Here is a 115,343-nt window from a genome sequence, read left to right as displayed (position 1 = left end):
AGCTGGAGTCCGGCAGACATTGCTGTGCCATGTTTCGATTTTGAGGATGTCTTGGAGCAAGTGGAACGTGATGAATCCGGGATGTTTTGGCGCGAACGTGATTAAACAAATAATAATGGTGCATCTGGTCATAGAACTGGAATAACTAAAATAACTGGAGAAGCGCGCATTGGCTATACGGGGATCGGAATCGTGAACAACGATTGGGGTCCTCTTTTTGTTTTATCGTGCAAGATTGCACATACGGAGATGGAACACCTTAATGTTAGACACTGGCACAGGCCGAAAGAAGGAAGAGAAGGAAGAGAAGGGTGAGAGTAGGTGGAATAGCTGGGTAGTGCGAATAAGTGGAGTATGCGAATGAAGCGGCTGCAGTAGGCCCGGCTCGTGCCCCCGAAATTCTTCTAGTCCAAAATTCTAACGATCCCCAGGAACGCTATTCACCTCAAAAAAGCGGGTTTGAAATTCTAACGATCCGTAGAAGCGTTATTTTGCTAGAAATAGCGATTTTGGTGGGGAAATCGGTGATTTTCAGCCGAATAAGCTCTGTGGTGATCGTTAGAATTTTCAAAATGCGAAATGTGGCTAAATAAGCTCTCTGGTGATCGTTAGCGTGAGGAGTGTAGGTGGAGAAGCACCTACCACTTCATGCACACTCAAATTTTCTCGACCTACTCTTTACTAAGCCTCAAATAAAACTTCACCCGTACGCGATACGTCATATCCTTCAAATGCTCGCAATTCTTGTCTGAACTCTGGAGATCGGAGGATGTGCAGAACGGATTCAATCCAGGCCTCGTTTCCCTGTTTTCTCAGCATGACCAAGTCGTAGCGCTCCTGCACGAGAGGAATGAAATCGACTTGCCCGACAAGGCGAGCGGCCTTCTCTATGCCGACACCTACATCGGCTTCGCCGGAGCTGACTTTGGCTGCGACACCCATATGACTTGTTTCCTCCACATCATATCCCAGCAGTCCGGCAGCAGATATCCCGTGCAGCCGTAACTGCTCGTCCAGCAGCACTCTGGCGCCAGAACCTTTTTCCCGATTCGCGAGGCGCAGGTCGGATTGGTTTAGATCGGTCCAGTCGTTCAATTGACGGGGGTTACCGCGTGGAACATATAGACCGGCAGGGCGAGACAACAGATTGACCACGACATAGGACCAGCCGGTTAAAATTTTGCGAATATACGGCAGATTATACTCCCCCGTGTCTCCGTCCAGCAGATGAGTGCTGACCAGGTCGGACTCTCCCCGATACATCGAGATTAGCCCATCCAGACTACCCATGAAAGAACGTAGCGGACGAATGTCCCGGGATTGCTTCTCCATGTGACGCATCAGAATATCCAGACTGACGTCCTGACCCGTAATGACGAGATGTCGAGCCGAACCCGCGATGTTCTGACCGTATCCGGCCAGACCGCTTGCGAATGAAGGTGAAGCCGTTTGAGAAAGTGACGCTACCCTATGATTAGATGTCATCGCATGCTGAGACTCGACTTGACCCGTGACTGTGGATAAGCCAGCAGCTGGACTATGCTTCTGGACAGCATCAGTCGACAGCTGCTCGGTTGTTGTCGTTCCTGGCAATGCATTTTGTTGTGCATGTGCCGGGGACTGGAGCTGCTTGGAACGGCGTTTGTAAGCATCCAGATCGGCAGCATCGATGCGCATCTGTTTGCCCACTCGGTAGGCGACAAGGTCTCCCTTTTTAATCAAATCATAGACGGTTAGTTTGGATATTTTAAGCAGCTTGGCTATTTCTTCGGTTGTGTAGGATTGCTCCTCCGTCATTAGTGAAGAACCTCCCTCTATATTATAAAGGCGTTAAAATTTTATATTGAAACCCTATATGTGTAATCCACTCATATTCTAATTCTTATTCCCATCGATACAATGGTGTTTCTTGTACTATACCATTATTTGAAGACACGCATAAACCTTAGAACGCACAATAAATAGCTGACATATTGTCTGGAATGTAGAATGTGATTAATGTCACCTTTCTATTTCGTATGTTCTGTGTATAATTAGTTATAATCAATTATATCTAGTTATAACTAAACAGATATTAAACATGGAATTTGGGGGAGAACGAATGAACAAACGAATTACATATGTACTTGGAACTATGTCACTGGGGCTGGCGCTTGCACTGGCTGGCTGCGGAGCTAACACAGACACAAATAAGCAGGATGCGGCTTCTTCCGCGAATCAATCAGCAGCTTCTGCACCAGCGGCATCTGGTGAAAAGACAACGCCAGCAGCGACTGAGCCACAGGAAAAAGTCGAGCTAACGATATCCGCTGCAGCGAGTCTGACCGATGCAATGAAGGAGATCCAGACGAATTTTGAACAAGCCAATCCGAATATCAGCCTGAGCTTTAACTTCGGAGCGTCCGGTGCATTACAGCAGCAGATCGAGCAGGGAGCACCGGCAGATATTTTTGTATCGGCGTCTGCGAAAAATATGAAAGCCTTGGTTGATGAGAACCTGATTGCCTCAAGCGATCAGAAGAACCTGCTTCAAAATTCATTGGCAGCCATTGTACCGGCGGATGGGACAAAGGCAGTAGCCAGTGAGAGGGATTTAACGAATGATGGCATCAAAACGGTAGCCATTGGCATTCCAGAGAGCGTACCTGCAGGTACTTATGCGAAGGAAGCTTTGACCAATGCGAAGCTTTGGGATCAGCTTGAGCCAAAACTTGTTCAAGGCAAAGACGTAAGACAGGTGCTTCAATATGTAGAAACAGGTAATGCGGATGCAGGATTTGTGTATAAAACAGATGCACTGACTTCCAAGCAGGTAAAGATTGCGTTTGAAGTAGATAAAAGCAGTTACACACCTGCCAATTATCCGCTAGGCATCATTACAGGTACGAAACATCGCACTGAAGCTGAACAATTCTATGCTTATCTGCAAACACCTGAAGTGCTGGATATCTTTGCGAAATACGGATTTTCGATTCCGAAATGAATATGAACGCGATCGACTGGTCCGTGTTCTGGCCCCCGGTGCGTCTGTCCCTTCAGGTGGCGCTGTTATCCAGCGTTATAGCGGTTGTGGTGGGGGTAGCTGTCGCTTGGAAAATGTCACGTACTGCATTTCGCGGTAAAATTTTTCTGGAAACGATTCTGATGCTTCCGCTTGTGCTTCCTCCAACGGTCGTTGGGTTCCTGCTTTTGGTCATTCTGGGCCGCAGGAGTCTGCTTGGACGCTGGATCGAGGCGATCTTTTCGGCTCCTGTCATTTTTTCATGGTGGGCCGCTGTCATTGCTTCGGTCGTAGTGGCTTTTCCGCTGGTGTATCAGACGATGAAATCCGGTTTTAACGGAGTGGATCGAGATCTGGAGGATGCAGGGCGGTCGATCGGGGCCAATGAATGGCAGGTGTTCCGGTATATTACGATGCCGCTTGCGGGCAGAGCTTTAATAACAGCGTTTATTCTGGGCTTTGCCCGTGCACTGGGAGAGTTTGGCGCAACCCTGATGATTGCAGGTAATATTCCGGGCAAAACACAAACGGTGCCAACGGCCATTTATGTTGCTGTTGATTCGGGAAATCAGCCGATGGCCTGGGCCTGGACCATTTCCATTATCGTGATCTCATTTCTCATGCTGCTGATGACGAGGACAGCAGCGCGGTAACCAGTCATCCTTTTGGGTCAAATCCGGTATAAGAGATGGACAGCACAGGTAAACTAAAACATGCCTGCGCAGCCTGCACTAGCTTGCAAAAATAAATCAAACCCGCTTAGAGAATCTATTCTCCAATAGCGGGTTTTTATTATGATTTGCATGACATATGTCCTAAAAAGCAATGAAAATGATCATATTGGAAAAGTAAAGCCCTTTTAGTCGAAAAAAAACAAATTTTTTTCCAAAATTGTGTCGTTCAGTACTCGCTTTCATAGGGCTTGTTCCTGTAAAATAGGAGGTAACTGATTCCAGCCAAGCATTGAAATAAGGAGAGACGACGATGAACACTAAGCCTGATTGCGACATTTCGTTGCAAATTGATGATTATCTGGATCTTTTGCATTTTGCCATCCAAATTCAAGATCAGGAATGGCGCCAGTCCCTTATCCAGCAGCTCAAAATATTTCAAACGGCACCGGAGCAGCATCATACTCCTGAAGAAGAATTATGGATGAGATTCGATTACATCAACAGCAAATTGACAGGTCTATGTCATCAGATTCATGCCGCTCATTCTGTGGATGAACGAAAAAAGTTCGAAGAACGTGTTGGTGTTTTGCAGCTGCAGCGGGTGGAAGTGGCACGTAAAATCAAATGGGCCAGCCGAAGGTAAATGATACCTGATGATAAGGTATCTGACATGGTTAACATGTAAGCAGGCATACCCACGATTGAGTTGAGACAAGATTGAATTACAAATTACATGATGATCCAGACGCATATAACTTCATATGAACGTACAAAGCCATGCTCCGCACGTAAAGGAGGTGGCTTTTTTGCTTGGAATAGAGAAGTTCTATAAGCATATCGGAATGTCCTATTAACCAGCATATTGCTCTGATTTCACTTCGAATGCTATTCTGTGATCAACCTAATTCCGACTATACAAGTAAGAATGGTTGTTGATAAAGATTCGGAACAGGGAAACAACTTATTAAGCTGTATCTACAGCCTGTGGAGGAGAATGGGAATGGTTAAAGAACGGGGGATACTGAATTTCCGAACAGCGCTGCTGTTCATCACCATGATGGCGGTGCTGGCAGGATGCAGTACAGGTACAGCCAGTAAAGATTCGGGAGCTGCAGCGGCAGAAGGCAGTGCCAAAGTGAAAAAAATCATTGTAGGAACGGGCACTCAGTTCCCGAATGTCTGCTTCATAGACGATAAAGGACAATTGACCGGATACGATGTAGAATTGATCCGCGAGATCGACAAGCGCTTACCTGATTATGAGTTTGAGTTCAGCACGATGGATTTCAAAAACCTGCTGCTGAGTCTTGAAACGAAAAAAATTGATCTGATTGCACATCAGATGGAAGTGAATGAAGAGAGACAGGCCAAGTTCCTGTTTAACGACGAAGCTTATAATATTTTTCCAAATAAAGTTGTGGTGAGCCAGAAAAACGATACCGTGCATTCCATGGACGACCTGGAAGGCAAAAAATTGATCGTTGGTGCGACCAGCAATGCAGCGGTACTCGCTGAGAAATGGAATGCGGCACACGGTAATACGATCGACATTGTCTACTCCGGAGCCGGAGAAGACACAATTACCCAGATCAAAACAGGACGGGTGGATGCCACCATCAGCACACAGTTTGCCATCGATTATCAGAACAAAGCTGTGGATGCACAGCTGAAGACGGTAGGGGACGCGCTGTCCAACTCCAAAGTGTACTTTATTCTGAACAAGGATGAGCAGGAACTGAAAACTAAGGTAGATGAAGCACTTAAATCCATCAAGGCAGATGGAACGCTGGCTAAACTGAGCAAAGAATGGCTTGGGGCCAACTACACTGTTGAAGAATAATCAAGAAAGAGAACAACGATGAGAACGAGAAAGAGTTAGAGAAAGGTGTGCAGGTGGTCATGGGAAAAGCGTTTGATCTGTCACTTGTTCTGGACTTCGTCCCGGAACTGCTTCGATATCTGCATATTACACTGATTGTACTTGGCGGCTCCATAATGCTTGGACTTGTGGGCGGTGTGCTGCTGGCCGTGCCCCGGCTCTATCAGATTCCGGTCTTGAGCCAGTTAGCGACCCTGTATATTTCGTTCATGCGAGGCACGCCGATTCTGATTAAGCTGTTTCTCGTATATTATGGCCTGCCAGAGCTGCTGAAACCGCTGGGTATCGACTTATCACGGACTGACCCGCTGCTGTTTGTCATCTTGACTTATGCATTCAGTGATGCGGCATCGTTTGCCGAAATCTTTCGAGGTGCAGTGCGCAGTGTGGATAAAGGCCAGACCGAGGCGGCTTATGCTGCGGGGCTGACAACTTTCCAGTCGTTTCGGCGGATTGTTGTACCACAGGCGCTGGTGGTTGCTTTTCCCAATATGGCCAACACGTTAATCGGTTCATTGAAGGATACTTCCCTTGCGTTTTCCATCGGGGTGATGGATATGGTGGGCAGGGGACAAACGCTGATCTCGTCAACATCACATGCGCTTGAGGTATATATCAGTTTGTCCATCGTATATTATGTCATCGTTATTTTGCTTGAAAAAGGGTTTGCCGTAACTGAACGCAGACTGCAGCGTCATGAACGAAAAAGGGTCATATCCAAGCCGGCGTTACGAACTGCTGAACGCCTGAAACGAATAGCGGGGTGAGCACATGTCGATTGATCTGCATTTTATCTATACCTCTTTCTTTCAGATTCTGGAGGCATTGCCGCTCACAATGGTCATTACGATTGTGCCGCTGATTGCGGGTTTTGGTATTGGTCTGGGGACCGCACTGATCCGAATCTACCGTGTACGATGGCTTCACCACATCGCATCGTATTACGTATCATTTCTGCGCGGAACTCCGATGCTGATGCATCTGTTTCTGATCTACTACGGTATTCCGATGATCATTGATCGTTTGGCTGAACGTTATGGTTGGGCGTTTCAATCGTCTTCGATTCCCATACTCGTTTTTGTGCTGATAGCATTCTCACTGACGGCCGGCGCTTATATGTCTGAAATTATCCGTTCCGGCATTCTGGCTGTAGATGGCGGGCAGATGGAGGCAGCCCATGCCGTAGGCATGAGCACGTTTCAGGCGCTGCGGCGTATTATTATACCCCAGGCCATCGGTGCTGTTCTCCCGAATCTCTGCAGCATGTTTGTCGGATTCCTGCACGGCTCAACGCTTGCCTTCACCGTGTCCCAGATGGATATTCTCGGCAAGGCGGATGTGGTCGCTTCCGTCAGTTTGAAATTTCTGGAGGCCTTTATTGCCGCGGCCATCATATATTGGGGGATTACCGTCATTGCCGAGCGAATCACTGCGCTGCTTGAACGCAGAGCTGCCGTATACAGCAAAGGAGGCGTATCATGATTTCTTTGTCCAATATTCATAAGTCTTTTGGGCAGCAGAAGGTGCTCAAAGGTATCGATCTAACCGTGGAGCAGGGTGATGTCGTCGCTGTTCTCGGACCAAGCGGATCGGGGAAAACAACGCTGCTTCGCTGCGTGAACTTTCTGGAACGTGCTGATGAGGGCAGAGTTCAGATCAGCGGGCTGACGGTGGACTGCAGGCATGCACGCAAACATGACATCGTGCAGCTGAGGCGGAAAACAGCGATGGTGTTCCAGCATTATAATCTGTTCAAACACAAGACCGTGCTGGAGAATGTGACCGAAGGGCTGATTATTGCCCAAAAAATATCCAAAGCAGATGCTCGGACTCGCGCTCTTCACGTACTGGAGCAGGTCGGATTGTCCGGCAAAATCGACGCATACCCCAGCATGCTGTCCGGTGGACAGCAGCAGCGAGTCGGCATAGCCCGGGCACTGGCACTCAACCCGGAAGTGATTTTGTTCGATGAACCGACGTCTGCACTGGATCCCGAGCTGGTGGGAGAGGTACTGGCGGTGATTCGTTCAATCGCCAGGAAAGGAATTACGATGATTGTGGTTACCCATGAGATGGGCTTTGCTCGTGAAGTGGCAAATCGGGTTGTTTTTATGGATGGCGGAAACGTTGTGGAAGAAGGAACACCGGAAGAAGTGTTCACCAGACCGCAGCAGGAACGAACCCGTCAATTCCTCAGCCGTTACTCTTCCGATTGGAGCTATGTAATTTAAGGACGTAGGGAGTTGAACAATTTAAAGATATAAGGGAGTTGTGTAATTTAACGATATAGGCGCAAGCTGGAGTAACTGACGCGCCCGGCCCGGCATATGCTGTAGCAGGCAAATGCTGATAGGCCGGGTTTTTCTATGGGTGAAGCAGGCCTTAACCGAAAGGAGGAGCACCATGCAGAGCAAAATCGATGAGATTATTACACATATTGCACATTCCCACCAGCAGATCGCACGGGTATTGGATGCCAAACGTCAGGTTGCTGTACGCATGTCGGAGATCATCCATCATTTGCCGGATAACGAGCCGGAGCTGGATGGGGTTGAAGGTTTGCTGGACAGCTCGGGACAGATTAACAAAAGCATTATCTCCTACCTGGGGGGGCTTGCTGATCTGGAAGAAGCTGTGGCCGAGACGCTGACCCAGGTCATGCGGGAGATTGCGGTACAAGATGAAGAATAAGCCCGGAAGGCGGGTGATGAAACATGAGCAGAGAACAAAGCCTCATTCTGATGCTGGATGCCGCAGCCAAGATGCAGTGGAATATCGCGCTGATTCTGGAGGCCAAGGCCATTGAGGCGGAGAAGGTACGGAACTGGACGCTGAATCATCTGAACGGGGACAGCTTTTTGACTCATAGCGATCAGGTGGGTGAACCGCTTAAAATGCATGAGCAGTTGGTGGAACTGTTGGAAGGGTTAACCCGGATGGAAACGGGACTGTGCAGCAACCTGAAGGCTGTGATGGTCCAGAATGACAGCGAAGATGGCGGCGGAATGGACGGGGGCATGTTTGGCGGCATGGATCTCGGGGATATGGGAAAATGAGTCTGATGCAGCGTGAGCAGGAGGTTAAACTGGCGCTCATCGAATCCATTGCACACAGCCAGCAGGCACTCGCCCGCATTCTGGACAGTGTTGCCAGTGTATCTTCTCATTCGGAAGTATCCGCCCGCAGTCTCGCTGAGAACATACGTCTGCTCAGCCGTTATCAGGAAGAGATGTCTCGTATGGTCACGGGGATCAGGCTGACTCGAATTCGTTATGGGGAGCCGGGTCTGCCTTGGCTTAAAGACCCCGGATGTGCGATCCGTGCCGCCGGGGACCTACAGGAGGAATGCTGATATGTTAAAAAAGAAGTCTAGGCTGAAATCCAAACGTGCATTGGTAACACGCGGTGCCCGTCTGCGTAAAATCCGTAAGCTGCGTGCGCTGAAATCCAAACGTGTCGTTCATAAACGCACAGGTAAAGGGCGCAGCGCGTGGCTGAAAAAAAAGAAACGTGCGGTGCAGAGGCACCGGACCAAGAAACCCGTACGACCTGTCGTCCCGGCTACCCCTACCGATCCAAACCCGGACAGCGCATACAGTCAGGGTTACAACGAGGCGTACAACGAGGGATTCAACGCAGGTTTCGCCAAGGGATTCGAGGACGGACATCAGTTGGCATACAAAGCACAGTAACAGATGCGGACGTTAAAAATACAGCCCTAACCAACACCGTCGTAAAAGATTCGGAAGGTCTGGATGTTTCGGTTAATGCATCTCGAAATACGGATGCATCCGAGAACTAACAAGCTGCACATCTCGAAAATGCAGCGAAGCACCATTGGACGTACGACTTAACGTCTATTACGACAATACAAGTAACGGCTGAAGCCCGGGGGATTGATCCTCCGGGTTATTTGTATTGACCGCACGAGCGGACATGCCCGTGCAGGCGAAAATGGAGGGCAGACGCCAATTTTGAGCCCTGCAGGACACCCGTCCATGATGCATCTGACCCCGGGGCATATCCTTTAGAGGGAAGACCAATCTCGTGGAGAGTCTGTAAAGGGACCTCCTTGAAGGAAGACAGGGTGAAGAATGTGGCAAAACGAAGAAACCGCCCGCTGACTGAAGCGGAGGCGGCCTACCGCGGCGGATATGCAGAAGGCCGCAGGTTTGGCGGCTGTCAGGCCATCATGGAGCGGGTGCACCCGTTTGAACCGGTTCTGCGGGACATGAAGGTGCTGTATATCCCGCAGGGATTCGACGCCATTGATGAAGGTGTCATATTGGCACTGCAGCAGTCCGTTCGGGAATGCGTTGTTGGATCGCCAGCAGCGATGCTGCAGGAAGCGGATCATCACCGACCTGATGTTGTTCTGGTTATGAACGGTCTGCATGTGTTTCCCGAGAATCATCTGGAGCAGGTGAGGGGAATTCGTGAATTGGGGATTCGGACGGCAGTATGGTTTGTGGATGATCCCTATTTTACGGAGGATACCGCATCCATCTGTCAGCATTACGACGTTGTGTTTACCCATGAAGAGGCAGCCGTGCCCTTCTACAAAGGCCAAGGGGCACAGCACGTTATCTACATGCCGCTGGCCGTAAATCCAGGGATGTTTCATCCGCGCCGCACAGAACCCCAGTATCAATACGACATCTGTTTTATCGGTACAGGGTTCTGGAACCGAATAGACCTGTTCAATCAGCTGGCACCTTACCTCGCCGATAAAAAGGTGTTCATTGCCGGAAGTCAGTGGAACCGGTTGGCGCGGCTGGATGTGTTGGGACAGTTCATCCATGAAGGCTGGATTGAACCGGGGGCAACGGTCAATTATTACAATGGCGCCAAAATCGTTATTAACGTGCACCGGACCTGCGAGAACGGTGAGGATAACCGCAACACCCACCAGCTGCAGGGGCGTTCGATTAATCCTCGCACTTATGAGATCGCTGCTTGCGGCACGATGCAGATTACCGACACGCGTGGAGATTTGCCGCGCTATTATCAGCCCGGGTATGACATTGAGACCTTCACCACAGCGGCAGAGCTGCAGCGCAAGATCGACTATTATCTGCATCATAATGAGGAACGTCAGATCATGGCTTGGCGAGGTCTGCTCACTACGATGAACCGTCATACGTTTAACCGCCGCATCACCGAGTTGTTAGGACATCTGTAGTTTCCCTTCGATAGGAGGGAAGCATCAGAAAGCACGTTATCCCAAATAAAAAGGAGTGGCGGTATGTCTCTCAAACACCGTAAAACTAGAAAGGTTCAACTACCTGTACTCAGCCTGGCAGATCAGGCACGTAAAAATGGGCAGCGGGCCGGATATGACGCAGGGAAAGAAGAAGGATATCTGCGCGGCCGTGCTAACTATATTGTGAATTGTGCACAGGAGCCGCTGCCTTTCCGGCAGCTTCACGTGCTGTATGTTTCTTCAGGTAAAGGCTTCCCTTACTCTCCGCTGGACGAAGCGATAATGGCAACGCTCCAGGGCATGGTCGCACACGTGACGCTGTCTGATCCACGCCAGCCGGTATCCCAAGTCGCGCTGGAAACACGTCCTGATCTGGTGCTTGTGCTGGATGGTATGGATATCCCCATCGAGCACATTGACGCCATACGCCAGGCGGGAATCCAGACAGCGATCTGGCTTACGGACGATCCGTATTATACCGACATGACGCTGGAGATGGTGAGTCATTTTGACCATGTATTCACACTGGAGCTGAATTGTGTCGAACTGTATCGTCAGCATGGCTGCGCGTCCGTGCATTATATGCCCTTCGCTGCTTTTACCAACCACTACTTCCCGATCACAACCCCTTCTCCGCTGAAACGGGATGTCAGCTTTATCGGCTCGGCATATTGGAACCGCGTGTACTTCTTCAACCCGATCATGCCGCAGCTTATGTCGCACAATACCGTCTTCAACGGTATCTGGTGGGATCGTCTGCCTGACTATACGGCGTACGGCGAGAAGATCGAACTCGGCCGCTGGATGAGTCCGCAAGAGACCAATGACGTATACAACGGCACCAAGATTGTTATCAATCTGCATCGTTCCCATGAGGATGATTCGGTCAACAATAATCAGATCAAAATCCCCCCAGCCTCACCGAACCCGAGAACGTTTGAGATTGCAGCCAGTACAACGCTGCAGCTGACCGATGCACGCGATGATCTGGCCCGTTTCTACAAACCGGGTGTCGAGATCGAGACATATTCTTCGCCGCAGGAGATGCTGGAGAAGGTGGAATATTACCTCGCACACGAGAAGGAACGGCGCGAGATTGCCCTGCGAGGACTTGAACGGACGTTGAAAGATCACACGTATGGCAGAAGAATCAATGAAATGTTAAGTATTATATTCCCTTAATCTCGGCCAGGAGGAGGTGTGCACAGTGCCCTGTATCCGTTCGTCTGCTGCATACAGGGTATGTGTGCGGCCATGGCAATGAAACCAAAGCTGATGTTGTTTTCCCATGTGTGCAACACTCGCAGTATTACGGGAGCGGAGAAGCTGCTGCTTCATTTTATGAGAGAAATTGGTGCAATCTTTGATTGTGTACTCGTGGCTCCGCAGGAAGGCAAGCTGACCGGACTCGCACGGAGATTTGGCATACACGTTCACATATGTCATCTGCCGATGCTGCACGGTGTGTACACACCTTATCAGGGAATCGCGCAGGATGCAGAACATTTGCGGCATACGCCTGCATTTCAGGATGCAGTCTCCCTAATCCGAAGTCACCAGCCGGATATGATCTTGACGAATACCTGCGTTAATGTAATGCCTGCTGCAGCAGCAAAGTCTTTGGGGATTCCGGTTATCTGGAAAATTACCGAGATTATTCATACGAATGAACACACCGCCGAAGCGATCCAGATGATTGGACGTTATGCGGACTGGATTATTGGAATTTCCGAGGCGGCTGCGGCGCCCTTCAAACAGGCAGGTATGGGTGACAGAGTAACGATCATCTCTCCGACGTGGGAGCCTTCCCTGCCTGCTCCTGACCGCTGGCTCCATCTGCGTGAGCGAAAACGCAAGGAGCTTGGCTATAAGCCCTCGCACACCTGTATCGGTTACATTTCTTCCTTTATATATGATGCCAAAGGCTTAAAACCCTTTGTAGATATGGCGCTGCAGCTGTGTGAGACTCATTCGCGTTGCCGATTCTGGATCATTGGCGCACCGTCGGACAAAAAGTATTACGACGAATGCGTATCCCGTGTGAAACGTTCGGGGTATGCAGCTCGTTTCAGGTTTACCACGTTTGAGGAGAATGTGTCTCTGGCATACACGGCGATGGATATCGTTGTGATCCCGAGCATGGTAAAAGAAGGATTTGGCATGACTGCGCTGGAGGGACTGTATTTTGCCAAACCGGTCATCGCATTCAATCAGGGTGGTCTCAGTGAATTGATGGAATCCGTAGGCAGCGGTGCATTTCTTGCTCCTCCAGGGGATAGCGATGCACTGGTTAAGCTGGCTGTGACGCTGCTGGATGATTCGGAACTTGCCTCCGATACCGGGTGGCGCAACCGGACAGAAGCGGAAAAGCTGTACGGAGTCGAAACCTACCGAGCGAAACTGCATACGATGGTCACACAGTGGCTGCTGCGTTTCCCCGGATGGTTCACGTATATTCAGCCTCCAAGCGGCCCCGTGTTCACATGGGGAGAAGGAGGACTGCGCACCGTATTGACTCCCGATCCTGCCCTTATTCGGACACTTCTATTTCCAGAAAACATTGTGCAGCTCCTCCCCCGTTCGGTGCTTCCGCCAGTAAGCGTAACTCCGTATGATGAGGGAGCCGTTAAACCTCGTGAGGCAGAGAGGTTAATTCAACCGGGAAGGCGTATAACAAAACGCCGCCGCAGGAGAGGCGTTCCTGCTTCTCGCCGGTTGAAAGAGCTGAAACGAACTGCCCGAACAGGTAAGCGAAGCCGCACAGGCCGCAAAGTGAAAAAACGGCACGCAGCTTCCTCCAAATCGTCAGTGCGCAGACGTCTCTCCCGAAGCAGGAAACGCAGCCGCACGGCACGCAAAGGTTCCACTGTACGATGAGAAACAGGAACTTCAATGCACGATAAGAGAAAGACTCCAACACACGTCCAAAGACGTGTTCCTGATACACAGCAAAAGATGGGGTCTAAGTACGTGACAGAAATGGTCCTGAATACACGAAATATAGGTCCTGAATACACGAAATAGAAGGCAGGGATGACGATGAAGATCATGACGGTGCTGGGTACGAGACCTGAGATTATTCGACTCAGCCTGATCATTTCCAAGCTGGACCAGTATGCGTCCAAACATATTCTGGTACACACGGGACAGAACTTCACAGAAAGTCTTAGCGGTCTTTTTTTCAAGGAAATGGGTCTGCGTGCCCCGGACTACGTTCTTCAAGATGAAGCCGCCTCATTGGGGAGGCAGCTGTCCGCCATGTTTACGCAGATGGAAGACTTGATCCTGCAGGAGAAACCAGACAAACTGCTTCTGCTCGGGGACACGAACAGTGCCTTGTGTGCTGTACTTGCTGAACGCATGGGGATTCCTGTCATTCATATGGAGGCTGGCAATCGCTGCTTCGATCTGGATGTGCCCGAGGAGAAAAACCGCCGCGTCATTGATTCCATCTCCACCATAAATATGCCTTATACCGAACAGAGCAAGAAGCATCTGGTCAGTGAAGGGGTGCCCAGCCGCCGTATTGTGCTTACAGGCAATCCGATCTACGAGGTAATGCAGCATTACAGCGGGCAGGTTAATGCCAGTAAAATTCTGAAAAAGCTCAAGCTGAAACCCGGACAGTATTTTCTGGTTACCGCACATCGGGCTGAAAATGTGGATCACCCTCCACATCTGCTGGAGATTATGAAAGGGTTGAATCAGGTCGCAGAGGAGCATGGACAGCGCGTCATATGCAGCATTCATCCGCGAACGGCGATTCGGATTGCCGAGCATCTGCAGCTGGAGATGCATCCGCTGGTGGAATTCCACGAGCCGTTTGGATTTTTCGACTTTGTCATGCTGGAGCGTCATGCACGTTGTGCGCTGACGGACAGCGGAACGGTTCAGGAAGAGTGCTGCATCATGGGTGTGCCTACCGTGACGATGCGTCGTACGACAGAGCGCCCGGAAACGGTGGACTGCGGCAGTAATGTGGTTTCCGGCCTGAACGCAGCACGAATTGCGGATTGTGTGAACGTAATGATAAAGCTGCCGAATGACTGGGATTGTCCGCAGGGTTACAAGGCGGAAGATGTGTCCAGTAAAGTGGTTAAATTTCTGCTTGGAGGGAAAATGCATGTTTGAAAATAAGCGTATACTCGTGACTGGCGGTACGGGATCATGGGGGTATGAGCTTGTCGCTCAACTGCTGCCCCGGCAGCCGAAAGAAATTATTGTGTACTCCCGCAACGAGTCCAGCCAGGTAGCTATGAGCCGTGACTTTGAAGATCCGCGCCTTCATTTCCGCATTGGTGATATTCGTGACAAAGACGCTCTGACGGCGGCCTGCCAGCATGTAGATTATGTTTTTCATCTGGCCGCACTCAAGCATGTACCGGTATGTGAAGACCAGCCGTATGAAGCGCTCAAAACAAACGTCATCGGTACACAGAATGTCATTGAAGCGGCGATTGAGAACAAGGTGAAAAAAGTAATCTATATATCGACTGACAAAGCGGCCAATCCGTCGAACTTCTACGGAATGACCAAAGCCATCGGTGAGAAATTGATTGTTTATGCCAACCTGCTGCACAGTGATACGAAGTTTGTCACGGTGCGAGGCGGCAATGTACTGGGCACTAACGGGAGTGTTGTGCATCTGTTCAAAAACCAGATTCGCCAAAAAGGTCAGGTATCCATTACAGATATGGGCATGACCCGGTTCTTCCTCACACTGAAGGACGCAATTACACTGCTGTTCAAAGCTTCGGTGGAAAGCGTTGGCGGAGAAATCTTTGTCATGACGATGCCCACGTGCAAAATTGTCGATCTTGCCGAGGTGCTGATTGAAGATTCCGGTGTGGAAAATGTCGCCATCGTAGAACGCGGCGTTCGTCCCGGCGAGAAGATTCATGAAATACTCATGAGTGAATTCGAGAGCATGACTACGGTTGTTTACGACGAGCAGTATCTGGTGATTCTGCCTACGCTCGGCATTCCTGGATTGCGAGAGCACTACACCAACTGCCCGCCCGTGCCGTACAGCAGCTTTAGTTCCGAACATCAGCTGATGACCAAAGAAGAGATTCGTGAAATTCTGAAACGCGGAGGGTTTCTGTCATGAAACTGCTGATTCTTGGGGGAAACGGAATGGCGGGCCATATCCTGGTCGACTACTTCCGCCGTCAAGGCGTGCACAGCGTCTTCTACACCACCCGGGACGCTGCTGACCCGAATGGTTTGATCCTGGATGTGAATGACAGCTTCATGGTCGACAGGCTTGTAGAAGCGGTGCACCCGGACGTCATCATTAATGCGGTTGGGGTGCTGAACAGCTTCGCGGATGAGGATAAAATTGGCGCATATCATATTAACGGTTTTCTGCCGCATCGGCTGCGGCGGATGGCCGATTCCATCGGTGCACGTCTGATCCATATCAGTACCGATTGTGTATTCAGCGGAGATCGGGGTGCCTACCGGGAGGATGATGTCACGGACGGAACGTCCTCCTACGCGATTACGAAAGCACTAGGTGAAGTGCAGGATGAAGGTCATCTGACCATTCGGACTTCCATTATTGGCCCTGAGATCCGGAAAGGCGGCATCGGTCTGATGCAGTGGTTCATGTCCAGCACAGGCGAAGTGGGAGGGTACACCCGTGTCTTCTGGAATGGCGTAACGACGCTTGAGCTTGCCAAATGGGTAGACCATTATCTGGATTCGCCGGTCAGTGGTCTGATCCATCTTGCTCATCCTGTTCCGGTGAGCAAACATGACCTGCTTGTCCTGTTCCAGCAGGTCTGGAACAAGCAGGATGTGAAGATTGTACCCGATGACAGTATGGTGCAGGATCGAACGCTGATATCCACCCGCGAGGATGTGAAGACAGACCTGCCGGACTATTCAACTATGCTGAAGGAGCTGGCATTATGGATGGAGCAGAGCTGACGGGCAAAAAGGTACTGGTTACAGGCGCCTCCGGTTTTACCGGGCGCCATGCGGTAACATATTTTCAAGGCGCCGGGGCGGACGTTGCAGCTGTCGTCCGGCGGCAGGGTGTTTTTACTTTTGCCGAAAACGTAAGTGTACATGTCTGTGACCTCAATGATAAGCATCAAGTGCGGGAATTGATTACCGAGATACAGCCGGATTATGTGCTTCATCTTGCCGGCAAAAATTCGGTGCCGGATTCCTGGGACGATCCGCTGCTTGTACTCGAAACAAACGTCATGGCAGTGCTGTATCTGCTGGATGCACTCCGCAGCTGTCCCGATGCCCGGACGGTAATTGTTGGATCAAGACTCAAATATACACCGGAGCCCGGACAAATACCTCAGCCACCGCATCCGTACAGCTTGAGCAAGGCGCTGGAAGAGATGGTAACCCTGTCATGGATGTCCCTGTTTGGTCAGCAGATCATACTGGCCGAACCGGGCAATCTGATTGGTGCCGGTCCATCCACCGGCATCTGTTCCCTGCTTGCACGTCATGTGGCTGCTTGTGAGCAGAAGGGCATAACGGAAGCGTTCCGATTGTCCGGACGGGATAATACACGTGACTTTCTGGATGTACGGGATGCCGTTCGAGCATACGCAATGCTGCTGCTGCAGGGCACCAGCGGCACGGTCTATCCGGTCGTATCCGGGGTGGAGCGGAGCCTTGGCGAGATCGCCGATCTGCTCTTATCCATGACAGAAGCCGAGGTAAAGGTTCGCTGGGATGGAGCTTCATCCGGGCCTGACGGGGCGGGCAAACAGGAGAGATTATCTGCGCTGCGCAATCTGGGCTGGTCACCGCAGATTCCATTTGAGACATCGCTCCGGGATATTTTGGCGGATGTTCGTACCCAGCAAGGGAGGACGACTGGATGAATCCGCGCGTATCCATTGTGATTCCGTTCTATAACTGCCCTTATGTGCCGATGGCGATTCAGAGCGCGCTGAACCAGACCTATGCCGAAGTGGAGATTATTGTTGTTAACGACGGTTCCACAAGGCATGAGGATTTGCTCCAGCCTTATCTGCCGCAGATCAATGTGCTTGGCAAAAGCAACGGCGGCACTGCTTCTGCACTGAATCACGGCATTCGGCATGCCTCCGGGGATTATGTGGCCTGGCTGAGCTCGGATGATTTCTTTTATCCTGATAAAATTCGTTATCAGCTTGAATTCATGCAGCGTGAAAATGTGCTGGTCTCCCACACGAATTTTCATTATATCAATGAACATGCAGCGGTGACCAAAATGCATGGCGGACCTGAACCGATGTCTGAACTGGACTGTCTGCGCCGGTTCAATGGCGGAAATCCGGTGAATGGATGCACGGTTATGATTCGCAAGGATTTGTTCAGCGGCGTAGGGCTGTTTGATGAGCTGCTGCCTTATACACATGATCTGGATCTCTGGCTGCGAATCCTGCTTAATGGTCATCGCTTTCCGTACCTGAATGAGCCGCTTACAGCCTATCGCTGGCATGGGGGGATGGGCTCGGTACGTCATGCGGACGTGATCGGCAGAGAAGCGTCCATGGTCTGGTCGAGATATCGCGAACCGCTGCAGCATCGTATTGCTGCACTTGGCGGTTAGCGAATAGGCCGTTATGAAGCCGCACGTGCGTGCTGATTAGCGGCCTGTTTGGCGCGGCCCTTTTGCAAGGGAAATAAAGGTTGGAGAACCGGACTGCATGTGAATCTCTTGACGCGGAGGGGAGTGCGGCGATTCTGCGACAGGTTACAAAATGTACGTTGACCTCACCGCGAATGCCCGCTACCGCTGCTTGAAACCTTCATATACTGGAGGAGATGCAGTTTTTTATATCAGAGATTCGCGGAGGAAGGGGATGCCCGGATGGAGCCGAAGGTATCAATCGTGATTCCTTTTTATAACTGCCCATATATCGAGCAGGCGGTGCACAGTGCGCTTCACCAGACATATCCTCATATTGAGGTCATCGTGGTGGACGATGGATCCACCAAACATGTGGAGCGGCTGGAACCGTTTATGGATCAGATTCATTACATTCGCAAAGAGAATGGCGGCACAGCGACGGCACTTAACGAAGGCATCAAACATGCGACGGGTGACTTTTTTGTCTGGCTCAGCTCGGATGATGTGATGCTGCTGAATCGGGTGGAAAAACAGCTGAAGTTCATGCTTGATGTCAAAGCTTCATTCTGCCATGGTGCGTATCATTACGTGAATGAACAGGGTGAATGGCTGGATACGGTGCAGCCTGAGGTGGGAAGCCGTCTGGAGGTGCTTCAGGTGCTGATGGAAGGCTGTCCGATCAATGGATGTACGGTAATGGTGGAGATGGAGGCGTTTGAGCGTTTTGGAGTATTTGACACGGATTTTCGGTATACACATGATTATGAGATGTGGCTGAGACTGTTTCCGCTGTATGAGCTGTTTTATTTCAATGAACCTCTAATGTGTTACCGCCTGCACGAGTCGATGGGAACGAAAAGACACTTCAAGGAACTGGTCGCGGAGATGGAGCGTGTTCAGGAGAAACACCGTCCGATTCTGCTTAACCTGCAGCAGGTTGGCGGGTATTGGAAGTAACAGATGATTTGTCTGTATTTAAAAGAAGCAGGGCGATAGATAAAGTATTGTGCAGAAGGGTGAACATCTGGGAAGCAGCAGTTAGATGCTGCAGGGTGGACGCTCTTCTTTTTTGAGATAATCAAGGTAGACTTGGCTGGCATGGAGGAGAGGGGAAAGGAAATGAAAGGAGGAACTTGGTGTGCATGCGGAGATAGGCAATTTCTAGTATACTAGATGGTAACTTGTACATAGAAGGGACTGAACTATGCGCAGATATCAATATTGGATAACCAGACGATTATAATTAATTAATGGAGGTTAACGTATTGATTACCGAATTACACACAACAAGACTGTATTTGCGTCCAATGAAGGAAGCCGATTCGGCCGGCCTGTTTCAGGTATGGTCCGATCCGGAGGTTGCCCGGTTTATGAATATTTCTCCTTTTAAGGATGAAAAACAAGCGGTAGAGATGATTCAGATGCTGGCTGATCTCGCCAAGGATCAACAGGCTATCCGCTTCTCGATTATCGAGAAGTCGTCTGGCGCGATTATGGGTTCCTGCGGTTTCAATTACCTGGATTTTGAACAAGCCAGAGCCGAGATCGGATATGACCTTGCCAAAGCTTATTGGGGTAAGGGGTATGCGGCGGAAGCGGTCACTGCTATGTTAACGCACGGTTTCACAACGCTGGAATTAAACCGGATCGAAGCAAAGGTTGATCCTCGAAATGCAAACTCCATCAAGCTTCTGGAGAAGCTTGGATTTACGCGTGAAGGAACGCTGAGATCTTACGAGAGAGCGGGAACAGAATCAGGAGCAGAAGATACGTTTAACGATTTGTATATGTATTCGAAGCTGGCCTCGGATTAAGAAAGCGGCGTCAACGGCTGCGCACAAGACATAACTAAACACCTCGAAAAGAAGCTGCAGATATAATCTGCGGCTTCTTTCTAATGCCTGTGAAGTGGTGCCATACCCGCTTGTATGATGAGATGTTAAGGATTGCCGATCTTAAACTCACCTATAATAGTTATGCCATCATGTTCATAGAGGGGAATTACCCGGCCTTTTGGGTCGAGTGTTAACTGATATTTAGCGGCTTCTTCAGGTGTGGCCGGGTCATCGCCGATTAACTCAGATGAGCGTACATAACCTAACTTGCCATCCGTTCCTTGTGCCATAATCAGGTCGGGAGGATGTATCGAATCTACAGGTTTACCATAAGTTTCGCCAGCCTCATTCACTGGATATAACGTTTGAGCTTCTCCGGAAGCATGGACGGTATTATTATTAAAGGAATCACTGCGTGCATGCTCCGAAACGTAAAAAGCTAATGTAATGACTGCGACTGATACGCTAAATGCTGCGGCAATAAATCGTTTGAGATTCAAGGAAATCCATCCTTTCATGTAAACTTCTGCTATTCAAACTATAGCATAATATTTACTAGGGGGTGTCTGAAAACGCAATTTTTTTTGCTGAATGTTCGTTCCAAGCCAGGAAGTTTACCGCAGGCATGCCGGGGCACGTCAAGGGAAAGTGAGCAGCAGGGGGCGAAAAGGGGGTAAAAGATATACTTCAGCGGGTTTCAAGACACACCCTAAAAAGGATGTTCATTCTTTCATCAGTACCTAGTCTTTTTCATTCAAAATAACCATCGATGCCGGATCGGGGAATACGTAACCTTTCGGCAGTTTCTGCATTAGTTCGTTCATCGTCTTGTAATCCACCTCAATGTGAGGCGTGGAGACGGGAACAGTAAACCAGCGATTGTACAGATCACTTGGAACAAGCAGTGTCATGTGGAAAGACCTCCTCTATAGATAGCTTCTTCATATACATGCAGTGTTCGCAGGCCCATTTCCTCTAGAGAGCGGTGCTGCTCAGCCCAGGCTTTGGCGGCTGCACCCACCTTTTTGCGGGTGGTGTCATCCTGAAGCAGTGCATGCAGCAGCTCGCTAAGGGAGTCGGCATCCTGTGGAGGCACGACCCAACCGGTACGGCCGGGTTCGACCATTTCGGGCATGCCTGCTGTGCCGCTGACAATGACGGGAACACCTGCAAGCTGTGCCTCGGTAACGGAAAAGGGCTGTGTGTCCTGAAGACTTGGCTGCACATAAATATCGGCATGTTTCAGAAAGGAAGGAATGTTCTCCAGCTTACCCCAGAATACGATATCTGCAGCAGTGCCAGCTTCGGCAGCCTGACCGCGTAATTCGTCCAGCAGGTTCCCGTCCCCGGCAATCCAGCACACCCAGTCCGAACGCTGCTTCTTCAGGCTGGTAAGTGCCTTGATTAGTACATGCACACCCTTGATGTATTCGAGTCTTCCTGTAAAAGCGATGACCTTCTTTCCTGCAGGCGGACGATGGGGGAACCTGGCAGCTGCAGCCCTGCGATAAGCGGGCAGGTCAACGGCGTACGGAATCTGCCTGAATTTGGTCTCAGGCACGGAGAGTTCGGTCAACGTGCTTTTAATCCAATGACTGGACACCAGAATCAGTTCAGACTGCGCTGCACTTCGCTGCTCCAGCGAGAGAAAATAACGTCCGCGTTTGGATTGCAGATAAGCAGGCAATGTCAGCTGAGGGTTGGAATTTTGCGCATCATAGAAGGCTTCCCGAGCAAGTGCTCCATGGTAACTCGTAACGAGCGGAATATTACGCTTCAAGATGCGTTTAACAGCAACAGCTGCAACCGGGTCCTGTGCGTGGATTACATCATATTGCTCCACCCCCAGATGGGCAGCGGCCATCTCGAAAGCGTATCGGTTCAGCTCGTAATATGCCAGGAGGGAATCCGCTGTGAATTGCGGCAAATCAGTGGGATTCAGCTTGGCCTGCAGCATAGGCCATACCAGACTTTTTGAGAAGGAGCGATTGAGATTACGGACATACACTTCATTCCTGACACTGTTCGTTCCCATAATATCCACTTCTACACCAAGGGCAGCAAGTCTGTCGGCGAGCTGTTTGATATATGTCCAGATGCCTCCCATATGTGTCAATTCCCAGTAAGTAACGAGCAGAACTCTCATAACGACCTCCTTGTCACGGCCAGCACAGGCCGAACTTCTATCCTGTTATTCTATGAAAAAAGCGGGGTGTAAGGTCGGGCACTGACTGCAAATCCTCAAATTTGGGTGATTGTAAAAGCCAATGGACGAGGGAATGCATATTCTGTCTACAGGGGGAAATCGAAGAATTGAACTCCACAGGAGGGATACGAGATGGCGGCATATATTATCCAGATCCACGAAAATTTGCTTCAGACATTTATTCCTGTGAAATACATGGATGTGGAGATTGCTTATGTCGGCGACGGGGAAGGAACTGATGTATACGTTGGAGTAGGTGGGATTCACGGAGAATTGTATCGAAATCTATTTCATATCGGTTCTGGCTCGCATCAGGAAGTGAGCAGTTATGTTATTCATAATCTAAATGTATCGTGTGAAATCTGTGAGCTGAAAATCATAAGTAACAGCTCCATACCCAATCATCTGGTCATTCGAATCTACTGTCGTGGTGGTGAAGGACAGTTGATTGGCATACTGTCAGAGCATCAGATGACAAAACTTGCTGATTAATAGGTTCTTAAAGGAAAGGAGCAGGCGAGAAGCTTGGTCCTTTTTTTCGTTTTATTGCTAAACTTGTTCTTTTAAAAATAGCTTGACAGCAAAGGTAATTTGATTAAAATTAAACCAGTATAAAACGAAAGTTTAAAACAAAGGTTTAAAACGATGGTTTGAAAAAATCATAAGTATAGGCAGTCTGCTAGCCGGTTCTTCCAGAAGCCGCAGACGCCGGAAAAGAGAGTGGATGCGTGAAACAACAAACATCAGTACCACAGGAGACAGAGGAATTTTCAATCAAAACGATTATTCTGCCCCTGCTGTCGATTATCGTCGGCATGATTATGGTTATTCTGGACAGCACGGTAGTTAACGTAGCGATTCCAAATCTTGTACAGTATTTTGAAACAGATCTAAAAACCATTCAATGGACGGTTACAGGGTATACGCTGGCCTTGTCCGCAGTAATTCCATTGGCAGGATGGCTGACCGATCGTTTCGGAGCAAAAAGAGTATTTCTGTTCACTATTGCCATGTTTACTCTTGGCTCTGTATTATGCTCAATCGCTCAATCACCGGAGCAGTTGATTTTATTTCGTGTCATTCAGGGGCTCGGCGGAGGCATGGTAGCCCCAATCGGGATGGCTATGGTTTTCCGTTTGGCTCCACCGGAGCGCAGAGGTTCCATTATGGGGATGCTCGGTATTCCGATGCTGCTCGCTCCCGCGCTTGGTCCGGTATTATCCGGCTGGTTTATTGAGTCGGTCAGCTGGCACTGGATTTTCCTGATTAATCTGCCGATCGGTATCGCAGCATTTATTTTGTGCATCCGGTTCCTGCCAGACACAGACCGCGGACGTACACCTGCACTGGATCTGCTGGGCATGATCCTTGCCCCTATTGCCTTCTCCATGCTGGCTTACGGTGTGAGTGAAGGCGGCACAAGCTGGACATCTGCGACAACACTGACGGGCGTTATTGTAGGGGGAGCAGCGCTTATTCTGTTTATCATCGTAGAACTTCGTCAGCAAAATCCGCTGCTGGAGCTGCGGGTATTTACCTCCTCCGATTTTTCCAGAGGTATTGTTCTGGCGTGGGTATCCCAAGTGGCTTTGTTCGGCGCGATGATTCTGATCCCTCTGTACTTGCAGCAGATCAAAGGATATACAGCACTGGAGACAGGACTTATCCTGCTGCCTCAAGCACTTGCTTCCGGGGTTGCGATGCCGCTGGGTGGTCGCTTGTTTGACAAAATTGGAGCAAGACCGCTGGCCTTTGTAGGTCTGGGAATCATTTCAGGGGCCTTGTTTATTCTGTCTTCCATTACGGCAGTGACGGGGCTTGGCCTTATTATTACGGCGCTGCTTATGATGGGGTTTGGTATGGGCTTGTCCATGATGCCGCTAAACACGCATGTGCTTAATGCGGCACCTCGCAAACTCGTTGCACGTGTGACACCGCTAACTGCGGCAGCACAGCAGGTTGTTGTTTCGTTCGCGGTTGCTGGCCTCACCGGATTTCTGACCTCGCGTGTGACCAGCAGCACGACGGGTACGGAGAAAGCAGACATTGTACACGGGCTGGTGAGTGGATTCAATGATACGTTTTTCCTCGCCGCGTGTATTGCTTTGTTCGGTTGTCTGCTTAGTCTGATTCTGCGTAGACCGAAGCGTATGCCTGAAAAGGAATTGCAGACAGGCGATAGTCCTGACCCGGCAATGATGATGGGGCATTAATAGATAGCAGCAGCCTAGATACAGCAAATAAAGGGCAGTTCGGAAGCGTATGCTTTCTGGACTGCCTTTTGCCTACCCATTCTTTCCGGGGAAAACAGCTGCTCTCCACGTTATTCTGTCTTCTGTCATCGAAATGTCCATGTAAATTTTCCTCAGTTCGAGTCATTCACCATCAATGAAAAATCCTCAAAGCGGTCATCATTTCTCTGAAAGAAGCTGCGTATCGATCAGGTGAAAAGGACAGATTCAGATGCTGTCTTCCTTGAATACGAATATACTCCCGCAGCTTTTTGTTGTTCATTAAATCCATGGCTTCGGTTACCGCAGTTTGAACATTGCCAATGGGATAGAACTTTCCGGTTTTATTATGTGTAATGAATGAACGTACGCCATCCGAATCTGTACTGAGTACGGGACAGCCGCAGCTGATGGCTTCGGCTACAGCATAACCGAAACCTTCCAGTAAAGAAGTCGACAGCATGATCCCCCCGGACTCGGCGACCATAGAATAAAATGTTGGCATTTGCGAGTGAGGAACATTTACAAAGATGCCGATGCGATCTTGTAATCCATACTCGGTCAGTATATGCCGGAACATGACCTCATCTTCCGGATTAGCGAGGGTAGGGTCGTGGAAGAGCCACAGTCTGGCTTTCGGTTTCTTCTGGATAACTTTCCTGGCGATCTCAAGGTATTCCCGCCAGTTTTTGTTATGCTCCAGACGTCCCACCCATGCGAGCACAGGATAAGGCGGAGTGTCAACGGCGAGTGGAGCAAAGGTATCTGTATCCAGCATGTTCGGAATGACAAAACGATGAAGCCATGGACAAATATGAATGAACATATCCAGCAGATGATCGGTTGGCGGCAGTACAGCCGCATCACAGTGGGCTTGAAGGTAAGGAACCGCCATCTGTATAGTTTCCAGTGCCTGTTCACGCGTACCAAGACCCTGTGCTTCAAAAATAATTCGTCCTTTGTAACCCAGGCCTCTCAAACGACCAGGCATGGCAATATCGGAAGTGGTAATAATGGCATCATAGTGCTGACTGTGAATCAGGTGATGAATATCCTGATCACTGGAGGCGGTAAAAATACGTGTATCCGTGTTGTTTTGTAAACCTGAGCCTGTATTCAGATACAATAAATGAGCTTCGATGTCATGACGCTTCAGAACAGCAGTCCGCAGCCGGTTCAGGGTATCTACACCACCGCTGGGAACATAAAACGTAAATAAAACTTTCACACGATTCACCCTCTGACTTTTGGTCAGGAGCTCATTCTCCTGTGTTTTATGTTACGTATAACCCGAGGCTGTGGTGTGGGTGCAATATCAAATGTTCACAATTTGGACAAAAAAAATTAAGCTATATTTTAAGTGATATTAAGCTGAGGCTAGGATACACACTGTATCATACAAAGAACTTCCCGTGTTGTGTTATTCATCATACTGCACGGGTATTTTTAACGGGAAAGGATGAAGGACGTGCTCGAAGTGAGACAGGTCAGCAAAGTGTACGAAGACCAGCGCGGTGTGCACCAATTGGACTTTACCATGGAGCGAGGCGAGATCGTCGGGTTTTTGGGGCCCAACGGTGCTGGCAAAACAACAACGATGCGCATGATTACAGGTTATCTGCATCCCACTGCTGGCTCGGTTCTGGTCGATGGCTTATCCGTGCATGATCAGGGGCGGAGCGTTCGTTCCAAAATCGGGTATCTACCGGAAACACCGCCGCTTTATCCGGATATGACGGTACAGTCGTATCTCAAATTTGTAGCGAATCTGCGCGATGTCCCGGTACGAGAAGTTAAACTCCGAATCAGTGAGATGATCAGCAGGCTGGGATTGCAGGGCAGGGAAAAACAATTGGTACGCGGGTTATCCAAAGGGTACAAGCAGCGGTTGGGGTTAGCAGGAGCGATTATACATAAGCCCGATCTGCTGGTTCTGGATGAACCGACGTCAGGACTTGATCCGAACCAGATTATCGAAATTCGGGATTTGATTCGGGAACTGGGTGAAAATCATACGGTGCTGCTCAGCACGCATATTCTGCCTGAGGTAAGTGCACTTTGTAATCGCATGTTGATTATTAATCAGGGAAAGCTGGTGTTGGACGGTTCTCCGCAGGATCTGGGAACTGCGACGGGAGATCGTTTCAAGGTCTCTCTTGAAGTGAAAGCCTCGGAGCAGCAGCTGCTGCAGGTATTGGCACCTTGGGAGAAGGCGAAAACTGAAATCATATCATCTTCCTCTTTATCTTCGTCTTTATCTTCGTCTTCCTCGGATTTGGAGACCAGTGAATCAGATGCGCTGGAAAATGGCACTTCCAATGCGCCTTCCATGGTACGAGTCAAGCTTACCGGGCATTCATCGGAAGATTTTAGGGAAGAGCTGTTTTATCTATTGTCGGGTGCTGGTCTGCCTATTCTGGAGATGAAACGCGAGAACCTCAGTCTGGAACAGATTTTCCTGAAGTTGACGACATCGGAGTCTGTACAAACGGAGGAAGCAGCGGCTGTGCCTGAAGATCACTTGAAGACAGCACTTGATTCAAGCCTTGAAGCCGCGAAAAACAACGATGAACCTGCTGCAGAGTCAGAGGCCTTATCGGATCGGCAGCAAGCTTCAAATTCCGGTTCAGGGGAGGGAAGCAGATGAGACGAATGATGGCGATCTGTAACAAAGAGCTGCAGGCCTATTTCCTGTCGCCAACCTCTTATTTTGCTTTTGCTGTGTATGTATTGATGACCAGTCTGCTGTTCTATTCAAGCTTTGTATATTACCAGCCAAGCATTGTGGACTATCGCCTCGTATTAGGAGATACATTGTCCATGCTGCTTTTTGTGGTGCCATTGTTGACGATGCGTCTTGTCGCAGAAGAATTCAGACAGGGAACGGATGAGCTGCTGCTTACTTCGCCGACACGCGTGACCGAGATAGTTTTTGGAAAATATTTAGCTTCACTCGCCATACTGCTCGTGCTCATTTTGTGCAGTCTGGTGTATCCATTCATCATGTCGTTCTATGGGAAACTGGATCTGACGTCTGTCTGGTTATCTGCGCTCGGTTTGTTCTTCCTAGGGGGCAGCATGATGGCAATCGGGTTGTTTGCCTCCACATTATCCCAGCATCAGATGGTATCCGCGGTAGCGGGTTTTATTATGCTTCTCATTTTGTGGATGCTTAATTCATTTACAGGTAATACGGGGTCCGCTCTGCAGCAGTGGCTTGATCCGTTTGCACTGACGAAACACTTTGACAGCTTTACGAAAGGTGTACTCAGCGGACCGGATGTTCTGTACTACGTCACGCTTACGGGTGTGTTTCTACTGTTAAGCATTCAAATTGTAGAACGGAAGCGGTGGAGGTGAGAAGATGAAAAAGTGGTTAAGTCATACCAACAGTACCGTATTGTCTGTCGCGGTGATTGGCATCTTTATTTTGCTGACCCTGTTTCTGAATTCACTTGGTGGTTTCCAGCTCGATCTGACCTCCAATAAGCAGTACACGTTATCAGACCAGTCCTTGACAGCAATTAAAAATATAAAAGATGATGTTAATATTCTTGTATTAACGGTTGAAAATGCAAATAATACCGTCCTGAATCGTGAAGTGTCAGATATGGTTCAGGAATATACCAAACGCAGCAGCAAGCTCAAAATGAAACAGTACAACTTGACGCAAGAACCTGCGCTTGCCTCCAAATACGGGATTACAGGCAGTTCGATTGTATTGGAACAGGGAGACCGGCATAAAGTCATCGACACGGCCAGCCTGTTCACGGCGAACGGGGATGGGAATGATGGATCTTATCAGTTTACAGGTGAAGAGAAATTGACACAGGCACTGATGAACCTGTCTTCTACAGAAACCAAAAAAATGGTGTTCCTCACTGGACACGAAGAGCTGAGTCTGAGTCAGATGGGCATGCTGCGATCTTCGCTGGAACAGAATAATATCTCCACCGAAGAGCTGCAGCTGAACCAGGCTGGCAAGGTTCCTGAAGATGCCGATGTGCTTGCGATTATTGGGCCACAACGGGATCTGAGCGATGCAGAGCTTAAGGCGGTGCGAGCTTACATGAGCAGCGGAGGTAAGCTGTTAATATCCCTCGGTTTTGCAGAAAATATGAAATCCAGCTGGAAAAATATCGATGCATTGATCGCAGACTATGGCGTGGTGGATGAGCATGCTGTTATGGTGGATAACAAACAAGCCAGCACCATGGGACCGCTGTGGGTTGTTCCAGAGTATGGCAGTCATGCGATCACAGACAAGCTTGCTCAAAGCAAGCTGTATCCAATGCTCTCCTTGTCGATTGCCCTGACAAGCAAAGAGCAGGATAAATATAAGTTATCCCCGCTCATGCATTCCTCCAATGATAGTTACGGAGAGACGGATATTAACGGTCTGCTGCAGAATGAAACGAACAATGACAAGGATGCAGACATCCAAGGCCCTGTTGATCTTGGCTATGCTGCAGATACGAAGGATGGCAAACCGAAAGCAGTCATTCTGGGATCGTCCATTTTCATGCAGGATTCGGAGATTGCGAGTGGCGGCAATCGGGACTTTATTCTGAATACAGTCAATTATTTGAGTGAAAAAGAAGACGGTTTGACCATACGCCCGCGCATACAGGCAGGTTATGAAATCGCCTATCTGAATGGTCAGCAGGCCAGAACGATATTTTTCACGGCCATTGTGGCATTCCCGCTTGTCTTTGTGATTATCGGGGTCATCTTATGGTGGAGGCGCAGACGTGTATGAAAAAATTAATACCAACGATTGTGGTCGTTGTTATCTTGATCGCAGGCTGGGTGTATGCCGCCAATCAGAATTATTTTCGGGAAGAAGAGGCGCTAAAGACCAAGCTCCTCGATATTTCATCAGCGGATATTCAGGCGATCACACTGCATGAGGGTGCTGGAGGCAAGTCGGAAGCAGATGCTGTGTCGAGGGTCGAATTAAAGGATGGTGCATGGCATATGTCTACGCCGAAGGACTATCCGTTGAATCAATATAGCGTAGGGAGCTGGCTCGATGCGCTGAGCAGTGCCGATCAGGAAATGGTAGTTGAAGAGTCGCCAAAGAATGTGGAGAAATACGGCTTAGGCAGTACGGCCACACGTCTGGATATGCAGTTGAAGACCGGGCGGAAAATCAAACTTGCCATCGGCAGCCAGCTTCCTGCAGGTGATGCACATTATGTACAGGTTGATTCAGGAGCGGTGGTTGCTGTAAATAATGAAGCTGTGACCAATATTGCTCTCACACGTCACGGATTGCTGGATACCACCCCGTTCAATATGGATGAGTCCGCTATTCACACTCTTGAATGGGAAGGTGAAGCAGCGAGCTGGATGCTGAGGGCTTCATCAGAAGGAGATACCGCATCCGAACACGCATGGACGTTAAATGGCAAGTCGATTAATGCAGAAGATGCAATCTCACTTATTGATAAAATCAAAAACCTCACAACTGCCGAAGACGTTCGCAAAGCGTCCGATTTAAAAGGCGCTATCCCTCGTTCCACACTGTCTGTTGAACAGCAGGTAAACGGGCAGGAGACGACCACGGTGTATCGACTGCTGATCATTCCATCGGAGCCGGATACCATCTGGGTGATCACCCCGGATGGAGGGTGGGCTTACGCGATGGACGCAGCCAGTCTGAAAGAAACAGAAAAGTTTGCGGAAACGCTCAAAACTTCCACTGTATCTGCAAAGACTCCAGAATCCGCGAAATCCGGAGCGCCTGACCAAACAGCCAAACCTGATAAAGCTTCAACGTCCCAGACATCTTCCAAGAGCTAAGAAAGTAGAAAAGTAAGTAAGTAAGTAAGTAAGTAAGTAAGTAAGTAAGTAAGTAAGTAAGTCAAGAACAGCAGTGCTGCTATAAATGCAGTACTGCTGTTTTTTTGGCCCGGTAAAGAGCGTTGATTCGAATTCCATAAATCGTAAAAGCTGGCCATTTGGTAAGTCAAAGTGCCATATCCTTTCAGCATATCGATTACAGCAGACGCGCATCCTATCTATGTGAACCAAACCAAACACATTGGAGGATGAACATTACATGCCAACAGTCAAAAAGGCAACAGCGATTACGTTATCATTATCTACTGCAATTTTTGTAATGGCCGGCTTGACGGGTTGTGGAAATCGCGACAATAACATGCATACGCAAAGTGTTCGTGAACAGGCACATGGCATCAATCGATACGGCGTTGAAACCAATGGCATGGACGGCATTCGTGCAAGAAGTTACCGGATGCACAATGTCACAGACCTGAGATCCAGTGATGAACTGGCAAAACGCATTACTGAAATGAAGGAAGTCGAGTCCGCTCACGTCATGTTAACGGACCGTAATGCCTATGTTGCTGTGCGTCTGGCTAATGGACATGCGGGTAAGCTGGGCAGTAAATCAGCAGGACAACCGAGCAGCCGTCTAAATGGCACCATGCGTAATTATGCCAGTGATACAATGCGTGGTGGCTTGATGAATGAGGATATGGGCGGGATGCGCGTTCATGGAGGATCGGGCACGAATTCCCCATACAGTACAAGCGGAATCGCTCCGGGGCTTAATACGGGTACAGCAACCGACCGCAGCCATATGGGCAATGACCGCGGCCTTTACGGCACGATGGGCACGGGAACAATCGGTATGATGCGCGGCTTGACGGATAGCGGCAAAGCCCGTCCGATGAACGAAACTCAGTATGGCACAAGAAGTGAACGCCCGCGTATGATGGACAGTTCAGATGATAATACACCTGAAGAGATCAAAGGCAAAATCTCAGCTAAAATCAAGCAGTTTGCGCCAAATGTGGAGAACGTATATGTGTCGGCTAACCCGGATTTCGTAGGTCAGGTTGAGAACTATGCAGCGGATCTGCGCAGCGGCAAACCGGTCAGCGGCATGATCGATTCATTCCAGTCGATGGTAGAGCGCATTTTCCCGACGAACGCTGGCGATACCCATCACCGGGACGGTATCCTGGGTGATGGCGTCATGAATCGCAACCACGATGGTTTAATGAATCGCAACCATAATGATGGCGGCATGATGAAACGTATGACTCGGTAAAACAGTGAAATGAACAAGTGTGCCTTTTGCGGAGGGTTGTCCCCAATGCAAGGGCATATTTGTTTTCTACAAAGTACATTACTTGGTCAAAATAAACTAAATATCTATTTAAGATTCATGAATACTAATTAATTGCTGCATGAATTGTTTTAACTCTTTCGTCGTTTCGTTCAAGTGGTTGATCGTTTCCATAAATTCGCTGACGAGCTCAGCCTGTTCCTGTGAACTTGCCGTAATTTCGCCAAGGTCGTTATCTAACAATTGGACGGACTGTCTCACCGTCAGTAAGGACTTCTCAATTTCGTTAGTGGCATTTTTGGTATCAACAGACAGTTTGCGAATTTCCTTGGCTACTACCCCAAAACCGGCTCCTGCATCCCCGACACGTGCGGCTTCAATGGCCGCATTAAGGCCCAGCAAGTTCGTCTGCTCGGAGATCTCGCGAATAAATCCAGCAACCTGAGTTACCCCGCCAGAAGTCTGAACCGCTTTTTTCGTATTGCTCAGCATCTCTTCGGAGGTAGCGCTCAGCTCTTCCGAATGAGCTGCAACATGCTGTACACTGTCCACCAGTTGGTTGGTTAGTCCTTCAACGATGTTCATTAGCTGCTGCAGCTTTTCCTGGTTTTCCATGCTGTATACGAGGGTAAATACGGCGACTATCTCGTCAGCGACATTTTTGACAGGAATGAAAGCGACATCGAAGGGAACGCCGAATATCTCCTTCGGAAAGTGACTGTATGTCGTTGTCGTGCCGTTTTGTAGATCGGCAAAATTACGATTAGCCTCAGGGAGTGGATCTCCCGTCTTAAATTTCAGATTCTCCTGAAGAGAAGTACAGATATTTCTCTCGATCAATTAGGGATAACGTTACATCTTGCCGGATGGCTGCCCGAAAATAAGGCATGCTTTCAATTAGTGCTTGAATAATATCCATTCATGTGTGGCTCCTTTTATGGAAGGCTGTCAATTTTAATACAAGTTGTTTTATGTATATCGGCTCTCGAGTGAAGAAAATGAATAAAAGAGAATACCCGTTCAACTGCCCATTTTTCTTATAAAACTGAACCAACGCCCTTGATCTGACATAAGATGAGTTGACTGTATCCCCTTAACCTTGTTACACCAACACAACCCGAGCAAGGAGGGGTGAACATTGAAGGGTATCGATCATCATAAAAGCAAATTTTTGTTAACCCACCGTGAACGCGAAGTATTCGAATTACTGGTTCAGGACAAAACAACGCGTGACATCGCAGGGCAGTTATTCATCAGCGAGAAAACGGTGCGTAACCATATCTCCAATGTGATGCAGAAACTCAATGTTAAGGGTCGTTCGCAGGCAGTTGTAGAGCTGATTAAGCTCGGAGAACTGAAGATTTAGCCGCGAATTACAGTTAAACGAGGCAGCACAAAAGCCTTTCTCTATCCTTCGATATGAAGCATGGGGAAAGGCTTTTTTGTTAATGAATGATTGGATTAATAAACCTATATTGTTCCCAACGTAACCTTATTATCTGCTTATACGTCTAAGTGCAGAGTTTTTTGTGAATAAATAAAAAGGAATGATAAAGTAAACTCGAATACCTTTTTAAGAAGATAAAATCTTCTAGCAATTATGAATGGCGGTGAATGCATGAATGAGCAGATCAAAGCTGAGGCAAGGCACGTGCTGGCGGAGCATCATGGGATTGCTCGAACAAAGGATTTTATCAAAGCGGGTGTATCTCCATATCACATAAAAAAGTTGGAATTCATTGGTGAGATTGAACGAATAAAGCAAGGGCTTTACCGACAATCAGGGCTAATACAGGAAGCGCCCAATGAAATGGTTGAAGTGTCAAAGCTGGTCCCTAAAGGAGTGATTTGTCTTCTCTCTGCACTTTCCTACTACGAGCTGACAACCTACAATCCTTGGGAGTACCGAATCGCTATTCATCGCGGCAGTAAAAAGCCAAAACTTCCAGACTATCCTCCTATTAAAATAATCTATCTGGCAGATGCTCAATACAGCATTGGAATCGATGAAGTAGATATCGATGGCTCGGTAGTTAGAATTTATGATCGTGAAAAAACGATTTGTGATATGGTGAGATATCGAGAGAAGCTTGGAATGGATTTGATGAAGGAAGGGTTGAGGAATTACCTTAAATCATCTAATAAAAACATAACCAAGCTTGTTTCATATGCTGATAAGCTGAGGATTCAAACGGTTTTGCAAAAGTATCTGGAGGTATTAATCTGATGAGTGAGATTAAAAACATTCCCGCTTCTGTTTCAGAACGCTTGAAGAATATAGCCAAAGAATCAGGAAAGGCTTTTGATACGCTGCTGCTTTTATATTTTCAGGAGCGGTTCTTATACCGTTTATCCATCTCTGATTTCAGAGATAAGTTCATTTTAAAGGGGGGACTATTTTTATTTTCGCAAACGCAGTTCAAAGCGCGTCCAACCAAAGATGTTGATTTTCTCGCCAGACAGATTGCTAATGAATTGGAATTATTAAGAGAGTCATTCATTGCAATTTGCTCCATTAGCGTACCCTCAGATGGCGTTGTTTTTCAGTTGGATAAAATGACAACAGAGAGAATTAAAGAAGATGCAGATTATGAAGGTGTGAGAATTAAGGTAACAGCACTTCTAGGGCGTATGAGAAAGAGATCTTGCAGTTTGATATCGGATTTGGTGATGTAGTGATTCCGAAGCCACAGCTTATCGACTATCCTGTTCTGCTGGATATGGAAACACCTCAAGTACAAGCCTACTCAAAAGAATCTGTCATTTCCTAAAAATTTCCATTCTATTATGTCTTTGGTGATAAGTCTGGCAAAGGTCAGTGTCCCAACGATGACTCCAATCTTCCCCCAGATATCCATATGTATCACCCCCTTACATATATAATTATATCATGTGCGTTAACGCATGTGCAGATGTTTAATACCCACATGGGGTATATTCAAACCTGAATTTTGCTTATTATTTCCAGATGTTGCTACAGCACATCTAGCCACACCGCAATGTTGGATTTAGTGAAGATACATGCTGAAACGCTACCCTGATCATAGGATATGATGGGGGGATTGAAATCCAAAAAGTTGACTTTCTACAGAATATAGCCGTAGTACTCCTACTCCTACACGATGATTGAAATTTGAATGATTGAATGCTCGCTGGTCACAATGCCACCATCAACACAAATAACCCTCTATAAGTAGGAGGGGGTAGTTTGGCATTCAATTATTATGTTTTCTGAGTCTGCTATATGAAATGGAAAGAGGATACTTCATAAGAAATATCCCCCTAGATGTATAATTACATTAGAATTGTCTTGCTGAAATAGACATTTCGATTTTATGTCCCGTCTTGCTGTATACATAAATTTTATAACTAGTGGTCACACCAACATAAAAAGAGATTGTTTTTTGAGCCCCTTTTTTTACGGAAACTTCAAGAGGGTCATTACCGCCATTTACAAAAACCTTTACCCAAAGGTCATCTGAACTTGTATTCTTGATCCAAAGGTTTCCATCACTTCCGTTACCGGGGTCCATTGAAAAGGACTTCTCATATGCATTGTAACTGCTGTAATTCTCAGGTCTAATAAGTTGAACATCAAAAGGAGTAATAATCGGATCATCAGAGTTCTCCACAGTGATCGGAGGGTTGGTATAAGTATCCTTTACTCTTTCTTCTAATGCACCAGCACTAGCTGAATTTGCAGTTAATAATACAGACAAAGCTACACCAACACCTAAAATTTTATTGAATGCCAATGTAATTCCTCCTCTATGGCGAGTAGTATGTAATTGTGCTCGAATTACTTACATAATTGTATTACTAAAAAATGGAATGGTATATAGGACTAAAGTGTAAATATTAATTAATAACATATATGAAAAATATAAAGAAAGCATTGAACAGTCCTAACTAGGAGAATGTAATAAATTAAGTGAATATTATAGAATTTCTAACATTTTTTGGTTTTACTAGATAAAAAAAGACAAATCGCAAGTTTTGGAGATAAATATTTTTCAATAGTGCTTTCGACATATTTCTACCTTATTATACCATAAAATTTAAATTAAAGAACTAAAGGATTGTCCCACAAAGTAAACCAAATGACAGACACAACGTAAGTTGTGGATGAAGGTGAACGTCAGCCATGGAGTGAAACTGAATATGGAATGGATTGGATTTCGTAGGTTTTCTAAGTATGTATTTTCTATGATTCTGTGTTCAGTTACCCATCCGTACTCTGTTATGTATTTCAGGCAAGTCTTTTCTAATTGTTCGCATACGTGCTCATTTAATCTAGATAATTGCTCATTCTTCCTCATGGGGAATATGCGGTTTGCTTCTTCTTCTGCTAACCTTTTCAATAACATTAGGTAGGCTGTAGTTTTTTGTGTGTTTCAAACTACATTATGAATGTGATGCAGAAACTCAATGTTAAGGGTCGTTCGCAGGCAGTTGTAGAGCTGATTAAGCTCGGAGAACTGAAGATTTAGCCGCGAATTACAGTTAAACGAGGCAGCACAAAAGCCTATCTCTAGCCTTCGGTATGAAGCATGGGGAAAGGCTTTTTTGTGGAATGACTTCATTGTATGTTTTATTATGTGCAGCAGACGACAACTTTTTTATCGTATTTCCTTTTAATCAGTAATCGCCCGCGTTCATCAATGAGATACGGAATATCATTCTTCTCTAATGTTTGAGTTACGTATTCAGAATTGTTCTCCATGAAAACATAATATTCATTTTGTCTTTGATTATAATCTATATAAGTTGGAAGCATCCCCACAATAGCGACTACAATGGATGCAGACATCCAAATCCATCTCTTCTTCACTTTCATCAAACCTCCCCTTTACAATTTATGCTTCTTTATAAACCCTATCCATCTTTTCCTCGAAAATGGTTGATAAAATAACCGCTCCAATTCTTCAAACTGCGCGTCATTTAAATGCAGATACAGCGCCTTTTTAGCGATTTTGGCGGCAGGCTGAGACAAGGTGGTGCGTCCTTCCATTTTACGCCTGATCGGCACCTGAAATTGCAAAAACTCTTCGTAATCTTCCCAACCTTCCCAGCTCAACCGAGCTCGGCGTTTCCAGTCGATAGCGTAAAGCGAATAATAAATGGCTGAAGTGTCATTATGCTTAACTGCTATGATCCACATGCTCGGAACGATTTTGCTGCGCTGTCTACGATTCATGAGAAATACCCCTTTATTAATGAATACAGCACGTCAATGTGAGATGTCCTATGAGATGGATGTGCCGTGCACCATTTCATACGATTAACTTTAGCAAATTGTGAGAAAACTTCAAACCAATTGTAACGGATTTCAGCTGGTTTTCTCCGCGCTGCTCACAGCACCAGTTCAAGGGAAAATCCTCTTGCTTTGCCAGATCAACTTGATTAGAATGAAGATATAAAAATAATTTTCGTTATATTTATATAAAAAATAAAAATAATTTTCATAATAAAAGTCAAATAACAAGGAGGTGCCTATGGCGGCTATATTACATGCTTTACAGCAGGAATTAAACAATCTGCCATCACAGGAGCGGCGGATCGCCGAGATTATTTTACAATCGCCGTCGGATGTACCGGGCATGACGATTAATAAATTGGCTGAGCAGAGCGGGACAAGCGCGGCGACGGTAACCCGTTTTTGCAAATCATTTCACTTCAAAGGTTTTCCTGATCTCAAAATGAAGCTTGCTTCTGAGCTGTCGCACACGCCGAATGAAACAGCATATCAGGATATCGTTGCAGGCAACTCATTATCTAAAATTGTGGCGGCCATTGAAGCGAACCATCTTGCCTCTATCGCTGACACTACACGTTTGCTGGACCTGGGCAGACTGGAACAAGCGGTGCAGCTCTTGTGCCAGGCTCGTCGTATTGACCTTTACGGGGTGGCCACGTCGTCTATTGTGACACAGGATTTTTACCAAAAGCTTGTGCGGATCGGCAAAAGCTGTACCGCCTTTTCCGATTCCCATATGCAGATTACATCCGCGTCCTCGCTGGGGCCAGGAGATGTGGCGATGGCCGTATCCTACTCAGGTGAAACCCCGGAGACAATTGACGCGCTGACTTGTGCCAAACAGGCTGGGGCTGCTGCTATCTCGCTGACGTCATACGGCAGCAGCTCACTCGCTGCAGTGTCCGATATTCCACTCTTCACCTCTTCTCTCGAAGAAGGAATGCGGCGCGGGGATATGGCTTCACGCATTGCGCTGCTGCATGTGATCGATATTTTGTTCACGGGCATGGTGAGTGCGGATTTTGATCAATTTATACCTAAACTTGAGCAGTCGTATCACAATGTGCAGTCCTATCGTTTCCATCACACCGGAGGTGCTTGACAGATGAATATTCGTATTTTTGAAAATGAAGAAGATTTGAACGCGACAGGTGCAGGCTTGATCGCCAGCTTGCTGCAGACGAAACCTCGTGCCGTTCTCGGACTTGCAACAGGAAGTTCACCTGTAGGAATTTATAAGCAGTTAATTGCAATGTATCAGAAGGGATTGGTGAGTTTCGCACAGGCATCGTCCTTTAATCTGGATGAATATGTAGGTCTGCCTACCGGGCATCGGGAAAGCTACCGCAGTTTTATGAATGAGCAGCTGTTTAATCATATCGACATGGATCTATCCCGCACGAATGTACCGAATGGTGAGGCAGCGGATCTAGCCGCAGAATGTGCCGGTTACGAGCAGCGTCTGGAGGAGCGGGGGCCGGTCGATCTGCAATTGCTTGGCATTGGGCATAACGGCCATATTGGTTTTAATGAACCTGGAACGGAATTGACGGGCCGCACCCATGTGGTGGACTTGAAGGAAGAGACGAGAAAGGCGAACGCCCGTTTTTTTGACAGCATCGACGAAGTTCCGGCGCAGGCGATTACGATGGGTGTAGGTTCTATTTTAAAAGCAAAACAAATCCTGCTCATCGCCCGTGGCGAAGAGAAAGCGGAAATTATCCGCGAAGCGTTCATGGGTCCAATCACAACGACCTGTCCGGCATCCTTGCTGCAGTGTCATCCGAACGTGGTTGTATTACTGGATCGAGCGGCAGGGAGGCTGGTTAGATGACCGAAACGAATCCTAAAGTCAGCAGCAGTGAGTTGGAAAAGAAGCTGAATTTGCTCCGCGGCAGACTGCTGCTTGCCGATGAATTGCTGGAAGACGGCCTGATCGCCTGGTGCGCTGGGAAAATCGTATATGCCGGCATACCGGAAGGTCTACCTGAACGCATTCGGCGAGAAGCAGGATCACTTCCTGCAAAAGGAACAGGCCTAATTGTACCTGGATTTATTGATATCCATGTACATGGCGGTAACGGAGAAGATTTCATGGATGCCAGTCGCGACGTGCTGGACAAGATTACTTCATTTCACAGTTCACAGGGGACAACAGCGATGCTGGCAACATCCATGACGGCTCCGAAAGAACGGCTGGATCACGTTTTGGCTGAAGTAGACCGCTACCGTTCCGGGGAAATGCCGTATGCACAGCTGGAAGGTGTACATTTAGAGGGGCCTTTTTTCAGTCCGAAGTGGCCTGGTGCACAAAATCCCGATCATATCGTGCTTCCCGATGTCAGCTGGCTGCAGGGATGGGAAAAACAATACCCGGGCCTGATCCGGCAGGTGACGCTGGCACCAGAACGTGAAGGTGCGCTGGAGGTTATTTCTTGGCTGCGAGAACAGCGGATTACAGCAGCCCTTGGTCATACTGATGCAGCTTACGACGATGTACAGCGCGCAGTTGAAGCTGGGCTGCATCATGCTGTACATACGTTTAACGCGATGACACCACTGCATCACCGGGAGCCGGGGACGGCAGGGGCCGTGCTGAGTGATCCGCGCATCAGTGCTGAAGTGATCGCCGATGGCGTACATGTCCATCCTGCGGCCATATCAATCCTTGCTCAATTGAAGCAGGGGAACGATCAGCTTGTGCTGATTACGGATGCGATGTCAGCAGCCGGACTGGATGACGGCGAATACAAAATCGGTGATCTGCCCGTGGTCGTGAAGAACGGCGAGGCACGTTTGAAAGAAGGCGGCGCGCTGGCAGGAAGCACATTGACCATGGTTCGTGGGTTCCGTTATCTTGTGCAGGAAGTCGGACTGAGTCTAATGGCTGCTTCTAGAGCTGCAAGTCTGACGCCTGCACGCCTGCTTGGTATTGATCACCGCACGGGTTCCCTGACACAGGGAAAACAGGCAGATATCGTTTGGCTGAATGAGGAACTGGAGATTGACACGGTGTGGGTGAAGGGCAGAAGAATGGCGAAGCATGCTGAAGGAGCAGACGTAACGACGGGTTGACACCATAATGACGATAGTCGATGGCAGCTGTGGGAGTGTTTGAGGAAATATGCTGGACAATATGTTAAAATAGATCTCAAAAATGAGATCTGCGGATCATTACCGGAGGCATGAAACATGGAACGTGGCACCATGCTTGAACATGATCCGTTCATCCCCGTGCTGGCGGAGAAGCTGCACATTCACGGATATTATGCTTTTTATGGCGAGCATTACAATGAGACGGATATGGAACAGTACCGCAAACATTTGTTCACCACCTTTAACAACATCGTATGGATTGAGCTGGATAGTCGCAAGAAATATATGATTGTGGACCATCGCGGACGCAACACAGTGATGAAGCTGATCGAAGGCATGCTGAACACACGCAGAACGCTGCGAGCCAATCAGGCCATGGCAGGTACCGACACGAGAGACGTGGATCAGGAAATCACCCATTTCTCTAAGCTGGTGCACATGCTGAAATTTACTACGTTTCGTTCATAAGGTTGTGCATGATGAGGAGGATGGTTGAAGTCGTTCCTCCTGTTTGTCCCAACCACCTGCGCCGTTCAGAAATGATACAGTACTTTCGGATATACTTTTAAAAGGTCGCCAATGGGCGACTTTTTATGTACATATTTTATATGAACGACTAAAGACTACCTATCAGCTGCCCGAATAGGATTACTTTCAGTTTCGTTCTTTTTATTATATTCTATATATCTTTCTGAAGTTGGATGGATATGTAAAATGTGAAGCGGTAAGGGGTAACGCAATATGGGGAGGTTTTATTAGTGACCAGAGTGATGTCCTGCCTTCTTTTAATTACGATCACATTAATAAGTATAGTGGGCTGTACCACAGAGACCAGCGCCACCCAAGAAATGGCACAAAGTTTAATGGAAGAGGATAAGAATAGTGACCTATTTTTAATCGAGTCTGTTCTCTATAAAAGGCTCAAAACCGTTAACGAAACAGAATTTAAAGCTGTAAATACGATTTTGTATGGAGAAATATCAAAGAAGTACAGCAAAAATAAAAGCGAAAAGTTCCAGTCAGGCATGGCTTCTGTTTTGTCTTCAGGTACAAAATTATATCGTTCTGTAGAGCATCCGGAGTATGTATATTCCAGCGAAGAAGGTAGATATGTAGTGTATAAGTCTGTGCCTGAGGGTTAATCAGCAGCATCATACGCATCATACCTAAGTAACTAGTTTTTCTTGCGGCAAACAGCTGAAACAAACAGTGGGCTGAGGGTACCTACCAATGATCTCGATTGCCCTTGCAGAAGCAATCTTTTTTTTAGAGCTGCTCTCATGCTTTATTAATCATTCCGGTTCAAGCACTAACGTCTGTCCTTAAAAGCTCTGACGATTCTGAGAAACCTTATTTACCCGAGTTCAACACCGTTCAAATTTTAACGATCCCCAGATACGCTATTGGGTATAAATCAGTCATTTTGCGATGAAAAAGCTTCCGATTATTCCAAATAAGGTTTGTGCGAATCGTTAGATTTTCAAAGCCGTCTATAATGATGAAATAAGGTTTCTGGAAATCGTTAGAGCGTGGACGCAGCAGTTTCCATGTCTGGTAACCGAACCAAGTTGATATTCCAGTACTGCTGTTAATTGCTGCTCTAATAGCGACCCAGATTATTGGCTGCTTCCTGTTATGCTGCTGGCGTGGAGGAGGGGGAAAGTGGGGAATACGGTAAGACGCATCCCTCATTCAACCCGATAGATGTCATACGCCAATGTACATGTCCATCCTTCAATTAAAAACTGAGATTCACAGCTTCAATGAGGGACTTCGGTTCAACGTGTACGGTGCCGAGGTCACACCTTAAAAAGAGTCCCTTCAATCCAGATTGACGGGACCCTTTTCAGCGGAACTAATCTTCATTCAGCAGTAAACCAGAGCCTTCACACAGATATATCATTCTCGGTTCAGCCCAACATTCATTAACCTAAAATTCGCTAACCGAACATTTACCAACTTATCTACTCTCTAACTTATCAAGTATCTTTTAATTAACTCACCTTCACCATCTTCAACCAAGCATATAGTGCATTTCATCAACTCATCTTTACCATACCTACGATCCAGCACCTCTCCAATTCCGCACTTACCTTATCCCAGACCCGGTTCATTGCATTTTACATATTACACACATCAGTCTGGGCACATTTTCATCTTCAATTTAATTGGTCTTCAACTCTTATCTAAACGAAGTCACGAAACTGCTGAACATCGTTCGCACATCGTATTGATACTGGTGGATCGGCTCCACCGGGCGGTTCATGCCAAGCAGCGTATAGATGGCGATCCGTGCAGCGCGCACAGAATATTCTTCCGTAAACACCACGTCGTCGGGGATCTCACAAAATTGACTGATGAACGCCAGGTTTGTTGAACCTTCGGGCACGACTTTGGGGCGGTCGCTGTTCAGCCGGGGCATAAATTGTGCAGTAATATAAGGCATCATACAAGGGATACAATTGGCGGTCGCCATAATCTCCTCATGATGGTCCTGAAAATGAAGATGTCCGATCAGTTCCTGCATAATCTCTTCACCTGTGCAGTCACACATTCTTTTTTTCACATAGTCACCTACGTTGTCCGGGTACAAGCCATAGCCCCAGAATACGGTAACGTGTTCGGGCTGATTCCGAAAATGGGGCTGGAAGGCGAGCACAACGGACATAAACCAGCTTGAGTCTTTAAATGTAACGAGTGCCCCTGTACCCGCACGGTTGCGTGTGAATTTTTCCATCAGATCAAAGAAAACCGAATCTTGGAAGGTGACGGTGAACGATTCCCATTTGGACTCATCGACGTGATCGTTAAAAGAGGACGGGCTGCCCAGCATCGGTTTTTTCGCCGCAATGTTCTCCCACAGCTTCCAGGAGCTTCCCTTGCCGTTCAGTTTTGGAGCAGCAGTCATAGAACCGAGATCGGCACCTTCCGTCATAGAGCCGTTAGTAACGATAACCAGGTCATCCTCATGAATGTCAATCACTTCTTCCATACCGTTCCGCCGCACATGCATACGATTAACCGTTATACCGTCACCTTCTTTGAAGTCCAGATCTGTGACCGTGCATTTCAGTGTGAAGTCTACGCCGTAAGGCTCCAAATATCGGTGCAGCGGCAGGATTATGGAATCATATTGGTTGTAAGGTGTACGTGTAACCCCCTCCAGGGTTTGAATGCGCGGGAATTCGTGAAAGAAGCGAAGCATGTATCGTTTGAACTCCACTGCACTGTGCCAAGGCTGGAATGCAAAGGTAGTCGCCCACATATACCAGAAGTTCGTTTGGAAAAAGTGTGGTGCAAACCAGTCATTGATTCGCAATTTGCCCAGCGTGTCTTCAGGAGTAATAATGAGTTTGCCCATCGCCAGTCGGTCAGCCATATCAAAACCCATGGATAATACATCTTCCACTTGACCATCGCGGTTAATTAATCTTGCATTGGAGTGTGTGGGGTTGGCATAATCAAATGCTGTAATCTCTTCTCTGACCGACATACCTGGATGATCAATAGAAGGGATGGTCGCGAGCAGTTCCCACAGATTTTCATACGCTTCATCATTAAGCATGCGTCCACCGCGAATGACGTAACCCTGCTCCGGGTTACCTGCTCCATCATTACTGCCCCCGAGAACGGACATTTCTTCAATAATATGAATATTCTCGCCAGGGAAGTCACAGTCTCTGACCAAATAAGCTGCTCCTGCGAGTGATGCAATACCTCCGCCTACAAAATAAACCTGTTTATGACCGTGTTCTTTTTTCACGATGAATCGCCTCCAAAAGATGGTGTATACTTCACATTCCCAATGTAAACCTGCACCGAAAAAGAAGGTATGATCAAAAGAAGACAGCTGTCTGAATTTTGGTCACTTTTGGTAAAATGTCTAGGGCGTTAATCAAGCCAAACAAATCTCATCATCCATCATCCCAATCGAACAGCATGCTCTAAGTGAATGATGAACCCGTTCATGACAAAGAAGCCGCACCTCCTTAACAGGAGGGCTGCTTGTCTATTTACGACTGCGAATATGATTCATTGTTTTATTACTGTTTGTTTTGTCCGTTCTGATCCTCCGTCCATTTCTCCGTCTTCATATCTGTGCTAGAGCCCGTACTTAAGTTCATACTTATGCAGTGCCCTGAGCACATTTCCTTCAATCAATTCACTCAGCTTGGCGATGATCCGTTGTGGCGGCTCTTTCAGCCCATCTCTCATCCATTGAATAAGCAGACCTGTGAAAGCCAGTGTGTAGAAATTGGCAGCAAACTCTTTGTCCTCTCCGGTAACCTTGATCCCGCAAGCCAGTTCATCAATTACACCCATAATCAGATCATGGGTAACTTGATAGAGATAACCATCCAGATGAGAACGTCCAAGGGATTCGAGCGTATTGCAGCAGAAGGCTTTATTATTTTCGATGTAACAAAAGATTTTGTAGAAGCCCTCTGTCCATGTATCATAGCTGCGGTACGCATGGATGCTTTCCACCGCTTCCGTTTCGTAAATCCATCCGAGCAGGGCATAAATGTCCTGAAAATGATAATAAAAAGTTTGCCGGTTAACGCCGCAGTCTTCCACCAGATGTTTTACCGTTATTTTGTTCAGCGGTGTATGTTCCATTAGACTTTTAAGCGAATGAGCGAGTGCAGTTTTGGTCAGATGAGAAGCAGACATCATAGTTCACCTCATCATTCAGATTCAGCTTGCAGGAGAATATTACCATATTATACCTAAAAGTAAAATTAGATTGATCACTGCATTTGTATCCATACGAAAAAACGATGGCCCTGCAGGCCACCGCTCTCTCATCGTTATATGTGGTTCGAAATCCGGGCAATAACAGCGATCGAAAGAACGATTCGCCAACGGAACGACCACCCAGCGCCCCGATGTCTTCTTATGTTTCCAGCTGCTCCCCCTAAAAGTGAGGCTTAATTTTTAAAAGGGACAGATAGGAAGGCGCAGACGTAGTGGAGGAGGCGAAATCGATTCTGGAGAAGCGAAGCGCTCGCCTTTATTGCCGGATATCACCCATGGAAGAAGGGAATCCAAGAAATCCGGGCAATAACAGCGATCGAAAGAACGATTCGCCAACGGAACGACCACCCAGCGCCCCGATGTCTTCTTATGTTTCCAGCTGCTCCCCCTAAAAGTGAGGCTTAATTTTTAAAAGGGACAGATAGGAAGGCGCAGACGTAGTGGAGGAGGCGAAATCGATTCTGGAGAAGCGAAGCGCTCGCCTTTATTGCCGGATTTCACCCATGGAAGAAGAGAATCCAAGAAATCCGGGCAATAACAGCGATCGAAAGAACGATTCGCCAACGGAACGACCACCCAGCGCCCCCACATCCGTTTTAACCGTTAAGCCAGACTTTTCATAAACTCTACGACGGTCAGCAATCCTTTATCAAAGTTCTCCAGATTGAAGTGTTCATTCGGTGCATGCAGATTTTCGTCCGGCAGACCAAAGCCCATCATTACGGCAGGTACGCCAAGCACACGGGAAAGCTTCTCTACAATCGGAATTGAACCGCCATCCTTAGTGAAAAGGGCACGAACGCCGTAAACTTTTGCATACGCGTCTGCAGCTTTTTGCAGGATAGGATCTGACGGATCGGTATTGAACGCAAAAGCTTTCTCAATCTGTTTGATCTGCAAAGTCGCTCCTGGTTGTACATGAGCACGCAGGTGAGCTTCAATCGAATCAAGCACTTGCTGCGGATCTTGATCAGCGACAAGACGGCAGGTGATTTTAGCGTGTGCTTCTTTTGGAATAACCGTTTTACTGCCTTCGCCTTGGAATCCGCCCCATACACCGTTCAATTCAAGTGTTGGACGTGCGCCGACACGCTCTACAAAGGAGTAACCTTCCTCGCCATACAGCTGCTCCAGTCCAAGGTCTTGACGAAGCTGTTCTTCGTTGAAGCCCTGCTTCACGAATTCTTCTCTCATCTCAGGGGACAGCGGCAGCACACCATCATAGAATCCATCCACGCTCACGCGGCCCTGCTCATCATGAAGGGAGGCCAGCAGCGATACGAGGGCATGGAGTGCATTCGGTACACCACCCCCGAAGGAACCGGAGTGCAGGTCGGTGTTAGCAGTGAACAGGTCCACATGCATGGAGCATAGACCGCGCAGGCCTGTGGAAATGGCAGGCTTTCCTTTTTCCAAAAGGGACGTATCCGAGATCAGAACCATGTCTGCACGCAGTTTGTCCGTATTGTCATTCAAATAAATGGGCAGGTTCGGGCTGGAGATTTCCTCTTCACCCTCAATGCAGAATTTCACGTTGATCGGCAGCTCTTTGTTCTCGGCAAGCAGGGCTTCAACGGCTTTGATATGTATAAAAATTTGTCCTTTATCATCCGTTGCGCCCCGGGCATACAGCTTGCCGTCACGAATGGTAGGTTCGAAAGGAGGGGTCTCCCACAGGTGAAGCGGATCAACCGGCTGTACGTCATAGTGTCCATAGATCAGAGCGGTTGGTTTACCTGGAGCATGCAGATGGTCAGCATAGACAATCGGATGTCCCGCCGTCTGAATAATCTCGACATGTTCCATACCAGCACGTGTAAGAGCATCGGCTGCCCATTGTGCGGCACGTTGGATATCTTCTTTATGCTCAGAAATGGCAGAAATACTTGGAATGGATAACCAATCATTCAGTTCCGCCAGATGTTTGTCCCGGTTTTGCTCAAAATAGGTTTGTTCTTTCATTGAAAAATGCCTCCTTCAAATCTGCTTTCAATCTATTGTAATCCATTTTGTCATGTTAATAAAACATGGGTTAAAAAATGCTGTCCCCCGCACACCTTCAATTAAGAGCTGATTGTGCGTATAATACAGAAAACGAAGGTTATCCATATATTCTCAGAGAAATCGAAAGATTGAAATCCAAAGTAAATAGAAAAAAGGGATACGGGCTTACACCTTAACTATTGAACAGGGAGTTGAAGGATACTTCATGACCGTCAGACTCAAGCATTGGCCAGAATGGAGAGCGACACGACACAAGGGCCGTTTTTACCGAAACAGCCTGATGCTCATTCTTTTAATCGTCAGTATTCCCGGTTTAATTACCGGTATCGTCATGTATCAGCTCGTGGTTGGACGGATGGAAAATGAGTTTAATCGCATGCATCAGAGCCAGATTGAGAACAGGGCAAGGAATGTGGACGACCAGCTCGCTTACCTGGAGATGAACCTATCCCACTGGGCATTCGAACCGAGGTTCGGCAATGCACTGCGGAATCTGGATTTTATTTATTATTTTAATGAAACGCAGGATATCGTAACCACGCTGTATGTGCTGCAGGGGTCTCATCCGTTGATTCAATCTGCACAGCTGTATCTGGAGGAACCTAAGCCGATTCTGTTTAACCGCGATTACAACGAATTGACGGACAGCACGCTTGCGGCAGGTTATCAACGGTATCTGACTATGGGGAACCATGTGTACTGGACAGATTGGCTTCCTGGCAGCAGGACCGAGGCATACGTACCCGTAGAGACTGGTCAAGACAAGGGACTGAATGCAGCTCAAGATCAGTCCTTGAGTTCAGCCGGGGAGAAGCCACAGAAAATCACCCAAGGCAGTCCACTTGTACTTGTTCATAAAATACCGGGAGAGAGCATGCATCCGTTTGGAGCGTTGATTGTGACCTTGGATAAGGAGAAAACCGCCAGTTTATTGAAAACGCTTACTCCGTATAATGAGGGATTAACCTTTCTGATGAATGAAGAAGGGCGCACACTCGTTTCAGGCCATTCGGGCAGCGGGCAGTCTTCTGATTTTGAACGGCAGCTCAAAGAAGCAATTGACCTTCACAGGGATAGCCGTTCCTTCCTGTTTCGTTACCAGGATCAAACCTATTCTGTTTCTTACGGCACGTTGGATCGAATTGATTCGGCATGGACATATGTGTCCGCTGCTCCTCTGAATGCAGTCACCTCTCCAGTCAAGTTGTTGTCGAAAATCATGGTTGCTGCCAGTGCAGGCAGTCTTATATTAGGGTTGATTCTGTCTTGGTTCGCGTCACGTCGGATTTATTCTCCGATTGCCCGTATGATGCATCTGCTCACACCTGTACGAAGTGACAGTGACAAAGAGACGTTGACGGCCAAATTGGATGAGTTCGAGCTGCTGGAGCAGCAGTGGCATGAACTGACATCGCGCAGTATGTCGGCACATCGTCAGTTACAGGAGCAGCTGCCGCATCTGCGAACCAGCTTTGTGTTACAGCTGATCCAGGGGCATATGTATGCGTATACCGAGCAGGACTTACGTCAGCGGATGTCTCATCTTGGCTTTGAACTGGAGGGCCGGCAGCTGCTGCTGGTGCAGATGTATTTTACGGGATATGACGAGCTCCAGGGCCGATTCGGGAGTCGGGATAAGGGGCTGGTGACCTTTGCCGCCGTTAATATTATTGAGGAAGTTGCCCGAAGGTATTTCAATCAGATCAGCGTGATGAATTTTCACAATCTTTCTTCCGCGATGCTGATTATCGCTCCGGCGACAGAGTCGGTCAAGGTACAGACGCTGCTGTGGGCGGAGGAGCTGGTAGATGTTATTGCACGTACGATTCAATTAAAGGTTACACTGATGGTCAGCAGGCCCGTGACTGCACTGCAGGAACTGCCCGGACAGCTGGTGGAGATGGAACAGGCGGCAGCTTACCGCCGCGTAGAAGAGGGCAGTCAGATTCTCGATCTCGAGGATGAGCAGTGCTTTCGTAATGATGAGGGCGCCTCATATCCGCTGGGTCTGGAACGTGAGATCATTCAGGCGCTGCGGCTGGTGCATCTGTCTGAAGCAGAGCAGGCGCTTGCGGCCTTCATGTCTGATATTACGAGTACGGGCCGTACTGAATTTCAAGTACAGCAGATGATGCTGCAGCTGCTCGGCAGTGTTCAGCATATGATGCTCCAGACAGGAGTCACCCCATATAAGATGTTTGGCGGCAGGAACATGTATGAACAATTGTCTGTCATTCGCGAGCCGCTCCAGATGAGGCAGTGGATGGTTCAGGAGGTTTTCCTACCTTATATTCAAGAATTACAGACACGTTCTCAAGAGCCGCTGAAGCAGGTGGTCGAGCGAACTATGAGGTATATCGAGCAGCATTACCCAAGTGATGTTTCGTTGGAAATCTGTGCAGACATCGAGCAGATGACTCCTTATGCTTTAAGCAAAGCCTTCAAACAAGTGTCAGGGAGCAATTTTATTGATTATGTCACTCAGGTTCGCATGGAAGCGGCCAAACAGCTGCTGCGTGAAACAACGATGCGTATCAACGACGTTGCTGCGGCAGTTGGTTACCAGCACAGCTATTTCAATCGTATTTTCAAAAAACAGGAGGGCATCACACCAAGCCAGTACCGTGAGCAGTGGTTTTGACCTAAGCGAGCCTGTTTGAGGTGCAGTGGCTGGAAAGGGTGTATACGGATAGGACACAACACATGGAGCAGCACCATCGGTACATTCCACCCGCCCCAATCAGGCGTCTCGATGTCAAGGTAAAACCGTTTGATCCCGCCGGATGTCTGTATGACGCAGATACCGGCTTTTCATTTTTTAGACCAGACAAAGAAAGAGAAAGCGGCAAAAAAGTGCAATTTACCCTGTAACAAAATGTGCAAACCACCTTGAAAATGGCGCTATAGCGGGATTTGTCAACAGCTGTACAGTTACAGCAAAAAATGAAGGTTGCCTGCAAAACGCCTGCTGTATAGTCTGAATACATAACTTTGGTAACGCTTACAATCAAAGCCGCAGACAACAAGGGGGGGAACCATGAACGGGAAGATGAACAATCGTGAAACAGGCCAATCGGTGATGGCTGCTCAGGCGGAGGTAATCTTACAGCCGCTGAAGCGGGAGGCCAACTGGAAAAGGCAGATTAAACGAAACAAATGGTTATACGTGCTTGTGCTTCCCGGATTTTTGTATTTTGTGATCTTTAAATACCTGCCGATGTGGGGCATCGTCATTGCTTTTCAGGATTATCAGCCCTTCCTTGGCATTCGTCAGAGCGAATGGGTCGGGATGGAGAACTTCACCAACTTTTTCTCGAACCCGGATTTCTTTCGATTGCTGCGAAATACGCTGCTGCTGGCATTGTATGATCTGATTTTCTTTTTTCCGGCTCCGATCATTATTGCTCTGTTATTAAATGAAATTAGAGTTGCTTTCTTCAAAAGAACGATTCAGACACTGGTATATGTCCCGCATTTTGTATCCATGGTGATTATCGCAAGCATCACCTATGTGTTCCTTACCCCGCAGGGCGGTGTACTCTATGATCTGATTGCCTGGATTACAGGCCAGCCTGTCGATGTGCTCTCCAGTCCGGGTTCGTTCCGGCCTTTGATTATCATTCAGATGATGTGGAAGGAAATGGGCTGGGGCACGATTATTTTCCTGGCAGCCCTTGCGGGAGTAGATACGGAGCAGTATGAAGCTTCGATTGTGGATGGAGCAGGACGGATGCGGCGCATGTGGCATATTACACTTCCGGCGATCCGTACGACAATTGTTATTTTGCTGATTCTGCGGCTGGGCAACTTTCTGGATACCGGGTTTGAACAGATTTACCTGATGACGAATTCGCTAAACAGGGATGTGGCCGACGTATTTGATACGTACGTGTACACTGTGGGTATTACACAAGGCGCGTTCAGTTACAGTACCGCTGTCGGACTGTTTAAATCGGTGGTTGGCATCATTCTGGTGCTGGGCAGTAATAAACTGGCGAAGAAGTTTGGTCATCCCGGTATTTATTAGTCGTAAAAAAACAAGGAGGAGCGCCCGTGAACAGCCGTTTATACAACAGCCCCGCCGGTAAGGCATTTGATGTGTTCAACTATGTCATGCTGGGCATCCTGGGCATCTTAACCGTGCTTCCATTCCTCTATATTATAGGGAATTCGTTTGCAACAGAGGCCGAAATTACAGAACGCAGTTTTTTTCTGATCCCGAAGGTGTTTTCCTTCAGCGCCTACGAGTATATCTTTTCGTCCTCTACCATATTCCGCAGTATAGGTGTATCGGTGTTCATAACCGTGGCAGGCACGCTGGTGAATCTGTTCTTCACACTTACGATGGCTTACCCGCTGTCCCGAAGTGACTTCTGGGGCCGCAGCGTGCTGATGAATATGGTCATTTTCTCGATGCTGTTTGGCGGGGGCATGATTCCGACGTATCTTGTCATTCGCGGATTGGGACTGCTCGATTCGTACTGGGCCTTGATGCTTCCCGGCGCGATTAGCGCTTTTAATTTAATCGTTGTCAAAAACTTTTTTCAGCAAATGCCGCCTGGGCTGGAGGAAGCGGCCCGGATCGACGGCTGTTCGGACCTTGGCGTGCTGTGGCGAATCGTCCTGCCATTATCCAAGCCGGTCATTGCTACCTTTGCCCTGTTCTATGCCGTAGGTCACTGGAACAACTTTTTCTCGGCGCTGCTGTACATCTCGGACAGCGACAAATGGCCCTTGCAGGTCATGCTGCGGCAGATTGTGCTTTTATCACAGGCGAGTGTTGGCGATATGGCCAATATGGACCCTAATTTTGTGCAGCCGCCCGAGCAGTCGATCAAAATGGCGGTAATCGTTGTAGGAACCATCCCTATTTTGCTGGTGTATCCGTTTTTGCAGAAGCATTTTGCCAAAGGTGTCATGTTGGGTTCAATCAAAGGTTAAAACCAAGGGGGAGAACGTATGGTACACATGAACGCGTTGAAAAAAGGAGCTTGGCTGCTTTCGGCATCACTGGTACTCGGCACGGTTTTAGGGGCATGCTCCACAGAAAGCAAGCAGTCAGGAGCATCAGGAGCAGGCGCGAAGCAGCAGCTTACCGTTATGCTTCCGAACTTTGAAGCGGAGAATCCGCCTGCGAACAGTCCCGTCATTCAGAAGCTGGAGGAATTGACCCAAGTGGATGTTGATCTGCAATGGGTGCCAAGCAGCTCATATGAGGATAAATTCAACATTACACTCGCATCAGGCAAGCTTCCTCAGATTATGGTTGTGCTCGGCAAGTCGCCCAGCTTCATTAATGCAGCCCGAACCGGGGCGTTCTGGGAGCTTGATCCGTATTTGAAGGATTATCCGAACCTAAGCCAGATGAATGAGATCATTAAGAACAACGCCTCCATCGATGGCAAAACATACGGAATCTATCGGGCACGTGCATTAGGGCGCAACGGGGTAACGATTCGCAAAGACTGGCTGGAAAAGCTGGGACTGCAGGAGCCAATGACCATCGAAGAATTCTACAATGTTCTCAAAGCGTTTACGAAGGATGACCCGGATGGAAACGGTAAAGACGACACCTATGGTCTGGTTGCCAGCAAGTTTACGGGTCCGTGGGATAATATGCAGATTTGGTTTGGGGCCCCGAACAAGTGGGGGGATGACGGAAAAGGCGGCCTGATGCCTGCCCATGAGACCCCGGAGTATATGGAGGCATTGAAATTTTTCAGACAAATCTACAGCGAAGGTTTGGTCAACAAGGACTTTGCTGTGATGGACCCGACGAAGCTGCCTGATCCGTTTGTGAACGGGAAAGCGGGCGTTATGGTCGATGTAGCAGATAATGCACAGCGCATGGATCAGAAGATTTTGGAGAAGGACCCGAACGCTGCAGGGCGTGTAGATGTGCTGCAGGCGATGGAGGGGCCAAAGGGACTGCGGGATATGCCGACCTCGGGGTATTCAGGCATGATTGCGATCTCTAAAGGCAGTGTCAAAACCGAAGAAGAGCTCAAGAAGGTGCTGCATTTCCTGGATCAATTGAACGAGCCCGAACTGCAGGCTCTGCTGGGGAACGGTATCGAGGGCAAGCAGTATGAGAAAAAAGGAGATTATGTGCTTCCAACGACCGACAAGCTGGCGCTTAGGGATGTGCAGGGGCTAAATCAGATGCTGATGTTTATTCCGGAGGATAAAACGCTTCGCGTCGAGCCAACCCCTGTCCGGGAGAAGGTTGCACAGGTGCAGAAGGCGAATGAGGAGATCGTTGTAGCTAACCCGGGTGAGCCGTTGATCTCGGATGTGTATGCTCAGAAAGGGCCGCAGCTGGACAACATCATCAATGATGCCCGGATCAAATATATCGTAGGACAGATTGATGAGAAAGGTTTCGCGGATGCGGCGGCTTTATGGAAAAGCAGCGGTGGAGACGAATACGTGAAAGAAATCAATGAGCTGTACGCTGCCTTGAAATAATGAATGAATTTGGTGTGAAATGATGAATGGCTTCTCTTACAATGTAACGGACGCATTTTGTATACAATCATGAGCGAGTCTATGGATGGAGTGAAGAAGGAGCTTATTGTCTGAAACTAATAGGTGTAAATATACACATGAAATCAGAGATTAGTGAGCGTATATCAAGCAGGGAGGCAGATGGCATGAACTGGGATAGTAATGCATTTGAACATCCCGAAGCGCAGTATCGGGTACATCCCTTCTGGTTCTGGAATGGCGAGATGGGAGAGGAACAGATCAGGCGGCAGATCACAGAAATGCATGCGCAGGGTGTGGGTGGATTTTTTATCTGCCCCCGCCAGGGACTGCAGATTCCCTATCTGTCTGTAGCCTGGTTTGACAAAGTACGTATCGCTGTCAGCTCAGCTGCTGCTTATGGCATGCAGGTCTGGTTATATGACGAGTACCCGTATCCAAGCGGAATGGCTGGTGGAGAAGTCACACTTGATTTTCCTGAAGCGAAGCAGCGTGAATTAGTATATCATCATTCAACTGTTCGCGGGGGAGAAGGTGTCGATATGGAGCTGCCGTGGGGGCGCATACTGCTGGCACAGGCGGTTCGTCGGGATGTGCAGGGTAAGCGTAATTGGCGTACATCCATCGACCTGCGCCGTTTTATCGGTAACATCCAGACGGATCAGGTTTACCAGGAGACAGGACTCACTTCGTACAACCGCAAACGTTTCTTCACCTACCAAACCGCATTTCGCCTCATATGGGATGTGCCGGAAGGAGATTGGGAGCTGATTGTTTTTCAGGAAAAGGAAATCGATGATTTCAAATATTACGGCAATTTTGTAGACCCGTGTCACAAGGAAGCGATGAGGCATTTTATTCAACTGACCCATGACCGATATAAAAATGCTGTGGGTGAGCATTTTGAGAGCGGTGTCATACGGGGCATGTTCTCAGACGAAATTGCTCCACTGGGCAGGCTGCCCTGGTCACCGCAGCTGCCCCGTTATTTCAGCGAACGATGCGGATACAGTCTAATGGAGTCCCTGCCTGCACTGCTGTTCCGGGATGCGCCGAATGCAGCTGTGATCCGTTATGACTATTTTCAATCCCTGCATCTGCTGCTGCGGGAATCCTATCACGAGCAGGTGCATGACTGGTGTGAAGCGGCAGGGATTCAGTATGCGGCAGAAGTACCTGGGGTGCGGATGACCACCCAACTATACAGCCATATGCCCGGAGGGGATTCGGCACATGAGAAAATCGGTCGTCCGCTGTCATGGATACTGGAGAGGTATGGTCAGAGACTGCGTGATAATCCGAAAATGGTCAGTTCTCTTGCCCGGCAGCTGGGCCGAAGCCGCAATATGGTTGAGTGCTTCCACAGCGTCGGCTGGTCGATGACACTGCAGGATGCCAAGTGGATGATTGACCGTATGGCTGCGATGGGCACTAATTTTTATAACTTTCATGCGTTTTTCTATACCATTGGCGGGTTGACAAAGCATGATGCACCGCCATCTCAATTTCTACAGAATCCATACTGGAAGCACTTTCGGCAGTTGGGCGATTACACGGGTCGCCTTAGTTATCTGATGAGTACAGGGACAGCGATAATCCGTATTGCGGTGCTTGACCCAACAACCACCTTCTGGAGCCTGATGGGCAACCCGCTGCATGGCTTCGAATACAGCGGCGAGGATGAAGCGGAACGGGCGCAGCTGAAGCAGCTCATTCAGGACTGGATGCAGATTACGGCTCATCTGCTGCAGCAGCGGAGGGACTATGATCACCTTGATCCTGAACTGCTGGCTGAAGCGGATGTTACGAGTGGAGTTATTCAGATCGGTAACGCCCGATACGATGTATTAATCCTGCCGCCGATGCTCAATCTGGAGGCCGCTGCCTGGGCACAGATCAAGCGTTTGGTGGCAGCGGGAGGTACCGTGATTTCTATGGGGATGCTTCCTCATATCGGTATACAGTCCGGAAGTCCGGTGGGAGACGAGGCTGCTGTTTTTTTTGAAACAGCGGGTCAAAATGGTCCTTCAGGCGAGAAGCGGGGCAGCACCTGTTTTCTTCCGTACGAGGTGGGAAGCGAAAGCGGGCATGCCCTTCCATTGCGAAAGCTATTACAGCTGTTGGAGAAGGTTGTACCTGAGGTGGTCAGTTGGGGCATGGCAGTGGAGAGCACAGCACTGCTGATGCAAACCCGGCAGTTATCTGCCGGAGAGTTCATGGTTTTCCTCTCGAATCAGGAGGGGGAACGCCATGAAGGAGAGCTGCAGATCGATAGGGAACAGATGCAGCAGCGGTACGGTATGGAGCTGTCCGAAGACAGCAGGCTGCTTGTGGAACGGCTTCACCTGGAGACAGGGCAGCGTGAGGTGCTGCCGTACACAATCCGTGAAGGACAGTGGTGCATTGCACTTACACTGGCGCCGTATGAAGCGCATGCGGTTCGGTTTCTTTTACAATCGCGGGTTGCGGGTGGGGCTCAAAAACGTGGAGAATTGGAAATATCCGATGAACGTAAAGAATCAACCAGTTCAGGAAAGGCTGAAGAAGCGGAAAGGCCAGAGGAAGCTTGCAGCAGCCTTGTGCTCTCCTGCGAAGGGCCATGGCGCATTAGGGCAGGACAGCCCAATAATCTGCGTATTGGACAATTCCGATTAGAGGCTTTTAATGAGCGTGGTTTATTTCTGGAAATAGCTCATGCCAGCGTGAAACCGTTCATTGATCAGGCCGCAGCCTCTGCAGAGCAGCCTTCGCTCCCCGTTCAGTTTGAACAGGTGTTTGGTACACCGAAAAAAGCTTCCATCGCATATCCGATTCAGTGCCGATACACGGCAGCGTTCGAGCTGAGCACTGAGCTGTCCGAATGTGTGCTGTTCATGGACCGTGCTGCAATCTCCGGACAGTGGTCCATGGAAATCAACGGCCATAAGGTAACAAGAGAGCAGTTCATGCCAGCCGAAATTACCGATCATACGAATATTGCCTGTAACGCTGTGGATCTGCTGCACAGCGGTCTTAATGAAATGGTCATTACGGTGGAGATCACCAAAGATGAAGATGGTATTGTTGATCCCATATACCTGCGGGGAAGCTTTGGCGTTGAGAACGATCATGAAGGTGCAGTTTGCCTTGTACCCGAGCCGCACATGGCTGAAGGGATCGGACCTGAGCCGCTGCAGCTCTATCCCCATTTTGCCGGGGAGATGAGTTATACACGTATGTTCTGGCTGGAAGAAACTGCTCCAGAGGCATCCTGCTTTGAACTGGAATTTGAGGATTGGCAGGTTCAGGATGTCACCGAAGTACGGGTGAACGGGCACAGTCTCGGTGTACGCTGCTGGTCACCGTACCGCTGGAAAGGGGAGCGAAGCTGGCTGCGATCAGGAGAAAACGAAATTGAAGTGAGAGTAACCAATACGTTAATCGGTCTGCTGGAAGGCATGTATTTTGATGCCACAGAACATCGGCTGCAGGACAGTACACAGATGCAGCGTAGAAGAGAAAGCGAAGAAGAAACTGAGAAAGGAAAAGAAAAGAAAGAAGAAAAAGAAAGAGCAATGGAAACAAGGAAGAGGGGAAGCGAATGAGGCATCGTATCCAGTATGACCGTTATCCGGGTGGAGTTATGAAAGCGGTAACGCTTAGTTACGATGATGGCGTAGTGCATGACAGAAGACTGGTGGATATATGTAATCGTTATGGTTTGAAGGCGACCTTTAATCTCAACTCAGGCTTGCTGGGTAAGGCCGGACGAATTGAGGCAGCAGAAGTGGCTGCACTGTATAAAGGGCATGAGGTGGCTGTGCATACCGTTACCCATCCGACACTGCCATATGTGCCGAATGAGCTGTTGGTTGAAGAAATTATGCGGGATCGAACAGCGCTGGAGCGGCTCGTAGGGTACTCGGTGCGCGGTATGGCCTACCCGAATGGAGGATATGACCGTGCGCTGAGCACCAAACTGGAGTGGCTGGGGATTGATTATGCCCGGACCGTCGAATCCCACGGACAATTTACGCTGCCCGAGCGGCCGCTGGAATGGCATCCGACCTGTCACCATAACGATGATTTGTCGTCATATGCGGAGCGTTTTATCCAGCATACCAAAACAGGCACGCCGCTCCTGCTCTACGTCTGGGGTCACAGCTATGAGTTTAACGACAATGATAACTGGGAGATCATCGCACAGTTTGGTGAGCAGATCGGCGGCAGAGATGATATCTGGTATGCCGCGAATCGTGAAATTATCGCTTACTGGAAAGCGGTGCAGCGGCTGGAATACTCGGCAGACCGGTCCATCATCTATAATCCGTCTGCCATCCCGGTGTGGTTTACCGCCGATCAGCAAGTCGTTGAGATCAAAGGTGGAGAGACCCTGCGGCTTGGCAAGAGGATTCAGGATTAGTACGGGAAAGGAGCTGACGATTATCCGATATTTTCATGAAAACGAGGCGATAGCAAGCAAGGTGTATGATTCCATCCCGGATGTGCTGACAACAGTGGCCCAGCGTTATATTGGCGATCATCCGCAGCACTCCTTTATATTCAGAGCCTGTAATCAAGACGGCTTCCTCAGACTGGGAGATTATCGGTACGATCTCGATCTGGCTGACCGCTGCAGTGAAGCGAGAAGCGGACAGTATGTGTATGTGTGGGGAAAACTTTGGAGTGATGGGCAGACCACGCTGAATACAAGTCTCAACTGTTATAGTCCTGTGACGATCTATGTGAACGGGGAACAGATTTTTAAGTCGGAGCTGCTTCAAGAGCTGTTTCCCGAACGAAGAACCACGATCTCCATGCAGGTGAAGGAGGGATGGAATGATGTGCTGCTCTGTTTTGTGAAAACAGATGTGGGCTTCGGAGGCATCTTCGGTACAGGTTCATTCAAAAATTTCCCGCTGCATTTCCTCACACCCGGCGTGGATCGCAATGGTCAGGAGGGCTGGCTCTACTCCGAACCTGTAGATGAGCCGGTGTTGTCACTACCGCGCGACGGGATGATGGAGGAAGAGACAGGATTAATCTGGTATCCGCGCAAGTTATGGACTGATGAGGAGCGAAGCAGGGGGGCGTTTGCCAGAATATACGGTACATCTCGACCTGCTGCTGCCTACGCATGGTGCAGGCTTGATGTGACGGCACCGGGGCCAGAGCCTGTTATTTTGCAAGGCCATCATGAAGGGGCACTTACGCTTTATCTGGACGGAACAGAAATGTACAAGGCACCGGACAGTGGACATTTTCGTGTGCAGCTTCCGAGGCGATACGGTACAAGCGATCTGGTCGTGAAGGGACTGCTGGAGCATACGGGCGAGAGGCCGTGGGGATTTACACTGGAGCAGGTGGAAGCGCGGGAAACGGCTGTTAATTCATCGGCTGCTGCAGGCTGGAGGCTGATGCCGCCGCGTCCTGTGGCTGGATGTGCCGATGTGTGGCTTTACACCGGGCCTTTCGTTCCGGGCACCGAGCCTTCGCCAGCAGACATTGCGGTAACGGATACCGTATTTGAGGATGGGGCTCAGGGTGTTTATTGGCGTATTGATCTGCCGAAGACTCATGTTCGTCCTTACCTGGAGAATACCCATTACGGGAAATGGAACTATCCGCTTGGTGTCACGCTGATGGGACTGCTCCAGACAGGTCAAGAGCTGGGACGCGAGGATTACGTCCGGTATGTTCGCGATCATATTGGACTTAGTACGGCTTTTGATCAATACGCATTATGGGACAGGGCAGTCTATGGTGCAGCAGGCATCAACAATCAGTTGTCGGCCATAGATAGTCTGGATGACTGCGGCTCATTCGCTTCAACGCTGCTGGCCGCAATGGAGCTTGGCGAGATTCGCGGAGGCAGAGAAACAGCGGACCGGGTTGCAAGTTACATGGCACATGAGCAGGAACGTCTCCCGGATGGCGCATTCTACCGTGTTCGCGGCAGCGGAGAGATGCGTCAGGAGACGATGTGGTGTGATGATCTGTACATGAGCACGCCGTTTCTGATGCGATATGGTCAGTTGACGGGGGATACGTCCTGCTGGGACGATGCGGTTAACCAGTTTCTGATGTTCCAAAAGTATCTTTATCTACCCGATCAGCGGCTCATGTCCCATGTCTATGATTTTGTACGGGGGAAGGCAACGGGCATTCCGTGGGGGCGTGGAAACGGCTGGGTGCTCTTTTCCTTGACCGAGCTGTTATCTGTTCTCCCGCAGGATCATCCGAAGCGGCCTGAACTGCTAACCTTCTACCGGGAAATGTGTGCCGGGGTACTGGCGCTGCAGGGGGAGAACGGACTGTGGCATCAGGTGCTGAATCGCTCAGATTCTTATGAGGAAACCTCCTGCACGTCCATGTTTATCTATGCATACGCCCGCGGCATTCGTGAAGGCTGGCTGGAGAAGCCAGGAGTCTACCTGAACGCAGTGAGAAAGGGCTGGGAAGGTTTAACCCGGATATCTATTGATCACAAAGGTAATATTTACGGTGTCTGCCGGGGTTCAGGTTACTCTTTTACCGCCCTTTATTACCGAGATGACCTCGGTTGGAATCTCAATGATACTCATGGCATCGGCATCGTACTGCTGGCAGGAGTGGAAGTATATAAGATGCATCAGCAGCTCAGGGAGAGTTTTGGTCGCGAAGAGAGCAATGACAGAGGAAGACAGGAAGGGAGTTTAATAGAGAGGATATGAAGCTTCGAGGTTGGCGTTATATACGTTGGTCCCTCAGTTGGAGGCGGAGATGAAGAATATGTCAAAGTTATCGCTGAGGAAGTCGATTCGAGAAAACCGTCTTTTGTTTAACTTAAAATCATTGAATATTCACTCAAGGCTCCCATCTACGTGGAGCTTTTTTGCTTTAACATTAAGGAACATACGGTGAGAAAAGGAAGATTAGTCTTACTAACCTTCCCTCAATTCTTCTCCAAAGTATCTAAAATAACTCCAGCTGCTCAGGCCCTTCTTCCTTTTCAGGCTCCGTGCGGTCGGGGAATGGTTTGACCGGCTGGCCCAGCAGTTCCATCATCATCTGCGCATTGGCGGCGGCGTCTCCGGCGGAGTTGTTGTTGAAAATGACAAACACATCTTCACTCTGCTCCTGCAGCTGCTCCAGATAACCCTTCCATTCCAGCAGCTCCTGCTCGTTGTATCGATATAAATAACGTGTCTCACGCCAGTTCGGTGCACCGTTCTGATGCCAGCCCGACACATTGCGTCCATGCATGCGCACGAGCGTCATTTGCGGATCAGTTGCGATGGGCACAATGGGGATTGAGCCAGTCCCTGCCTGGGGTTCGTCACAGACACTGTGAATCCAGCCCTGTTCCTTCAGAAAGGCCAGTGTGCGTTCACGAAACTTGTCTTCGTACCAGCTCTGGTGTCGGAACTCAATTGCACACGGGATACCCTCCATGCGAAGTTTCACTTCACGCAGTTCATTTACATTGTCCCGGCTGCATTCAAACCAGGGTGGGTATTGAAACAAGGCTGCCTGCATCTTGCCTGCTTCAATAACTGGCTCCAGTGAGTCCCGAAAAGCTTTGTACATCTCGGATGTGCTGTTAAAGTACGGTTTGCCGCGCAGGTGTCCGGTCATTCCCTGGTAAGCCTTCACGATAAACGCAAACGACTCGGGCGTTTCCGCGGCCCAGCGGGCCATTCGGTCCCGGGGCTGCACGGCGTAGAAAGAGCTGTCTACTTCTACGGTGGAGTAATATTGTCCGTACAAGCTGAGCTTGTCCTTCGCTTTGGTGCGGTTCGGATAAAGATCATCATGATCGCCCCATCCCGTAAGTCCGATACGAATCATAAGAACACCTCCTGATGTTTATATTTAACCGATTCGCAGGAGTATGACATGTGTAACATTATATCCTGCGTTATGAGAGCGTTCAATGAAGCTGTATATGATCAGTCATTTTGAGTTTGAGGCGTAAAGCGTTACAATAACTTGAAATGACCAAGAGAACAGACCAGTCTACGCTTAGCAGATAAGCTTCTTCCAGCAGGATCAGCGCAGCGGGGATATAGGGCCGCAGACGATACGGAGGGCGAAGATTTACATGACCGAATGGTACGAAAAGAGTTTTGGTGAGGATTATCTGCTCGTATACAAACACCGGGATGTGCACGGCGCTTATGAGGAAGTACATAAAATGATAAATTGGCTCAAGCTCCGTCCACATGCGGAGGTGCTTGATCTCTGCTGCGGCATGGGCAGACATTCGCTTGCGCTTGCGGATGCCGGACTACAGGTGACGGGGGTAGACTTGTCGGACGTGCTCTTGAACGAAGCCCGGGAGATGGATACCGAACATCGGGTCAAATGGGTTCACGCTGACATGCGCAGCATTCCGCTGGAGGGTGGTTTTGACGCTGTGGTTAACCTGTTTACTTCATTTGGATATTTTCCTGAGGACGTGGAGCAGTTCAAGGTACTGGAGGCCATCCATCGCATGTTAAGACCGGGAGGCAGCTTTATTATTGATTTTATCAATACAGCTTACGTGAAGAAACATCTGGTCCCACATTCGATCCGCGAAAATGAAGGGCAGCAGATTGAGGAATTCCGCAGGATACAGGATGGTTTTGTGCAAAAAGAAATTCGAATCACGGACACTGCAGCCGGCACCAAGCCGCGAATATATAAAGAAAGTGTCAAGCTCTACTCACGTGAGCGGCTCACTCAAATGCTGCAGGATGCCGACCTTCAGGTGGATCAGGTTCACGGAGGTTACGATGAGGAGATATACGAGGAGCAGACCTCACCGCGGATGATCTTTGTAGGGCATCGTCCTGCAGAATAAAGGGCTCTATGAATAGAACTAACAATTCACGCGGCATCGAGTCTTCAGATTATTTTGTTATCGGAGTGTTCTGTGTGAGTTAAGGGAGGGGAAAATCGATGAAACGAATACGTACCGAAGAGCTGTCCATGCCAGCAGGCATGCACCGGATCAAAATTACGATGTCTTTTCCGCTTCGATGGGTGAACAGCTACATCCTGACCGAACCGGACGGTAAGGTAACCATTGTAGATCCCGGCCCGCGAACAGCAGAGACGGAGCAGGAATGGCACGAAGCGTTAGCAGGACTTGGCTTGACGTTACAGGACATTCACCAGATTGTATTAACGCACCATCATCCGGATCATCTGGGGTTATCGGGATGGATGCAGCAGCTGACGGGTGTGCCTGTATTGATGTCAGCACGTTCTCGGGAGGAAGCTAATTATATGTGGGGACCCGGGGCAAGCATAGAAGTGAGACTGCCTGAATATTACCTCCTTCACGGCATGCCGCAGTGTAAAACGACTGAAATTAAGGAACATATGCAAACATTCCTCTCGCAGATCACCCCGCTTCCGGAGGTGACACTTGCTGCAGATGGTGAAATAGTCCGAATGGGCGGTAAAGCATGGATTGCTGTAGAAACGGGTGGACATGCCCCGGGGCATCTGTCATTTTATGCTCCTGAATCCAAAGAAATATTGTGCGGAGATGCGGTTTTGCCACAGATTTCGCCCAATATCAGCCTGCAGCCAGGCAGTGACCCTGAACCTTTACAGTCCTATATGGACAGCCTGCATCGTTTGAATGCATTAGCGGTAGAGCGAGCGTATCCGGGCCACCGCAATCCGTTTACCCGTTTTACGGAACGTACAGCGGAACTGCTTGCTCATCATGAAGAGCGGCTTGCAAAACTGACAGAGCGTCTGCGGGAAAGCCCAGCTAATGCATACAGCATCTGCCTGTATCTGTTTGGAGATCGGCTTGGAACGCACCAGCTTCGCTTTGCCATGAGCGAGACGCTGGCACATCTTCAGGAGTTAATCCGGCGTGGGGTGGCGAGACAGGAACAGCAGCCGGACGGCATTATTTATTTTTATCATCAGTAGTGCAGTTTTTTGTCACAGCCATCGCCTGTGTAAGCGGTGTTGTCCAGAGTGAGGATGTTAGCCATCCTTGCTCTTTTTTTCTTTTTTTTTTAGTGGTATTCAAAAGCTTTAGGGCATCTTAACCGTTTATTCATCTTCTTTTAAGCCAGCCTGCCTATCATACTCCTATAAACTTCGCTCAAGAAAGCAGGGATAAGCGATGGCAAGACGTAACCGGAACCAATGGAGAAAATGGCAGGCTTCGGCTGCAGCAGCGTTAACCGCAGCTGCACTCTTTCAATATGTAAGAACTTCGGATGCTTTTGATACGGCTTATGCAGCTTCAAACAGCAGAGACAAAGACGTGACGGCTTCACAAATTGATCAGAATGCGGACACCGGGTTCGGCAGCGGCAGTTATCACTCATGGACAGGTGTATCATGAGCCGCACAGCACAGGCTGCGTGTCCGCTCCGATTTCAATTCTATGCGATGAACACCGACATCGAAGTGCAGCTGACGGCAGACAGAGAACAAGCGGAACATGCGGCCTCTCTGGTACAGAACTGGTTCGAGACACAAGAGCGGCGCTTTAGCCGTTTTGTGGCAGGCAGTGAACTGAATCGTCTGAACAAGAGTAAGGGGTGGGTGCCTGTATCGGCTGCGATGGATGAGGTGCTTAGTTTGGCCTATGGCTGTATCGGGCAGACGGAGGGCATTTTCCAGCCCGGCATCTCACGAGCTCTGCGTGCGTCTGGCTATGATATCAGCTTTGAGAAAGTGCAGCAGCGAGCGTTCCGTCGGCCTTTACTGAAAAGACTGCTGGGCACGGAACAGAGTGAACCTGTTCGGAGTCTGCAGGATACACCGGACTACAGTCGTCCAACCTGGATACAGCAGGAAGGCAGCCGCATGGTTCATCTGGACCCGGGAACCGAGCTGGACCTCGGGGGGATTGTGAAGGGCTGGGCAGTAGAGCGTATTGCAGACTGGCTGCAGAGAACAATGAACATTCCGGCGGGCATGATTAATGCAGGCGGTGATGTCCAGGTATGGGGAACAGCACATCACCCGCATTGGACGCTTGAGGTGACGAGTCCGTTTTCGCTAAAGCGGGGCATGACTGGTGCTGTTCGGCTGCAGCAGGGCGCTGTCGCTACATCCGGTATTACGCGGAGACAGTGGCAGCATGGTAATGGACGAACCGTACATCATTTAATTGATCCCCGGACGATGGAACCGGCAGACACAGACATTCTGCAGTGTACAGTTATGGGCCAGCACGCTTCGCAGTGTGAGATTACAGCCAAGACGGTATGTATCCTTGGAAGTGTGGAGGCTGTGAGGTGGCTCAATCGGCATTACGACCGTCATGATGTACTTTGGATGACACGGGATGGCTGCCTCTATTTTCGTGGCAATACGGCAGCACTTGCGGAACGCTGGCCCGGATTCGACCCGGATCATCGTTTCAGCTTGATCGGACAGGGAGCGGAACAAAACAAGTCTAAATAGAAGCGGGGGAGCCGGTTATGGCACAGTGGATTGTAGAATACCTGCCAACATGGAATATCATTCGAATTAGCGGAATTGCCTCATATTTACTGCTGTTTGCTGGTGTATTTCTAGGTATTGCCCAAGGTCTGCCTATGGCAAAAGGCAAGCCCAAAGCCATCATGTTTGAGTGGCATACACGGACGACCTGGCTCGCCTTTGGATTTGGGATGGTTCATGCACTCACATTATACATCGACCACTACAGTCCGTTCACTTGGGGCGAGCTGTTCATTCCTTTTACTGCATCCGTGCATCCGGTTGGCAGCGGGCTGGGGACGTTAGCTTTTTACGGCCTGCTGGTCGTATTATTATCCAGCGATCTGCGGAGCAAGCTGGGGAGAAGGTGGTGGTTCTTGTTCCATATGTTATCTTATCCGGTGTTCGTGAGCTTGTTTATTCATGGCATGGTTACGGGCAGTGATTCAGGCCATGTTATCATGCGTCTGATGTATGTATTTACCGGAATCAGCATCATAGGGATTACGGTTTTGCGCGCTCTGCTTCGGGAACGTAAAGGCCCGGAGATCACGATTGGACCCAAACGAACCGATTCGGAATCGAACCATGATCGAAAATGGGCAGAAGTTTATGGACTAGCCGTACCTTTGGGCCAAAATCAGCTCAAATGATCTAAAAAAGCGGCCTGTGCAGGCCGCTTTAATAATGGAGTTTAACATCATCTGCGCTGATCAGAGATGATATGCAGTTGATTCACAAGACAATCAATTCATTAGATCCATTTTGCTGCTGGCGTACTGATCCTGCTGTTTTCGTTAGATCTTATCGTCACTGACCGGTTTTTCACCCAGCGCCTCTTCCAATTCCGACTGTTTGCGGTGGGCAATCCGGCTGCTGGCGGCTGAGGCGATGGCTCCGACAATATCATCGAGGAACGTATGTACAGGACCAAAGCTCTTGTCATTTAACCGTTCCAATACCCCGGGCTTCAGCTTGTCCACGTAACCGTAATTCGTGAATCCGATGCTGCCGTATACATTCACAATCGAGAAGGCCAGAATTTCATCCACGCCGTACAGCCCCTCGTCATTCTCAATCATCTCCTGCAGCGGAGAGATCAGTTGTCCCTGTTCTGCGAGCAGATCAAGCTGGATACCGGTCAATACCGCATTCTGTACCTCACGTTTTTTTAGAACCATCTCCACATTCTCAACGCATTCCTCCATCGTAAGTGCAGGGTAATACTTCTTCTGCAGCAGCATAACCAGTTCTGCAATCTCAGGGATTGTCACGCCCCGCTTGTGCAGCCATTCCCTTGTTGCTTCTGCGACTTTGCGGCTGTTCAGACTGTAAGGGATTTTTTCCTGCTCTGGATGTTCCATGGGCGAATCCTCCTCTGATGTTAATATAAATTGAACGAATAGATTTTACACGGAAACAATCCGATGACAGAAGAACCTGGAGAGCAGCGGTTATCCCCAAGATTTCTCGATTCTCATTTGCATACGGGAAAATCCGGTGAAGCGTATTTCCGATGCAGCTTTCTGTGCAGCGTTCAGGCGACCGCTCCGCTTTTCCAGTTTTTCTGTCCTCATCAATAACGAGTAAAAGAATCGTTCAACTTATATTTCGATGATTGTATTCTTCTTGACTACATACGTTATTAACCGTATTGCGTTGCTTTTATGTTTGCGGTAGTACAAGAAGATCTTCAGGTCCAGCAAGGGCTTGTGCAAAAAGTAGTTATTTTTTGGCCAAAGGCTCGTATACATGGTAGTACAAACTGTAAAAATGATGAGGGGGAACGTGATCATGAGAAAGATCCCATCTTGGCGCAAGGCATCGGCAGCAGCTTTATTGAGTATTCCTGTAGTCCTGACGGGCTGCGGGATGTTTGGTGCCCAATCTTCAGAAGCTGTTGATCCGCCGCCGCGTATTCAGGAAGCTGCCATGATTCAGGCTGCCGAAGGTAATGGGAAGCTTTCTTCGCTTCCACTGACGACCGTATATTTACAGGATCAGCAGGGACTGCTTGCTCCCGTCTCCCTGACACTTCCATCTGGAACCGATGTAAGCAGTCCAAAGACGGCGCTGGATGCACTGGTTACGGGCGGAGCTTATGCGGGAATGTTACCTGAAGGGTTTAAAGGTGTACTGCCGCAGGGGACTGTTGTGCAGAATGTAACGATCCATGCGGATGATAAGCTCGCTGTCGTGGAGTTCTCGGGTAACTTTGCCAAATATGACGCCAAAGATGAACGTAAAATGCTGGAAGCTGTGACGTGGACGCTGACAGGCAAGCCGGACGTAAATAATGTGCAGATCTGGGTGGATGGCAAAAAACTGAGCCAAATGCCTGTGAACAGTACGCCGCTGCCAGAGCCTCTTAATCGTGCGGTAGGCATTAATCTGGATTTGGGTGACTCGTTTACCACGAACAGCAGTCCGGTTACCGTTTATTTCTCAGCCGCTTCCCCTGCGGGCATACAGTATTATGTTCCTGTCACACGTCTTGTGACCCCAGGTGGAGACCGCATTCAAGCCGCAATAAATGAGCTGATCAAGGGGCCGGACAAAGGTGGCGAACTGGAGGAAGTGATGACAGGCGGAACCGTACTGCAATCGGTGAAAACGTCTGAAGACGGTACGGTGACGGTTGCGCTGAAAGACGACATGTTTACTGAAGGCGACGTTGTGCCCAGCGAGCTGCTGCAGTCCGTTGTATTAACAACAGCAGAGAATACATCCGGTAAGGATGCGAAAGTGCAGATTGAATGGAACGGCCAGAAAACAGTCAAGGGTGATGATAACCGCGATTACAGCGCACCCGTATCCAAGCCCGAATACATTAACGAAATCCCGATTTAATGGATAAGAGGGCTCAAGGGTGCTTTTAACTGAACTCTTTGGTAAAATATAAAGGATGGCTGCAGGAGGCTGCAGAAGAGAACAAGTTCAACATTACAGGATGCTTAAGTCGTAGGAGGCAGAAAATATGAGATCTAACGGACGAACCAGCGAACAGCTGCGCCCGATGAATTTAACAATTAACACGAATAAATACGCCGAGGGCTCTGTATTGATTGAAGTCGGTGATACAAAGGTAATTTGTACAGCAACAGTGGAGGAACGCGTTCCTCCTTTTATGAAAGGACAAGGCAAAGGCTGGGTTACAGCGGAATACTCTATGCTTCCTCGTGCCACGCATACCCGGAATCAGCGGGAGGCCAATCGTGGTAAATTAACTGGACGTACCATGGAGATTCAGCGTTTAATCGGGCGCGCTCTTCGTTCGGTTGTGAACTTGCAGGCGCTCGGTGAGCGCACCATTACATTGGACTGTGATGTCATTCAGGCAGATGGAGGCACACGTACAACGTCCATTACGGGTTCATTTGTCGCACTGGCGCTGGCTGTGAACAAAATCGCGCAGCAGCATAAGCTGCAGGTGTTCCCGATTACAGACTTCCTCGCTTCCGTAAGTGTAGGTGTTGTGGGCGAACAGCCGATGCTGGATCTGAACTATGACGAGGATTCCAAGGCCAAGGTGGATATGAACCTGGTCATGACGGGCAGTGGTAAGTACGTAGAGCTTCAGGGAACGGGTGAGGAAGCACCGTTTGATCGTCGTGAATTGAACGCGATGCTGGAACTTGGCGAACAGGGCATTTTGGAAATGATCGAGCGGCAAAAAGAAGTACTTGGTCCGATTGCGCTCAAAATTGGCGCACGCGGATTGGGAGAAGCGTAACATGAGCCTGGACAGCCCGGTTATCATTGTTGCTACCCGTAATGCAGGGAAAGTGCGCGAATTTGCGCATGCTTTCGCTCCGCTGGGTAAAGAGGTCAAAAGCATGTTTGATTATCCGGAGCTGCCGGATGTTGTGGAAGACGGTGTTACCTTTGCCGAGAACGCATGGAAAAAAGCCAAAGCCGTCGGTGACGCGCTTGGGCTGCCCGTTCTGGCAGACGACTCTGGGCTTTGTGTGGATCTGCTGAACGGGGAACCGGGTGTTTACTCCGCAAGATATGCCGGGGAAGATGCATCTGATGCACAGAATAATACCAAGCTGCTGGATGCTCTCGCCGCGCTGAAATCCGGTGAGGATTCCCAGCAGCCGCTGCTGAGTCCGGCACAATTTGTCTGCGCACTGGTGCTGTACGATCCGGTCACTGGGGATAAGTATGAAGCCGAAGGTATGGCTGAAGGCTGGATTACAGCTGATGCGGCAGGCGAAGGCGGCTTCGGATATGATCCACTGTTCTATGTACCGGAATACGAGAAAACGATGGCTGAACTTACACTGGAACAAAAACAGTCGATCAGTCATCGGGGACATGCGCTGCGGGCGCTTGTTTCCCGCTTGAAAGCATAAAAGGCGAAGGTCTGCTCCGGAGTAGACATTTCATCATCAAGTGAGAAAAGTAAGCTGAGGAGTTAAAGCGCAGGCGCTAATGGAAATACAGCGGTCATTCCAGTGGAATAATCCGCATTTCCATTAGCGTCTTTTTTTTATACATTATAGGCTCCGAATGTGCCGTACTTCGTTATACCTAAATACCGTGACTAATTAGGAGTAGAAGTGATGGGAACGTGCGTTCTTTTTCCTATACGTAAAGAGATGTGATTTGCACGATTGAGAAGGACATTGGGACTGGGGTTGGAAGAAGTTGCAAGTCAGGCCGGGTATCGGTTAACATTCAAATGAGTGAAAGACGATTAACCTTATACGGGAGGGATTTGGCGTGCAGGAAGTGAAGCTGGTTGTATCTTACGATGACTATGAAGAGGGTATTCGAATGGAGACACTCCTTCGGGATTTGGCAGCGAAACCGGAAGCGGCAGCGCTGGAAAGCCTGATCATTGGTGATTGGGGACAAGCTTATGAAAATTCTCCGCAGGAATTCAAGGATACCTTGATTGAGCTTGCACCAAGTTTCCCGGCTTTGAAACAATTATTTATCGGAGATATGGAGTCCGAAGAATGCGAAGTTTCCTGGATTATTCAAACGAATCTTGCACCAATTCTGCAAGCTTTTCCGAATTTGACCTCGTTTGTGATTAAAGGCAGCAGCGGACTTGAACTGGAGCCTCTCCGGCACAGCAAGCTGGAAGAATTAATCATTATTTGCGGTGGTCTGCCGAAGAATGTCTTGTCCGACATTGCCACGGCAGAGCTGCCTGAATTGCGCAAGCTTGAACTGTATCTAGGGGTTGTAGATTACGGATTCGATGGTTCTTTGGAGGATGTGCAGCCTTTGCTTGAAAAAGGACGTTTCCCTAAATTGGAGTACCTCGGTTTGAAGAACAGTGAAATTCAGGACGAGATTGCAAAGGCTGCTGCAGAGGCGCCGATTCTCGAGCAGCTTCAAGTGCTCGATTTCTCGGAAGGAACCTTGTCGGATGAAGGGGCAGAAGCACTGCTTGCCAGTGATAAAATTAAACAGTTGAAGCACCTGAATCTAAGCTATCATTACATGACGGATGAAATGATGCTGCGCTGGAATCAATCCGGCATGTCGGTAGATGTGAGTGACCAGCAGGAAAGTGATGAAGAGGACTGGCGTTTCCCGATGCTGACAGAATAGCCGATGTGGGATGAGAAACCTTTGTTATTAATCGGTAACCTGGACAATCGAAGAACAGCAGGACTGCAGGAAGCTCGAAAACAAGCGGGAATGAGTCCTGCCCATATGCTGTCATATGGGCAGCTTCTCCATACTTGGAGAGAGGGAGGAGGTCTCGCCGAACTTGTGCAGTCAAACTCTCCAGCGCCGCTCATTCGACTGGATGCCCCAGGCGAAGATTGGGATGTGGAACGCGGACTGCTGCAGCTTGGAGCTTTAGACTTTAAGGAATCGGGCGATACCATGCACGACTTGAAGAGATCAGCGCGCCGCGTACGAAGTGATCTGTCATCGTCGTCGCAAAAGATAGGTCAGGAGACTTTCTCAGCTGAAGCTTCTCTTAGGTTAGAGCAGCAGTGGGGAAGAATCTACGCGCCTGCCCAATGGTTCCGGGGCTGGAAGACTTTTCTTAACCGGGCTGCGCGAGAAGCACGCGAGGTGTGGCCTGATGTCCAATTTTGGAATGACCCGGCCGAGATTGGCCTGATGTTTGATAAAAGAGAATGTCAGCTGCACTTGGCACAGCATGGTATTCCGGTTCCACCGTTACTGCCCTCTTCACAGCCTATCGATTGCTGGGAAATATTGCGTGAGGCAATGAACGTTTCGCAGATGCACCGGGTCTTTGTCAAGCTGGCCTGCGGCTCGGGTGCATCGGGGGTTGTGGCCTATCAGATAAATCCGCGGACAGGTGAGGAGATTGCGGTTACAACGGTAGGCATGGAAATCTTCCAGGGCCAAACTGTTTTTTATAATGAGGGTAAACTGCAGAGGTATACCCGTCATAATGAGATTCGCATCCTGATGGACTGGCTCTGTGCTGAAGGAGCACAGATCGAGCGATGGATGCCCAAAGCTGCTCTGAATCAGCGCGTTTATGATATTCGTCAACTCGTTGCGGCAGGACAGGCGGGGCATGCCGTTATGCGTCTTAGCCGCACACCGATCACTAATCTCCATCTGCGGAATGAGCGAATGCTGCCGGCCGATGCTGGCTTGGACGAACTGCATATGTCCATGATTCAGAAAGCAGCTCAGGATACAATGATGACCTTTCCCGATTCATGGTCGGCAGGCATTGATGTCCTGCTTACCAGCGGGATGAATGCCCGTGCGTATGTGCTGGATGTGAATCCGTTCGGTGACCTGTTATACCGAGTCAAGCATCAAGGTATGAGTCCCTATGAATGGGAGATGAAGCTTTTGCGAAAGGAGGAGCCTGTTAAACATGCCTGATATGAACACCATTGTAGGCTCCCATAATATTCTAATGATTACTTTGGATACGCTGCGTTACGACGCTGCCAAGCTGGAGGAAGAGCACTGCCCTAATCTGTGCGGTTCAGGCCCTTGGGAGAAGCGGCATACTCCCGGGAGTTTTACATATGCTGCGCATCATGCTTTTTTTGGTGGTTTTATGCCTACGCCTGCGAATACAGACAAGGCATCTCATATCCGATTGTTCCATTCCCGGAATACCGGGCTCAAGACTCACCCTCACACCTGGTTGTTTGATACACCGGATATCGTTTCCGGTTTAGCCGCAGAGGGATACCGCACCATCTGTATCGGCGGTGTTATTTTTTTTACGAAAAAGAACCCCCTAGCGAAAGTGCTTCCAGGTTATTTCCAGCAGAGTTATTGGCGAATGAATTTTGGGGTCACCAATCCAAGGTCCACCGAAAATCAGGTGAACCATGCGTTAAAGCTGCTCAAACAGACGGCACCTGATGAGAAGCTGTTTCTGTTTATGAATGTGTCTGCGATTCACGGTCCCAACCGATACTTCGTTGATGGAGCCCGAGAGGACTCGGTAGTGACGCAGCGTGCTGCACTGCGATATGTGGACAAGGCGTTAGGACCGTTGTTTGAAGCTATGAGAGAGCGAGAGCGGCCGACGTTCTGCCTTGCTTTTTCCGATCATGGTACAGCCTACGGTGAGGATGGGTACCACGGTCACCGGCTGGCGCATGATGTCGTTTGGACCGTGCCGTATCGTGAATTTATTTTGTAAGGAGGAAGCCGATGAGTGAGTATTCAGAGCGAACTGCAGCAGGCGCCGAACAGTCTGGCTCCGAGCCTGCAGCAGCTCTTCGTGAAGTGTTGACCTTCCCTTATCGTTCTTATCTGTATTCTTATCCGCATAAGACCGCATATCGTGAGCTGAATCCGCCGATTCCACTGCAATCTTTGTGGGAAAAGGAAGACACGGAGACCTATTTTTTATATATGCATATTCCTTTCTGCGCCGCTCGCTGCGGGTTTTGTAACTTGTTCACACTGCCGGATAAAAGGCAGGATAGTCACGAACAGTACGTGGATGCGCTTGAGCGGCAGGCGAGGCAGTGGGCACCAATGACCTCACGCAGACCCTATTCCAGGTTTGCCATTGGCGGGGGAACACCAACGTTGCTGCAGGAGAAGCAGCTCAGCCGCTTATTCGACATTGCTGAGGACATCATGGGACTGGACCCGTCACAGGCTTCAATTTCGGTGGAAACTTCTCCTGATACGGTAACGGATGGCAAATTGAGCATTTTGAAGGAACGCCGCGTAGACCGGGTGAGCATGGGAATACAAAGTTTTATCGAAGCGGAAGCAGCTGCAATCTATCGTCCGCAGAAACCACAGGAGGTAGAACGTGCGCTGGAGAAGCTGGTCCGTCATGATTTTCCGCTGCTGAATCTGGACTTGATCTATGGCCTGCCTGGCCAGACGATTGAGACTTGGACGTATTCACTTGAGCGCGTGCTGGCATACGATCCGGGTGAAGTGTTTATCTACCCGCTGTACACACGAGAGAATACGATTGTAAAGCCAGAAGATATTCAGCGTCAGGGACCAGATATTCGAATGGAGCTTTACAAAGCGGCGCGTGAGCTGTTAAAAAGCAAAGGGTATACGCAGTACTCGATGCGCCGGTTTGCGAAAGAGCAGTCTTCTGTCAAAACGCTTCTTCCTTACAGCTGTCAGGAAGAAGGGATGGTTGGTCTCGGATGTGGTGCACGCTCCTATACGAACAGGGTTCATTATGCTTCCAAATATGGTGTGACCTATAAGGCGACACAGAGCATTATTGCCGATTATGTTAACGCTGAACGTTATGATGAGGCAGATTACGGTATTGTGTTAAGCCGTGAAGAACAGAGACGCAGATTTATCTTAAAAGCGCTGCTGCACCGTGAGGGATTGATGTTGTCCCTTTATCAGGAAAGGTTTGGAACAGATGTACTGTCTGATTATCCTTGGCTGAGCGAATTACTGGAAGAGGATATGGCCTGCTTCGATATGGAGGGAGATGAGCAGGTGCTGCGTTTGACGGAGGACGGTCTTGGATATTCGGATGCGATCGGAGACTGGCTCATTTCTGCTGATATCCGTGAGCAGATGGAAAGGTTTGTTTTCTCATGAGAGCGACCTTGTATTATCGAGGGAAGTTGTCGTCTTGTAACTATGACTGTCCTTACTGTCCTTTTAGCAAAACGGTAGATTCCAAAGAAACGTTAAACGTGGATGAACAGCAGCTCCGCCAGTTTGTAACCTGGGTTAGAGAACAGGAGAGTCAGGGGCACCGTTTCTCTATATTCTTCAATCCCTATGGAGAAGCCTTGGTTCGGCGCTGGTATCGGGAAGCAATGGTTGAATTGTCACATATGGGGCACGTGGATAAGGTAGCGATTCAAACCAATCTATCTGTCAAGCTCGATTGGGCACGTGAGCTGCATGTGCGCAAAGCGGCCTTCTGGGCCACATATCACCCTCGTGAGACGAAAGAGGCGTCTTTTGTCAATCAATGCAGGACTTTGACAGAGATGGGGCTGTCTTTTAGTGTGGGTACTGTTGGACTGCGGAGTGCGTTTCCGGCGATAGAATCCATGAGGCAGGCACTGCCTGATGATGTGTATATGTGGATCAATGCGTTCAAGGATCGGTCCCAATACTACACTCCGGATGAGATTGAGTTTCTCAAAGGAATTGATCCGCTGTTCGAGGGGAATTTACAGGACTATGACAGTTTGGGCAAGCGCTGTGCCGCAGGTTCAGATGTGTTTTATGTTCAAGGCTCGGGACACGTAAAAAGGTGTTACAAGGACCGTCGAATCATTGGTCATCTCTATCGTGATGGCCTGCAGGCTTTGTCTGCAGAACGGCCATGCGGTATGAAAAAGTGCGGCTGTTACATCGGTTATATTCATATGCAGGATTCCCCGTTCAGAGAAACATTCGGTACAGGATTATTGGAGCGGAATCCAGCATTTATTCATCAATAAAAACATCTTTCAGCAGCAGCTTGTGTCAAATCGGAGAACGGTTTGGATACAGGCTTTACTGAAAGATGTTTTTTTTGTAATGAAAGGATAGTAAGTGATCTCCTGTAAATGGGTCTTGACTTTTTTGTTGAAAATTTTAAATATTGATGATTCAACTTTGGTTTGTTTTGGGTTAGTATCAATTAGGAATAAAGACCTGTTTTTGAGATAGTGAATATGAATATTATATTAACATATATCATTGTATGGGTCTTTTGACTTAATAGGAGGAGGAGGTTATTACGCAATTAAATAATAAAATTGTTTTACTTCTATTGAAATTTAGGAGGAATTCGACGTGAAAAAGATATCCATTAGTCAAAAACTGCTTATTGGTTTCTCATCCGTTCTATTATTGTTGGTAACGGTTACGGTTATTTCATACTTCCAATTTGTAAATCTGGAGAAGACATACACGAATTTAATCAATGATCGAACAAGCAAACTGCTGAAAATCAAAAATATGACGATTGATCTTAAATCACAACAAATTGCCTTGAGGAACTACATTATGCAGGCAAACAAGGAGAATGAAGATGCTTTTACCAAGGCTTACGAAGATTACATAAATTTGAGTGAAGATTTGAAATCGACGGTTACCAGTTCCGCTATGAAACAATATCTGGTCAGCTCTGATGAGATGATGAAGCAGTACTATGATTTTTCAAAAAATGTAATGTCACTCACAACACAAGGAAATGTAGGAGAAATTTCTCGCTTAATGGAAAGTACAGCCCCTCAGCTTATTGCCGAATTTGAAGGGATTGTAGAATCCATGGAAAAACATCAGCAAAAGGCAATGGATGAAGGATCGGCTGCGGCGAATCTTCAAACAGCCAAAGTACTTCGTTGGATCAGCATTATTGGCACCGTATCTATTCTCGTTGGTTTAGCAATCGCCATCATTATTGGCCGTCTCATCTCTAAACCGGTTCAATCTGTGGCTCAGGCAGCTGGACGAATTGCTGAAGGGGACTTGACGGGAGAGCCTATCAAGGTACGCAGCCGAGATGAGATTGGAGAGATGGCAGAGGCATTTAACGTTATGTCTGTCAATCTGCGGACGTTGATTCATCAGGTGGGGGATGGTGCCGAACGCGTTGCAGCCTCTTCGGAAGAATTGACGGCGAGTACAGAACAGACGGTTATTGCGAATGAGCAAGTAGCAACTACGATGGGCGAGATTGCAGAGGGAATGGATGCGCAGGTTCGTATGGTTAGCGAAGGATTCCAGACTATGAATGAACTGGCAGCCGGTTTCAGGCGGGTGGTTGAAAATACAACCGTTGTTTCCGAGCAGGCTTCAGAAGCTTCTACCCAGACAATATCCGGTAGTGAATCGATCCGCTCCGCAGTTGGACAGATGAATTCAATTCAAAACACCGTTGCCAGTCTTGCCGGAGTCATTGAAGAACTTGGCAAACACTCGTCAGATATCGTGAAGATGGTGGATACCATCTCTGAAATAGCTGCTCAAACGAATCTGTTATCCCTGAATGCAGCCATTGAAGCGGCTAGAGCTGGGGAACATGGAAGGGGGTTCCAGGTTGTCGCAACGGAAGTACGGAAACTGTCAGAGCAGTCTGCACAGTCTGCAGGAGAGATCGTGAAACTGGTTACCTCCATTGAAGCGGGCATGAGTAATGCCGCCAACTCCATGAGCGCTGTATCTTCCGAAGTGCAGACAGGGATTCAACTGGTGAACCACGCAGGAGATACATTTGATAAGATTCAGAATGCGGTTAGTAGTGTAGCGGGGCAGACACAGGAGGTTTCTGCTTCGATTGAACAGATGAATGCCGGTGTAGCGCAGATTAATGTGTCTATGAAGTCGATCATGGAGGTCACGGAGAATGCGGCTGCTGGAACAGAGGAAGTAAGTGCGACGACAGAAGAACAGCTCTCTGCAATGCAGGAAATTGCATCGGCCGCCCATGATTTGTCATCCATGGCCGAGGTGCTGCAGCAGTCCGCAGCCCGTTTTAAAGTCTCCTAGCACAAAAGATTTGAAGAGAAAGGACAACCATTAAAGAAATGAGTGGCGAAGAACAGAAAAATAAAATATAAGCAAAACTGCCCTTATACCAACTGGATGGTATAGGGGCAGTTCTCGTTCCAAAAGATAAATTTAACAAAAGATGGCGTCCCTTATCGAATAGCAACATGATACGTCTTGAGCCAGCTGTTGATTTGAGTCAAATAAGCGAACAGCTGCGGTCCTGACATTAATTGTCCGAACCAGGGCAGATTTGATGAGGCATCGGGTGAAGATGCAAGATTCCGAATCTGCACTTTGTCGATTAACGGCAGAATTGGTGATGTTGGATCATCCAGAATTTCAAGTACCTGCTGCTTAACGGCTGCCAGGTATTGAGGGTTATGTGTTTTGGGATAAGGGCTTTTTTTACGATATAACACATCGTCAGGCAGAACGCCTTCAAGTGCTTTTCGTAAAATGCCTTTCTCACGTCCTCCGGTAATTTTCATTTCCCAGGGAATGTTAAAGACATATTGGATCAGCCTATGATCACAGTAAGGAACACGGACTTCCAGGCCGGCACCCATGCTCATTCGGTCTTTGCGATCCAGCAGCGTAGGCATAAAACGTGTAATGTTTAAGTAAGACATAACACGCATCTGAGCTGTTTTCCCTGTTTCGCCATCCAGTAACGGAACCTCGGCTACCGCATCGGAGTATCGGTCAGCCAGATAGTCAAGCGGTCTAATCCACTCGCGGATATCCGGAGACAGCAGCCCTGCCCGCATATCAGGCGCCACTGACCAAGGGAAAGTGCCTGAATTCAGCATTTCATCGCGGTGAAACCAGGGATAGCCGCCAAATACCTCATCTGCAGCTTCGCCAGATATGGCGACAGTCGCTCCCTTTTTGATCTCTTTGCAGAACAGATATAAAGACGAGTCGACATCGGCCATGCCCGGCAGATCTCTTACAAGCATAGCCTGAGTTAATGCGTGTACAAGCTCTCCATTTTCAATCTCGATCCAGTGGTGATCGGTTTGGAGCTCATCCACCATTCGCTGAATCCATGGACCGTCTGCACCGGGCTGAAAAGAATGGGCCTGAAAATGTTTGGCGTTGTCCACATAATCTACCGAATACGTACTGACTTGCCCCTGCCCCGTCCGGTTGTAATAATCAACAGCCAAAGCAGATAAGGCACTGGAGTCAAGGCCCCCGGATAAAAGGGAGCATACAGGAACATCGGAAGCTAATTGGCGTTCCAGTGTATCCTGTAACAGACGGCGGACTTCAGCTGCTGTTTCTTCCAGGTTATGTTCGTGTTTGACAGATTCCAGCTTCCAATAGGCATAGGTTTTCATTCCGCTGCGGCTGTAAATCATCGCATGAGCAGGCTTCAACTCATGAAGTGAGGAATAGACCCCATGCCCCGGTGTTCGCGCAGGCCCTACAATAAAAACCTCCGCCAGTCCTTCAGGACCTACGGCAGCTTCTACATCGGGGTGAAGAAGCAGCGCTTTGGGCTCAGAACCAAAAACAAGGGCATCCTTAGCATTACTGTAGAACAAAGGTTTGACCCCAAGGCGGTCACGGGCTATAAAGACCTGTTCCCGTCCTCCATCCCATATAGCAAAAGCGAATATACCATTAAATTTCTCAACACATGCTGGCCCCCATTCGATATACGAAGCCAGGAGGACTTCTGTATCACACTGGGTGCGGAAATGATGCCCCCGCTGAAGCAGTTCTTTTTTTAACTCGGGTGCATTGTATAGTTCTCCGTTATACACAACAGTATAGGAGTAGTCTCCTTGTAATGCATGCATTGGCTGTGCCCCGTTCTCCGGGTCCATTACACTGAGGCGGCGATGCCCAAAAGCACAAGGGTTGGAAATCCATGTACCTGAAGCGTCGGGCCCACGGTTCGATAAGCTATCCGTCATCCGGACGAGCAGCTCCGATTCCTGTGTCAAATCCCGATTCCACTGTACGAAGCCGGTTATACCGCACATGGTTTGTTCATCCTTTCTTGGTCGAGTCGTTCATCCGTATGCTGCCAAAAATCAAAAGAAGCTGGCAAATGTTGTCTTTTTCGTCAGAGGTCGTAACAAATATATGCCGAATGCAGGCATAAAATGTCTGTCCTTTTCGGAAACTACATCTAGGGATAACAGTCTTAAGCTGCCTGTGAAGGGGAGAACATGGAATGGACAGGATCAATTATTATGTGTCTGTCATGGGGCGCTCTGTCATACCGGATTCGTCTGTAACATCGTATGAATGGGTGATTCAGGCAACACCGCAGGAAGCCGAACATTTATTGGGATTGCTTTATCTTATGCAGGAAAAGGAAGAAGAAGCCTTTCCGGGAATGGTATTTCCCTGGCCGGATACGCCAGAACATGATGTGAATCGCGCTTATGAAGCGGTTCTGCAGCAGGTTTACCGGGAGATTTATCGATTGGGGACGCCGGAAACCAGGCACCAGATCGAACAAAGCACATGATGAGAATAAAGGAGAGCGATAACGATGTATGCAATTCAGGATGCCAAAATACGCAGATTAACCGAAGTGGATGGATTATCTTGTGCCGAAGTTGAGGTGCAGCCGGGAAATGCAGGCGATCCGTCATTACTTGTATATGTAGCAGCAGCGCAGCCGGGCAGCGAACTGCAGGTGGTGCGTATTGTGCGGAATCACTCGGATGGAGCGATTGACTGGTATAACAACAATATGCATACTGCTTTTGAAGATGCGACGGAAACGGCGTTTGAAAATAGTGAGGGTATTACGGCCGAGGAAGACAAGGCTCAGTTTCAAAGCAACCTGTTTGCCTTCGGTTTGCTTGGAACAACGCTGCAGCGGTATTTGATTGGTCAAGGATAAAGTCCTTTCTGCATAATTGATTTGCATATAGCGGCTGTGAAGCAGGTCGGCGAAAAAGAAATTAGAACGACCCGCCGTATAAATACGGCGGGTCTGTTAATCATTCTGCTGTGTTTGATATGTTTGCTTAACGCGGCTTAATAATATTCACGCAGGACTTGAATTCCTTTTACAACATTATATACAAAGCTCAAACCATAGATAACAAAGAACAAAATAACGAACCCTACTGCAGATCCCAGGCTGTGAGATGTCACGAAGAAATAAAACAGGGGGATCGCCGCCAAAAACGGAAAGACATGGGAGAACAAGGCGAGTTTTGCGTGTCCTGCAATGTACTCATCCTGTGCCACGATCCATACAACGATGGGAAACAGGAACGGGGCAAAGAAAATGCTGAAATAAGATAGTGACGATAGAAGTTGTCTCATACGATTCTCTCCTTTAATAAAACTGCAAATGATATGTATGCAACAGATTACCCCGCTAGGGGTTTGTTGAATAAGCATTTTAGGCTCATGCGGGTATTATCAATATTACCTCAAAGCAGATAACCTATGCTGCTTCCTGTTTGAATATACATATTATACGGAGTCGGCTGGTTTTTAGGTTCATTATTAATTTTTAATAAAACTATTGAAAAAAATAGAAAAGGGAGTATAATAGAGAACGTTCCGCATTTTATTATACATATTTGTCTCAGTAGCTCAGCAGGATAGAGCAACGGCCTTCTAAGCCGTCGGTCGGGGGTTCGAATCCCTCCTGGGACGTTCAGAAAAAGGCTTCCTTCGGGAAGCTTTTTTTGCGTTCAGGGGATAAAGACTCTCCTCCCTTAATTGCTTTTACCTATAAATGAAATAGATTATATATATTTTATCAATAAGGAAATCTGTGCCACAATGAGGATATCAATATAGGAAGCGACGGTGGAGCAGATGAAATCTATAAATCAGTGGCAGGCCGAGGACTACGACAAGCAGCTGGCTTTTGTATCAGAGTATGGGAAAAATCTGATCTCTTGGCTTCGCCCCAGAGAAGGGGAATCCATTCTTGATCTCGGCTGTGGAACTGGAGATTTAACGTATGAAATTGCTCTTTCAGGGGCGGCGGTAACGGGCATGGACGCCTCATCAGACATGATCGAACATGCCAGAAAAAAGTTCCCGAGTATTGAATTTTGGGAAGCTGACGGTCAGCAATTCACAACAGAGAAGCTGTTCGACGCTGTTTTTTCCAATGCAGCACTGCACTGGATGCGTAATTCCCGTAACGTTGTAGATTGTGTATGGCATGCATTGAAACCGGGAGGGCGGTTTGTGGCTGAATTCGGAGGCCGAGGTAATGTGGAGGTCATTGTAAATGCTATCGAGGAAGTACTAAAGCGGCACACGGGGATCAACGCCTCGGAACGCAATCCATGGTATTTTCCGACGATCGGACAATACAGCAGCATCTTGGAAGAAAGAGGTTTTGTAGTTCGGCAGGCCTATCTTTATGACCGTCCTACCAAACTAGCAGATGGTGAACAAGGAGTTATAGGCTGGCTGACTCATTTTGGAGATGACTACTTCGAGGGATATGGCTCCGAGCAGGTGGAGGAATGGTGTCAGGAGATCAGCCGGATCGTGGTTCCGAAGCTTTGGAGAAATGATGGAATCTATGCAGATTACAAGCGCCTTCGCATTGAAGCATTTAAGCCGGAGGTCTAACAGGAAAACAACTAAAATTCATTGTTAAATGAGTTTCTGCTTTTAAAATGCAGTGTCACAGCTCTGCTTTACGTCTGAAAAAGGAGTATGGAATCAATCGTTCAATCACATGAAAACTCATGCAGTTCACCTATAAACCATGCCTTTCTTCAGTACAGAGGAGCATGGTTTTTTTATTTTGCTTCCCGTATTTTAAATTTTAATATTCAAACGACAAAATTATACAAACGGGACTATATATCCTTCTTAAGAACCATATAAGTGATTTTTATATCATAATGTAAGTATTTAGAAGGAAAAAGTGATATTTTGGTAGAATAATTTACCAGGGGTCAAACATTTTGCGGATTGGTGGTGAATTGGTCGAACGTATTGCAGTGCTTCCTGCATTGGATCCCATTTGGTGAGGCGTTTACACGAAGAAGGAGGGCATAGCCTTGAATAAACGATTGATATCTATGTTAATGAGTGTCCTTATGGTTTTTTCCCTTATCCCGCCTGCGGCTGGAGCCGCTTCTGCGGATTCTGCAATTCAACTGGAGAACACACTAAACAGCACTACAGCAAAACAATGGAGAGACGTGCTTGCCGGACGGGAAGCTCGAATTTCTGCAGATCCGTTTCTGGATAAAAGTCTGGAGGGACTTGGCGGAGAGAACACACGAGTCATCGTTGAACTGTCCACTAAACCTGTTGCTGTAGCACAAGGCGAATCAACCCTCTCAGGAAGATCATTCACCTCCTCTATGGAAACAAATGCTGTAACTCAAGTTGAGGAGCAACAACAGTCATTTGTACATAGCCTCACTCAGAAAAAAATCAAACACGAAGTGCTGGACAATTATGCATATGCCCTTAACGGTGTAGCCCTTGAAGTAAAGGGGAACCAATTGGGACAATTGCTTCAAATACCAGGCGTAGTCAGTGTCTACCCTGACCTTGAAGTGACGCTGGCACCAGACCAAGATGAAGTTAATCCGCATATGAAAGATACAGCGCCTTTTATCGGAGCTCCTGAAGTATGGGATCTCGGCTATAAAGGCAAAGGCGTTAAGGTAGGCGTCATTGATACCGGAATTGACTATACTCATCCCAATCTGCGCGATGCTTACAAAGGCGGATGGGACTTTGTAGGAAATGATAATGATCCGTATGAAGCAACTTATCAGGAATGGAAAGCCTCAGGCCAGCCTGAATTTGACGAGGATGGGCGCCCTTATTATACATCTCACGGTACACACGTTTCTGGTACGGTGGCTGCTCGTGAAGCAGGAGACTATGGTATCGTTGGTATCGCTCCCGAAGCAGATATTTATGCTTACCGTGTTCTAGGTCCATACGGCAGTGGACAGACGTCATGGGTACTCGGCGGAATTGACCGTTCCGTAGCGGATGGCATGGATGTTATCAACTTGTCACTTGGTGCCGCAAACAATGATCCAAGCTATGTCACTTCGGTTGCATTGAACAATGCGATGCTGTCTGGTGTTACTGCGGTTGTATCCAGTGGTAACAGTGGGCCTAACCGTTATACTCTTGGTTCACCGGGCGCATCTGCCATGGCGATTACTGTAGGTAACTCCACAGGTCCCAGCCAGGCGATTACGGCAAACACCCATTTCTGGATTGGTGAAGAGAGTCAGGAATCAGCGCCTGAACAACAACCTGCTCCAGATCAAGAGCAGACTCCTGAACTGGGAAATGCTCCTGAAACGCAGGAACCTGGTTCTACACCGGAAGCTTCGCCTGAAGGCGGTGTGGAGGCGGAAGGCAGTGCACCTGAATCGGAAGAGGCAGCGCCTGCACAGAATAGCGGAATTACTGCTGATGCAGCATCGTCCAATGAGCCGCATCAGGCTGATCAGCCTGATGTGGACCAAGAGAAAGCTTCAGACGCAATAACGGATAATGGGACAACAGGTGAAATTCCTGCTCCAGCGACAGAAGGAACCGATGCGGCTTCACCATCCGATCCGGAAGAGGAAGCCGCTGCACCTGAGGAAACAGCAGAAACGGAGCAGTCGCCTCTGGCTGTTACCGAGTCGGTATATCGTCTGGATGTCATGGGCTGGAGTCTTGCAGCCGATCCTGAATCTGTCCTGACAGACCGATATGGCGTTGAGTTCGCAGGTTTGGGTAAACCTGCTGATTTCGAAGGTAAAGATCTTACAGGCAAAATCGCGTTAATTCAACGCGGGGAACTCGCTTTTGTCGAGAAAATTGCAAATGCCAAAGCAGCCGGCGCTGTGGCGGTTATCGTATATAACAATGTCCCGGGTCCGATTGGCGTTAGTCTCGGAGACAGCTTTGACTTTATTCCGACACTGAGCATGTCGAAGGAAGACGGCGAAGCAATCAAGGCTGAACTGGATGCAGGTCAGTCTGTGGAAGTGAACTTTAGTGATTTTGAACGCAGTCAGACACCTGGGGATGAGATGAGTTCCTCCAGTTCTCGCGGACCTGCGAAGGTGACGCTGGATATTAAACCGGATGTTGTTGCACCGGGTTCCAACATTCTGTCGACGGTTCCTGCTTATGGCAAAGATGAACCAGAAGCTGATTATGCACAGGCATATGACCGGAAAAGTGGCACAAGTATGGCTGCGCCGCACGTCGCGGGACTTGCTGCTCTGCTGCTTGAAAAGCACCCGGAATGGACACCTTTTGATGTCAAAGCGGCTCTGATGAATAATGCCAAAATCATGGATACGGCCAAATATGATGTGTTTGATCAGGGTGCAGGCCGCATTCAGGCGGTCAAATCAATTGATCCAGCAGCTTTTGTTAAAGTCATGGACGTGACCCAGTATACCGAGAGTGGTTCGGTAGTTGAGAAAGAAAACATTACGGGAAGCATCAACTACGGCAATTTCATGAGTACAGATGAAAAAACAGTAACCAAAACGATCAAGGTGCAGGCCTTGAACGGAAGCGGTGGTGAGTACACGGTAAGCGTGAATCCAACGCGTACAGTGCCTGGCGTATCTGTTGCAGTTGATAAAGCTTCATTTGCCTTGAATGGAGAAGAAGAACTGGCAGTAACGGTAACCGTTCCTCGTGGTGTAACAGCGCAAACCGAGGCACAAGGTTACATTGAAATTACGAATGGGACAAATATATTTACCGTGCCGTATGTGGCGCACTTTAATGTGACATCTAATGGAGTAAAATACATTGAAACGGTGAAAGGGAACGAGAAAAATCCTTTCCACTATCCGTTGAAAGCGGACGGTTCGCTGGACACCTTGAACGTTGCAATGGAATTTCATAATCCTATGACGTTTGCATTAATTGAAATTTATGACGGCTTTGATCCTCAGGGCGGACATTATAACGATGGTTACATCGGCTCAATCTTTGGCAATTATTATACCTTTAACGCAAATACAAGATACAATCTGGCTTGGGATGGTCAGTATTCCGACTACGCGACGGAAGAAGTCACCGAAATTCCGGACGGCTTGTATACCGTGGACATTACAACCATCGGTACGGATGGCAAAACGTATAAGGAAGATACTTCACCTTTTCTGGTGAAAAAGACAGCTCCGGCAGTGACTGCTCCACAATCACTGGAGTTTAAAGCGGAAGATGCCGTTGAAATTAACGGTACGGTGGATGATCTGTATTTCCGTGCTGCCCCTGCGCTGGCCAAAGGTTGGAGCATCCAGTTTGATCCGGCAGCTGCGCTGGAAGCATCCTATGCAGTGAAAAAAGAAGATGGCTCGACGTTAAAAGAAGGTACGTTGGATGTCCAGGCCGATGGCAGCTTCCAATATTCATTAGAGAATCTGGAAGGCGGCAAGTACACGGTGGAGACGACGGTGAAAGATGAGCAGGGTCTTGCAGGTACGAGCAGCACAGCCATTACGGTGGAGTCCACAGAAACTGAGCCTGAATCACCGGCTGTGAGAGCGCCTGGTACTCCTATGTTGTCTCACAATAACGGTTTTGTTAACGGACTGTTGGGCGGCAGCTATACGGTGTCCATGAACATGTGGTGGGGCGAGAATGCGACCAGCTACAAGTTGTACGAGGATGGTGTATTGGTTGATTCGCAAAAGCTGACCTATAATGCGCCTTGGGCACAGTTTGCTCAAACAAAAATTACAGGCAAAACCAATGGTACTTACACTTATGTTGCCGAGCTGGCTAATGATAAGGGAGTAACGCGCAGTCAGACGCTGACTGTACGGGTTACCGATGCACTGCCTGGTAAGGGTGTGCTCTCTCATGATAATTGGGATGTGGACGGCAGCTACAAGGTCATGATGAACTTGTGGTGGGGAACCAATGCAGCCGAGTATCGTCTCTATGAGAATGATGAGTTGATTGATACACAGTCACTTAAAGCATCAACACCGCTGCCGCAGTTCGCTGTAACTGCAGTGAAAGGCAAAGCTTCCGGCACATATACGTACCGGGCGGAGCTGGTTAACGATGCTGGCGTGACAACGACCAATACGATTAAGGTGAAGGTGAAATGAACGGAATACTAACGTAAACGGGTAAAGCCAAGTTATGAACAGTACGGAATAAGCTTTATTCCTAGCGTATGGTTTGGGAAAAGCAGCGCTTCATCCTTGTCCGGCATAAGCCGATGATCGGGACGAAGTTGGATATGAGAAACGGCCTCCTTCCTGTGAAATTACAGGGGAGGCCGTTTCTATTGTTTGCTCCGGGGAGGAATGGATCTCCGATTTCCTGAATGAAGAAGTGATTTTTATCAAGTCATTGAAAAAAATAGAATCTATCCTTACATACGATGGTTATTTAATTTAGTGTGATTTATTTTTAGACACGCCCTATGTCGATTATTTTTTAATCCATTTATAGTTCATGAACTTTAATAGTTGTCCATTCATTTCAAATTCATGGTCACTAGTTTCTATATGCTCGAACCCATTCTTCTCTAAAACTTTTTGAGATGCTGTATTGTTATTGGTTGTTTTTGCATGGATTTCTTTTATATCTGAATCGACGATTGTCTGGAGTAATAAATGTAATGCTCTTGCAGCAATGCCCTTTCCGGTGCAGGCTTGTGCCAGTCTATAGCCAAGAGATCCTGTTCTATTTTTATTGGAATAATGAATATCCACTACATTTATCCTTCCAAGAATAGAATGGTGTTCATCCTTTATGAGATAAAAAAGGGAGAGTCCTTGATCTTGTTCATCAAGAAGATGTTTATTTTTCACCTTAAAAACCTCGGGCTTGTAATAATCATCTCCCCGGGAGGGTACAAATTTCTCGAAAAAAGGTCTGTTTTCAACCTCAAATGTGTATAAGTTTTCGAAATCTTTCTCTTCTAACTTCTCAATTACGATGTCCATGAATCTTCCTCCAATCTACTTCAGCTCTAAATACTATAAATCTGTTTATGTAAAATCTAGACCGATGCGAGCTTTACACAGCCATTGTAACATTCTAATTTCTTGGACAGTGCACTTACAGAATAAAAAGAATAAATAGCTTTGATTCAAATGAGTATTTAGGTCGTGGTACTAGCAGTGTGAAAAAAGCTTGATTCCAAGCACATGGTTTGGAAAAAGTAGTACCTCGCCCCTGTCCGGCATAAGCCGATGATCGGGACGAAAGCTGGATATGAGAAACGGCCTCCTTCCTGTGAAAATACAGGGGAGACCGTTTCCGTTGTTTGCTTCCAGGGAAGGATGGATATCCGATCCCTGAAGGGATTATTTTAAAGCGAAGAGACTGTTTTGTTTTTGCTTGCCTGAATCCCTGTCATGAGCAGTCCTACTGCAAGCAGAACCTGGATGAGCAGGGGCAGCGTCCAGCCCTTAGTCCAGTCGTGCAGTAAACCGAAGAGTAGAGGTCCACCTGCCGCGAGCATATAACCGAAGGATTGAGCCATTCCCGATAGACTTGCGGCCTCTCGCGCATGACTCGTTCGAAGAACGAAAAACATGGTGACCAGACCAAAGGAAGCCCCGGCACCAATCCCGGCCAAAGTGACTCCAATCGTTACAAGCACAGGTATGCCGCTGAACAATAAAGCATATCCGATAATGAGACACATACATGTTATTGTAGTCAGCAGGCGTTGATCCTGCGTTCTTCCGGCCAGAATTGGCACAATGAAGGTGGCGGGGACGCTAACCAGCTGCATCAGAGACAGCATCCATCCAGCCGAGGCTGCACTGAAACCTTGGTCTGCGAGAATTTCCGGGAGCCAAGTGATGGTAGTATAGAATATTAACGACTGTAAGCCCATGAACAGGGTCACGAACCAAGCAAGTGAAGATGTACGCAGACGTGCAGGCTTACTTTCATTTTGGGAAGTCACATAAAGCATTTGTTTGCGCCCTCTTCCTGCTTGAGGGAGCCATAACAGGACACCCAGTATGGAAAAAACGGCCCACATCCCTAATGAAGCTCGCCAGCCTAGTGATGAGGCTTCTGCCACGGGTACACTAATGCCTGACGAGATCGAGGCAAACATATTCATGGAAACCGAGTACAGTCCGGTGACAATGCCGACACGCAGCGGGAAGTCACGTTTGATTAAACTCGGCAGCAGTACGTTACTTAGAGCAATGCCGCATCCCAGAATAGCCGTTCCTGCATATAAAGCCAGAATAGAGGGCAGCAGGCGCAGGGTAATTCCGCCAGTAACGATGATTACAGCCAGCAGGAGAGCGGTCTCCAGTCCAAAACGTTTAGCAAGACGCGGGGCAAAAGGAGAGATCGCTGCAAAGGCGATCAAAGGCAGTGAGGTCAACAGCCCCGCCATCGTGTGTCCAATCCCGGTATCGGAGCGGATTAATTCAACCACAGGCCCTGCAGCCGTGATGGGGGACCTCATGGTAGCGGCAATAACAATAATTCCGGCGAGCAGCAGTCCGATTTTTCCCGAAGCCTGTTGTAACGGTTGTTCGGCCTCGGTATGGACGGAATGCTGTTGTGTTGATGATGACATAGTTATTCTCCTGTTTCTAGAGGGTTAGATGATGATTAGTCATTTTTATTTTTTGGTAATTTATTGAGACGTCTTAACAGTAAGATTACATAAACGCGACCAGTGATGTGCGTGGTGGACAAAAATGATCTTTCGAATAGAGAAGTCAACGCAAGGGTTTCAAGTTTCAGGGCTTAGTTTCCTCATTGTTCTATGCTAATATGTAGTTTAACTTGAATGGTCGAATTCGGACAGTCTTTATCGGATGCTCCCCTTTTTATTTTGTGAAATCGAACCTTGTTGGATAATAGATCCGTCTAACTTAGGATTCAAGCAGCTGCATCCAGCAAGGGGGTATCCTGTACTTTATATGTATTAATAAGTGTTTTCTATGATACATCAATTGAATTTCCATGAATATAAGACAGACCCGCACAGCTGGTATGATCCAGTAGTGCGGGCCTGTTTTCAGCTTGTTATCAGGCTTCGGACTCGGCAGCAGCTTATTCCAAAAAGCTCTTGGCAATCTCAATCAGCTCTGCCTTAGTGATCTTTTTAGTGGCCTCTATATAGTAATTAATATGATACTCGCTATTTGGGATATCATAAATGAATTGAATGGATCTGTTGCTGCTGCGATTATTTGCTTCCTTGTACAGTGCATCCACACCTGATATTTTCATTTCTTCCTTGGGATCTACGTGGTTCTCATTAAAGTAGATTGTTAACTTCTCCTTGCTCTTCCTTGGCTGTATGACGATCTGACCGTCTGCACTCTTGTAGCTGATATACATGTTCCAGTTGTCCTTGACGGTCTCAAGGAGTGCCATGGCATACCCAACATCGGATTCCAATGCTTGCCGCTTGAGTTCCTCTGTCAGTGAGGTTTCAGCTTCGGCTGTCAGCGGCTTTGGGGTGTGATAGCTCAGACTAGCGCGATCAAAGGAATACACCTGCCTGCTTGTACGGATGCTGTTCGTGAGCTTTATCTCCTGATTCTTTAACTCCTCTGTCAAAGCACGTGCATCTTTGAAGCCTAGTCCTGGACCAGTGACTAGGTTCAACGTTTGGTGAGGATTGTTCGCGGCAATGTATAGAGCCGCAGACTCGCCGGGCTTCAGCAGCTTGTAGCTGAGTTTAGCAGCCTCACGATTACGCAATTCTTCTTGAGGGTTCTTCTTCTCCAGAATGGATGGCTCGAAGATCTTTTCCTCATAAACGGTCCCACCCTTGCTGTTGGTCAGTGAGTAGAGATGCACCGCGGCGAAGCCTGTAGAAATACTGAGCAGCATGCAGGCTGCTATAATCACACTAACCCTGTATTTCAGGTAGGGTCGATCGAGGCCTTGCCGCTTGGGCAGTTCACCTTGCAGCTGTTTCATTACAGGCCCGGACAAGTCTGCATGGGGCGGCTCAGCCTTATGGAATAGTTCTCGAAGATCCTGATTGCTGTTTGGCTTCATTGCGGCCAGCTCCTTTCACTGGATAATAGTGCTTGCGGAATTTGCCTACCGTTCGTTCATACTTCTTACGCAGATAAGCGCTGTTTCGCTGGAGAATCGTACTGATCTCCTCATAGGTCTTGTCCTCCACACATCGCAAAATGAGCAGGCTGCGCTCCTCCGTCGACAGTCTCTTCATGGCTTGAAGCACCTGCTCATCAAAATAAATGTCCTCAATTCGCTGGTCTATCGGGCTATAATCCCTGGTGGCATGATATAGAAAAGGCAGGTACTTGACAAGCCGGCGCTTGCGCAGCGCGTCAATACACTGATTGTATGCAATGGTATACAGCCAGGCCTCGAACGATTTCTCCGGGTCATACCTTTTCAGATGCCTGAAGGCCTTGAGGAAGACCTCCTGTCCGCAGTCCTCGGCCTCGGCATAGTTGTTTAGCATATGATAACAGTAGAGAAAGATCGGTCTCTGATACTTATGCATGACTCTCTCGAACTTTGTAGTATCTCCACTCAGGATATCGCTTATGATCTGGCGAAGATCTATGTCTTCCAAGTCCCCACCCCTTTTTAAAGTGTTTTATGAAGGAGACACCTTGTATTGTGACAGTTTACCGTTTTTTTTGCTTAAGAAGGCACACGATGCATCCCTCCCGGTTCATTTCAACCCAACGTATCTAATACAGGGGAGATACACTGTGTGCCTGAATCTGCTTAGGAACATGAATGCATCATATTGGTTACGGATTAACCGCTGCTATCTGGACGCAGCGATCTGAAAGCTATATCCCAAGCGCCGCGGCGGCTTAAAGGCTGCCTTGCACTCCGCGTCCTATTTCAAATACGATTCGGCCAGCTTGATCAGCTCCTGCTTGCTCAACTTGCTGCCGATGTCTTCAATATGGTACCAAATATGAAATTCGCTGTTAGGGATGCTGCACACAAATGTAATACCTTGGCCTGAGGACTTGAAATCCTGATTTTCGGATTCGCTGTAAGACGAATAGACCATTTCTGTTCCTCCCGACTTGATCAGCTCATACGTGACCCCGGTTTGTACGGATGGAGTATGGAGCGTGATTTTCTCATCAGATTTTATAGCCTGAACCAGCAGCTCGCTGCTTCCATTTTTATATGTGCTGAAAAGGTTCCAGTGCTTGCCGATCAGTTTAAGCTTTTGCATGGCATATCCTTTGCCAGACTGAGCTGCCTGCTGCTCAAGTTGATCGGTCATCTTGGCTCGCTCGGGATCCGACAGGACCGGATGATAGGTCACGCTGGCGCTGTCAAATTTATATTTTTGCTGGATGGTATCCAAAATTTTAACCGATTGTCCTTTTAGCTGCTCACGCAGCTTGGCTGCTTTCTTGAAGCTCATCGATGTTCGCTCAATATTGGTCTTGCGCTCTGGATTATCTTCAGCAATGTAAAACAGGGCGGCTTCCCCTTTCTTCAGCAGCTCATTAGCTAAGCTATGGCTTTTTGAGGAGCGAAGCAGATCTTCGCGGGAGTGGTCCGACTTATGAGAGCCCTCGTAAGGCTTCTGCTCATAGATAACCTCCCCCTTGTTGTTAGTTAACTTAAAGACTTGATTGCTAATGGTATCATCGGCAAAGGCTGTGGCCGGAATGAGCAGCAGAGCTGCTGTCAAAGCAATTAGACTTTTTTTGTACTTCTTGTTCTTTTTCATGTAGAATCTCTCCTTTGAACTACTGTATTTATAAGGTATTACGTTTTAGGTGTTCCAGAATGTGACATTTCATTGATTTTTATTTATGAGCCAATAGGATGAAGGAGAGAGGCAGGAGGGCAGATGAAGTCGGAATGTGAGAGATGGTAGTACTGAGAGCATTGCAGAGCGGCTGAACAGTTCCAGTGATCTGTCAGGTATGCTCAATACAGTGATGGAGAGCAGCGAGAGCTGACAGGGCGGCGACAAGGTGGTGTTTCTGCAGTTAGAGGAGACCAGAGTATAACGGGTGTTTAATGATCGGAATCTTCTGCCAGGACTCATATTTTGGACAGATTAGAGTTGACCGTCGAGGCTGAGAGGCATATGTTAACGAGTAGATGCCCAGGCGAACCACCCGGGGTTCTCATCCCCAGAACGCAAAAAAAGCTTCCCGAAGGAAGCTTTTTTTCTGAACGTCCCAGGAGGGATTCGAACCCCCGACCGACGGCTTAGAAGGCCGTTGCTCTATCCTGCTGAGCTACTGAGACATGAAATTTTTCAAGCAAAAATGATTTTATCATAAATAAAAATAAATATCAAATGTTTATTTTTTGTTCCATTTTCGTATATGATATTTGGCGGCTGTAACGTTTTTTTCTTTCTAATAAAGGTTATGTTAGAATATCAGAAGAACTTACAAAATAGATCGATATTTGTTGATATATATCTATTCATGGTCAATTCCAACTGGAGATTCAGGAACAGAGGAGGTGCTCCTATCAAGGAATCCACGACCCCGGAAACCGCGCATAACAACAAAATTGTGCTGTTTCCAAAAACGCTGGACTATTATCAGATACAGCTGACGGTTATGCTTGAAAACGAACGTTATGTTGAAGCCATGGACATGCTTCGTTTTTTGCTGCAGTGTCAGGGGCAGGATGAACGTCACTACGATGAGTGGAGGGCGCTGCTTGAATGGCTGCAGGCAGCATTTCCTCAGCATGAAGAGATGGACCTGCCGGTGATTCGTCAAGAAGAGGATGAGGAAGAGGATGTCAGCGAGGAAGAGATGGCCCGGCAGCACGCCAAGTTGAAGCTTGCGCAGGACGACGGTTACGCTGATAAGCTGCTCCGTACAGTTATGGAAGGGCCGCTGTCCGAGCAGACGATGCTGGCACTTGAACAGCTGGCATTTCTGGACGTTTCGAAGGTTGATGAGCAGCTGATTCAATGGCTTCAAACAAAGACGCTTCATCCGCTTTTACAATTCAGAGTGCTGCAGACGCTGCGGCGCCGAGGAGTGCAGGATATCATTCGCTTCACAAGAGGCGATGAAGATGTAGAAGTTGATATCACTGGCGTCCCGCTTAAGCCGGAAGAATTTCCACTTCAGATTGTTCAGATTCTGGAACGGGTAGCAGACCAGACGGAGGTTCATGAACCTACGCTCTTTTATTTTGCCCAGGAACTGTGGATACAATATGTAATGGCGGTCTATGGAACAAGGGATTACGAGTCTATGCTGGAACAAAATGACGCTGCTGCAGACATATGGGCTGCTGCGCTGCATATGACGGTGGCAGACAGTCTTGGTGGTTCACATGATGAAGAAAATACGCGCTCAATGTACGCTGTGACTGGTGCAATGAGGTTTCGTCTGGAGCAGGCTTATCGTTCGATGAAACAGTTTGTTTCGGCTGGTTTGGACGGTCATTAAAGGGCGGAAACGTTTACCTTAAACCGTATCAAGGGATTCCTCTTGAAAAAGAATGTAAACTTGTTTATACTAAAATGGTTATTTTGTACGTGATCGCCTACGTGAACATGTGAATTTTGGAGGGGAAAGTATACAATGAAAGCAACTTGGGAAAAGATAGAGAAGAACCTTGGGGTTCTTGAGGTTGAAGTCGGTGCAGAGCGCGTAACGGAAGCACTCGACAAAGCTTTTAATAAAGTAGTGAAACAAGCAAACGTACCTGGATTCCGTAAAGGTAAAGTACCACGTCCAATCTTCGAAGCTCGTTTCGGAGTAGAGAGCCTTTATCAAGAAGCAATCGACATTTTGCTTCCTGAAGCTTACACAGAAGCGATTGATCAAACGGATATCTTCCCGGTTGATCGTCCTGATGTAGACATCGAGCAATTCGGTAAAGGACAATCTTTCAAATTCAAAGCGAAAGTAACCGTGAAACCAGAAGTTACCCTGGGTGACTACAAAGGAATCGAAGTTGCTGTAGCTAAAAGTGAAGTAACTGAAGCAGAAGTAGCAGAAGAGCTGGAGCGTCTGCAGCAGCGTCATGCTGAACTGGTTGTTGTTGACGAAGGTTCCGCAGCGAACGGCGATGTTGCTGTAATCGACTTTGACGGTTCTGTTGATGGCGTACCTTTCGAAGGTGGCAAAGCAGAGCGTTACTCCCTGGAACTGGGTTCCAACACATTCATTCCTGGCTTTGAAGAGCAGGTTGTGGGATTGTCCACTGGTGACTTCAAAGACGTAGAAGTAACTTTCCCTGAGAGCTACCATGCAGCTGAACTGGCTGGCAAACAAGCGGTATTCAAAGTGAAAGTACATGAAATTAAACGCAAACAGCTTCCAGAACTGGATGATGAGTTTGCTAAAGATGTTAGCGAGTTTGATACTCTGGAAGAGTACAAAGCTGACCTCAAAACACAACTGGAATCCCGTAAAGCAGATGAGTTCAAAGCTGCACAGGAAAATGCAGTTGTAGAAAAAGTAGCTGAAAACGCTGAAGTAGATATCCCTGCTTCAATGGTTGACAGCGAAGTACAGAACATGATGCGCGATTTCGACAACCGTCTTCGCAACCAAGGCATGAACCTTGAAATGTTCCTGAGCTTCTCCGGCCAGACGCAAGCTGACCTGAGAGCACAAATGCAGGATGATGCTTCCAAACGTGTCCGCAACAACCTGGTGCTTGAAGCGGTAGGCAAAGCGGAAAACATCGAAGTGTCTGACGAAGAAGTGAACCAAGAACTCGAGAAGATGGCTGAATCTTACAAGCGTCCTGCTGAAGAGATCCGCGGCATTCTCGAAGGTAACGGTTCCCTGGACAGCCTTCGTGATGAAGTGAAATTGCGCAAAACAATCGATGTTCTCGTTGAGAACAGTAAAGTTGTTGAGCCGGTTGAAGCTCCAGCTGAAGAAGCTGCTGCAGAAGCTGACGAAAAATAAGACAAGCTGTTTAACTTAACAGCTGCATACATGATAAGGCACGTGAGTTACTGCGTGCCTTATTTTTAAATTATGACATCCATTTTATAGAAAAATGAGTAATGATATGGATGGTTGTTTATTTTTCTGCTGGGTGCCCGTTTTCGGTTTATTCCATACCTTTGCGCGCGGCTGTAAATAAAAAAAGCCAATACGGCATAGGATGGTTGTAATTTGCACATACATAGAAAACATGGTTAAATATGATCAGGCTAAATCGTAAACATCCCTAGGATGACATGATTCCTGAAAAATGACATTGTCACAGGAACATGTTAAAATGATTTTGGGTTTGCTTTACAGTCAGCCTATGTCTAATTACATGTAGAAAAGAGGTTGGTCTCATGAGTCTGGTGCCAATGGTTGTTGAACAAACCAATCGAGGCGAGCGTTCTTACGATATATATTCACGTTTGCTGAAAGATCGCATTATTTTTCTGACCAGTGCGATTGATGACGATGTAGCCAATCTTGTCATAGCTCAGCTTTTGTTTTTGGCAGCCGACGATCCTGAGAAGGATATCAGCTTGTATATTAATTCACCTGGTGGTTCTGTTACTGCAGGGATGGGTATATACGATACGATGCAGTTTATCAAGCCAGATGTATCGACCATTTGCGTAGGCATGGCAGCGAGCATGGGCTCTCTATTGCTGACCGCAGGCGCTCCTGGCAAAAGATATGCGCTTACGAACAGTGAAGTCATGATTCATCAGCCGCTTGGCGGCGTACAGGGACAGGCTGCGGACATTAAAATCCACGCAGAATGGATCATTAAAACTCGTCAGAAACTGAATCAAATATATGTTGATCGTACAGGTCAGCCCCTTGATAAAATTGAGCGGGATACAGACCGTGACTTTTTCATGAGTGCAGAAGAAGCAAAAACGTACGGCATTATTGACCAGGTGCTCAGCAGACCGATCAATTCCTAAAGGGGTGGTTTCATGTTTAAATTTAACGATGAGAAAGGGCAGCTGAAATGCTCTTTTTGCGGTAAATCTCAGGAGCAGGTTCGCAAGCTGGTCGCTGGACCAGGCGTATACATCTGTGATGAATGTATTGAACTTTGCACCGAAATCGTGGAGGAAGAGCTCGGTCATGATGAAGAGCTGGATCTGAAAGATATTCCAAAGCCAAAAGAAATTCGCGATATTCTCGATCAGTATGTTATTGGTCAGGAACAAGCGAAAAAATCTTTGTCTGTTGCGGTGTACAACCACTACAAACGCATCAATACACAAAGCAAGATTGAAGATGTCGAGCTGTCCAAAAGTAACATTTTGCTGTTAGGACCTACCGGTTCCGGTAAAACGCTGCTTGCCCAAACGATGGCCAAAATCCTGAATGTTCCTTTTGCAATTGCGGATGCAACTTCATTAACAGAAGCCGGATACGTGGGTGAGGATGTAGAGAACATTCTGCTCAAGCTGATCCAGGCTGCAGACTATGATGTTGAAAAAGCAGAACGCGGCATTATCTATATTGATGAAATTGATAAAGTGGCACGTAAATCGGAGAATCCGTCCATTACGCGTGACGTATCCGGCGAAGGGGTTCAGCAAGCCTTGCTGAAGATCCTTGAAGGTACAGTTGCTTCTGTACCGCCGCAAGGTGGTCGTAAGCATCCGCATCAAGAGTTCATTCAGATTGATACAACCAACATCCTGTTCATTTGCGGTGGTGCCTTTGATGGTCTCGAACAGATGATTAAACGCCGGATCGGTAAAAAAGTCATTGGCTTTAATGCCGCTACGGAGCAAAAAGATTTGAAACCGGGTGAGTACCTGGGTATGGTACTGCCAGAAGACCTGCTGAAATTCGGTTTGATTCCGGAATTCGTAGGCCGTCTGCCTGTGATCTCGACTTTGGAGCCGCTTGATGAAGATACATTAGTGCGGATTCTGTCTGAACCGAAAAACGCACTGACGAAGCAGTACCAGAAACTGCTTGAACTGGACAATGTTAATCTGGTGTTTGAACCGGGTGCATTGCTGGCGATTGCCAAAGAAGCAATCAAGCGTAACACGGGTGCACGTGGCTTGCGTGCAATCATTGAAGGCATCATGCTGGAAATCATGTACGAAGTGCCTTCACGTGAAGACGTGACGAGCTGTGTCATTACAGAAGAAGTCGTTGAGAAAAAAGTTGTGCCTGAACTTGGCCAATCAAAGGATGATAAGCAGGAAGAGAGTGCCTAAAGCACATTTACTTCAGCTGAGCTCTGAAATATAGACTTGTCAGTTCTCCACTTGGGCAGAAGGCTTTTATAAGGTCTTTTGTCAGGGTGGAGCTTTGACGTTGTGGGGAGAGAAATCACTCATGTATTTAAGACAGGATACCCGTCCCGTAAAAGTAGGGAACTTGACCATTGGCGGTAGTAACGAAGTTATTATTCAGAGTATGTGTACAACCAAAACAGCAGACGTGGAGGCGACGGTTGCGGAGATTTTGCGACTGGAAGAAGCCGGATGCCAAGTGGTGCGTGTAACGGTGAATAATGAAGAAGCTGCGGCCGCCATTAAGGAAATCAAGAAGCGGATTCATATCCCGCTGGTTGCAGATATTCATTTTAACTACAAGCTGGCTTTGCTTGCCATTGAGAATGGTATTGATAAAGTTCGGATCAATCCGGGCAATATCGGTAAACGAGCCAAAGTAGAAGAGGTTGTTAAAGCTTGTAAGGACAAAGGTATTCCGATTCGGATTGGAGTAAACGCGGGTTCACTGGAGAATCATTTACTCGAAAAGTATGGTTATCCTACTGCAGATGCTATGGTTGAAAGTGCATTGTACCACATTGGTATTCTGGAAGAACTTGATTTCCACGATATCATCGTGTCACTTAAGGCCTCTGATGTACCTATGGCGATCGAAGCGTATACCAAAGCAGCGCAGATCATTCCATATCCGCTTCATCTCGGGATTACGGAAGCAGGTACATTGTTCTCGGGCACGATTAAAAGTTCCGCGGGCATGGGCGCTTTGCTCTCCATGGGCATTGGTTCAACAATGCGGATCTCGCTGAGTGCCGATCCGGTAGAAGAGATTAAAGTGGCGCGTGATCTGCTCAAAACGTTTGGTTTGATTTCCAATGCTGCGACACTAATTTCTTGTCCAACATGTGGACGTCTGGATATTGATCTCTTTTCCATCGCTAACGAAGTGGAAGAATACATCTCGAAGCTGAAGGTGCCGATTAAGGTATCCGTGCTTGGCTGTGCGGTAAATGGTCCAGGTGAAGCGAAAGAAGCGGATATCGGTATTGCCGGTGCCCGCGGAGAAGGTCTTTTATTCCGCCATGGGAAGATGATTCGTAAAGTGCCGGAAGAGATCATGGTAGATGAATTGAAAAAAGAGATCGACAAAATCGTCGAAGCGTATGAAGAGACTGGTGTAATCCCTGGACGCTCGCACTAATAACGATTGAATTCTTTATGAAGGCCCGCCATACTGGCGGGCTTTTTGCGTACACTCGAATAATTCTCCGTTACAATTTCGGCTTCTTCCGTTTACGTCTCGTTGAAAAGGCTATACTACCAAGTATTAGCATGATCACAGTTGAGAAGAAGTACAGAACAGGAGGAGTTTGGAATATGGGTGACCTTGGCATGGTATTCATGTTGATACAGTTATTTTTTGGCGTGGTAGTCGGGTTATATTTTTGGAACCTGCTTCGGGGCCAGAAAACGAACCGTACTGCCGTTGAGCGTGAATCGAAGAAAGAGTTGGAGAAGCTTCGCAAATTGCGCTCCATCTCGCTGACCAAACCGCTTGCGGAGAAGACGCGACCGGCTACCATCCATGACATTGTCGGGCAAAAAGATGGGCTGCGTGCGCTCAAGGCAGCATTATGCAGTGCCAATCCGCAGCATGTAATTATATATGGTCCGCCTGGAGTGGGAAAAACAGCTGCTGCAAGGGTCGTGCTGGAAGAGGCGAAGAAAAATCCGTCCTCGCCGTTCAAAGCGGATGCCAAATTTACAGAACTGGATGCGACAACGGCTCGTTTTGATGAACGGGGCATTGCTGATCCGCTGATTGGTTCTGTTCATGATCCGATCTATCAGGGAGCAGGAGCCATGGGTGTAGCAGGCATTCCTCAACCCAAACCGGGTGCGGTGACCAAAGCGCATGGCGGCATGCTTTTTATTGATGAAATTGGAGAATTACATTCCATTCAGATGAATAAGCTGCTCAAAGTACTGGAGGATCGCAAGGTCTTTTTGGAAAGTGCGTACTATAACTCGGAAGATACGCATACTCCTGCTTATATCCATGATATTTTCCAGAATGGGCTTCCGGCAGACTTTCGGCTGGTTGGAGCGACGACACGTTCCCCGCATGAGCTCCCTCCTGCGCTGCGTTCACGATGTATGGAGGTCTATTTCCGTCCCCTGCTGCCTGAGGAGATTGGCAGAATTGCGGAAGATGCCGTACAGAAAATCGGATTTAGTCCCTGCCCGGATGCGGTTGATGTGGTCAAACGATATGCAACCAATGGACGTGAAGCGGTCAATATCATTCAGCTGGCTGCGGGTCTCGCACTGACTGAAAAGCGTGAGACACTTCAGGCTTCCGATGTCGAGTGGGTCGCAGGGAGCAGTCAGATCCAGCCAAGGCCGGATCGCAAGGTTCCTTCACAGCCGCAGGTCGGGTTTGTCAATGGGCTTGCTGTTTACGGACCGAACATGGGTACCATTCTGGAGATTGAGGTGTCAGCGGTTCCTGCGCCGAAAGACCAGGGCCGCATCAACATCACAGGTGTTGTGGATGAGGAAGAGATTGGAGGCGGTTCCCGTACACTCCGGCGGAAAAGCATGGCTAAAGGCTCGGTTGAAAATGTGTTAACCGTATTAAAAGCGATGGGCATCCGCACGAGTGATTACGATTTACATGTGAATTTCCCGGGGGGTACGCCAATCGATGGTCCCTCGGCAGGGATTGCCATGGCGACAGCAATTACTTCAGCCATTCAGGGACGCCCTGTAGACCACGAGATCGCAATGACGGGCGAGATTAGTATTCACGGCCGTGTGAAGCCGATTGGCGGCGTGCTGGCGAAGGTAGAGGCGGCTTTCCAAGCTGGTGCGAAGACGGTCATTATACCGGCAGAGAACTGGCAGTCCATTTTTGACAATCTGGATGGTTTGCGGGTGATTCCCGTAGATACCGTTCAGGACGTGTTTCGTGAAGTATTTGGTTGGGAGCCTGGAGCGCATCAGGTGGAACAGCAGGTAGCGGCCGAAGAGACGACTGCGCAGAAACCGGAGATTTTCCCTCCAGCATCCGCCTCTTATTTGCGGGCAGAGCCACCTCGTCCGGGGCAGGTTACAGATTCGGGAAGCTGCTGAGCGCTTCCCTTCATTGGTTTTTTATGTGAACATTTGATAGAATAATGGATGACTACAACCTGAGAGCCATTGGAGGTGCGAAAGCGATGGGACCGAGCAAATCGAAAGGTCGTCGTTTTCCTTTACTGCCTTTAAGAGGACTTCTCGTCTACCCGAGTATGGTGCTGCATCTCGATGTGGGCCGGGAGAAATCGGTCAAGGCTTTAGAAAAAGCGATGGTAGAAGAACATTTGATTCTCCTATGTTCCCAAGCCGAGGTCAATATTGAGGAACCTACACGAGAGGATATTTTCCGAATTGGAACCGTAGCCAAGGTGAGACAGATGCTGAAGCTGCCGAATGGAACCATTCGAGTGCTTGTGGAGGGCTTGGAACGGGCTGAAATTATTGAATATACGGACAACGAGGATTATTACGAGGTGCTGGCACAAGAGCTGCCTGAGGAAGAGAATAATCATCCCGAGACGGATGCCCTCATGCGTACCGTTCTGAACCAGTTTGAGAACTATATTAATCTGTCCAAAAAGGTAACCCCCGAGACACTAGCCGCTGTGTCCGACATTGAGGAGCCAGGACGCCTCGCGGATGTCATTACAAGCCATCTGTCCTTGAAGATCAAGGACAAACAGGAAATTCTGGAGACCATCGATGTGCGGGAACGTCTGGAGAAGCTGCTGGACATCCTGAATAACGAGCGCGAAGTGCTTGAGCTTGAACGCAAGATCAGCCAGCGTGTGAAGAAACAGATGGAGAAAACCCAGAAGGAATATTATTTGCGTGAACAGATGAAGGCGATCCAGAAGGAACTTGGTGAAAAAGAGGGCCGTGCAGGCGAAGTCGAAGAACTTCGCAATCAGATGGATAGTCTTGGCCTGCCGGACAAGGTAAAAGAGAAAGTCGAGAAGGAAATCGATCGACTGGAAAAGATGCCGGCAAGCTCTGCCGAGGGCGGTGTCATCCGCAACTATGTGGATTGGCTGCTTGCTTTGCCTTGGACCCAGCTGACCGAGGATGACCTGGATATCCAGAAGGCTGAAGATGTGCTTAATGCAGATCACTACGGACTGGAGAAACCGAAAGAGCGTGTGCTGGAGTATTTGGCCGTGCAGAAGCTCGTCAAAAAGCTTAAAGGTCCAATCCTCTGTCTGGTTGGCCCGCCAGGAGTAGGTAAAACCTCTCTTGCTCGTTCGATCGCCAGATCGCTTGGGCGGGAGTTTGTTCGTATCTCTCTGGGCGGCGTGCGGGATGAAGCCGAAATTCGCGGACACCGCCGTACTTATGTAGGTGCGATGCCGGGCCGAATTATCCAGGGTATGAAAACAGCAGGGTCACTCAATCCTGTATTCTTGCTGGATGAGATCGACAAGATGGCTTCTGACTTCCGCGGAGATCCTTCGGCAGCACTGCTGGAGGTACTTGATCCGGAGCAGAACAATACGTTTAGCGATCACTTTGTGGAGCTGCCATTTGACTTATCCAACGTTATGTTTATTACAACGGCCAACACCGTGCACAATATTCCGCGTCCCCTGCTGGACCGGATGGAAATGCTGAATATTCCGGGTTATACCGAACTGGAGAAGCTGCAGATATCCAAAAACTATTTGCTGCCGAAACAGAAGAAGGACCACGGCTTGGAAGAAGATCAGCTTGAGGTTCCGGATGACAGTCTGCTGAAAGTCATTCGTGAATACACACGCGAATCCGGTGTGCGGAATCTGGAGCAGCAGATGGCATCGCTGTGCCGGAAAGCGGCCAAAAATATCGTGTCCGGGGCAGAAGGCCAAATTGTGATCCTGCCGGACGATGTCAAAGATTATCTTGGTCCAGGTAAATTCCGCTATGGCATGGCTGAACTGGAAGATCAGATTGGTACCGTAACGGGGCTGGCATGGACTGAAGTGGGTGGAGACACACTCGTTATTGAAGTGACCGTGGTGCCGGGAACAGGCAAGCTGACCCTCACGGGTAAACTGGGAGACGTCATGAAAGAATCAGCTCAGGCGGCCTTCAGCTATACCCGTTCCAAAGCAGCGCAGCTCGGTATCGCCTCGGATTTTCACGAGAAAAACGACATTCATATCCACGTACCGGAAGGTGCCATTCCCAAAGATGGCCCATCTGCCGGTATTACAATGGCGACTGCGTTGATCTCCGCGCTGACGAACAAACATGTGTCCAAGGACATTGCCATGACAGGCGAAATTACGCTGCGCGGACGGGTACTGCCTATCGGTGGCTTGAAAGAAAAGTCACTTGCAGCCCACCGTGCCGGATACAAAAAAATATTACTGCCCAAGGATAACGAACGGGATCTGCGTGACATTCCGGACAGCATCAAGGAAGATGTGGAATTTGTACCCGTAGCTCATATGGATCAGGTGCTGCAGCATGCGCTTGTTGAACAGGCGGGCATTCCTCTGTAATTCGTATCCACAGGAATTTTTGAAGAACAGACCGTTCTGCGGAGGCTTCGGCATCCGTTGGAGCGGTCTTTTTTGTGATGAATATACGTTTTTTGGAGAGAAAAGCCGATTTTTTGGGTACAAGAGGTGTTTTTTTGGTATGATAGAAAGAATGATGGCATAATACGAGATGAATATGTAGAAATGTTACACTCGCATCACAGGAGTTCAAGAGAGGAAAGATGCAATTTGAAAGTGAATCAATCTGAATTTATTATTAGTGCCGTTCGGCCTGAACAATATCCAGATGACGGTCTGCCGGAGATTGCCCTGGCCGGGCGCTCCAACGTGGGCAAGTCATCCCTGATCAATCGAATGATTAATCGTAAAAATCTGGCGCGCACAAGTGCCACTCCTGGTAAAACCCAGCAGCTGAACTATTATAAGATCAATCAAGATTTGTATTTCGTCGACTTTCCGGGTTATGGATACGCCAAGGTATCCAAAGAGCAGCGCTTTGCCTGGGGGAAAATGATGGAGAAATACCTGCTGCAGCGTGATGAATTAAAACTGGTCATGCAGATGGTGGACATGAGACATGAGCCATCCAAGGATGATAAAATGATGAACGAATGGCTGCGCCATCATGGACTGCCGCTGGTTGTCGTGGCTACGAAGATGGACAAAATCCCCAAGACACGCAGAGCCAAACACATTAAAGTGATCAAGGAAGCGTTGGGGCTTCGCTCAGGCGACCTGTTCGTTCCTTTTTCATCAGAGGAAGGTCTGGGGAAGGAAGAACTGTGGGATATCATTACCCGCCATGCCCGCATAGACAAGTACGCACCAGTTGATGAGGATATCGATAACGAGACTGAAGAAGCTGTTTTAACACCAGAAGATACCAAACTCTAATATGTAACGTTTGAAAATACATCATGTGCCCGCACCTTAGATAGTCATGGAATATTTCCATGGCTATTTGTTATAAAACGTCTTGAAATCGCGTGCAGAGCACTTCGTCACATTGAATATCATCATTTGTCCCATTTTATGCATAACGGTGAACATTGGTGAGACACTACAATAAATGACAATGCATATGATATCATCATGTTGATTTCATAAACATTTCATAAAAATGGGCGAGTGATGGACTTGATGTGTGATATAATTAACTATGTCAATCTGAACTGGATAGACATATACAGTAAGCACTTTGATTGGAAATTTATTAGGCAGGTGAACTTGCAATGCACATCGTTGTTGTTGGTTTGAATTATCGCACGGCGCCTGTAGAGGTCAGAGAACGATTCACATTTGCAGAAAAGGACTTGTCTGAAGCGCTGCAGCAGCTCAAGCTGACCAAGAGTGTATTGGAAGGTGTGATCGTAGCCACTTGTAATCGTACTGAATTGTACGTTGTGGTTGACCGTCTTCACATGTGCGGTTATTTTATTCGAACATTTATGGAACAGTGGTTTAACGTTCCACGAGAAGAATTTACGCAGCATTTATATATATATGAAGATGATCAGGCTATGCGCCATCTGTTCCGTGTAATCTGCGGACTAGATTCGATGGTCATTGGAGAGACCCAGATTCTTGGCCAAGTGAAACAGGCTTTTTTCAAAGCGCAGGAAGAGAAAGCGACAGGAACTTGGTTTAACAAGCTGTTCAAACAGGCTGTTACTCTGGGCAAGCGGGCACATTCGGAAACGTCCATTGGGGAGAGTGCCGTTTCTGTCAGCTATGCGGCGGTTGAACTGGGCAAGCGAATTTTTGGTATGTTCACTGATAAAAAGGTGCTTATTTTGGGTGCCGGTAAAATGAGTGAACTTACAGTGAAACATCTTTACGCCAATGGAGCGTCTGAAGTTATTGTAGCCAACCGTACGCTCGCCAGAGCCGAGGAGCTTGCCAGCAAATTCCGGGGCACTCCTTGTACCATGGAACAGGCACTATCGAGACTGGATGAAGTAGATATCGTGATTAGTTCCACAGGTGCAGAGCGTTATATTCTGGATGCAGGTATTGTACGCGAAAGCATGAAGCGTCGGCAATCCCGTCCGCTGTTCCTGATCGACATTGCGGTACCACGTGATATCGACCCGGCTATCGGTGAAATCTCCAACGTATTTCTTTATGATATCGACGATCTGGAAGGCATCGTCGAGAGCAATATGGAGATGCGTAAGGTAGAAGCAGCCAAAATTGAAAGAATGATCGATCTGGAAATGGAAGATTATTATCAGTGGCTCAGAACGCTTGGCGTTCGTCCAGTCATTCGTGCGCTGCAGGAGAAGGGCGTGTCCATTCACGAAGAAACGATGGATAGTCTGTTCAACAAGCTGCCGGAGCTGGATGAGCATCAGCGTAAAGTGATTCGTCGTTTGACCAAAAGTATTGTGAATCAAATGACCACTGATCCGATCAACCGAATCAAGGAAATGGCAGGTACGAAGCAGGGTGACGAAGCACTGCGCATGTTTACGCAGATATTCGCGCTGGAAGACGCAGTAGAGATGGCTGCTGAAAAAGTGAATCAGAGTGATGCAACAGCTCTGGGCAAACCAGCGGTTCACCTTAACGAAAACCGGCAAGACCCCGTGCCGGCTTATGTTCCGGCAGGCGTATAAGGCGGGTGGGCGGCTTGACCCTTGCTGAACAAATCTATGAAGTATTAATCTATATGTATGCCCTGAGCCTACTGTTCTATTTCTCGGACTGCATTCGACGCAATGCGGGGGCGAAGCGGACAGGCACAGGGTTTCTTGTTGTTGTATGGGGACTGCAGGTGACCCATGTGATCCTGCGGATGTGGATCGAAGGTCACTTCCCGATCTATACCACATTTGACTTTCTATTTATTTTCTCTTTCAGCATTGTGCTGATGTCATTAATTATGACTCGGGTGCAGCGTTCAGAATTTGTCATCCTGCTGCTGAACATCGTTGGATTTTCGGTAACGGTATTGAACAGATTATGGTTTACAGCAGGCGAGATCTCACTTCACAATTGGCAGACGGTTCACGGTTTGTTAATCATGCATATTACCTTGGCCAACCTGGGCTTTGCGGCTTTGACGGTTGCGTCGGTATTTGCACTGCTGTATCTGTTCCTGCATCACAAGTTGAAAAACAAAAAATGGAATGATACGGTGCGGCGTTTGCCCAGCCTGGAGGTCATAGGGAAATACATGGATGGTGCCACATTGATAGGTACGCCACTTCTAGGTGTATCCGTTGTGCTGGCTGTGCTGTCCATCGTCGCAGAACGGCGCTGGCATCTGCTGCTGGATTCAAAAGTGATTGCAACAGGTTTGGCGATTGCGATCTATGTGGGTTATTTTATCGTGAAGAGAAGAAAACAGTTTTCGATGATCGTGATGTCTAGGTGGACATTGATTGGATATGCTCTTGTCATTATCAGCTTCTTATCCAATGCGTACTCAGCGTTTCATCGCTGGACGGGAGAGTGAAAGGGATGGAACACTACACGCCGATTTATGTGAATACTTCAGGACGGTCCGTCTTTGTTGTCGGCGGAGGTCGCGTGGCCGAGCGCAAAGTGAAGGGATTGCTGCAGACAGAAGCCCGAATTACGGTAGTCAGCCCGCAGCTTACGCCTGCTCTCGAACAACTGCATCAGGAATCCCGATTCGATTGGATAGCCCGGTCCTACCGCAATGGAGATTTGTGGGGGGCCTTTCTCGTATATGCGGCTACGGATCAGCAGCAGGTTAATACAGCTGTAGTTCACGAGGCTGAAGCTGCATCTATATTGGTGAATGATGCCATGTCTTCGGGCAGCAGCAGTTTTATTACGCCTAGTGTGGTGAGACGAGGGCGATTAAGCATTGCCATCTCGACTGCCGGTGCAGGACCTGCGGCGGCGGCCGAGATTCGTGCTATGCTGGAACAGCAGTTCGGAGATGAATACGAGACGTATCTTGATTTTTTGCACCAGATGAGGATGGAGATCAAATCCCGCGGGTTACCTCCAGCGGTTAGAACCAGACTGCTGCGGCGTCTGACGGAGATGAATCTGCTGGAAATGATACGTACAGGTCGGTTCCAATGGTGGACTGAAGAAGAAATCGGGAACTGGATATCCCGTAATCAGGAGGAAGTGTAGATATGCGGACAATTAAAGTAGGCAGCAGACAGAGTGCTTTAGCACTAACCCAGACGGGGTACGTTATTCAGGATTTGCGTGATATTTGTAAGCGGGAAGGTTTAGCTTTTGACTTTGAGGTACATAAGATTGTGACGAAAGGTGACCTTATTCTGGATGTTACGTTGTCCAAAGTGGGCGGTAAAGGTTTGTTTGTTAAAGAGATTGAACAGGCAATGCTGGATCGTACCATTGATATGGCCGTGCACAGCATGAAGGACATGCCCTCCGAGCTTCCCGAAGGGCTGGTTAACGGTGCTGTTCCCCGGCGAGCAGACCCAAGGGATGCACTTGTATCTCGCGGAGGGCTTACGCTTGATCAACTGCCAGAGGGCGCAAGAGTTGGAACAAGCAGCCTGCGCAGATCAAGCCAGTTAAAGGCCTATCGCCCGGACCTGCAGCTGGAATCCATCCGCGGCAATATTGATTCCCGTCTGCGAAAGCTTGAAACCGAAGGGCTGGATGCCATCATTTTGGCAGCAGCAGGTTTGTATCGCATGGGCTGGCAGGATCGAATTACCGAGTATTTGACGGAGGAAGCTTGTCTTCCGGCTGTAGGTCAAGGGGCTCTTGGTATTGAGTGTCGTGAGGATGACGAGGAGCTGCTGCATTTGTTGTCGCTCTACAATGATCCGACAACCGCTTCACCCGTAATGGCGGAACGACGTTTTCTCAGCGTGTTAAATGGAGGCTGTCAGGTACCGATCGGAGCACATGCGGTATGGGTACCGGAACAGGATGCTGTTTCCCTGAACGGTGAAAACAAGTTACAATTAACGGGGATGGTTGGTACGCCGGATGGCGGACTGATTTTGAAGGAAACATTGAGCGGCAAAGATCCGGTCCGTTTGGGAGAAGAAGTGGCCTGGAGATTAATTGAGCGCGGAGCTGAACAGATACTGGCAGAAGTTAGGGGATGAAGGCATGGCGGGGAAGGTCTTTTTGGTAGGTGCGGGTCCTGGAGATGCAAGGTTGATTACCGTAAAAGGATGGGAAACCATCGGCAAGGCGGATGCTGTAGTGTACGATCGTTTGGCGAGTCCACGATTGCTGAAACTCATGAAACCGGGTGCGGTTAAAATCTATGTGGGGAAACGTCCGGATCGGCATACGATGAAGCAGGAAGAGATTAATCAGCTTCTTGTTGATCTGGCTCTTGAAGGCAAGGTTGTTGTACGTTTGAAAGGCGGAGACCCCACAATTTTCGGACGGGTTGGGGAAGAAGCAGAACTGCTGCACAAAAACGGTATTCCGTTTGAAATTGTACCTGGTGTAACCGCCGCGATCAGCGTGCCTGCATATGCAGGTATACCGGTCACACATCGTGATTATGCTTCTTCCATCTCAATTATTACCGGACATGAAAGTCCGGATAAGCTGGATCGCAGCATTCATTGGGATAAAGTAACGAATGCAACGGGTACACTGGTATTTATGATGGGTGTTGCCAAGATTGGTTATATCAGCGAGCAGCTCATTCGTCATGGGCGCCCGGCAAGCACACCTGTAGCGCTTGTACGTTGGGGAACACGTGCAGAGCAGGATACCATTACAGGAACGCTGGAGGATATCGAAGCTAAAGTTACTGCGGCAAACTTCCAGCCACCTGCTGTAATCGTTGTCGGAGATGTTGTGAATCAGCGGGAGCAGTTAAAATGGGCAGAGGTGCTGCCGCTGTTTGGCAAACGAATTCTGGTTACTCGCGCTCGCAGTCAAGCGAGTGAACTGGTCAGTCGCATCGAGGAACTCGGCGGAGAACCGTATGAGTTTCCAGTCATTGAGACGGTCATGCCGTCCAGTGAATCGTCCAAACAAAGTGTCAAAGAGGCACTCCATGTGTTAAATACGTTTGATTGGGTCTTTTTCACAAGTGTGAATGGTGTAGAATTTTTCTTCCGTCATCTGGAAGACGAAGGCAAGGATATTCGCTCGCTTCATCAAGCGAGAATTGCCGCAGTGGGGCCGTCTACGGCAGAAGCACTGCGTAAGCACGGCATTGCACCCGAAGTTGTAAAGGGGCCTTTTCAGGCGGAAGGTATGCTGGAAACATTTGAGAGTGAATTAAAGGCGGGTCAGAAGGTGCTTATTCCACATGGCGATCTTGCACGCTCCTGGCTGCCGGAACAACTGCGAGAAAGAGGGCTTCATGTTACTGAGGCCATCATCTATGACACCATTCTTGCGGGTGAGGATGACGATGAACTGCTCAAGCTGCTTGAAGAGGGCGGTATCCATGCGATGACCTTTACAAGCTCTTCCACCGTGAAGAACTTTATGAAGATGCTGAAACGCATGGGTGTAGACGATCCGCTGCCGCTGCTGAAGGGAGTAGAGGTTGCGTGTATTGGTCCGGTTACAGCCAAAACCGCAGAGGATGCTGGATTGAACGTCACTTTGATGGCAAAGGAAGCTACGATGACCAGCTTGATCGATGTATTGTGTGAGTGGAAACGTGCTGGCGGCAGTGGAACTGACAGCAGCATGGCTGGGCAGCTGCACGAATAACAGTTGTGAGAGTCAATTAGATTAAATCATTATCCTCTATGGATATCGTTATATGGAGAAGAGACAAGCTTCGGCTGAACCTAGGAAGCGTGCTGCATTCGATAAGAAACAGCGCGCTTCGCTTTTTGCAGCATAAAATTTCAGGGAGGTATATTATAAATGGGGTTTCCAATCGTACGTCATCGCCGTTTACGTCAATCAGCAGGCATTCGCAGTATGGTAAGAGAGACACACTTGACTGTGGATGATTTTATTCAGCCGATCTATGTCACATACGGCGAAAATGTTAAATCCGAAATTAAGTCTATGCCGGGTGTATTTCGTTTCTCGCTGGATCGTTTGCAGGAAGAAGTGAAAGAGATTGCTGAGTTGGGCATTCCGGCTGTACTGTTGTTCGGTATTCCGGAAACGAAGGACAGTGTAGGTTCGTCCGGTTTTGCTGAGGATGGTATTGTTCAGGAAGCCACGAGATTAATTAAATCCTGGTATCCTGAATTACTGGTGATCGCAGACACATGTCTGTGTGAATTCACAGATCATGGGCACTGCGGTATGGTGCACACAACTGAGATTGACGGCCATATCTGCGGTGACGTTCTCAATGACGAGTCACTGGAGCTGCTTGTCCAGACGGCAGTGTCACAAGCTAAAGCTGGCGCAGACATTATCGCTCCTTCAAATATGATGGACGGTTTTGTCCAGGCGATTCGTGCAGGTCTGGATGAGAATGGATTCAGTCATATCCCGATTATGTCATACTCCGTTAAATATGCTTCTGCGTTCTACGGTCCATTCCGTGAAGCAGCAGATTCCACACCGCAGTTCGGGGATCGCAAATCATATCAGATGGACCCGGCAAACGCTCGGGAAGCACTCCGCGAAGCAGAGACCGATGTGCTGGAGGGAGCCGATATGTTGATGGTCAAACCATCGCTATCCTATCTCGATATCATGCGTACCATCAAGGATCAATTCGATCTCCCGCTCGTTGCTTATAACGTAAGTGGAGAGTATGCCATGGTAAAGGCGGCTGCCATTCAAGGATGGATTGATGAGAAAAAGGTAGCTATGGAAATTTTGCTCAGCATGAAACGTGCAGGAGCAGATATGATCATTACGTATTATGCCAAAGATGCATCAAGGTGGCTGGCTGAAAAGTAAGCTGCTGTATACCAACGGGTTAAATATAGACCGTGTATATATATCCAAATAAAACCCATAGGCCTTACTCTTTTAAAAGAAAGATACAAGTAAGGCCGTTAAAATAAGGAGGATGTTCATGACTGCACAACAAGGCAATCGCCGCAATGATGAGCGCTCACGCAGCGCATTTGAGGAAGCCAAGCAGTACATACCTGGAGGAGTAAACAGTCCGGTGCGGGCATTCAAATCGGTGGGACTTACGCCAATCTATGTCGAGCGTGGAGAGGGCTCCAAAATCTACGATATTGATGGCAATATGTTCATTGATTATGTAGGCTCTTGGGGACCATTGATTATGGGGCATGCCCATCCAGATGTTGTGGAGGCACTCCGGGAGACCGCCCAGAAAGGCACTAGTTTTGGTGCGCCAACACTGCTCGAAACAGAAATGGCGAAGCTTGTCTGTGAGCGTGTGCCTTCTATTGATATTGTGCGTATGGTTAATTCCGGTACAGAAGCAACGATGAGTGCAATTCGATTGGCGCGTGGAGTAACCCGACGCAGCAAAATACTGAAGTTTGAGGGTTCCTATCATGGACATGCAGACAGCTTGTTGATTAAAGCTGGTTCGGGTGTAGCCACATTGGGATTGCCAGATAGCCCCGGAGTTCCAGAAGGGGTAGCTGTGAATACAATCACGGTGCCTTACAACGATTTGGAGTCCGTACGTCTTGCTTTTGAGCGGTTCGGAGAAGAGATTGCTGGAGTGATCGTAGAGCCGGTTGCAGGTAATATGGGCGTTGTACCTCCGGCTTCCGGATTTTTGGAAGGCTTGCGCAGTGTGACTGCGGAGTATGGAAGCTTGTTGATCTTTGACGAGGTGATGACTGGTTTCCGTGTAGGACTTAACTGTGCACAAGGCCGGTTTGGGGTTACACCGGATTTGACATGTCTGGGTAAAGTCATCGGTGGTGGGCTTCCGGTAGGCGCTTATGGGGGCCGCCGGGATCTTATGGAACAGATTGCACCGACAGGACCAATCTATCAGGCTGGTACACTAAGTGGTAATCCGCTGGCGATGGCTGCGGGTTATACTACGCTGAAGCTTTTGACACCGGAAGTTTACGATCGTCTGGAGCTGCTGTCTGCACGTTTACAGGCTGGATTCGAGAAAAATGCAGCAGAAGCAGGCGTTGCTGTAACGATTAACCGTGTTGGTTCAATGGTATGTCCATTCTTCAGTGCCGTTCCGGTAACTAATTACGATATTGCGAAAGATAGCAATCTGGATCAATTCCGCCGTTATTTTGCAGCGATGATAGATCATGGTGTTAGTGTTGCACCTTCCCAGTATGAAGGGATGTTTGTATCCGGAGTGCATACGGAGCAGGATATTGAGGATACCATTGAGGCAAACCGCAAGGCTCTGCAATCGTTATGAGTATCAGAAGCTGGAAACGCCGCGGGCAGTGGCTTGAGCTGATGCCGGGTAAAGCAGTAACTGGAAGCGAGGACAGACAGGCTGCCGCTGAACAATGGCTTCTGTCCGAGCTTCAATTCCCGGAGAAGCTGCTTCGCCAGCTCAAGGCATCTCAGGGCATACAGCTAGCAGGGGACCGGCTTCGGCTGGCCCTTTTTGCTGTGCAGGCACTAGATGTGGAGCCTCGCTGGGCTGATCTGGATGTATTGTACGAAGATGATTTCTGTCTCGTTGTGCATAAACCGGCCGGGATGAAGCTTCATCCGGATGGAAGCCGTGAAGATCAGGCAGTTACACTGGATCATGTGGTAGCTTCTTATTACGAGATGAACGGAATCCAGACGAGTGTGCGGCATGTTCATCGTCTGGATGAGGATACGACGGGTCCTGTTTTATATGCCAAAAATACGTTTGCGCTCGCCAAACTAGACGAAGCGATGCGTCATAAAGCGATTGATCGTCAGTATGCTGCCATCGCAGGCGGCCAAGTTTCGGGTGATCTCCGCAAAATTGATGCACCGATTGGAAAGGACAGGCACCATAAGCAGCGCAGACGTGTGTCCGAAGGAGGACAGGATGCGGTTACTCATGTGGAGATCGTACACGTATGGGACAGGGCTACGCTGGTGCGTTTGAAACTGGAAACGGGTCGTACACATCAGATTCGTGTTCACCTCAGTTATGCCGGGCATCCGCTTGTAGGTGACAAGCTGTATGGAGGACGTTCAGATCAGATTGGCCGGCAGGCTCTGCACGGTGAAGTCCTTCGATTTACTCATCCTTTAACCGGAGCTTCCATTGAAGTACATGACCCTTGGCCGGCGGATTTTGAACAATTAGCAGCAAGAGAGAGTCACAATTAGAGCACGGACCTGTTCAAGCAGGTCCGTTCTTTTTTTGTTTACACTTACTTTGAAGTCTCAAAAATTGCTGAAACCCGTGCATGCTTTTCATAAAAGGTGGCATGCCCATCCCATTTCGGGCATATAGATGGGTAACGAAGGATTGAACCATGGATCAGTCCCATGAGAAGGATCATGGTGAACATATGCCGAAAGGAGGACGCCACCTTTGTTGAATCAACCTTATGGTTTGCGGTTCGATATTTATGAGCGTGTTCATTTGTCTGAGGGAGTGCCTGCCATTGAGGAACTGGAAGAAATTGAACTATATCCGCGCATCCAGGTAATCGGACAGGACGACCATGCCACCCTGAGGGGGCATCTGCTGCTTACAGGAACGTACCGGGGGGAAAGTGAAGATTCAGAGGAATTAAAGCATTTTATACCTGTCGAAATTACTGTACCATTAAACCGGGTGAGATCCATTGATGATATTTCGATTGAAATTGAAAATTTTGATGTTGACCTGTTATCCAGCCGGAGTCTGAATATTACAGGTGTACTTTCATTGCGAGGCATTGAGGGCTTCCCTGTAGAGGAACCTCAGGTGTGGTCTGCAGATGAATTTACGGTTGTTCACTCGTCTGAAGCTGAGCAGGACAGCCGTACGAATGAACGGGAACAGGCGGAGCAGTTCGAACTGCAGGAACAAGCGGGGCGATATGAGCCAGATGATCAGTTCCAGCAGGGTGAAGAAAACGAGCTTGCGAATGCGGCTGAACTTGCTGCGTACGGTTCTCCCGAATCAGCAGATTTGTCTGTGAGAACCCAGGGAGAAGCGGGATATGAAGAGCTCTCGCAAGCTTATTGGAATCAGGCATCGGCCGAGCCGTTAACGCCGGACACTGCTGCAGCTGATGAACGGGATGTACACAGACAGCCTGAGGCAGACGACGGAAGTTTGCTCTCACAGACATCAAATGAAACATATGAAGCGCCTTCTCCAATCTCTTCATTTATGGCGGAGACGGCCGACAGACTCGCTTCCTATCCGGAGTCTGAACCGCTTCTTCCGATAGAAGAAGAAACGTCAGCATGGACTGAGCCAACCGTAATTAGCGTACCCGAGAACCTGATATCTTCGAGTTCCTCTGCTTCTGAACAGGCCCGTTCAGAAGCAGAACAAAGACCGCTGGAAGATACAGCTCCTAAGGTATGGCACTTTGAAGAAGCTCGGTCAAGTGCCCAGCAGGAGGAGCAGGTGATTCCAAATACCTCAGCTCATGCACAGACCGAGAACTGGCAGGACGTATTTGCTTCATCTGAAGCGGTTCAGCCAGAAGAAGAGCGGCCTGTGCTGGAACCGGCGGAGGAAAACGCCCTGCTGCAGCATGAGGCATCTGTTCCTGAACCCATTGCTGAGGCGGAAGACAAGCCGGAACTGAAGGTTGCTTTCGGCAGCAAGAAGGAGTCGTCACCAAGAGAAGAAGAGGGTGTGGGCATCTCCTCGCTGTTATCATCCGGCCGTGCCGCTCGGGAAGTTGAGGAAGAGCGCGGTGAGGAGACCCCTGCTGGAGCTGTCCCAGAAGATACGAGTCAGGCAGAAGATGTAGAATGGAAGAATCTGTTCCTGGGAACGATTGTAGATCAGACACCGTTCCGCAAAGTAAAGCTGTGCATTGTGCAGCGCGAAGATACACTGGATGCCATTGCAGACAGGTACCAGCTCAGTACCAGAGAACTGCAGTTGTATAATCGATTGACCGAGCAGGTTGTAGAAGAAGGACAGATTCTGTATATTCCCTAAATTGCTGACTGGGATATGGCAGTCTAACCACCCGTAATCCTCTGAAGGGATTGCGGGTTTTCCTTGTTTTTTAGAATTCCACGTGTTCATAGTCAGCTTTCACTGCTGCCAGGTTGACTATCGCGCACGAGCAGGGTATGATGTGTTTAGGTTTTTTGAATAATGACGTGGATCGGGAGTAGTAGACAGTATGACCTTTCAGAGAGTGGGATCGATGCGCTGTGAGATTCCGCAGGAACCAACTGATCGAAGTCGCCCGGGAGTTGCCTGTTTGAGTTCTGTAGGTGGATGCTGCATATCCATTAACCTCGGAGGTAGGATGGGCCGGTCGCAGCCGTTATCTGCTTGAAGTGTCACGCCAGATCCAGGATGAACAGTTATCCCGATGTCAGCGTGAAACAAAGGTGGTACCGCGAAAGCTAACCTTTCGTCCTTTGATGGATGAAAGGTTTTTTTTGTTTTTTAGCGATGATGATGATGATGAAGTAACGGAGGAATGACACATGTCTGAACAAAAAAAAGCAACAACCGAAATGCCGACCACATATGATCCAAAGGCTGCAGAGGACAAATGGTACTCCACCTGGACAGAGCGCGGGTATTTCCAAGCGGGCAAACGCAAGGATGCCGAGCCGTACACGATTGTAATTCCACCTCCAAACGTGACCGGTATGCTTCATATCGGGCATGCACTTGACTTCACACTCCAGGATATCCTCATTCGTACGAAACGTATGCAGGGATATGATGCGCTTTGGCTGCCGGGCTCTGACCATGCAGGGATTGCTACGCAAACGAAGGTGGAGCAGAAGCTGCGTGAAGAGGGATTGACGCGTTATGATCTGGGACGTGAGAAGTTTCTGGAGAAAGTATGGGACTGGAAAGATCAATACGCTACAACCATTCGTCAGCAGTGGGGTAAAATGGGGCTGTCTCTTGACTATTCCCGTGAACGTTTCACACTGGATGAAGGTCTGTCCAAAGCGGTACGTAAAGTATTTGTACAGTTGTATGAGAAAGGTCTCATTTATCGCGGTAAACGCATTATTAACTGGGACCCGGTAAACCGTACGGCACTGTCTGATATTGAAGTTGAATATAAAGAAGTTCAGGGACATCTCT

General features: G+C 48.3%; 103 protein-coding genes, 2 tRNA genes and 1 other annotated feature (2 of these 106 cut by a window edge). Of the genes, 83 read left to right on the top strand and 22 right to left on the bottom strand.

Translation table 11 applies throughout. The features are described from left to right. Positions 1–105 carry the end of a DUF3024 domain-containing protein gene (locus MKY97_RS23315; protein ID WP_342552618.1) on the top strand. Its footprint begins 237 nt before the window's first position, so only the last 105 of its 342 coding nucleotides appear in the window; the start codon falls outside the window, past its left edge; its stop codon occupies positions 103–105. 576 nt (positions 106–681) lie between these two features. Here the strand turns inward: MKY97_RS23315 and MKY97_RS23310 are convergent. Then, positions 682–1,797, bottom strand: coding sequence for a helix-turn-helix transcriptional regulator (locus tag MKY97_RS23310; RefSeq protein WP_342552617.1), 1,116 nt, complete (start codon positions 1,795–1,797; stop codon positions 682–684). Positions 1,798–2,101: 304 nt separating this feature from the next. Here MKY97_RS23310 and modA point away from each other — a divergent pair, with 304 nt between their 5' ends. From modA to MKY97_RS23205, 21 genes are all read left to right on the top strand, one after another. Continuing rightward, positions 2,102–2,983, top strand: coding sequence for a molybdate ABC transporter substrate-binding protein (gene modA / locus MKY97_RS23305; RefSeq protein ID WP_342552616.1), 882 nt, complete (start codon positions 2,102–2,104; stop codon positions 2,981–2,983). Then, positions 2,980–3,654 carry a molybdate ABC transporter permease subunit gene (modB, locus tag MKY97_RS23300; RefSeq protein WP_342552615.1) on the top strand — a complete coding sequence of 225 codons (675 nt, stop codon included), beginning with the start codon at positions 2,980–2,982 and terminating at the stop codon, positions 3,652–3,654. The genes modA and modB overlap by 4 nt, the downstream gene beginning before the upstream one ends. Positions 3,655–3,985: 331 nt before the next feature. Further along, a complete protein-coding gene (locus MKY97_RS23295) occupies positions 3,986–4,318 on the top strand; it encodes a hypothetical protein (protein ID WP_342552614.1) in 333 nt (110 codons plus the stop codon). A gap of 357 nt (positions 4,319–4,675) precedes the next feature. Next, complete coding sequence (locus MKY97_RS23290; protein ID WP_342552613.1) at positions 4,676–5,515, top strand: transporter substrate-binding domain-containing protein; 840 nt, start codon at positions 4,676–4,678, stop codon at positions 5,513–5,515. Positions 5,516–5,574: 59 nt separating this feature from the next. Beyond that, positions 5,575–6,321 carry an amino acid ABC transporter permease gene (locus tag MKY97_RS23285; protein ID WP_342552612.1) on the top strand — a complete coding sequence of 249 codons (747 nt, stop codon included), beginning with the start codon at positions 5,575–5,577 and terminating at the stop codon, positions 6,319–6,321. Positions 6,322–6,325: 4 nt separating this feature from the next. Then, positions 6,326–7,036, top strand: a complete 711-nt coding sequence (locus MKY97_RS23280) for an amino acid ABC transporter permease (protein ID WP_342552611.1) — start codon at positions 6,326–6,328, stop codon at positions 7,034–7,036. Then, positions 7,033–7,785 carry an amino acid ABC transporter ATP-binding protein gene (locus MKY97_RS23275; protein ID WP_342552610.1) on the top strand — a complete coding sequence of 251 codons (753 nt, stop codon included), beginning with the start codon at positions 7,033–7,035 and terminating at the stop codon, positions 7,783–7,785. The genes MKY97_RS23280 and MKY97_RS23275 overlap by 4 nt, the downstream gene beginning before the upstream one ends. A gap of 172 nt (positions 7,786–7,957) precedes the next feature. Continuing rightward, the gene (locus tag MKY97_RS23270; protein ID WP_342552609.1) at positions 7,958–8,245 is read left to right on the top strand and encodes a nucleoside-diphosphate sugar epimerase; all 288 of its coding nucleotides are present in this window, start codon (positions 7,958–7,960) and stop codon (positions 8,243–8,245) included. Positions 8,246–8,268: 23 nt separating this feature from the next. After that, complete coding sequence (locus MKY97_RS23265) at positions 8,269–8,610, top strand: restriction endonuclease subunit S (RefSeq protein ID WP_342552608.1); 342 nt, start codon at positions 8,269–8,271, stop codon at positions 8,608–8,610. After that, positions 8,607–8,906, top strand: coding sequence for a hypothetical protein (locus MKY97_RS23260; RefSeq protein ID WP_342552607.1), 300 nt, complete (start codon positions 8,607–8,609; stop codon positions 8,904–8,906). The genes MKY97_RS23265 and MKY97_RS23260 overlap by 4 nt, the downstream gene beginning before the upstream one ends. 1 nt (position 8,907) lies before the next feature. After that, a complete protein-coding gene (locus tag MKY97_RS23255) occupies positions 8,908–9,246 on the top strand; it encodes a hypothetical protein (RefSeq protein ID WP_342552606.1) in 339 nt (112 codons plus the stop codon). Positions 9,247–9,641: 395 nt separating this feature from the next. Further along, positions 9,642–10,736 carry a DUF3880 domain-containing protein gene (locus tag MKY97_RS23250; RefSeq protein ID WP_342552605.1) on the top strand — a complete coding sequence of 365 codons (1,095 nt, stop codon included), beginning with the start codon at positions 9,642–9,644 and terminating at the stop codon, positions 10,734–10,736. Positions 10,737–10,799: 63 nt separating this feature from the next. Continuing rightward, the gene (locus MKY97_RS23245; protein ID WP_342552604.1) at positions 10,800–11,939 is read left to right on the top strand and encodes a glycosyltransferase; all 1,140 of its coding nucleotides are present in this window, start codon (positions 10,800–10,802) and stop codon (positions 11,937–11,939) included. A gap of 72 nt (positions 11,940–12,011) precedes the next feature. Next, positions 12,012–13,634, top strand: a complete 1,623-nt coding sequence (locus MKY97_RS23240; RefSeq protein WP_342552603.1) for a glycosyltransferase family 4 protein — start codon at positions 12,012–12,014, stop codon at positions 13,632–13,634. Between the two features lie 162 nt (positions 13,635–13,796). After that, positions 13,797–14,888 (top strand): UDP-N-acetylglucosamine 2-epimerase (non-hydrolyzing), encoded by a 1,092-nt coding sequence (gene wecB / locus MKY97_RS23235; RefSeq protein ID WP_342556436.1) that lies wholly within the window; start codon positions 13,797–13,799, stop codon positions 14,886–14,888. Then, positions 14,881–15,867 carry a polysaccharide biosynthesis protein gene (locus tag MKY97_RS23230; protein WP_342552602.1) on the top strand — a complete coding sequence of 329 codons (987 nt, stop codon included), beginning with the start codon at positions 14,881–14,883 and terminating at the stop codon, positions 15,865–15,867. The genes wecB and MKY97_RS23230 overlap by 8 nt, the downstream gene beginning before the upstream one ends. Beyond that, a complete protein-coding gene (locus MKY97_RS23225; protein WP_342552601.1) occupies positions 15,864–16,691 on the top strand; it encodes an SDR family oxidoreductase in 828 nt (275 codons plus the stop codon). Before MKY97_RS23230 ends, MKY97_RS23225 begins: the two co-directional genes overlap by 4 nt. Then, complete coding sequence (locus tag MKY97_RS23220; protein ID WP_342552600.1) at positions 16,673–17,614, top strand: NAD-dependent epimerase/dehydratase family protein; 942 nt, start codon at positions 16,673–16,675, stop codon at positions 17,612–17,614. Before MKY97_RS23225 ends, MKY97_RS23220 begins: the two co-directional genes overlap by 19 nt. Continuing rightward, positions 17,611–18,327, top strand: coding sequence for a glycosyltransferase (locus MKY97_RS23215; protein WP_342552599.1), 717 nt, complete (start codon positions 17,611–17,613; stop codon positions 18,325–18,327). The genes MKY97_RS23220 and MKY97_RS23215 overlap by 4 nt, the downstream gene beginning before the upstream one ends. A 261-nt stretch (positions 18,328–18,588) precedes the next feature. Further along, a complete protein-coding gene (locus tag MKY97_RS23210) occupies positions 18,589–19,305 on the top strand; it encodes a glycosyltransferase (protein WP_342552598.1) in 717 nt (238 codons plus the stop codon). A 308-nt stretch (positions 19,306–19,613) separates the two neighbouring features. Then, on the top strand, positions 19,614–20,162 hold the full coding sequence (locus MKY97_RS23205; protein WP_342552597.1) for a GNAT family N-acetyltransferase: 549 nt from the start codon (positions 19,614–19,616) through the stop codon (positions 20,160–20,162). Between the two features lie 125 nt (positions 20,163–20,287). Here the strand turns inward: MKY97_RS23205 and MKY97_RS23200 are convergent, their stop codons facing one another. The 3 genes from MKY97_RS23200 to MKY97_RS23190 form a co-directional block, all read right to left on the bottom strand. Continuing rightward, positions 20,288–20,701: a hypothetical protein gene (locus MKY97_RS23200; protein WP_342552596.1), complete on the bottom strand. Its 414-nt coding sequence runs from the start codon at positions 20,699–20,701 to the stop codon at positions 20,288–20,290. Positions 20,702–20,923: 222 nt separating this feature from the next. Next, a complete protein-coding gene (locus tag MKY97_RS23195; protein WP_342552595.1) occupies positions 20,924–21,094 on the bottom strand; it encodes a hypothetical protein in 171 nt (56 codons plus the stop codon). Further along, a complete protein-coding gene (locus MKY97_RS23190; RefSeq protein ID WP_342552594.1) occupies positions 21,091–22,329 on the bottom strand; it encodes a glycosyltransferase family 4 protein in 1,239 nt (412 codons plus the stop codon). The genes MKY97_RS23195 and MKY97_RS23190 overlap by 4 nt, the downstream gene beginning before the upstream one ends. 192 nt (positions 22,330–22,521) lie before the next feature. Here MKY97_RS23190 and MKY97_RS23185 point away from each other — a divergent pair, with 192 nt between their 5' ends. Both MKY97_RS23185 and MKY97_RS23180 read left to right on the top strand, forming a co-directional pair. After that, the gene (locus tag MKY97_RS23185; RefSeq protein WP_342552593.1) at positions 22,522–22,881 is read left to right on the top strand and encodes a hypothetical protein; all 360 of its coding nucleotides are present in this window, start codon (positions 22,522–22,524) and stop codon (positions 22,879–22,881) included. Between the two features lie 236 nt (positions 22,882–23,117). Beyond that, positions 23,118–24,602, top strand: a complete 1,485-nt coding sequence (locus MKY97_RS23180) for a DHA2 family efflux MFS transporter permease subunit (RefSeq protein ID WP_342552592.1) — start codon at positions 23,118–23,120, stop codon at positions 24,600–24,602. A gap of 172 nt (positions 24,603–24,774) precedes the next feature. Here the strand turns inward: MKY97_RS23180 and MKY97_RS23175 are convergent, their stop codons facing one another. Beyond that, entirely contained in the window at positions 24,775–25,848 is a 1,074-nt protein-coding gene (locus tag MKY97_RS23175; protein WP_342552591.1) for a glycosyltransferase, read from the bottom strand. Between the two features lie 240 nt (positions 25,849–26,088). Here MKY97_RS23175 and MKY97_RS23170 point away from each other — a divergent pair, with 240 nt between their 5' ends. The 5 genes from MKY97_RS23170 (at position 26,089) to MKY97_RS23150 (ending at position 31,701) form a co-directional block, all read left to right on the top strand. Further along, a complete protein-coding gene (locus tag MKY97_RS23170) occupies positions 26,089–27,267 on the top strand; it encodes an ATP-binding cassette domain-containing protein (RefSeq protein WP_342552590.1) in 1,179 nt (392 codons plus the stop codon). Continuing rightward, positions 27,264–27,980, top strand: coding sequence for an ABC transporter permease subunit (locus MKY97_RS23165; protein ID WP_342552589.1), 717 nt, complete (start codon positions 27,264–27,266; stop codon positions 27,978–27,980). The genes MKY97_RS23170 and MKY97_RS23165 overlap by 4 nt, the downstream gene beginning before the upstream one ends. 4 nt (positions 27,981–27,984) lie before the next feature. After that, positions 27,985–29,379: a GldG family protein gene (locus MKY97_RS23160; RefSeq protein WP_342552588.1), complete on the top strand. Its 1,395-nt coding sequence runs from the start codon at positions 27,985–27,987 to the stop codon at positions 29,377–29,379. Beyond that, a complete protein-coding gene (locus MKY97_RS23155) occupies positions 29,376–30,425 on the top strand; it encodes a DUF4340 domain-containing protein (RefSeq protein WP_342552587.1) in 1,050 nt (349 codons plus the stop codon). The genes MKY97_RS23160 and MKY97_RS23155 overlap by 4 nt, the downstream gene beginning before the upstream one ends. A gap of 259 nt (positions 30,426–30,684) precedes the next feature. Beyond that, on the top strand, positions 30,685–31,701 hold the full coding sequence (locus tag MKY97_RS23150) for a YhcN/YlaJ family sporulation lipoprotein (RefSeq protein ID WP_342552586.1): 1,017 nt from the start codon (positions 30,685–30,687) through the stop codon (positions 31,699–31,701). Positions 31,702–31,809: 108 nt separating this feature from the next. Here the strand turns inward: MKY97_RS23150 and MKY97_RS23145 are convergent, their stop codons facing one another. After that, the gene (locus MKY97_RS23145; protein WP_342552585.1) at positions 31,810–32,559 is read right to left on the bottom strand and encodes a methyl-accepting chemotaxis protein; all 750 of its coding nucleotides are present in this window, start codon (positions 32,557–32,559) and stop codon (positions 31,810–31,812) included. Between the two features lie 298 nt (positions 32,560–32,857). Between MKY97_RS23145 and MKY97_RS23140 the strand changes: the two genes are divergently transcribed. From MKY97_RS23140 to MKY97_RS23125, 4 genes are all read left to right on the top strand, one after another. Next, complete coding sequence (locus tag MKY97_RS23140) at positions 32,858–33,085, top strand: helix-turn-helix transcriptional regulator (RefSeq protein ID WP_090919235.1); 228 nt, start codon at positions 32,858–32,860, stop codon at positions 33,083–33,085. Positions 33,086–33,337: 252 nt separating this feature from the next. After that, positions 33,338–33,946, top strand: coding sequence for a type IV toxin-antitoxin system AbiEi family antitoxin domain-containing protein (locus tag MKY97_RS23135; RefSeq protein ID WP_342552584.1), 609 nt, complete (start codon positions 33,338–33,340; stop codon positions 33,944–33,946). Continuing rightward, positions 33,946–34,395, top strand: coding sequence for a nucleotidyl transferase AbiEii/AbiGii toxin family protein (locus MKY97_RS23130; RefSeq protein WP_342552583.1), 450 nt, complete (start codon positions 33,946–33,948; stop codon positions 34,393–34,395). Before MKY97_RS23135 ends, MKY97_RS23130 begins: the two co-directional genes overlap by 1 nt. Further along, the gene (locus MKY97_RS23125) at positions 34,395–34,490 is read left to right on the top strand and encodes a hypothetical protein (protein ID WP_342556435.1); all 96 of its coding nucleotides are present in this window, start codon (positions 34,395–34,397) and stop codon (positions 34,488–34,490) included. Before MKY97_RS23130 ends, MKY97_RS23125 begins: the two co-directional genes overlap by 1 nt. A 528-nt stretch (positions 34,491–35,018) precedes the next feature. Here MKY97_RS23125 and MKY97_RS23120 read toward each other — a convergent pair. Then, the gene (locus MKY97_RS23120) at positions 35,019–35,474 is read right to left on the bottom strand and encodes a hypothetical protein (protein WP_342552582.1); all 456 of its coding nucleotides are present in this window, start codon (positions 35,472–35,474) and stop codon (positions 35,019–35,021) included. A gap of 630 nt (positions 35,475–36,104) precedes the next feature. Between MKY97_RS23120 and MKY97_RS23115 the strand changes: the two genes are divergently transcribed. Next, on the top strand, positions 36,105–36,209 hold the full coding sequence (locus tag MKY97_RS23115) for a LuxR C-terminal-related transcriptional regulator (RefSeq protein ID WP_342552581.1): 105 nt from the start codon (positions 36,105–36,107) through the stop codon (positions 36,207–36,209). 104 nt (positions 36,210–36,313) lie between these two features. Here MKY97_RS23115 and MKY97_RS23110 read toward each other — a convergent pair whose 3' ends face one another. Both MKY97_RS23110 and MKY97_RS23105 read right to left on the bottom strand, forming a co-directional pair. Further along, positions 36,314–36,550 (bottom strand): hypothetical protein, encoded by a 237-nt coding sequence (locus MKY97_RS23110; RefSeq protein WP_342552580.1) that lies wholly within the window; start codon positions 36,548–36,550, stop codon positions 36,314–36,316. An 18-nt stretch (positions 36,551–36,568) separates the two neighbouring features. Beyond that, entirely contained in the window at positions 36,569–36,916 is a 348-nt protein-coding gene (locus MKY97_RS23105; protein WP_342552579.1) for a hypothetical protein, read from the bottom strand. 298 nt (positions 36,917–37,214) lie between these two features. Here MKY97_RS23105 and MKY97_RS23100 point away from each other — a divergent pair, with 298 nt between their 5' ends. The 5 genes from MKY97_RS23100 (at position 37,215) to MKY97_RS23080 (ending at position 41,214) form a co-directional block, all read left to right on the top strand. Continuing rightward, positions 37,215–38,078 (top strand): MurR/RpiR family transcriptional regulator, encoded by an 864-nt coding sequence (locus MKY97_RS23100; protein WP_342552578.1) that lies wholly within the window; start codon positions 37,215–37,217, stop codon positions 38,076–38,078. Between the two features lie 3 nt (positions 38,079–38,081). Beyond that, positions 38,082–38,810, top strand: coding sequence for a glucosamine-6-phosphate deaminase (nagB, locus tag MKY97_RS23095; protein ID WP_342552577.1), 729 nt, complete (start codon positions 38,082–38,084; stop codon positions 38,808–38,810). Then, positions 38,807–40,051, top strand: coding sequence for an N-acetylglucosamine-6-phosphate deacetylase (nagA, locus tag MKY97_RS23090; RefSeq protein WP_342552576.1), 1,245 nt, complete (start codon positions 38,807–38,809; stop codon positions 40,049–40,051). The genes nagB and nagA overlap by 4 nt, the downstream gene beginning before the upstream one ends. A gap of 117 nt (positions 40,052–40,168) precedes the next feature. Beyond that, positions 40,169–40,540, top strand: coding sequence for a hypothetical protein (locus MKY97_RS23085; RefSeq protein ID WP_342552575.1), 372 nt, complete (start codon positions 40,169–40,171; stop codon positions 40,538–40,540). Between the two features lie 290 nt (positions 40,541–40,830). Next, the gene (locus MKY97_RS23080; protein ID WP_342552574.1) at positions 40,831–41,214 is read left to right on the top strand and encodes a hypothetical protein; all 384 of its coding nucleotides are present in this window, start codon (positions 40,831–40,833) and stop codon (positions 41,212–41,214) included. 1,040 nt (positions 41,215–42,254) lie between these two features. On the opposite strand, the gene MKY97_RS23075 is transcribed toward MKY97_RS23080, so the two are convergent. From MKY97_RS23075 to MKY97_RS23065, 3 genes are all read right to left on the bottom strand, one after another. After that, entirely contained in the window at positions 42,255–43,835 is a 1,581-nt protein-coding gene (locus MKY97_RS23075) for an oleate hydratase (RefSeq protein WP_342552573.1), read from the bottom strand. Positions 43,836–44,173: 338 nt separating this feature from the next. Then, positions 44,174–44,749 (bottom strand): TetR-like C-terminal domain-containing protein, encoded by a 576-nt coding sequence (locus tag MKY97_RS23070; protein ID WP_342552572.1) that lies wholly within the window; start codon positions 44,747–44,749, stop codon positions 44,174–44,176. 684 nt (positions 44,750–45,433) lie between these two features. Next, entirely contained in the window at positions 45,434–46,792 is a 1,359-nt protein-coding gene (locus MKY97_RS23065) for a dipeptidase (protein ID WP_342552571.1), read from the bottom strand. 247 nt (positions 46,793–47,039) lie between these two features. Here MKY97_RS23065 and MKY97_RS23060 point away from each other — a divergent pair, with 247 nt between their 5' ends. The 7 genes from MKY97_RS23060 (at position 47,040) to MKY97_RS23030 (ending at position 60,012) form a co-directional block, all read left to right on the top strand. Further along, positions 47,040–49,475, top strand: coding sequence for an AraC family transcriptional regulator (locus MKY97_RS23060; protein ID WP_342552570.1), 2,436 nt, complete (start codon positions 47,040–47,042; stop codon positions 49,473–49,475). 438 nt (positions 49,476–49,913) lie between these two features. Next, complete coding sequence (locus MKY97_RS23055; RefSeq protein WP_342556434.1) at positions 49,914–50,861, top strand: ABC transporter permease subunit; 948 nt, start codon at positions 49,914–49,916, stop codon at positions 50,859–50,861. Positions 50,862–50,947: 86 nt separating this feature from the next. Beyond that, positions 50,948–51,775 (top strand): carbohydrate ABC transporter permease, encoded by an 828-nt coding sequence (locus MKY97_RS23050; RefSeq protein WP_342556433.1) that lies wholly within the window; start codon positions 50,948–50,950, stop codon positions 51,773–51,775. A 27-nt stretch (positions 51,776–51,802) separates the two neighbouring features. Next, positions 51,803–53,302, top strand: coding sequence for an extracellular solute-binding protein (locus MKY97_RS23045; protein ID WP_342556432.1), 1,500 nt, complete (start codon positions 51,803–51,805; stop codon positions 53,300–53,302). 137 nt (positions 53,303–53,439) lie between these two features. Then, positions 53,440–56,904 (top strand): glycosyl hydrolase, encoded by a 3,465-nt coding sequence (locus tag MKY97_RS23040; protein ID WP_342552569.1) that lies wholly within the window; start codon positions 53,440–53,442, stop codon positions 56,902–56,904. Then, a complete protein-coding gene (locus tag MKY97_RS23035) occupies positions 56,901–57,722 on the top strand; it encodes a polysaccharide deacetylase family protein (RefSeq protein WP_342552568.1) in 822 nt (273 codons plus the stop codon). Before MKY97_RS23040 ends, MKY97_RS23035 begins: the two co-directional genes overlap by 4 nt. Beyond that, positions 57,700–60,012, top strand: coding sequence for a glycoside hydrolase family 88 protein (locus tag MKY97_RS23030; protein WP_342552567.1), 2,313 nt, complete (start codon positions 57,700–57,702; stop codon positions 60,010–60,012). Before MKY97_RS23035 ends, MKY97_RS23030 begins: the two co-directional genes overlap by 23 nt. 241 nt (positions 60,013–60,253) lie before the next feature. Here MKY97_RS23030 and MKY97_RS23025 read toward each other — a convergent pair whose 3' ends face one another. After that, positions 60,254–61,129: a DUF72 domain-containing protein gene (locus MKY97_RS23025; RefSeq protein WP_342552566.1), complete on the bottom strand. Its 876-nt coding sequence runs from the start codon at positions 61,127–61,129 to the stop codon at positions 60,254–60,256. Between the two features lie 253 nt (positions 61,130–61,382). Here MKY97_RS23025 and MKY97_RS23020 point away from each other — a divergent pair, with 253 nt between their 5' ends. From MKY97_RS23020 to MKY97_RS23000, 5 genes are all read left to right on the top strand, one after another. Further along, entirely contained in the window at positions 61,383–62,126 is a 744-nt protein-coding gene (locus MKY97_RS23020; RefSeq protein WP_342552565.1) for a class I SAM-dependent methyltransferase, read from the top strand. A 98-nt stretch (positions 62,127–62,224) separates the two neighbouring features. Continuing rightward, entirely contained in the window at positions 62,225–63,217 is a 993-nt protein-coding gene (locus MKY97_RS23015) for an MBL fold metallo-hydrolase (protein WP_342552564.1), read from the top strand. A 199-nt stretch (positions 63,218–63,416) separates the two neighbouring features. Continuing rightward, a complete protein-coding gene (locus MKY97_RS23010) occupies positions 63,417–63,641 on the top strand; it encodes a hypothetical protein (RefSeq protein ID WP_342552563.1) in 225 nt (74 codons plus the stop codon). Beyond that, complete coding sequence (locus MKY97_RS23005) at positions 63,638–64,711, top strand: FAD:protein FMN transferase (protein ID WP_342552562.1); 1,074 nt, start codon at positions 63,638–63,640, stop codon at positions 64,709–64,711. The genes MKY97_RS23010 and MKY97_RS23005 overlap by 4 nt, the downstream gene beginning before the upstream one ends. A 17-nt stretch (positions 64,712–64,728) precedes the next feature. Beyond that, a complete protein-coding gene (locus MKY97_RS23000; RefSeq protein ID WP_342552561.1) occupies positions 64,729–65,382 on the top strand; it encodes a ferric reductase in 654 nt (217 codons plus the stop codon). Positions 65,383–65,526: 144 nt separating this feature from the next. Here the strand turns inward: MKY97_RS23000 and MKY97_RS22995 are convergent, their stop codons facing one another. Then, positions 65,527–66,093 carry a phosphatidylglycerophosphatase A gene (locus MKY97_RS22995; protein WP_342552560.1) on the bottom strand — a complete coding sequence of 189 codons (567 nt, stop codon included), beginning with the start codon at positions 66,091–66,093 and terminating at the stop codon, positions 65,527–65,529. Between the two features lie 430 nt (positions 66,094–66,523). Between MKY97_RS22995 and MKY97_RS22990 the strand changes: the two genes are divergently transcribed. The 9 genes from MKY97_RS22990 (at position 66,524) to MKY97_RS22950 (ending at position 76,645) form a co-directional block, all read left to right on the top strand. Beyond that, positions 66,524–67,579, top strand: a complete 1,056-nt coding sequence (locus MKY97_RS22990; protein WP_342552559.1) for a GerMN domain-containing protein — start codon at positions 66,524–66,526, stop codon at positions 67,577–67,579. Between the two features lie 127 nt (positions 67,580–67,706). After that, positions 67,707–68,462: a ribonuclease PH gene (rph, locus tag MKY97_RS22985; RefSeq protein ID WP_342552558.1), complete on the top strand. Its 756-nt coding sequence runs from the start codon at positions 67,707–67,709 to the stop codon at positions 68,460–68,462. Position 68,463: 1 nt separating this feature from the next. Beyond that, positions 68,464–69,087: an XTP/dITP diphosphatase gene (locus tag MKY97_RS22980; protein ID WP_342552557.1), complete on the top strand. Its 624-nt coding sequence runs from the start codon at positions 68,464–68,466 to the stop codon at positions 69,085–69,087. 370 nt (positions 69,088–69,457) lie between these two features. After that, positions 69,458–70,300 (top strand): STM4015 family protein, encoded by an 843-nt coding sequence (locus MKY97_RS22975; RefSeq protein WP_342552556.1) that lies wholly within the window; start codon positions 69,458–69,460, stop codon positions 70,298–70,300. A gap of 21 nt (positions 70,301–70,321) precedes the next feature. Beyond that, a complete protein-coding gene (locus MKY97_RS22970; protein ID WP_342552555.1) occupies positions 70,322–71,575 on the top strand; it encodes an STM4014 family protein in 1,254 nt (417 codons plus the stop codon). Next, positions 71,568–72,353 (top strand): STM4013/SEN3800 family hydrolase, encoded by a 786-nt coding sequence (locus tag MKY97_RS22965; RefSeq protein WP_342552554.1) that lies wholly within the window; start codon positions 71,568–71,570, stop codon positions 72,351–72,353. The genes MKY97_RS22970 and MKY97_RS22965 overlap by 8 nt, the downstream gene beginning before the upstream one ends. Positions 72,354–72,364: 11 nt before the next feature. After that, positions 72,365–73,750, top strand: coding sequence for an STM4012 family radical SAM protein (locus tag MKY97_RS22960; RefSeq protein ID WP_342552553.1), 1,386 nt, complete (start codon positions 72,365–72,367; stop codon positions 73,748–73,750). Continuing rightward, entirely contained in the window at positions 73,747–74,610 is an 864-nt protein-coding gene (locus tag MKY97_RS22955) for an STM4011 family radical SAM protein (RefSeq protein ID WP_342552552.1), read from the top strand. The genes MKY97_RS22960 and MKY97_RS22955 overlap by 4 nt, the downstream gene beginning before the upstream one ends. 337 nt (positions 74,611–74,947) lie before the next feature. Next, the gene (locus tag MKY97_RS22950; protein ID WP_342552551.1) at positions 74,948–76,645 is read left to right on the top strand and encodes a methyl-accepting chemotaxis protein; all 1,698 of its coding nucleotides are present in this window, start codon (positions 74,948–74,950) and stop codon (positions 76,643–76,645) included. A gap of 152 nt (positions 76,646–76,797) precedes the next feature. Here MKY97_RS22950 and asnB read toward each other — a convergent pair whose 3' ends face one another. Then, on the bottom strand, positions 76,798–78,642 hold the full coding sequence (asnB, locus tag MKY97_RS22945) for an asparagine synthase (glutamine-hydrolyzing) (RefSeq protein ID WP_342552550.1): 1,845 nt from the start codon (positions 78,640–78,642) through the stop codon (positions 76,798–76,800). Positions 78,643–78,836: 194 nt separating this feature from the next. On the opposite strand from asnB, the gene MKY97_RS22940 reads away from it, so the two are divergent. Together MKY97_RS22940 and MKY97_RS22935 are read left to right on the top strand one after the other, a co-directional pair. Further along, a complete protein-coding gene (locus MKY97_RS22940; RefSeq protein ID WP_342552549.1) occupies positions 78,837–79,136 on the top strand; it encodes a hypothetical protein in 300 nt (99 codons plus the stop codon). Between the two features lie 24 nt (positions 79,137–79,160). Then, positions 79,161–79,517, top strand: coding sequence for a hypothetical protein (locus MKY97_RS22935; protein ID WP_342552548.1), 357 nt, complete (start codon positions 79,161–79,163; stop codon positions 79,515–79,517). Positions 79,518–79,654: 137 nt separating this feature from the next. On the opposite strand, the gene MKY97_RS22930 is transcribed toward MKY97_RS22935, so the two are convergent. Next, positions 79,655–79,948 (bottom strand): DUF4870 domain-containing protein, encoded by a 294-nt coding sequence (locus MKY97_RS22930; RefSeq protein WP_342552547.1) that lies wholly within the window; start codon positions 79,946–79,948, stop codon positions 79,655–79,657. A 265-nt stretch (positions 79,949–80,213) separates the two neighbouring features. On the opposite strand from MKY97_RS22930, the gene MKY97_RS22925 reads away from it, so the two are divergent. The 3 genes from MKY97_RS22925 to MKY97_RS22915 all read left to right on the top strand — a co-directional run bounded on the left by MKY97_RS22925 (position 80,214) and on the right by MKY97_RS22915 (position 85,713). Further along, a tRNA-Arg gene (locus tag MKY97_RS22925) sits at positions 80,214–80,287 on the top strand. A gap of 165 nt (positions 80,288–80,452) precedes the next feature. Continuing rightward, positions 80,453–81,226: a class I SAM-dependent methyltransferase gene (locus MKY97_RS22920; protein WP_342552546.1), complete on the top strand. Its 774-nt coding sequence runs from the start codon at positions 80,453–80,455 to the stop codon at positions 81,224–81,226. Between the two features lie 437 nt (positions 81,227–81,663). Beyond that, complete coding sequence (locus MKY97_RS22915; protein ID WP_342552545.1) at positions 81,664–85,713, top strand: S8 family serine peptidase; 4,050 nt, start codon at positions 81,664–81,666, stop codon at positions 85,711–85,713. A 327-nt stretch (positions 85,714–86,040) separates the two neighbouring features. Here MKY97_RS22915 and MKY97_RS22910 read toward each other — a convergent pair whose 3' ends face one another. The 6 genes from MKY97_RS22910 to MKY97_RS22885 form a co-directional block, all read right to left on the bottom strand. After that, positions 86,041–86,559, bottom strand: coding sequence for a GNAT family protein (locus MKY97_RS22910; RefSeq protein WP_342552544.1), 519 nt, complete (start codon positions 86,557–86,559; stop codon positions 86,041–86,043). 368 nt (positions 86,560–86,927) lie between these two features. Further along, positions 86,928–88,166: an MFS transporter gene (locus tag MKY97_RS22905; protein WP_342552543.1), complete on the bottom strand. Its 1,239-nt coding sequence runs from the start codon at positions 88,164–88,166 to the stop codon at positions 86,928–86,930. Positions 88,167–88,648: 482 nt separating this feature from the next. Next, positions 88,649–89,608: a hypothetical protein gene (locus tag MKY97_RS22900; RefSeq protein ID WP_342552542.1), complete on the bottom strand. Its 960-nt coding sequence runs from the start codon at positions 89,606–89,608 to the stop codon at positions 88,649–88,651. After that, complete coding sequence (locus MKY97_RS22895) at positions 89,565–90,158, bottom strand: RNA polymerase sigma factor (RefSeq protein WP_342552541.1); 594 nt, start codon at positions 90,156–90,158, stop codon at positions 89,565–89,567. Before MKY97_RS22895 ends, MKY97_RS22900 begins: the two co-directional genes overlap by 44 nt. 276 nt (positions 90,159–90,434) lie before the next feature. Beyond that, the gene (locus tag MKY97_RS22890; RefSeq protein ID WP_342552540.1) at positions 90,435–91,292 is read right to left on the bottom strand and encodes a hypothetical protein; all 858 of its coding nucleotides are present in this window, start codon (positions 91,290–91,292) and stop codon (positions 90,435–90,437) included. Positions 91,293–91,748: 456 nt separating this feature from the next. Continuing rightward, positions 91,749–91,822 (bottom strand) — tRNA-Arg (locus MKY97_RS22885). 323 nt (positions 91,823–92,145) lie between these two features. Between MKY97_RS22885 and MKY97_RS22880 the strand changes: the two genes are divergently transcribed. From MKY97_RS22880 to MKY97_RS22795, 18 genes are all read left to right on the top strand, one after another. Then, the gene (locus MKY97_RS22880; RefSeq protein ID WP_342556431.1) at positions 92,146–92,994 is read left to right on the top strand and encodes a hypothetical protein; all 849 of its coding nucleotides are present in this window, start codon (positions 92,146–92,148) and stop codon (positions 92,992–92,994) included. Between the two features lie 135 nt (positions 92,995–93,129). After that, positions 93,130–94,470, top strand: coding sequence for a trigger factor (tig, locus tag MKY97_RS22875; protein WP_342552539.1), 1,341 nt, complete (start codon positions 93,130–93,132; stop codon positions 94,468–94,470). A 383-nt stretch (positions 94,471–94,853) separates the two neighbouring features. Then, positions 94,854–95,444, top strand: a complete 591-nt coding sequence (gene clpP / locus MKY97_RS22870; RefSeq protein WP_090919143.1) for an ATP-dependent Clp endopeptidase proteolytic subunit ClpP — start codon at positions 94,854–94,856, stop codon at positions 95,442–95,444. Positions 95,445–95,456: 12 nt separating this feature from the next. Then, positions 95,457–96,710 carry an ATP-dependent protease ATP-binding subunit ClpX gene (gene clpX / locus MKY97_RS22865; protein ID WP_342552538.1) on the top strand — a complete coding sequence of 418 codons (1,254 nt, stop codon included), beginning with the start codon at positions 95,457–95,459 and terminating at the stop codon, positions 96,708–96,710. Between the two features lie 121 nt (positions 96,711–96,831). Then, a complete protein-coding gene (gene ispG / locus MKY97_RS22860; protein ID WP_342552537.1) occupies positions 96,832–97,929 on the top strand; it encodes a flavodoxin-dependent (E)-4-hydroxy-3-methylbut-2-enyl-diphosphate synthase in 1,098 nt (365 codons plus the stop codon). Between the two features lie 176 nt (positions 97,930–98,105). Continuing rightward, entirely contained in the window at positions 98,106–99,863 is a 1,758-nt protein-coding gene (lonB, locus tag MKY97_RS22855; protein ID WP_342552536.1) for an ATP-dependent protease LonB, read from the top strand. Between the two features lie 86 nt (positions 99,864–99,949). Next, the gene (gene lon, locus MKY97_RS22850) at positions 99,950–102,289 is read left to right on the top strand and encodes an endopeptidase La (RefSeq protein ID WP_342552535.1); all 2,340 of its coding nucleotides are present in this window, start codon (positions 99,950–99,952) and stop codon (positions 102,287–102,289) included. Between the two features lie 228 nt (positions 102,290–102,517). Continuing rightward, complete coding sequence (gene yihA / locus MKY97_RS22845) at positions 102,518–103,183, top strand: ribosome biogenesis GTP-binding protein YihA/YsxC (protein WP_342552534.1); 666 nt, start codon at positions 102,518–102,520, stop codon at positions 103,181–103,183. A 338-nt stretch (positions 103,184–103,521) separates the two neighbouring features. Further along, positions 103,522–104,907, top strand: coding sequence for a glutamyl-tRNA reductase (gene hemA / locus MKY97_RS22840; protein ID WP_342552533.1), 1,386 nt, complete (start codon positions 103,522–103,524; stop codon positions 104,905–104,907). Positions 104,908–104,960: 53 nt separating this feature from the next. Then, positions 104,961–105,749 (top strand): cytochrome c biogenesis protein CcsA, encoded by a 789-nt coding sequence (gene ccsA / locus MKY97_RS22835; protein WP_342556430.1) that lies wholly within the window; start codon positions 104,961–104,963, stop codon positions 105,747–105,749. A 5-nt stretch (positions 105,750–105,754) separates the two neighbouring features. Beyond that, positions 105,755–106,405: a bifunctional precorrin-2 dehydrogenase/sirohydrochlorin ferrochelatase gene (locus MKY97_RS22830; RefSeq protein ID WP_342552532.1), complete on the top strand. Its 651-nt coding sequence runs from the start codon at positions 105,755–105,757 to the stop codon at positions 106,403–106,405. A 2-nt stretch (positions 106,406–106,407) separates the two neighbouring features. After that, a complete protein-coding gene (hemC, locus tag MKY97_RS22825; protein ID WP_342552531.1) occupies positions 106,408–107,364 on the top strand; it encodes a hydroxymethylbilane synthase in 957 nt (318 codons plus the stop codon). 4 nt (positions 107,365–107,368) lie between these two features. Continuing rightward, positions 107,369–108,949 (top strand): uroporphyrinogen-III C-methyltransferase, encoded by a 1,581-nt coding sequence (gene cobA, locus MKY97_RS22820; RefSeq protein WP_342552530.1) that lies wholly within the window; start codon positions 107,369–107,371, stop codon positions 108,947–108,949. 159 nt (positions 108,950–109,108) lie between these two features. Next, a complete protein-coding gene (hemB, locus tag MKY97_RS22815) occupies positions 109,109–110,110 on the top strand; it encodes a porphobilinogen synthase (protein ID WP_342552529.1) in 1,002 nt (333 codons plus the stop codon). Between the two features lie 118 nt (positions 110,111–110,228). Beyond that, complete coding sequence (hemL, locus tag MKY97_RS22810; RefSeq protein ID WP_342552528.1) at positions 110,229–111,533, top strand: glutamate-1-semialdehyde 2,1-aminomutase; 1,305 nt, start codon at positions 110,229–110,231, stop codon at positions 111,531–111,533. Beyond that, entirely contained in the window at positions 111,530–112,435 is a 906-nt protein-coding gene (locus MKY97_RS22805) for an RluA family pseudouridine synthase (protein WP_342552527.1), read from the top strand. The genes hemL and MKY97_RS22805 overlap by 4 nt, the downstream gene beginning before the upstream one ends. 208 nt (positions 112,436–112,643) lie before the next feature. Beyond that, positions 112,644–114,221, top strand: a complete 1,578-nt coding sequence (locus MKY97_RS22800) for a LysM peptidoglycan-binding domain-containing protein (RefSeq protein ID WP_342552526.1) — start codon at positions 112,644–112,646, stop codon at positions 114,219–114,221. 159 nt (positions 114,222–114,380) lie between these two features. Next, positions 114,381–114,659: a binding site (T-box leader), on the top strand. 65 nt (positions 114,660–114,724) lie between these two features. Continuing rightward, on the top strand, positions 114,725–115,343 hold the beginning of the coding sequence (locus MKY97_RS22795) for a valine--tRNA ligase (RefSeq protein ID WP_342552525.1). The gene runs 2,045 nt beyond the window's last position; 619 of the gene's 2,664 nt are visible here — the first part of the coding sequence; the start codon lies at positions 114,725–114,727; the stop codon falls past the right edge of the window.

The organism is Paenibacillus sp. FSL R7-0652, from assembly GCF_038595045.1.
Classification (GTDB): Bacteria; Bacillota; Bacilli; order Paenibacillales; family Paenibacillaceae; genus Paenibacillus.
Note: the sequence above shows the minus strand (reverse complement) of the source record. Positions and strands in the feature narration are given on the sequence as shown.

Coding starts and splice junctions, on each gene's coding strand:
- hemB (WP_342552529.1), top strand. CDS start 109,109: ATGGGGTTTCCAATCGTACGTCATCGCCGTTTACGTCAATCAGCAGGC.
- MKY97_RS23265 (WP_342552608.1), top strand. CDS start 8,269: ATGAGCAGAGAACAAAGCCTCATTCTGATGCTGGATGCCGCAGCCAAG.
- MKY97_RS22930 (WP_342552547.1), bottom strand. CDS start 79,948: ATGAGACAACTTCTATCGTCACTATCTTATTTCAGCATTTTCTTTGCC.
- rph (WP_342552558.1), top strand. CDS start 67,707: ATGAGATCTAACGGACGAACCAGCGAACAGCTGCGCCCGATGAATTTA.
- MKY97_RS22920 (WP_342552546.1), top strand. CDS start 80,453: ATGAAATCTATAAATCAGTGGCAGGCCGAGGACTACGACAAGCAGCTG.
- MKY97_RS23135 (WP_342552584.1), top strand. CDS start 33,338: ATGAATGAGCAGATCAAAGCTGAGGCAAGGCACGTGCTGGCGGAGCAT.
- MKY97_RS22980 (WP_342552557.1), top strand. CDS start 68,464: ATGAGCCTGGACAGCCCGGTTATCATTGTTGCTACCCGTAATGCAGGG.
- MKY97_RS23210 (WP_342552598.1), top strand. CDS start 18,589: ATGGAGCCGAAGGTATCAATCGTGATTCCTTTTTATAACTGCCCATAT.
- MKY97_RS23270 (WP_342552609.1), top strand. CDS start 7,958: ATGCAGAGCAAAATCGATGAGATTATTACACATATTGCACATTCCCAC.
- MKY97_RS22960 (WP_342552553.1), top strand. CDS start 72,365: ATGAGTGAGTATTCAGAGCGAACTGCAGCAGGCGCCGAACAGTCTGGC.
- hemL (WP_342552528.1), top strand. CDS start 110,229: ATGACTGCACAACAAGGCAATCGCCGCAATGATGAGCGCTCACGCAGC.
- MKY97_RS23245 (WP_342552604.1), top strand. CDS start 10,800: ATGTCTCTCAAACACCGTAAAACTAGAAAGGTTCAACTACCTGTACTC.
- MKY97_RS23215 (WP_342552599.1), top strand. CDS start 17,611: ATGAATCCGCGCGTATCCATTGTGATTCCGTTCTATAACTGCCCTTAT.
- MKY97_RS23225 (WP_342552601.1), top strand. CDS start 15,864: ATGAAACTGCTGATTCTTGGGGGAAACGGAATGGCGGGCCATATCCTG.
- ccsA (WP_342556430.1), top strand. CDS start 104,961: ATGTATGCCCTGAGCCTACTGTTCTATTTCTCGGACTGCATTCGACGC.
- MKY97_RS23070 (WP_342552572.1), bottom strand. CDS start 44,749: ATGATGTCTGCTTCTCATCTGACCAAAACTGCACTCGCTCATTCGCTT.
- asnB (WP_342552550.1), bottom strand. CDS start 78,642: ATGTGCGGTATAACCGGCTTCGTACAGTGGAATCGGGATTTGACACAG.
- MKY97_RS23290 (WP_342552613.1), top strand. CDS start 4,676: ATGGTTAAAGAACGGGGGATACTGAATTTCCGAACAGCGCTGCTGTTC.
- MKY97_RS23000 (WP_342552561.1), top strand. CDS start 64,729: ATGGCACAGTGGATTGTAGAATACCTGCCAACATGGAATATCATTCGA.
- MKY97_RS23255 (WP_342552606.1), top strand. CDS start 8,908: ATGTTAAAAAAGAAGTCTAGGCTGAAATCCAAACGTGCATTGGTAACA.
- MKY97_RS22955 (WP_342552552.1), top strand. CDS start 73,747: ATGAGAGCGACCTTGTATTATCGAGGGAAGTTGTCGTCTTGTAACTAT.
- MKY97_RS23310 (WP_342552617.1), bottom strand. CDS start 1,797: ATGACGGAGGAGCAATCCTACACAACCGAAGAAATAGCCAAGCTGCTT.
- MKY97_RS23240 (WP_342552603.1), top strand. CDS start 12,012: ATGGCAATGAAACCAAAGCTGATGTTGTTTTCCCATGTGTGCAACACT.
- MKY97_RS23105 (WP_342552579.1), bottom strand. CDS start 36,916: ATGAATCGTAGACAGCGCAGCAAAATCGTTCCGAGCATGTGGATCATA.
- MKY97_RS23230 (WP_342552602.1), top strand. CDS start 14,881: ATGTTTGAAAATAAGCGTATACTCGTGACTGGCGGTACGGGATCATGG.
- MKY97_RS22880 (WP_342556431.1), top strand. CDS start 92,146: ATGCTTGAAAACGAACGTTATGTTGAAGCCATGGACATGCTTCGTTTT.
- ispG (WP_342552537.1), top strand. CDS start 96,832: ATGTATTTAAGACAGGATACCCGTCCCGTAAAAGTAGGGAACTTGACC.
- MKY97_RS23005 (WP_342552562.1), top strand. CDS start 63,638: ATGAGCCGCACAGCACAGGCTGCGTGTCCGCTCCGATTTCAATTCTAT.
- MKY97_RS22990 (WP_342552559.1), top strand. CDS start 66,524: ATGAGAAAGATCCCATCTTGGCGCAAGGCATCGGCAGCAGCTTTATTG.
- MKY97_RS23275 (WP_342552610.1), top strand. CDS start 7,033: ATGATTTCTTTGTCCAATATTCATAAGTCTTTTGGGCAGCAGAAGGTG.
- MKY97_RS23150 (WP_342552586.1), top strand. CDS start 30,685: ATGCCAACAGTCAAAAAGGCAACAGCGATTACGTTATCATTATCTACT.
- MKY97_RS22805 (WP_342552527.1), top strand. CDS start 111,530: ATGAGTATCAGAAGCTGGAAACGCCGCGGGCAGTGGCTTGAGCTGATG.
- MKY97_RS23025 (WP_342552566.1), bottom strand. CDS start 61,129: ATGATTCGTATCGGACTTACGGGATGGGGCGATCATGATGATCTTTAT.
- MKY97_RS23200 (WP_342552596.1), bottom strand. CDS start 20,701: ATGAAAGGATGGATTTCCTTGAATCTCAAACGATTTATTGCCGCAGCA.
- lon (WP_342552535.1), top strand. CDS start 99,950: ATGGGACCGAGCAAATCGAAAGGTCGTCGTTTTCCTTTACTGCCTTTA.
- MKY97_RS23190 (WP_342552594.1), bottom strand. CDS start 22,329: ATGAGAGTTCTGCTCGTTACTTACTGGGAATTGACACATATGGGAGGC.
- MKY97_RS23220 (WP_342552600.1), top strand. CDS start 16,673: ATGGATGGAGCAGAGCTGACGGGCAAAAAGGTACTGGTTACAGGCGCC.
- MKY97_RS23285 (WP_342552612.1), top strand. CDS start 5,575: ATGGGAAAAGCGTTTGATCTGTCACTTGTTCTGGACTTCGTCCCGGAA.
- MKY97_RS23055 (WP_342556434.1), top strand. CDS start 49,914: ATGGCTGCTCAGGCGGAGGTAATCTTACAGCCGCTGAAGCGGGAGGCC.
- modA (WP_342552616.1), top strand. CDS start 2,102: ATGAACAAACGAATTACATATGTACTTGGAACTATGTCACTGGGGCTG.
- MKY97_RS23015 (WP_342552564.1), top strand. CDS start 62,225: ATGAAACGAATACGTACCGAAGAGCTGTCCATGCCAGCAGGCATGCAC.
- MKY97_RS23100 (WP_342552578.1), top strand. CDS start 37,215: ATGGCGGCTATATTACATGCTTTACAGCAGGAATTAAACAATCTGCCA.
- MKY97_RS23130 (WP_342552583.1), top strand. CDS start 33,946: ATGAGTGAGATTAAAAACATTCCCGCTTCTGTTTCAGAACGCTTGAAG.
- wecB (WP_342556436.1), top strand. CDS start 13,797: ATGAAGATCATGACGGTGCTGGGTACGAGACCTGAGATTATTCGACTC.
- MKY97_RS22965 (WP_342552554.1), top strand. CDS start 71,568: ATGCCTGATATGAACACCATTGTAGGCTCCCATAATATTCTAATGATT.
- tig (WP_342552539.1), top strand. CDS start 93,130: ATGAAAGCAACTTGGGAAAAGATAGAGAAGAACCTTGGGGTTCTTGAG.
- MKY97_RS23050 (WP_342556433.1), top strand. CDS start 50,948: ATGCTGGGCATCCTGGGCATCTTAACCGTGCTTCCATTCCTCTATATT.
- MKY97_RS23155 (WP_342552587.1), top strand. CDS start 29,376: ATGAAAAAATTAATACCAACGATTGTGGTCGTTGTTATCTTGATCGCA.
- MKY97_RS23045 (WP_342556432.1), top strand. CDS start 51,803: ATGAACGCGTTGAAAAAAGGAGCTTGGCTGCTTTCGGCATCACTGGTA.
- MKY97_RS23165 (WP_342552589.1), top strand. CDS start 27,264: ATGAGACGAATGATGGCGATCTGTAACAAAGAGCTGCAGGCCTATTTC.
- MKY97_RS23085 (WP_342552575.1), top strand. CDS start 40,169: ATGGAACGTGGCACCATGCTTGAACATGATCCGTTCATCCCCGTGCTG.
- MKY97_RS23060 (WP_342552570.1), top strand. CDS start 47,040: ATGACCGTCAGACTCAAGCATTGGCCAGAATGGAGAGCGACACGACAC.
- MKY97_RS23160 (WP_342552588.1), top strand. CDS start 27,985: ATGAAAAAGTGGTTAAGTCATACCAACAGTACCGTATTGTCTGTCGCG.
- MKY97_RS22830 (WP_342552532.1), top strand. CDS start 105,755: ATGGAACACTACACGCCGATTTATGTGAATACTTCAGGACGGTCCGTC.
- clpP (WP_090919143.1), top strand. CDS start 94,854: ATGAGTCTGGTGCCAATGGTTGTTGAACAAACCAATCGAGGCGAGCGT.
- cobA (WP_342552530.1), top strand. CDS start 107,369: ATGGCGGGGAAGGTCTTTTTGGTAGGTGCGGGTCCTGGAGATGCAAGG.
- MKY97_RS22940 (WP_342552549.1), top strand. CDS start 78,837: ATGGACAGGATCAATTATTATGTGTCTGTCATGGGGCGCTCTGTCATA.
- MKY97_RS23035 (WP_342552568.1), top strand. CDS start 56,901: ATGAGGCATCGTATCCAGTATGACCGTTATCCGGGTGGAGTTATGAAA.
- MKY97_RS23195 (WP_342552595.1), bottom strand. CDS start 21,094: ATGACACTGCTTGTTCCAAGTGATCTGTACAATCGCTGGTTTACTGTT.
- MKY97_RS23280 (WP_342552611.1), top strand. CDS start 6,326: ATGTCGATTGATCTGCATTTTATCTATACCTCTTTCTTTCAGATTCTG.
- hemC (WP_342552531.1), top strand. CDS start 106,408: ATGCGGACAATTAAAGTAGGCAGCAGACAGAGTGCTTTAGCACTAACC.
- MKY97_RS23260 (WP_342552607.1), top strand. CDS start 8,607: ATGAGTCTGATGCAGCGTGAGCAGGAGGTTAAACTGGCGCTCATCGAA.
- nagA (WP_342552576.1), top strand. CDS start 38,807: ATGACCGAAACGAATCCTAAAGTCAGCAGCAGTGAGTTGGAAAAGAAG.
- hemA (WP_342552533.1), top strand. CDS start 103,522: ATGCACATCGTTGTTGTTGGTTTGAATTATCGCACGGCGCCTGTAGAG.
- MKY97_RS22935 (WP_342552548.1), top strand. CDS start 79,161: ATGTATGCAATTCAGGATGCCAAAATACGCAGATTAACCGAAGTGGAT.
- MKY97_RS23020 (WP_342552565.1), top strand. CDS start 61,383: ATGACCGAATGGTACGAAAAGAGTTTTGGTGAGGATTATCTGCTCGTA.
- lonB (WP_342552536.1), top strand. CDS start 98,106: ATGGGTGACCTTGGCATGGTATTCATGTTGATACAGTTATTTTTTGGC.
- MKY97_RS23010 (WP_342552563.1), top strand. CDS start 63,417: ATGGCAAGACGTAACCGGAACCAATGGAGAAAATGGCAGGCTTCGGCT.
- MKY97_RS22890 (WP_342552540.1), bottom strand. CDS start 91,292: ATGAAAAAGAACAAGAAGTACAAAAAAAGTCTAATTGCTTTGACAGCA.
- modB (WP_342552615.1), top strand. CDS start 2,980: ATGAATATGAACGCGATCGACTGGTCCGTGTTCTGGCCCCCGGTGCGT.
- MKY97_RS22905 (WP_342552543.1), bottom strand. CDS start 88,166: ATGTCATCATCAACACAACAGCATTCCGTCCATACCGAGGCCGAACAA.
- MKY97_RS22900 (WP_342552542.1), bottom strand. CDS start 89,608: ATGAAGCCAAACAGCAATCAGGATCTTCGAGAACTATTCCATAAGGCT.
- MKY97_RS22995 (WP_342552560.1), bottom strand. CDS start 66,093: ATGGAACATCCAGAGCAGGAAAAAATCCCTTACAGTCTGAACAGCCGC.
- MKY97_RS23185 (WP_342552593.1), top strand. CDS start 22,522: ATGGCGGCATATATTATCCAGATCCACGAAAATTTGCTTCAGACATTT.
- MKY97_RS23065 (WP_342552571.1), bottom strand. CDS start 46,792: ATGAAAGAACAAACCTATTTTGAGCAAAACCGGGACAAACATCTGGCG.
- clpX (WP_342552538.1), top strand. CDS start 95,457: ATGTTTAAATTTAACGATGAGAAAGGGCAGCTGAAATGCTCTTTTTGC.
- MKY97_RS23040 (WP_342552569.1), top strand. CDS start 53,440: ATGAAATCAGAGATTAGTGAGCGTATATCAAGCAGGGAGGCAGATGGC.
- MKY97_RS22910 (WP_342552544.1), bottom strand. CDS start 86,559: ATGGACATCGTAATTGAGAAGTTAGAAGAGAAAGATTTCGAAAACTTA.
- nagB (WP_342552577.1), top strand. CDS start 38,082: ATGAATATTCGTATTTTTGAAAATGAAGAAGATTTGAACGCGACAGGT.
- MKY97_RS23295 (WP_342552614.1), top strand. CDS start 3,986: ATGAACACTAAGCCTGATTGCGACATTTCGTTGCAAATTGATGATTAT.